This window comes from Blastococcus sp. SYSU DS0619 (genome assembly GCF_054051035.1).
Window position 1 is genome coordinate 170,594 of record NZ_JBJHAM010000005.1, and the last position, 106,983, is coordinate 277,576.

General features: G+C 74.9%; 108 protein-coding genes, 2 tRNA genes, 1 other RNA gene and 2 riboswitches (1 of these 113 running past the window's edge). Of the genes, 43 read left to right on the forward strand and 68 right to left on the reverse strand.

Annotated elements, in window-relative coordinates; genetic code table 11:
• The 3 genes in view from cydC to ACI79T_RS09340 are tightly spaced (at most 21 nt apart) and all read right to left on the reverse strand, a layout consistent with a single transcriptional unit that may run on beyond the window.
• A protein-coding gene (gene cydC / locus ACI79T_RS09330; protein WP_456609777.1) for a thiol reductant ABC exporter subunit CydC crosses the window boundary here: on the reverse strand, positions 1-181 show its 5' portion. 3,191 nt of this gene lie to the left of the window's left edge; 181 of the gene's 3,372 nt are visible here — the first part of the coding sequence; it begins with the start codon at positions 179-181; its stop codon lies off the left edge, out of view.
• 14 nt (positions 182-195) lie between these two features.
• On the reverse strand, positions 196-1,221 hold the full coding sequence (gene cydB, locus ACI79T_RS09335; RefSeq protein ID WP_456609778.1) for a cytochrome d ubiquinol oxidase subunit II: 1,026 nt from the start codon (positions 1,219-1,221) through the stop codon (positions 196-198).
• A gap of 21 nt (positions 1,222-1,242) precedes the next feature.
• A complete protein-coding gene (locus ACI79T_RS09340) occupies positions 1,243-2,808 on the reverse strand; it encodes a cytochrome ubiquinol oxidase subunit I (protein WP_456609779.1) in 1,566 nt (521 codons plus the stop codon).
• A 121-nt stretch (positions 2,809-2,929) separates the two neighbouring features.
• On the opposite strand from ACI79T_RS09340, the gene ACI79T_RS09345 reads away from it, so the two are divergent.
• Entirely contained in the window at positions 2,930-3,292 is a 363-nt protein-coding gene (locus ACI79T_RS09345) for a BlaI/MecI/CopY family transcriptional regulator (RefSeq protein ID WP_456609780.1), read from the forward strand.
• Positions 3,293-3,302: 10 nt separating this feature from the next.
• Positions 3,303-4,232: a M56 family metallopeptidase gene (locus tag ACI79T_RS09350; RefSeq protein WP_456609781.1), complete on the forward strand. Its 930-nt coding sequence runs from the start codon at positions 3,303-3,305 to the stop codon at positions 4,230-4,232.
• On the opposite strand, the gene ACI79T_RS09355 is transcribed toward ACI79T_RS09350, so the two are convergent.
• The 7 genes from ACI79T_RS09355 to ACI79T_RS09385 form a co-directional block, all read right to left on the reverse strand.
• Positions 4,218-4,436, reverse strand: a complete 219-nt coding sequence (locus ACI79T_RS09355; protein ID WP_456609782.1) for a hypothetical protein — start codon at positions 4,434-4,436, stop codon at positions 4,218-4,220. The genes ACI79T_RS09350 and ACI79T_RS09355 overlap by 15 nt on opposite strands.
• A gap of 287 nt (positions 4,437-4,723) precedes the next feature.
• On the reverse strand, positions 4,724-7,054 hold the full coding sequence (locus ACI79T_RS09360; protein ID WP_456609783.1) for a heavy metal translocating P-type ATPase: 2,331 nt from the start codon (positions 7,052-7,054) through the stop codon (positions 4,724-4,726).
• Positions 7,051-7,962, reverse strand: coding sequence for a hypothetical protein (locus tag ACI79T_RS09365; protein ID WP_456609784.1), 912 nt, complete (start codon positions 7,960-7,962; stop codon positions 7,051-7,053). Before ACI79T_RS09365 ends, ACI79T_RS09360 begins: the two co-directional genes overlap by 4 nt.
• A gap of 13 nt (positions 7,963-7,975) precedes the next feature.
• Positions 7,976-8,155 (reverse strand): heavy-metal-associated domain-containing protein, encoded by a 180-nt coding sequence (locus ACI79T_RS09370; protein WP_456609884.1) that lies wholly within the window; start codon positions 8,153-8,155, stop codon positions 7,976-7,978.
• A 65-nt stretch (positions 8,156-8,220) separates the two neighbouring features.
• Complete coding sequence (locus ACI79T_RS09375) at positions 8,221-8,541, reverse strand: metal-sensitive transcriptional regulator (protein WP_456591907.1); 321 nt, start codon at positions 8,539-8,541, stop codon at positions 8,221-8,223.
• 58 nt (positions 8,542-8,599) lie between these two features.
• On the reverse strand, positions 8,600-8,932 hold the full coding sequence (locus ACI79T_RS09380; RefSeq protein ID WP_456609785.1) for a MerR family transcriptional regulator: 333 nt from the start codon (positions 8,930-8,932) through the stop codon (positions 8,600-8,602).
• A gap of 100 nt (positions 8,933-9,032) precedes the next feature.
• Positions 9,033-9,518 carry an Hsp20/alpha crystallin family protein gene (locus ACI79T_RS09385; RefSeq protein WP_456609786.1) on the reverse strand — a complete coding sequence of 162 codons (486 nt, stop codon included), beginning with the start codon at positions 9,516-9,518 and terminating at the stop codon, positions 9,033-9,035.
• 199 nt (positions 9,519-9,717) lie between these two features.
• On the opposite strand from ACI79T_RS09385, the gene ACI79T_RS09390 reads away from it, so the two are divergent.
• Genes ACI79T_RS09390 through ACI79T_RS09405 form a run of 4 tightly spaced genes read left to right on the forward strand, consistent with a single transcriptional unit; the run spans position 9,718 to position 12,430 of the window.
• The gene (locus ACI79T_RS09390; protein ID WP_456609787.1) at positions 9,718-10,158 is read left to right on the forward strand and encodes an STAS domain-containing protein; all 441 of its coding nucleotides are present in this window, start codon (positions 9,718-9,720) and stop codon (positions 10,156-10,158) included.
• A gap of 49 nt (positions 10,159-10,207) precedes the next feature.
• Positions 10,208-11,479, forward strand: a complete 1,272-nt coding sequence (locus tag ACI79T_RS09395; protein WP_456609788.1) for a YibE/F family protein — start codon at positions 10,208-10,210, stop codon at positions 11,477-11,479.
• Positions 11,476-12,111, forward strand: a complete 636-nt coding sequence (locus ACI79T_RS09400; RefSeq protein ID WP_456609789.1) for a class I SAM-dependent methyltransferase — start codon at positions 11,476-11,478, stop codon at positions 12,109-12,111. The genes ACI79T_RS09395 and ACI79T_RS09400 overlap by 4 nt, the downstream gene beginning before the upstream one ends.
• Positions 12,101-12,430: a TraR/DksA family transcriptional regulator gene (locus ACI79T_RS09405; RefSeq protein ID WP_456609790.1), complete on the forward strand. Its 330-nt coding sequence runs from the start codon at positions 12,101-12,103 to the stop codon at positions 12,428-12,430. The genes ACI79T_RS09400 and ACI79T_RS09405 overlap by 11 nt, the downstream gene beginning before the upstream one ends.
• A 15-nt stretch (positions 12,431-12,445) precedes the next feature.
• Here the strand turns inward: ACI79T_RS09405 and ACI79T_RS09410 are convergent, their stop codons facing one another.
• The 6 genes from ACI79T_RS09410 to ACI79T_RS09435 are packed head-to-tail and all read right to left on the reverse strand — an operon-like array spanning position 12,446 to position 17,756.
• Positions 12,446-12,760 carry a hypothetical protein gene (locus ACI79T_RS09410; protein WP_456609791.1) on the reverse strand — a complete coding sequence of 105 codons (315 nt, stop codon included), beginning with the start codon at positions 12,758-12,760 and terminating at the stop codon, positions 12,446-12,448.
• A 27-nt stretch (positions 12,761-12,787) separates the two neighbouring features.
• On the reverse strand, positions 12,788-13,729 hold the full coding sequence (locus tag ACI79T_RS09415) for a glycosyltransferase family 2 protein (RefSeq protein ID WP_456609792.1): 942 nt from the start codon (positions 13,727-13,729) through the stop codon (positions 12,788-12,790).
• A complete protein-coding gene (locus ACI79T_RS09420; RefSeq protein ID WP_456609793.1) occupies positions 13,726-14,607 on the reverse strand; it encodes a glycosyltransferase family 2 protein in 882 nt (293 codons plus the stop codon). The genes ACI79T_RS09415 and ACI79T_RS09420 overlap by 4 nt, the downstream gene beginning before the upstream one ends.
• Positions 14,604-15,692, reverse strand: coding sequence for a prenyltransferase (locus ACI79T_RS09425; RefSeq protein ID WP_456609794.1), 1,089 nt, complete (start codon positions 15,690-15,692; stop codon positions 14,604-14,606). The genes ACI79T_RS09420 and ACI79T_RS09425 overlap by 4 nt, the downstream gene beginning before the upstream one ends.
• Positions 15,693-15,702: 10 nt before the next feature.
• The gene (locus ACI79T_RS09430; RefSeq protein WP_456609795.1) at positions 15,703-16,491 is read right to left on the reverse strand and encodes a class I SAM-dependent methyltransferase; all 789 of its coding nucleotides are present in this window, start codon (positions 16,489-16,491) and stop codon (positions 15,703-15,705) included.
• On the reverse strand, positions 16,491-17,756 hold the full coding sequence (locus ACI79T_RS09435; RefSeq protein ID WP_456609796.1) for a glycosyltransferase family 4 protein: 1,266 nt from the start codon (positions 17,754-17,756) through the stop codon (positions 16,491-16,493). The genes ACI79T_RS09430 and ACI79T_RS09435 overlap by 1 nt, the downstream gene beginning before the upstream one ends.
• Positions 17,757-17,856: 100 nt before the next feature.
• Here ACI79T_RS09435 and ACI79T_RS09440 point away from each other — a divergent pair, with 100 nt between their 5' ends.
• The 3 genes from ACI79T_RS09440 to ACI79T_RS09450 all read left to right on the forward strand — a co-directional run bounded on the left by ACI79T_RS09440 (position 17,857) and on the right by ACI79T_RS09450 (position 20,156).
• Complete coding sequence (locus tag ACI79T_RS09440; RefSeq protein ID WP_456609797.1) at positions 17,857-18,150, forward strand: Dabb family protein; 294 nt, start codon at positions 17,857-17,859, stop codon at positions 18,148-18,150.
• Between the two features lie 50 nt (positions 18,151-18,200).
• The gene (locus tag ACI79T_RS09445) at positions 18,201-18,995 is read left to right on the forward strand and encodes a hypothetical protein (protein ID WP_456609798.1); all 795 of its coding nucleotides are present in this window, start codon (positions 18,201-18,203) and stop codon (positions 18,993-18,995) included.
• Positions 18,996-19,088: 93 nt separating this feature from the next.
• Positions 19,089-20,156 (forward strand): DUF4192 domain-containing protein, encoded by a 1,068-nt coding sequence (locus ACI79T_RS09450; RefSeq protein WP_456609799.1) that lies wholly within the window; start codon positions 19,089-19,091, stop codon positions 20,154-20,156.
• Between the two features lie 17 nt (positions 20,157-20,173).
• Here the strand turns inward: ACI79T_RS09450 and ACI79T_RS09455 are convergent, their stop codons facing one another.
• From ACI79T_RS09455 to ACI79T_RS09465, 3 genes are all read right to left on the reverse strand, one after another.
• Positions 20,174-22,252, reverse strand: a complete 2,079-nt coding sequence (locus ACI79T_RS09455; RefSeq protein WP_456609800.1) for a prolyl oligopeptidase family serine peptidase — start codon at positions 22,250-22,252, stop codon at positions 20,174-20,176.
• Positions 22,253-22,348: 96 nt separating this feature from the next.
• On the reverse strand, positions 22,349-22,561 hold the full coding sequence (locus ACI79T_RS09460; RefSeq protein ID WP_456609801.1) for a hypothetical protein: 213 nt from the start codon (positions 22,559-22,561) through the stop codon (positions 22,349-22,351).
• A gap of 110 nt (positions 22,562-22,671) precedes the next feature.
• Positions 22,672-23,397, reverse strand: a complete 726-nt coding sequence (locus tag ACI79T_RS09465) for a metal-dependent transcriptional regulator (protein ID WP_456609802.1) — start codon at positions 23,395-23,397, stop codon at positions 22,672-22,674.
• 155 nt (positions 23,398-23,552) lie between these two features.
• On the opposite strand from ACI79T_RS09465, the gene ACI79T_RS09470 reads away from it, so the two are divergent.
• Together ACI79T_RS09470 and ACI79T_RS09475 are read left to right on the forward strand one after the other, a co-directional pair.
• On the forward strand, positions 23,553-24,734 hold the full coding sequence (locus ACI79T_RS09470) for an acetoin utilization protein AcuC (RefSeq protein ID WP_456609803.1): 1,182 nt from the start codon (positions 23,553-23,555) through the stop codon (positions 24,732-24,734).
• Positions 24,727-27,426, forward strand: a complete 2,700-nt coding sequence (locus ACI79T_RS09475) for a bifunctional acetate--CoA ligase family protein/GNAT family N-acetyltransferase (RefSeq protein ID WP_456609804.1) — start codon at positions 24,727-24,729, stop codon at positions 27,424-27,426. Before ACI79T_RS09470 ends, ACI79T_RS09475 begins: the two co-directional genes overlap by 8 nt.
• Positions 27,427-27,562: 136 nt before the next feature.
• Here the strand turns inward: ACI79T_RS09475 and sigB are convergent, their stop codons facing one another.
• From sigB to ACI79T_RS09495, 4 genes are all read right to left on the reverse strand, one after another.
• Positions 27,563-28,549, reverse strand: coding sequence for an RNA polymerase sigma factor SigB (gene sigB / locus ACI79T_RS09480; protein WP_456609805.1), 987 nt, complete (start codon positions 28,547-28,549; stop codon positions 27,563-27,565).
• A 280-nt stretch (positions 28,550-28,829) separates the two neighbouring features.
• A complete protein-coding gene (gene dtd / locus ACI79T_RS09485) occupies positions 28,830-29,261 on the reverse strand; it encodes a D-aminoacyl-tRNA deacylase (RefSeq protein WP_456609806.1) in 432 nt (143 codons plus the stop codon).
• 46 nt (positions 29,262-29,307) lie between these two features.
• On the reverse strand, positions 29,308-29,832 hold the full coding sequence (locus ACI79T_RS09490) for a DUF421 domain-containing protein (protein ID WP_456609807.1): 525 nt from the start codon (positions 29,830-29,832) through the stop codon (positions 29,308-29,310).
• Between the two features lie 158 nt (positions 29,833-29,990).
• Complete coding sequence (locus ACI79T_RS09495) at positions 29,991-32,534, reverse strand: HAD-IC family P-type ATPase (protein ID WP_456609808.1); 2,544 nt, start codon at positions 32,532-32,534, stop codon at positions 29,991-29,993.
• A gap of 213 nt (positions 32,535-32,747) precedes the next feature.
• Between ACI79T_RS09495 and ACI79T_RS09500 the strand changes: the two genes are divergently transcribed.
• Together ACI79T_RS09500 and ACI79T_RS09505 are read left to right on the forward strand one after the other, a co-directional pair.
• On the forward strand, positions 32,748-33,206 hold the full coding sequence (locus tag ACI79T_RS09500; RefSeq protein WP_456609809.1) for a hypothetical protein: 459 nt from the start codon (positions 32,748-32,750) through the stop codon (positions 33,204-33,206).
• A 78-nt stretch (positions 33,207-33,284) separates the two neighbouring features.
• Entirely contained in the window at positions 33,285-33,899 is a 615-nt protein-coding gene (locus tag ACI79T_RS09505) for a DUF305 domain-containing protein (protein WP_456609810.1), read from the forward strand.
• A gap of 210 nt (positions 33,900-34,109) precedes the next feature.
• Here the strand turns inward: ACI79T_RS09505 and ACI79T_RS09510 are convergent, their stop codons facing one another.
• Positions 34,110-34,538 carry a ChaB family protein gene (locus ACI79T_RS09510; RefSeq protein WP_456609811.1) on the reverse strand — a complete coding sequence of 143 codons (429 nt, stop codon included), beginning with the start codon at positions 34,536-34,538 and terminating at the stop codon, positions 34,110-34,112.
• Between the two features lie 201 nt (positions 34,539-34,739).
• Positions 34,740-35,900 carry an endo-1,4-beta-xylanase gene (locus tag ACI79T_RS09515; protein ID WP_456609812.1) on the reverse strand — a complete coding sequence of 387 codons (1,161 nt, stop codon included), beginning with the start codon at positions 35,898-35,900 and terminating at the stop codon, positions 34,740-34,742.
• Positions 35,901-36,183: 283 nt separating this feature from the next.
• Between ACI79T_RS09515 and ACI79T_RS09520 the strand changes: the two genes are divergently transcribed.
• Positions 36,184-37,227, forward strand: a complete 1,044-nt coding sequence (locus ACI79T_RS09520) for a LacI family DNA-binding transcriptional regulator (RefSeq protein WP_456609813.1) — start codon at positions 36,184-36,186, stop codon at positions 37,225-37,227.
• Here ACI79T_RS09520 and ACI79T_RS09525 read toward each other — a convergent pair.
• The 5 genes from ACI79T_RS09525 to ACI79T_RS09545 are packed head-to-tail and all read right to left on the reverse strand — an operon-like array spanning position 37,192 to position 40,147.
• The gene (locus ACI79T_RS09525; RefSeq protein ID WP_456609814.1) at positions 37,192-38,100 is read right to left on the reverse strand and encodes an alpha/beta fold hydrolase; all 909 of its coding nucleotides are present in this window, start codon (positions 38,098-38,100) and stop codon (positions 37,192-37,194) included. The two genes, ACI79T_RS09520 and ACI79T_RS09525, sit on opposite strands and share 36 nt — an antisense overlap.
• A 2-nt stretch (positions 38,101-38,102) precedes the next feature.
• Positions 38,103-38,486, reverse strand: a complete 384-nt coding sequence (locus ACI79T_RS09530) for an acyl-CoA thioesterase (protein ID WP_456609815.1) — start codon at positions 38,484-38,486, stop codon at positions 38,103-38,105.
• 1 nt (position 38,487) lies between these two features.
• Positions 38,488-38,718, reverse strand: a complete 231-nt coding sequence (locus ACI79T_RS09535) for a hypothetical protein (protein WP_456609816.1) — start codon at positions 38,716-38,718, stop codon at positions 38,488-38,490.
• Between the two features lies 1 nt (position 38,719).
• A complete protein-coding gene (locus ACI79T_RS09540; protein ID WP_456609817.1) occupies positions 38,720-38,977 on the reverse strand; it encodes a DUF2795 domain-containing protein in 258 nt (85 codons plus the stop codon).
• A 39-nt stretch (positions 38,978-39,016) separates the two neighbouring features.
• Positions 39,017-40,147 carry a baeRF2 domain-containing protein gene (locus tag ACI79T_RS09545; RefSeq protein WP_456609818.1) on the reverse strand — a complete coding sequence of 377 codons (1,131 nt, stop codon included), beginning with the start codon at positions 40,145-40,147 and terminating at the stop codon, positions 39,017-39,019.
• A gap of 178 nt (positions 40,148-40,325) precedes the next feature.
• On the opposite strand from ACI79T_RS09545, the gene ACI79T_RS09550 reads away from it, so the two are divergent.
• A complete protein-coding gene (locus ACI79T_RS09550) occupies positions 40,326-40,670 on the forward strand; it encodes a hypothetical protein (protein ID WP_456609819.1) in 345 nt (114 codons plus the stop codon).
• A gap of 184 nt (positions 40,671-40,854) precedes the next feature.
• Here the strand turns inward: ACI79T_RS09550 and ACI79T_RS09555 are convergent, their stop codons facing one another.
• The 9 genes from ACI79T_RS09555 to ACI79T_RS09595 form a co-directional block, all read right to left on the reverse strand.
• Entirely contained in the window at positions 40,855-41,754 is a 900-nt protein-coding gene (locus ACI79T_RS09555; RefSeq protein WP_456609820.1) for a type II secretion system F family protein, read from the reverse strand.
• On the reverse strand, positions 41,754-42,695 hold the full coding sequence (locus tag ACI79T_RS09560; protein WP_456609821.1) for a type II secretion system F family protein: 942 nt from the start codon (positions 42,693-42,695) through the stop codon (positions 41,754-41,756). The genes ACI79T_RS09555 and ACI79T_RS09560 overlap by 1 nt, the downstream gene beginning before the upstream one ends.
• Before the next feature lie 2 nt (positions 42,696-42,697).
• Positions 42,698-44,161 carry a CpaF family protein gene (locus ACI79T_RS09565; RefSeq protein ID WP_456609822.1) on the reverse strand — a complete coding sequence of 488 codons (1,464 nt, stop codon included), beginning with the start codon at positions 44,159-44,161 and terminating at the stop codon, positions 42,698-42,700.
• Positions 44,158-45,351 (reverse strand): AAA family ATPase, encoded by a 1,194-nt coding sequence (locus tag ACI79T_RS09570; protein ID WP_456609823.1) that lies wholly within the window; start codon positions 45,349-45,351, stop codon positions 44,158-44,160. The genes ACI79T_RS09565 and ACI79T_RS09570 overlap by 4 nt, the downstream gene beginning before the upstream one ends.
• The gene (cpaB, locus tag ACI79T_RS09575) at positions 45,348-46,094 is read right to left on the reverse strand and encodes a Flp pilus assembly protein CpaB (RefSeq protein WP_456609824.1); all 747 of its coding nucleotides are present in this window, start codon (positions 46,092-46,094) and stop codon (positions 45,348-45,350) included. Before cpaB ends, ACI79T_RS09570 begins: the two co-directional genes overlap by 4 nt.
• A gap of 12 nt (positions 46,095-46,106) precedes the next feature.
• On the reverse strand, positions 46,107-47,078 hold the full coding sequence (locus ACI79T_RS09580) for a pilus assembly protein TadG-related protein (protein WP_456609825.1): 972 nt from the start codon (positions 47,076-47,078) through the stop codon (positions 46,107-46,109).
• Positions 47,066-47,476: a TadE/TadG family type IV pilus assembly protein gene (locus ACI79T_RS09585; protein WP_456609826.1), complete on the reverse strand. Its 411-nt coding sequence runs from the start codon at positions 47,474-47,476 to the stop codon at positions 47,066-47,068. Before ACI79T_RS09585 ends, ACI79T_RS09580 begins: the two co-directional genes overlap by 13 nt.
• A gap of 95 nt (positions 47,477-47,571) precedes the next feature.
• Positions 47,572-47,790: a Flp family type IVb pilin gene (locus ACI79T_RS09590; protein ID WP_456609827.1), complete on the reverse strand. Its 219-nt coding sequence runs from the start codon at positions 47,788-47,790 to the stop codon at positions 47,572-47,574.
• A 188-nt stretch (positions 47,791-47,978) separates the two neighbouring features.
• The gene (locus ACI79T_RS09595; protein ID WP_456609828.1) at positions 47,979-48,629 is read right to left on the reverse strand and encodes a prepilin peptidase; all 651 of its coding nucleotides are present in this window, start codon (positions 48,627-48,629) and stop codon (positions 47,979-47,981) included.
• 171 nt (positions 48,630-48,800) lie between these two features.
• Here ACI79T_RS09595 and ACI79T_RS09600 point away from each other — a divergent pair, with 171 nt between their 5' ends.
• Both ACI79T_RS09600 and ACI79T_RS09605 read left to right on the forward strand, forming a co-directional pair.
• Positions 48,801-50,081, forward strand: coding sequence for an APC family permease (locus tag ACI79T_RS09600; RefSeq protein WP_456609829.1), 1,281 nt, complete (start codon positions 48,801-48,803; stop codon positions 50,079-50,081).
• Positions 50,082-50,109: 28 nt separating this feature from the next.
• On the forward strand, positions 50,110-50,817 hold the full coding sequence (locus tag ACI79T_RS09605; RefSeq protein WP_456609830.1) for a class I SAM-dependent methyltransferase: 708 nt from the start codon (positions 50,110-50,112) through the stop codon (positions 50,815-50,817).
• Positions 50,818-50,827: 10 nt separating this feature from the next.
• On the opposite strand, the gene ACI79T_RS09610 is transcribed toward ACI79T_RS09605, so the two are convergent.
• The 6 genes from ACI79T_RS09610 to rnpB all read right to left on the reverse strand — a co-directional run bounded on the left by ACI79T_RS09610 (position 50,828) and on the right by rnpB (position 57,624).
• Complete coding sequence (locus tag ACI79T_RS09610) at positions 50,828-51,517, reverse strand: class F sortase (protein ID WP_456609831.1); 690 nt, start codon at positions 51,515-51,517, stop codon at positions 50,828-50,830.
• 111 nt (positions 51,518-51,628) lie between these two features.
• Positions 51,629-52,399, reverse strand: coding sequence for a hypothetical protein (locus ACI79T_RS09615; protein WP_456609832.1), 771 nt, complete (start codon positions 52,397-52,399; stop codon positions 51,629-51,631).
• Between the two features lie 374 nt (positions 52,400-52,773).
• Complete coding sequence (locus ACI79T_RS09620; RefSeq protein ID WP_456609833.1) at positions 52,774-54,393, reverse strand: CYTH and CHAD domain-containing protein; 1,620 nt, start codon at positions 54,391-54,393, stop codon at positions 52,774-52,776.
• A gap of 99 nt (positions 54,394-54,492) precedes the next feature.
• Complete coding sequence (locus tag ACI79T_RS09625) at positions 54,493-55,776, reverse strand: hypothetical protein (protein WP_456609834.1); 1,284 nt, start codon at positions 55,774-55,776, stop codon at positions 54,493-54,495.
• Between the two features lie 197 nt (positions 55,777-55,973).
• A complete protein-coding gene (locus ACI79T_RS09630) occupies positions 55,974-56,855 on the reverse strand; it encodes a LysM peptidoglycan-binding domain-containing protein (protein ID WP_456609835.1) in 882 nt (293 codons plus the stop codon).
• Between the two features lie 24 nt (positions 56,856-56,879).
• Positions 56,880-56,976: riboswitch (cyclic di-AMP (ydaO/yuaA leader) on the reverse strand.
• 246 nt (positions 56,977-57,222) lie between these two features.
• Positions 57,223-57,624, reverse strand: an RNA gene (rnpB, locus tag ACI79T_RS09635) — RNase P RNA component class A.
• A gap of 117 nt (positions 57,625-57,741) precedes the next feature.
• Here rnpB and ACI79T_RS09640 point away from each other — a divergent pair.
• Positions 57,742-59,307 carry a DUF222 domain-containing protein gene (locus ACI79T_RS09640; RefSeq protein WP_456609836.1) on the forward strand — a complete coding sequence of 522 codons (1,566 nt, stop codon included), beginning with the start codon at positions 57,742-57,744 and terminating at the stop codon, positions 59,305-59,307.
• Between the two features lie 9 nt (positions 59,308-59,316).
• Here the strand turns inward: ACI79T_RS09640 and ACI79T_RS09645 are convergent, their stop codons facing one another.
• Positions 59,317-60,036, reverse strand: a complete 720-nt coding sequence (locus ACI79T_RS09645) for a PIG-L deacetylase family protein (RefSeq protein WP_456609837.1) — start codon at positions 60,034-60,036, stop codon at positions 59,317-59,319.
• Between the two features lie 93 nt (positions 60,037-60,129).
• A complete protein-coding gene (locus ACI79T_RS09650; protein WP_456609838.1) occupies positions 60,130-60,489 on the reverse strand; it encodes a DoxX family protein in 360 nt (119 codons plus the stop codon).
• 24 nt (positions 60,490-60,513) lie between these two features.
• Between ACI79T_RS09650 and ACI79T_RS09655 the strand changes: the two genes are divergently transcribed.
• Both ACI79T_RS09655 and ACI79T_RS09660 read left to right on the forward strand, forming a co-directional pair.
• On the forward strand, positions 60,514-61,269 hold the full coding sequence (locus ACI79T_RS09655) for a sulfite exporter TauE/SafE family protein (protein WP_456609839.1): 756 nt from the start codon (positions 60,514-60,516) through the stop codon (positions 61,267-61,269).
• Between the two features lie 72 nt (positions 61,270-61,341).
• The gene (locus ACI79T_RS09660; RefSeq protein ID WP_456609840.1) at positions 61,342-63,606 is read left to right on the forward strand and encodes a putative bifunctional diguanylate cyclase/phosphodiesterase; all 2,265 of its coding nucleotides are present in this window, start codon (positions 61,342-61,344) and stop codon (positions 63,604-63,606) included.
• Between the two features lie 15 nt (positions 63,607-63,621).
• Here ACI79T_RS09660 and ACI79T_RS09665 read toward each other — a convergent pair whose 3' ends face one another.
• Genes ACI79T_RS09665 through ACI79T_RS09680 form a run of 4 tightly spaced genes read right to left on the reverse strand, consistent with a single transcriptional unit; the run spans position 63,622 to position 67,707 of the window.
• Positions 63,622-64,728, reverse strand: a complete 1,107-nt coding sequence (locus tag ACI79T_RS09665; RefSeq protein WP_456609841.1) for a bifunctional RNase H/acid phosphatase — start codon at positions 64,726-64,728, stop codon at positions 63,622-63,624.
• On the reverse strand, positions 64,725-65,465 hold the full coding sequence (locus tag ACI79T_RS09670) for a zinc ribbon domain-containing protein (protein WP_456609842.1): 741 nt from the start codon (positions 65,463-65,465) through the stop codon (positions 64,725-64,727). Before ACI79T_RS09670 ends, ACI79T_RS09665 begins: the two co-directional genes overlap by 4 nt.
• Positions 65,466-65,470: 5 nt before the next feature.
• Positions 65,471-65,917, reverse strand: coding sequence for a hypothetical protein (locus tag ACI79T_RS09675; protein ID WP_456609843.1), 447 nt, complete (start codon positions 65,915-65,917; stop codon positions 65,471-65,473).
• On the reverse strand, positions 65,914-67,707 hold the full coding sequence (locus tag ACI79T_RS09680; protein WP_456609844.1) for a carbon starvation CstA family protein: 1,794 nt from the start codon (positions 67,705-67,707) through the stop codon (positions 65,914-65,916). The genes ACI79T_RS09675 and ACI79T_RS09680 overlap by 4 nt, the downstream gene beginning before the upstream one ends.
• 62 nt (positions 67,708-67,769) lie before the next feature.
• Here ACI79T_RS09680 and ACI79T_RS09685 point away from each other — a divergent pair, with 62 nt between their 5' ends.
• Positions 67,770-68,552 (forward strand): hypothetical protein, encoded by a 783-nt coding sequence (locus ACI79T_RS09685; RefSeq protein WP_456609845.1) that lies wholly within the window; start codon positions 67,770-67,772, stop codon positions 68,550-68,552.
• A 12-nt stretch (positions 68,553-68,564) separates the two neighbouring features.
• On the opposite strand, the gene ACI79T_RS09690 is transcribed toward ACI79T_RS09685, so the two are convergent.
• On the reverse strand, positions 68,565-69,398 hold the full coding sequence (locus ACI79T_RS09690; RefSeq protein ID WP_456609846.1) for a Nif3-like dinuclear metal center hexameric protein: 834 nt from the start codon (positions 69,396-69,398) through the stop codon (positions 68,565-68,567).
• Positions 69,399-69,459: 61 nt separating this feature from the next.
• Here ACI79T_RS09690 and ACI79T_RS09695 point away from each other — a divergent pair, with 61 nt between their 5' ends.
• The 4 genes from ACI79T_RS09695 (at position 69,460) to ACI79T_RS09710 (ending at position 75,086) form a co-directional block, all read left to right on the forward strand.
• Positions 69,460-71,418, forward strand: a complete 1,959-nt coding sequence (locus ACI79T_RS09695) for an FUSC family protein (RefSeq protein WP_456609847.1) — start codon at positions 69,460-69,462, stop codon at positions 71,416-71,418.
• A 120-nt stretch (positions 71,419-71,538) separates the two neighbouring features.
• Positions 71,539-72,453, forward strand: a complete 915-nt coding sequence (locus tag ACI79T_RS09700) for an alpha/beta fold hydrolase (RefSeq protein ID WP_456609848.1) — start codon at positions 71,539-71,541, stop codon at positions 72,451-72,453.
• A 156-nt stretch (positions 72,454-72,609) separates the two neighbouring features.
• Positions 72,610-74,049, forward strand: a complete 1,440-nt coding sequence (locus ACI79T_RS09705; protein ID WP_456609885.1) for a WS/DGAT/MGAT family O-acyltransferase — start codon at positions 72,610-72,612, stop codon at positions 74,047-74,049.
• Positions 74,046-75,086, forward strand: a complete 1,041-nt coding sequence (locus tag ACI79T_RS09710; protein WP_456609849.1) for an NAD-dependent epimerase/dehydratase family protein — start codon at positions 74,046-74,048, stop codon at positions 75,084-75,086. Before ACI79T_RS09705 ends, ACI79T_RS09710 begins: the two co-directional genes overlap by 4 nt.
• Positions 75,087-75,131: 45 nt before the next feature.
• Here ACI79T_RS09710 and ACI79T_RS09715 read toward each other — a convergent pair whose 3' ends face one another.
• The gene (locus ACI79T_RS09715; protein ID WP_456609850.1) at positions 75,132-76,043 is read right to left on the reverse strand and encodes an alpha/beta fold hydrolase; all 912 of its coding nucleotides are present in this window, start codon (positions 76,041-76,043) and stop codon (positions 75,132-75,134) included.
• A gap of 215 nt (positions 76,044-76,258) precedes the next feature.
• Between ACI79T_RS09715 and ACI79T_RS09720 the strand changes: the two genes are divergently transcribed.
• The gene (locus ACI79T_RS09720; protein ID WP_456609851.1) at positions 76,259-77,062 is read left to right on the forward strand and encodes an esterase/lipase family protein; all 804 of its coding nucleotides are present in this window, start codon (positions 76,259-76,261) and stop codon (positions 77,060-77,062) included.
• Between the two features lie 17 nt (positions 77,063-77,079).
• Here ACI79T_RS09720 and ACI79T_RS09725 read toward each other — a convergent pair whose 3' ends face one another.
• The 4 genes from ACI79T_RS09725 to ACI79T_RS09740 form a co-directional block, all read right to left on the reverse strand.
• Positions 77,080-77,919 (reverse strand): alpha/beta fold hydrolase, encoded by an 840-nt coding sequence (locus ACI79T_RS09725; protein WP_456609852.1) that lies wholly within the window; start codon positions 77,917-77,919, stop codon positions 77,080-77,082.
• 26 nt (positions 77,920-77,945) lie between these two features.
• Positions 77,946-78,017, reverse strand: a tRNA-Val gene (locus ACI79T_RS09730).
• 34 nt (positions 78,018-78,051) lie between these two features.
• Complete coding sequence (locus ACI79T_RS09735; RefSeq protein WP_456609853.1) at positions 78,052-78,513, reverse strand: peroxiredoxin; 462 nt, start codon at positions 78,511-78,513, stop codon at positions 78,052-78,054.
• A gap of 43 nt (positions 78,514-78,556) precedes the next feature.
• Positions 78,557-78,976 carry a DUF3052 domain-containing protein gene (locus ACI79T_RS09740; RefSeq protein WP_135145054.1) on the reverse strand — a complete coding sequence of 140 codons (420 nt, stop codon included), beginning with the start codon at positions 78,974-78,976 and terminating at the stop codon, positions 78,557-78,559.
• Positions 78,977-79,402: 426 nt separating this feature from the next.
• Between ACI79T_RS09740 and aceE the strand changes: the two genes are divergently transcribed.
• Positions 79,403-82,219 carry a pyruvate dehydrogenase (acetyl-transferring), homodimeric type gene (gene aceE, locus ACI79T_RS09745; protein ID WP_456609854.1) on the forward strand — a complete coding sequence of 939 codons (2,817 nt, stop codon included), beginning with the start codon at positions 79,403-79,405 and terminating at the stop codon, positions 82,217-82,219.
• A 64-nt stretch (positions 82,220-82,283) separates the two neighbouring features.
• Here the strand turns inward: aceE and ACI79T_RS09750 are convergent, their stop codons facing one another.
• Positions 82,284-83,687 carry a GH1 family beta-glucosidase gene (locus tag ACI79T_RS09750; RefSeq protein WP_456609855.1) on the reverse strand — a complete coding sequence of 468 codons (1,404 nt, stop codon included), beginning with the start codon at positions 83,685-83,687 and terminating at the stop codon, positions 82,284-82,286.
• Between the two features lie 272 nt (positions 83,688-83,959).
• Between ACI79T_RS09750 and ACI79T_RS09755 the strand changes: the two genes are divergently transcribed.
• Positions 83,960-84,988, forward strand: a complete 1,029-nt coding sequence (locus ACI79T_RS09755) for a LacI family DNA-binding transcriptional regulator (protein WP_456609856.1) — start codon at positions 83,960-83,962, stop codon at positions 84,986-84,988.
• A 31-nt stretch (positions 84,989-85,019) separates the two neighbouring features.
• Here ACI79T_RS09755 and ACI79T_RS09760 read toward each other — a convergent pair whose 3' ends face one another.
• Both ACI79T_RS09760 and ACI79T_RS09765 read right to left on the reverse strand, forming a co-directional pair.
• Complete coding sequence (locus ACI79T_RS09760; protein ID WP_456609857.1) at positions 85,020-86,225, reverse strand: M20 metallopeptidase family protein; 1,206 nt, start codon at positions 86,223-86,225, stop codon at positions 85,020-85,022.
• Between the two features lie 45 nt (positions 86,226-86,270).
• Positions 86,271-86,864 carry a pirin family protein gene (locus ACI79T_RS09765; RefSeq protein ID WP_456609858.1) on the reverse strand — a complete coding sequence of 198 codons (594 nt, stop codon included), beginning with the start codon at positions 86,862-86,864 and terminating at the stop codon, positions 86,271-86,273.
• A gap of 44 nt (positions 86,865-86,908) precedes the next feature.
• On the opposite strand from ACI79T_RS09765, the gene ACI79T_RS09770 reads away from it, so the two are divergent.
• The 6 genes from ACI79T_RS09770 to ACI79T_RS09795 all read left to right on the forward strand — a co-directional run bounded on the left by ACI79T_RS09770 (position 86,909) and on the right by ACI79T_RS09795 (position 93,649).
• Positions 86,909-88,087, forward strand: coding sequence for a PucR family transcriptional regulator (locus ACI79T_RS09770; RefSeq protein ID WP_456609859.1), 1,179 nt, complete (start codon positions 86,909-86,911; stop codon positions 88,085-88,087).
• Positions 88,088-88,246: 159 nt separating this feature from the next.
• Positions 88,247-89,449 carry an acyltransferase domain-containing protein gene (locus ACI79T_RS09775; protein WP_456609860.1) on the forward strand — a complete coding sequence of 401 codons (1,203 nt, stop codon included), beginning with the start codon at positions 88,247-88,249 and terminating at the stop codon, positions 89,447-89,449.
• Between the two features lie 100 nt (positions 89,450-89,549).
• Complete coding sequence (locus tag ACI79T_RS09780; RefSeq protein WP_456609861.1) at positions 89,550-90,518, forward strand: beta-ketoacyl-ACP synthase III; 969 nt, start codon at positions 89,550-89,552, stop codon at positions 90,516-90,518.
• A 115-nt stretch (positions 90,519-90,633) separates the two neighbouring features.
• The gene (locus ACI79T_RS09785) at positions 90,634-90,876 is read left to right on the forward strand and encodes an acyl carrier protein (protein WP_456609862.1); all 243 of its coding nucleotides are present in this window, start codon (positions 90,634-90,636) and stop codon (positions 90,874-90,876) included.
• An 86-nt stretch (positions 90,877-90,962) separates the two neighbouring features.
• Complete coding sequence (locus ACI79T_RS09790) at positions 90,963-92,204, forward strand: beta-ketoacyl-[acyl-carrier-protein] synthase family protein (RefSeq protein WP_456609863.1); 1,242 nt, start codon at positions 90,963-90,965, stop codon at positions 92,202-92,204.
• Between the two features lie 32 nt (positions 92,205-92,236).
• Positions 92,237-93,649, forward strand: coding sequence for an acyl-CoA carboxylase subunit beta (locus ACI79T_RS09795; RefSeq protein ID WP_456609864.1), 1,413 nt, complete (start codon positions 92,237-92,239; stop codon positions 93,647-93,649).
• Positions 93,650-93,859: 210 nt separating this feature from the next.
• Here ACI79T_RS09795 and ACI79T_RS09800 read toward each other — a convergent pair whose 3' ends face one another.
• A complete protein-coding gene (locus tag ACI79T_RS09800; protein ID WP_456609865.1) occupies positions 93,860-94,360 on the reverse strand; it encodes a DUF3145 domain-containing protein in 501 nt (166 codons plus the stop codon).
• Positions 94,361-94,854: 494 nt separating this feature from the next.
• On the opposite strand from ACI79T_RS09800, the gene ACI79T_RS09805 reads away from it, so the two are divergent.
• Complete coding sequence (locus ACI79T_RS09805) at positions 94,855-95,748, forward strand: maleylpyruvate isomerase N-terminal domain-containing protein (protein ID WP_456609866.1); 894 nt, start codon at positions 94,855-94,857, stop codon at positions 95,746-95,748.
• On the opposite strand, the gene ACI79T_RS09810 is transcribed toward ACI79T_RS09805, so the two are convergent.
• Positions 95,745-96,419 (reverse strand): TVP38/TMEM64 family protein, encoded by a 675-nt coding sequence (locus ACI79T_RS09810; RefSeq protein ID WP_456609867.1) that lies wholly within the window; start codon positions 96,417-96,419, stop codon positions 95,745-95,747. The genes ACI79T_RS09805 and ACI79T_RS09810 overlap by 4 nt on opposite strands.
• A gap of 46 nt (positions 96,420-96,465) precedes the next feature.
• Positions 96,466-97,698 carry a murein hydrolase activator EnvC family protein gene (locus ACI79T_RS09815; protein WP_456609868.1) on the reverse strand — a complete coding sequence of 411 codons (1,233 nt, stop codon included), beginning with the start codon at positions 97,696-97,698 and terminating at the stop codon, positions 96,466-96,468.
• A 24-nt stretch (positions 97,699-97,722) separates the two neighbouring features.
• Positions 97,723-97,854, reverse strand: a riboswitch (cyclic di-AMP (ydaO/yuaA leader).
• 160 nt (positions 97,855-98,014) lie between these two features.
• Here ACI79T_RS09815 and ACI79T_RS09820 point away from each other — a divergent pair.
• From ACI79T_RS09820 to ACI79T_RS09835, 4 genes are all read left to right on the forward strand, one after another.
• Positions 98,015-98,091 (forward strand) — tRNA-Ile (locus ACI79T_RS09820).
• 227 nt (positions 98,092-98,318) lie between these two features.
• On the forward strand, positions 98,319-98,453 hold the full coding sequence (locus tag ACI79T_RS09825; protein WP_456609869.1) for a hypothetical protein: 135 nt from the start codon (positions 98,319-98,321) through the stop codon (positions 98,451-98,453).
• Between the two features lie 27 nt (positions 98,454-98,480).
• On the forward strand, positions 98,481-98,978 hold the full coding sequence (locus ACI79T_RS09830) for a VanZ family protein (RefSeq protein ID WP_456609870.1): 498 nt from the start codon (positions 98,481-98,483) through the stop codon (positions 98,976-98,978).
• 47 nt (positions 98,979-99,025) lie between these two features.
• Positions 99,026-99,403: a hypothetical protein gene (locus tag ACI79T_RS09835; RefSeq protein ID WP_456609871.1), complete on the forward strand. Its 378-nt coding sequence runs from the start codon at positions 99,026-99,028 to the stop codon at positions 99,401-99,403.
• A 52-nt stretch (positions 99,404-99,455) separates the two neighbouring features.
• On the opposite strand, the gene ACI79T_RS09840 is transcribed toward ACI79T_RS09835, so the two are convergent.
• Positions 99,456-100,118, reverse strand: coding sequence for an SGNH/GDSL hydrolase family protein (locus ACI79T_RS09840; RefSeq protein WP_456609872.1), 663 nt, complete (start codon positions 100,116-100,118; stop codon positions 99,456-99,458).
• Positions 100,119-100,225: 107 nt separating this feature from the next.
• On the opposite strand from ACI79T_RS09840, the gene ACI79T_RS09845 reads away from it, so the two are divergent.
• Both ACI79T_RS09845 and ACI79T_RS09850 read left to right on the forward strand, forming a co-directional pair.
• Complete coding sequence (locus tag ACI79T_RS09845; RefSeq protein WP_456609873.1) at positions 100,226-100,687, forward strand: hypothetical protein; 462 nt, start codon at positions 100,226-100,228, stop codon at positions 100,685-100,687.
• Complete coding sequence (locus tag ACI79T_RS09850; protein ID WP_456609874.1) at positions 100,677-101,042, forward strand: transcriptional regulator; 366 nt, start codon at positions 100,677-100,679, stop codon at positions 101,040-101,042. Before ACI79T_RS09845 ends, ACI79T_RS09850 begins: the two co-directional genes overlap by 11 nt.
• A gap of 76 nt (positions 101,043-101,118) precedes the next feature.
• Here the strand turns inward: ACI79T_RS09850 and ACI79T_RS09855 are convergent, their stop codons facing one another.
• From ACI79T_RS09855 to ACI79T_RS09865, 3 genes are read right to left on the reverse strand one after another with little or no spacing between them, the layout of a single operon-like run.
• Positions 101,119-102,519 (reverse strand): PGAP1-like alpha/beta domain-containing protein, encoded by a 1,401-nt coding sequence (locus tag ACI79T_RS09855; protein WP_456609875.1) that lies wholly within the window; start codon positions 102,517-102,519, stop codon positions 101,119-101,121.
• The gene (locus ACI79T_RS09860) at positions 102,516-103,310 is read right to left on the reverse strand and encodes a hypothetical protein (protein ID WP_456609876.1); all 795 of its coding nucleotides are present in this window, start codon (positions 103,308-103,310) and stop codon (positions 102,516-102,518) included. The genes ACI79T_RS09855 and ACI79T_RS09860 overlap by 4 nt, the downstream gene beginning before the upstream one ends.
• Before the next feature lie 29 nt (positions 103,311-103,339).
• A complete protein-coding gene (locus ACI79T_RS09865; protein ID WP_456609877.1) occupies positions 103,340-103,756 on the reverse strand; it encodes a hypothetical protein in 417 nt (138 codons plus the stop codon).
• Positions 103,757-103,929: 173 nt separating this feature from the next.
• Between ACI79T_RS09865 and ACI79T_RS09870 the strand changes: the two genes are divergently transcribed.
• Positions 103,930-104,346 (forward strand): PaaI family thioesterase, encoded by a 417-nt coding sequence (locus ACI79T_RS09870; RefSeq protein WP_456609878.1) that lies wholly within the window; start codon positions 103,930-103,932, stop codon positions 104,344-104,346.
• 6 nt (positions 104,347-104,352) lie between these two features.
• Here the strand turns inward: ACI79T_RS09870 and ACI79T_RS09875 are convergent, their stop codons facing one another.
• Positions 104,353-105,642, reverse strand: coding sequence for a hydroxyacid-oxoacid transhydrogenase (locus ACI79T_RS09875; RefSeq protein ID WP_456609879.1), 1,290 nt, complete (start codon positions 105,640-105,642; stop codon positions 104,353-104,355).
• A gap of 154 nt (positions 105,643-105,796) precedes the next feature.
• Between ACI79T_RS09875 and ACI79T_RS09880 the strand changes: the two genes are divergently transcribed.
• On the forward strand, positions 105,797-106,765 hold the full coding sequence (locus ACI79T_RS09880) for a cyclase family protein (RefSeq protein WP_456609880.1): 969 nt from the start codon (positions 105,797-105,799) through the stop codon (positions 106,763-106,765).
• Positions 106,766-106,983 lie beyond the last annotated feature (218 nt).

The window sequence follows — 106,983 nt, forward strand, 5'->3', positions numbered from 1 at the left end:
GCGCGCCGTCGGCCAGCCCGCTCGCGCGGGCGACCGCGTGGGCGAGGCCGGCGGCCAGGAGCACCAGCCCGGCGGTCTGGCCCAGCGCGGCCAGGGCCGCGCGCACCAGCGCACCGGTCAGCCCCGGCACCCCGGCGAGCGCACCCAGCGGCCCCCGCCCCGCGTCCGCGGTCCTGCTCATCGCAGTTCCTCTTCTCAGACCGTGGCCGGAGCGCTGTCGCGGGGCTCCTCGTGCACCGGCTCGGCGGTCAGCCGCTTCCGGAACACCCAGTAGGTCCAGGCCTGGTAGCAGAGCACCACCGGCAGGCCGACCGCGGCGGCCCAGGTCATCACCGTGAGGGTGTAGTCGCTGACCGAGGCGTCGGCGATGGTCAGGTCGAAGGCACGGTCCACCGTCGAGGGGACGACGACCGGGTACGCGGCGCCGAAGAGGGTGGCGGCCGACGCGACGAGCATGGCGCCCCAGGCGGCGAAGGCCTGGCCCTCGCGCCCGAGCCGGATCCGTACCCAGGCGACCAGCACGGCGAGCGCCGCGACGACCCACAGCGCCCCGGTGAGCGTGGTGCCGTACCGCAGGTGCACCAGGCCGGCCCAGGCCAGCAGCGGCAGCGCGCCGACCGGCGCCCAGCGGACGGCGAAGGCCCGGGCCCGCTCCCGCACGTCGCCGTCGACCTTGAGGGACAGGAACAGCGCGCCGTGCACGACGGAGAACCCGAGCACCGCGACGGCGCCCAGCAGGGCCGGCCAGCCCACCCCGGAGAAGGCGCCGCCGACCCGGTTGCCGTCGCCGTCGATGGGCAGGCCGAGGGTGGTGGCACCCAGCGCGGCGCCGACGCCGAGCGCGGCGATCAGCGAGCCGACGGTGATCACGTGGGTCCAGGTGCTGTCCCACTGCGCGGTGTGGTGCGAGTGCCGCCACTCGAAGGCGACGGCCCGGATGATCAGGCCGAAGAGCACCAGCACGAACGGCAGGTACAGGGCGGGCAGCCAGGAGGCGTACCAGCCCGGGAAGGCGGCGAACACCGCGCCGGCGGCGGTGATCAGCCACACCTCGTTGCCGTCCCACAGCGGGCCGATGCTGCGCAGCATCAGGTGCCGGTCGGCGGTGCGGCGGCCGAGCACGGGCAGCAGGGCGGCGACGCCGAAGTCGAAGCCCTCGAGCAGGAGGAAACCGGTCCAGAGCACCGCGACCGCGGCGAACCAGAGCGTCTGCAGGTCCATGGCTGTGCTTCTTCCCGGGGCTCAGTAGGCGAAGGAGAGGACGTCGTCGCGGTCGCGGCGCGGGGGGCCGTCGGCGCCACCGGGGACGTCGTCGTCGGGACCGCCCTCGGGGGTGAGCCCCGGGACGGGAGCGCCGTCACCGGTGGTCACGCCGGCGCGGACGAAGCGGCCGATCAGCCACAGCTCCACCACGGCCAGCGCGCCGTAGACCAGCGTCAGCCCGATCAGCGACGTCCAGACCTCGGTGGCGGTGACCCCGGGGGAGACGGCCTGGGCGGTGAAGAAGTAGACCTGCTCGTCGACCGGGACGTCCGGGTTCGGGTAGACGACGAAGGGCTGGCGGCCCATCTCGGTGAAGATCCAGCCGGTCGAGTTGGCCACGAACGGGGCGGCGACGGCCAGCAGCGATCCGTACACGCCGATGCGGGAGACCGGCACCCGGCCGCGGCGGGTGGCCCACAGGGCGTAGGCGGCGACCCCCGCCGAGACCGCGCCCATGCCGATCATCAGCCGGAAGCTCCAGTAGGTGACCGAGAGGACCGGGGTGTAGTCGATCGGCTCGCCGGCCTTGTTCCCGAACGACGGGTCGTCGGGGTAGGTGGCGCCGTAGACCTCGGAGTAGGCCGCCTGCAGGTCGTTGACGCCGGGGACGGCGGTCGAGAAATCGCCGTGGGCCAGGTAGCTGAGGATGTAGGGGACCGTGATCGAGTGGACGTCGTCGCACTCGTTCGACCCCAGCTTGCCCCAGGCGAAGATCGAGAAGGACGCCGGCGCCTCGGTCTCGCACAGCGCCTCGGCGGAGCTCATCTTCAGCGGCTGCTGCTGGTACATCAGCTTGCCCTGCCAGTCACCGGTGAGGGCCACGAGCACGAACGCGGCGAGCGACACCCAGCCGCCCAGGCGCACCGACCGGCGCCACACGCCGTGGTCCGGGTCGGTCGTCGAGCGCTGCTCCAGCGTGCGCTTCCGCAGGTGCCAGAGGCCGATGCCGACGAGCAGGGCGCCGGCGACCATCAGCGCGGCCACGATCGCGTGGCTGAAGGCGGCGAGCGCGGTGTTGTTGGTCAGCACCGCGACGAAGTCGACCTGCAGCGGGCGGCCCGTGGCGTCGTCGGTCACGACGCCGACCGGGTGCTGCATCCACGAGTTCGCAGCGATGATGAAGTACGCGCTCACGATCGAGCCGATCACCGCGGCCCACAGCGCGGCCAGGTGCACCTTCTTGGGGATCCGGCCCCAGCCGAAGATCCACAGGCCCAGGAAGGTGGACTCGAGGAAGAACGCCAGCAGCGCCTCGAGGGCCAGCAGCGAGCCGAAGACGTCGCCGACGAAGCGGGAGTACTCGCTCCAGGCCAGGCCGAACTGGAACTCCTGAACGAGGCCGGTGGCCACGCCCAGGACGAAGTTGATCAGGTAGATGCGGCCCCAGAAGCGGGTCATCCGCAGCCACTCGGGCTTGTCCGTGCGCACCCACATCGTGTGCATGACGGCGACCAGCACACCCAGACCGATGGTCAGCGGGACCATCAGGAAGTGGTAGACGGTCGTGATCCCGAACTGCCAGCGCGCCACGTCCAGGACGTCCACGGCACCTGTCCCCTCGTCGTCGAGGTCGACGTACTATCGACACGTTCTTTCTACGCCTTGTAGAAGTCCTTTTCTACGACACGTAGAAGAGTGTGGTGTGATCTGCGGGACAGGAGGACCGATGGCGTCGCTGGGAGAGCTCGAGCGCGCGGTCATGGAGCGGCTCTGGGCCGCCGACGGGCCGGTGGCCGCGACGCGGCTCCGCGACGAGCTGGCCGGACGGGGGGTCGCGCTGACCACCGTGCACACGGTGCTGACCCGGCTCGAGCAGAAGGGCTTCGTCGTCCACGACGACGCCCGGCCCCGCCGGTTCTCCGCCCGCGCCAGCCGCGAGGACCACGCCGCAGAGCTCATGCACGAGGTGCTGGGGCAGGCCGCCGACCGGCAAGCGGTACTCGCCCGCTTCGTGGGCAGCGTCAACGACGAGGAGGCCCGCCTGCTGGGGGAGCTCCTGGCAGAGGCCCGCGCCCGCGACGGCGTCTGAGCGGGCGCTCGTGCTCCCCGCCACCGCCGGCGCCCTCGCCGTGCTGGCCGCGCTGCTGGCGTGGCCGGTCCCGGCGCTGCTCGCCCGCGCCCGCTGGCCCGGGCGGGACCCGCTGGTGGCGCTGCTGTGCTGGCAGGCCATCGGCCTGGCCGGCGGGCTGTCCATCATCGGCGCCCTGCTGGTGCACGGCCTGGCGCCGTGGGGTCACTCGCTGCCCGAGGCGGCGTGGTCGGTGCTCACCGGGCACTCGGCCACCGACCCGGTGCGCGGCGACCACTGGGTGACCCTCACCCTCGCCGGGGTGCTGGCCTCGGAGCTGGTCGGCGTCCTCGTGCTGTCCTGGGTCCGGATCACCCGGACCCGCCGCCGGCACCGCGAGCTGCTGGAGCTGGTGGTGCAGCCGGCGCCGCAGCCGGACACCCGGCTGCTCGAGCACCCGGCCCCGGTCGCCTTCTGCATCCCCGGCGCCCGGCCGCTGCTGGTGCTCTCGTCGGGGATGGTCGCCGAGCTGGACGAGGAGCAGCTCGCCGCCGTCGTCGCGCACGAGCGGGCGCACCTGGGGGAGCGGCACCACCTGCTGCTGCTGCCGTTCGTGGCCTGGAAGGCCGCGCTGCCGGTGCTGCCGGCGGCCGAGCGCGCCCACGGTGCGGTCCGCGAGCTGGTCGAGATGCGGGCCGACGACGTCGCGCTGACCTCGCTGCACGGCGCCGCCCCGCGGCGCACCCTCGCTGAGGCGATCGTCGCGGCCGCAGGCGGTGCGGGCAGCGGGGGAGTGCCCACCGGCGCGCTGGCGGTGTCCGGCGCCGGCGTCCGGGCGCGCGTGGTGCGGCTGCTGGAACCCGCCGACCCGCTGCCGGCCGCCGCCCGCTCGGCCGCGCTGGCCGCGGCCGTCCTGCTGCTGCTCCTGCCGACGGCGCTGCTCCTGCTACCGGCGCTGTGAGTCCGCCAGCAGCTGCGCGGCGAGCGCCGAGACCGCCGCGAACCCGCCGCTGACCAGCGCGGCCCGGCGGTAGCGGGGGAGCGCCAGCACCGGGAGCATGCTCGCCGCGTGCAGCCCGTCCGCCGCGGCGGACAGGCGCAACGCGGCGGGTCCCGGTGAGACGAGCACCGCGACGTGCTGGGCGACCAGCCGCGCGCCGAGCACCCGGGCCACCCACAGCCGGCGGCGCGGGTAGCGCGGCGCCAGCCGACCGGCGAGCGTGGCCGGGCGCGTGGCCAGGGTCAGCCCGGCGGCCAGGCCGACGCCGGACAGGACGCGGGCGGCCGATCGCCGGCCATGGTCGAGGGTGGTACTCAGCGGAACGCCTCCGAGGGGGAACAGGTATCCGGGCGCAGTCGGACCCTGCCCGTTCCAGCTGGGCGGAGTCCGACTGTGCGCAGGGGTACCCCGGCCGGTCCGGTGCACGCACCGAGGTCGGCCGCCACCGTCGGTCAGCTGCGGTCCGCCGGCTCGGCCGGAGCGGGCGCCGGGCGGCCGGAGGGGACCGGGAGGGTCGCGTCCCGGTTCTCCGGCAGCGGGGCGAACCCGCGCAGCCGCAGGCTGTTGGAGACGACGAAGACCGAGCTGAACGCCATGGCTGCGCCGGCGATCATCGGGTTGAGCAGCCCGGCGGCGGCCAGCGGGAGGGCGGCCACGTTGTAGGCGAACGCCCAGAACAGGTTGCCCTTGATGGTGGACAGCGTCCGGCGGGAGAGCCGGATCGCGTCCGCGGCGGCCCGCAGGTCACCGCGCACCAGGGTCAGGTCGCTGGCCTGGATCGCGACGTCTGTGCCGGTGCCCATGGCCAGCCCGAGGTCGGCCTGCGCCAGCGCCGGCGCGTCGTTGACGCCGTCGCCCACCATCGCCACCGTGCGGCCCTCCTCCTGCAGCCGGCGGACGACGTCCACCTTGTCCTGGGGCAGCACCTCGGCGATCACCTCGTCGATGCCCACCTGGGCGGCGACCGCCCGCGCGGCCGGCTCGTTGTCGCCGGTGAGCAGGATCGGGGTCAGCCCGAGTTCGCGCAGCTGGGCGACGGCCCGCGCGGAGGTGTCCTTGACCGCGTCGGCGACCACGAGCACGCCGCGGGCCGCGCCGTCCCAGCCGACCGCGATCGCGGTGCGGCCGGCGCTCTCGGCCCCGGTGACGACCCGGTCCAGCTCGGCGGGCAGCGGCATCGCCCAGTCGGCCAGCAGCCGTCGCCGGCCGACGACGACCGCGGCGCCCTCGACCACGCCCTGCACGCCGAGCCCCTCGACGTTGGCGAAGTCGGCCACCGCCGGGAGCGTGCCGGTGCGCTCGGTCGCGCCCCGGGCGACGGCCTGCGCGATCGGGTGCTCCGACGCCGACTCCAGCGCCCCGGCCAGCCGCAGCACGTGGTCGGCGTCCTCCCCGGCGGCGGGGACGACGTCCAGCAGGGTCATCCGGCCGGTCGTGACCGTGCCGGTCTTGTCCAGGACGACGGTGTCCACGCGGCGGGTGGACTCCAGGACCTCCGGGCCCTTGATCAGGATGCCGAGCTGGGCGCCGCGGCCGGTGCCGACCATCAGCGCGGTCGGCGTGGCCAGGCCCAGCGCACACGGGCAGGCGATGATCAGCACCGCGACCGCGGCGGTGAACGCGGCCGGCACCCCCGCGCCGGTCCCGATCCAGAAGCCGAGCGTGGCCACGGCGAGGGCGAGCACGACCGGCACGAAGACGCCGGAGATCCGGTCGGCGAGGCGCTGCACCTCGGCCTTGCCGTTCTGCGCGTCCTCGACCAGCCGCGCCATCTGGGCCAGCTGGGTGTCGCTGCCGACGCGGGTGGCGCGGACGACCAGCCGGCCACCGGCGTTGACGGTGCCACCGGTGACGGCGTCCCCGGGGCGGACCTCCACGGGCACCGACTCGCCGGTCAGCATCGACGCGTCGACGGCGGAGGAACCCTCGGTCACCTCGCCGTCGGCGGCGATCTTCTCGCCCGGGCGGACGACGAACAGGTCCCCGGCGCCCAGCTCGGCGACCGGGACGCGTCGCTCCGTGCCGCCGCGCAGCACCGCGACGTCCTTGGCGCCGAGCTCGAGCAGCGCGCGCAGCGCCGCCCCGGCGCGCCGCTTGGACCGGGCCTCGAACCAGCGGCCGGCGAGGATGAACGTCGTCACCCCGGCGGCGGCCTCGAGGTAGATGTTGGCGCTGCCGTCGGTGCGGGCGATGGTGAGCTCGAACGGGTGGGTCATGCCGGGGATGCCGGCGGTGCCCCAGAACAGCGCGTACAGCGACCAGCCGAAGGCGGCGAGCGTGCCCAGCGACACCAGCGTGTCCATGGTGGCCGCCCCGTGCCGCAGGTTGGTCCAGGCGGCCCGGTGGAAGGGCAGGCCGCCCCACACGACGACCGGCGCGGCGAGGGTCAGCGAGAGCCACTGCCAGTACTCGAACTGCAGCGCCGGGACCATGGCCAGCGCGATCACCGGCACGCTGAGCAGGGTGGAGACGACCAGCCGAGTGCGCAGCGCGCGCACCGGCGCGTCGGCCGGGTCCGCGTCCGCCTCCGCGGCGAGCTCCGGCCGCGGGGGCTCGGGCAGGCGGGCGCTGTAGCCGGTCTGCTCCACCGTGGCGATCAGGTCGTCGGTGCTGACGCCGTCGGCGTAGCTGACCTTCGCCTTCTCGGTGGCGTAGTTGACGGTGGCGGTGACGCCGTCGAGCTTGTTCAGCTTCTTCTCGACGCGGTTGGCGCACGACGCGCAGGTCATGCCGCCGATGAGCAGCTCGACGTCGCTCGTGGCGCTGCCGGGGGCGGTGGTCATGAGTGCTCCTGGGGGTCCTCGGCGGTCACCGTGAACGCGGCCGTGTGCACGGCGTCGCCGTGCCGGAAGTCGAGGAACAGCCGGTAGGTGCCCGTCGTGGGGGCGGTGGTGACGAACGGGACGTGCGGCCCCGGGGCGGCCGTGGTGCCCTCGTGCTCGGCCGGGTGCACGTGGAGGTAGGCGAGGTCGCCGTCGCGCAGCGCCACCAGGTGCCCGTAGGCGCCGAGGTAGGGCTGGAGGTCGGTGACCGGGACGCCGTCGCGGCTCACGCTCAGCGTCAGCTCCGACTCCTGGCCCGGCACCAGCTCGCCGGTCAGGACGACGGTGTAGCCGTCCACCTCCGCGACGGCCGACGGTGCCGGCAGGGGTTCGGGGGAGTAGCTGCCGGGGACGGCGAGGTCCGCACCGAGCACGCGGTCCGTGCCGTCGGCCGCGGCGGTGAAGTCGGCGAACAGCCGCCAGCTGCCCGGCTCGAGCGCCAGGGGAGCCCGCCAGACGCCGTCGTCCCCGAGCTCGGGGTGCACGTGCTGGTAGCCGCTGAGGTCGCGGCGGACGGCGACCAGGTGGAGGTCGACGCCGTGTTCGGTCTCGTACGCGGTCACCGGGGAGCCGTCGGGCCCCAGGACGGTGAACGCGACCGGGGTGGCCGAGCCTGCCGGGGCGGTGCCGTCGGCCAGGGCGAGGGTGTAGCCGTCCTCGGTCACCTGGAGCCCGCCCGGCGCGGGGGCGGCGGCGTCGGAGCCGCCGTCCCCGTGGCCGGTTCCGGTCGCGGCGTGGCCGGCATCGGCGGTCCCGGCGGTCTCCTCGGCCGGGCCGATCGGGCCGACCGCGGATCCCACGCCGACCGCGGCGCCGAAGACGGCGACCAGGCCGACGGCGAACGCGGCGATCTTCGTGGGGGTGTTCATGGCGCCGGCCGCGTCAGCGGCCGCTCACCTCGTATCCGGCTTCCTCGACGGCGGCGCGGACGGCGGACTCGTCGACCGGCTGCTCGCTGGTGACGGTCAGCCCGCCGGTGGCCAGGTCGACGTCGACCCCGGTCACGCCCGGCACCTGCGAGACCTCCTCGGTCACCGAGTTGACGCAGTGGCCGCAGGTCATGCCGGTCACGGTGTAGTTGGCGGTGGTGGTGCTCACGGGGGATTCCTCTCGGGACGTGCGGATGATCAGGAGCGGACGAGGCGGGCGATGGCCTCGGTGGCCTCGCGGACCTTCTCCTCGGCCTCGCGGCCGCCGGCCCGGGCGGCGTCGACGACGCAGTGGCTCAGGTGCTCCTCGAGCAGCCCCAGCGAGACCGCCTGCAGTGCCTTCGTCATTGCCGAGACCTGGGTGAGGATGTCGATGCAGTACTTCTCGTCCTCCACCATGCGCTGCAGGCCGCGGGCCTGCCCCTCGATCCGGCGCAGCCGCTTGAGGTAGTCGTCCTTGCGGTGGATGTAGCCGTGCGCGTGGTCGTGGGCGGCGCAACCGCCGTCGGTCGTCTCCACGTCGTCCTCCTGTCGGCACCGCGGGTGCGGCGTCGCCAAGAACCATACCCCCCTAGGGTTACTCGTCAAGGGGGCCGGCGCGGTCCCGCAGCCGGTCCAGGTCGGCCCGCACGGAGGCGAGCTCGTCCTGCAGTCCGACGATGACCTCGGCCGAGGCGACGGGGTGGCCGTCGTCGAGCAGTACCCGCATCCGCGCGGCCAGCACCAGCTGGCGGCGGGAGTAGCGGCGGTGCCCACCGGGGGAGCGGTGCGGCCGGAGGACCCCGGAGCTGTCCAGGCTGCGCAGGAAGGCGGCCTGCACGCCGAGCAGCTCCGCGGCCTGGCTCATGGTCATCGCCGGGTACTCGGGGTCGTCGAGCCGGCGCAGCGGGTCCGCGGGGTCGGGCGTCATCGCGCGCCTCCTGGGTCGGGGCGCCGTCGCGGGCGCCGGACGGCACAGGGGCCGGGCCCTGACGGGCCCGGCCCCTGTGGTGGTGCCGGTCGGGTGCCGATCAGCTCTCGACCGCCCGCTGCTCGCCCTCGATGGTGCGCGCCTCGACGGCCGCCGGTGCGTCGGCCCGGGTCACGGAGATCTTCCGCGCCTTCGCCTTCTCGGCGACGGGGATGCTGAGGGTGAGCACGCCGTCGTGGTAGCTGGCCTCGAGCCGGTCGGTGTCGAGGCTGCGACCGAGCACCAACTGCCGGGTGTAGCTGCCGAACGGGCGCTCGGCGATCGTCCACTCCGCGTTCTCCAGCTGGGGGACCGAGCGCTCGGCGGTGACGGTGAGGGTGTTGCCCTCGATCGACAGGTCGATCGAGCCCGGGTCCACCCCCGGCAGGTCGAAGTGGGCGACGAAGTTGTCACCGACCCGGTAGGCGTCCATCGGCATCCCCGACAGCGGGCGCGCGGTGGTGGCGCCCGGGCGGCCGGTGAGCTGGTCCAGCGCCCGGAAGGCGGCGGACGTGGCGGCGAACGGGTCGTAAGCGGTCAGCATCATGGCTGGAACCTCCTGGACGGTCGATCTGGTGTTCGCTGCCCGAGGTAGAACCTCTAGTGGCGACTAGAGATTACCTCGGTCATGCGTACCGGTAAACGTCTGCGCGGCTGAAATGTTCCCGGATGTCCGGGCGGGGGATCCCGGGCCCCGGTGCCCCTACGGGTGCGTGAACGGGTGCGTCCCGGGGCAGGACGGTCCCGTGGACGAGACGACCGGCACCACGCCCCAGGACCCGCACCGGGACGGACCGGCCGCCGAGCCGGCCGTCTCGCACACGGTGGAGGGGACGACCGCCCGGCTCACCGTCGGGGGCGAGCTGACCGAGACCGCCCGCCGCCCGCTCGTGCGGACCATGACCGATCTGCTGCTCACCGAGCACGCGCTGCGCCGGGTGGAGCTGGACCTCCGGGAGGTTCCCTTCATGAACTCCGCGGGGCTGGCCGTGCTGGTGCAACTGCAGAAGCTGTGCGTCCCGCGGGCCATCGACACCGCGCTGGTGGACCCGCCGCCCTCGGTGGCCCGCCCGCTGCAGCTCACCGGGCTGTGGCACCGGTTCACCGTCGTCGACGCCGGCGGTGCGGTCTCTGCCGAGGCGACGCCCGAGGGTGGGCCCGGCTCGCGGGGCACCGAGCACTCCTGATCCGGTGTCGGGCGCTGCCGGGGAAGGGGCGGGCTCCTAGCCTGACCGGGTGTCATCGCCCCATGCCCACAGCCACGCCCCTGATCCGGACGCGCCTCCGCCCACCGAGGAGGCGCTCGCCCGCCGGCGGCGCGCCGTGTGGCTCATGCTGCTGCTCCTGGTGCCCGTCGGCCTGGCCACGGTGATCGGCCTGGTCGCCCTCTGGCCCGGCGGCGAGCCGACCCGTGCGCAGGAGGTGGTGGCCAGCTACCTGCCGCCGGGCACCACCTACCCGGACGCGCGGGTGGTCTCGGTGGAGGAGTTCGAGTGCGGGGACGCCGCGGGGCAGCCGGTCACCTGCGCCAACGCCGTCGTGGAGGTCCTCGACGGGGACGGTGCCGGCGACTTCACGCAGATCGAGCTCTCGTCCGACGTCGTCGCCAACGGGATCGCGGAGGGCGACACGCTGGTGCTCACCCGGGACGCCGGCGCCGAGGACGGGCCGACCTACCAGTTCTGGGACTACGAACGCGACGTCCCGATCCTCACGCTGGCGATCCTGTTCGCCGTCGTCGTGGGGCTGGTGGCCCGCCTCCGCGGCCTGGCCTCGCTCGTCGGGCTCGCGTTCGCCTTCTTCGTGCTGATCCAGTTCGTGCTGCCCGGGTTGCTCTCCGAGAGGTCGCCGGTGCTGGTCAGCCTGGTCGGCTCCGCGGCGATCATGTTCGTCGTCCTCTACCTGGCGCACGGCTTCTCCGCCCGCACCACGACGGCGCTGGTCGGCACGCTCTTCGGGCTGTCCCTCGTCGCCGTCCTCGGGTCGCTCTCCGTGGCCGCCGCGCGCCTCACCGGACTCACCAGCGAGGAGACGACGACGCTCAACAACTTCGATCCGACGCTCGACTTCTCGGGCCTGGTGCTCGCCGGGATCGTGGTCGCCGGCCTGGGTGTGCTCAACGACGTCACCATCACCCAGGCGTCGGCGATCTGGCAGCTGCACGAGGTGGATGCGTCGATGACCTGGCGGGAGCTGTACACCCGGGGGATGTCGGTGGGGCGGGACCACATCGCGTCGACCGTCTACACGATCGTCTTCGCCTACGCCGGCGCCGCGCTCCCGCTGCTGCTGCTCTTCGAGCTCTACGACCAGCCCTGGCAGGTGATCGTGACCAGCTCGGCGCTGGCCGAGGAGGTCATCCGGACGATGGTCGGGGCCATCGCGCTGGTCCTCGCCGTGCCGGTGACCACGGCCGCCGGCGCCTTCTTCGCGAAGGCCGCCGACACGCAGGCCGGCACCGCCACCGAGCGCGGGATGACCGCGCTGCGCACCCGGCTCGCCCGATGAGCGAGGCTGGAGCCGTGACCGACCTGCTCGCCGCCGCCTCCGCCGCCCCGGGCTTCATGCCCGACGACGAGGGGCGCGCCCTGTACGAGGCCGCGCGCGCCGTCGCCGTCCCCGGGCCGCTGCTGGAGGTGGGCAGCTGGATGGGGCGGTCCGCGCTCTACCTGGCCGCGGCCGCGCGGGAGACCGGCCGGCAGGTGATGACCGTCGACCACCACCGTGGGTCGGAGGAGCACCAGCCGGGCTGGGAGTACCACGACCCGTCGCTGGTCGACCCCGCAGTCGGCCGGATCGACACACTGCCGCGGTTCCGCCGCACCATCGCCGAGGCCGGCGCCGAGGACGTCGTCATCGCCGTCGTCACCCGGTCGGAGACGCTCGCCCCGCTGTGGAGCACCCCGCTGGCGCTGCTGTTCCTCGACGGCAGCCACACCGAGGAGTCCGCGCGCCGCGACCAGGACGCGTGGGTGGCGAAGCTCGCCGTCGGCGGCACGCTGGCCATCCACGACGTCTTCCCCGACCCGGCCGACGGCGGGCAGGCCCCCTACGGCGTCTACACCCGGGTGCTGGCGTCCGGGGAGTTCACGGAGCTGCCCGGCACCGGCTCGCTGCGGCTGCTGCGCCGTGACCGCTGATCCGCTGGGCGCCGAGCGGGCGGCGGCGCTGGCCCAGATCGAGGCGCTGACCCGGGAGTTCGACGCCATCGTGGCGGCGTCGCAGGCCTCCAACGCCGACGACGAGCACGATCCCGAGGGCGCGACGATCGCGTTCGAGCGCCAGCAGGTCGCCGCGCTGCTGGAGTCCGCGCACCGCCGGCTGGCCGATGTCGACGCCGCCGTGGCCGCGGTCGAGGCCGGCACCTACGGCCGGTGCGAGAGCTGCGGGCAGCCCATCGCGGTGGAGCGGCTCGCCGCCCGGCCGACCGCCCGCACCTGCATCGACTGCGCCCGCTGAGACGGCGGCGGCGGGTCAGCCGGAGCCGGAGACCGCGGACTGCGTCCAGTCGTCGAGCTCGACCTCGTCGTCGGGCAGCTCGCGCCGCAGGTCGCGCAGCAGGCGCGGGGCCTCCGCGGCGAAACGGGCCCGGGCGTCCGGGTTCCGCCACCCGTCGTCCCAGGAGAAGTGCTCCTGGAACAACTCGTTCCAGTCGGCCAGCCGGGCCGCGAGCGCCTCGGAGAGCCCGAGCGAGGCGGGGGCGGTGAGGCGGCCGACGGTCCACAGCGGCCACCCGGCCATGTAGTCGGGCATCAGCTGGACGTGCCGCCGCCGCTCCCGGTCGCCCACGGACGCCGACGGTAGCCGCCCCGCCGCTCAGCTGACGTAGCGGCGGGCGGTGGACCTGCGCTGCGCCTCCTCGAGGGCGGCGAACCGGGCTTCCGCGTGCGGGGGCAGCACCCGGCGCTCGCGCAGCACCCAGGGCAGCCCGCGGACGGCCTGCGCGAGACCGCGCGCGGTGATCCGATCGCGGGGCACCGTGCGCAGCAGGTGCACGGTGCGCCGCAGAGCGGGCCGGAGCGGGCGGCGCAGCCAGGTGGTCCAGAGCGTGTTGCGGATGCCGTCGGCGCGGCGCTTGTGCGGGTCCCGGGCGGTGCTCGCCTGGTGGTGGAGGGTGAGCTGCTCCAGGTAGCACAGCTCCCAGCCGCGGGCGGCGAGGTCACCGGCCATCAGCTCCTCCTCGCCCCCGAGCCAGAGCCGGTCGTTGAACCCGCCGACCTCCTCGAACGCCTCCCGGCGCAGCACGGAGGCGCCGGCGAGGAACGACCCGAGGGCGGGGCCGGGCAGCCAGTCGGCGCCGCGCACGGGGGAGTCGCGCAGCTCGGCGACGATCGGGTCCTCGGTGGTCCCCGGCTCCACCAGGATCCGGGCGGTGACGACCGCCAGCCGGGGGTGCGCGTCGAGGGTGTCGGCGGCGGTGCGCAGGGAGCCCGGCTCCCACCAGGTGTCGTCGTCGCAGAACGCGACGTAGGGGGTGTCGAGCCGGGCGACGCCGAGGTTGCGGCCCACCGCGCCGAGGTTCTCGGGGCTGGCGATCAGCTCGACCTGGGGGAACCGCTCGCGCACGGCGTCGGCGGTCCCGTCGGTCGACCCGTTGTCGACGACGACGACGTGCGGCCGCTCCGGCAGGGCCAGCAGCCGCTCCAGGGCGAGCAGCAGCTCGTCCCGCCGCTGGTGGGTGATGACGACGACGGCGACGCGCGGATCGGGGCCCGGGGCGGGCCGTGCGGCGTCCGTCCCGGGAGCGGTGGTGGTCACGCGGCCTCACCCGCCAGCAGCCGCAGGTCGGCGCGCACCTGCTCCGGCACCGGCGCCCGGCGCCGGAGCGCGGCAGGGAGGTCGGGCAGTGCCCGGAGGAGCCCCTCGGCGCCGGGCCGGCCGGCCCGCAGGGCGTGCACCACGGTGCGGGCGACGTCACCGGCCGGCAGCCGCATGAGGGCGGTCAGCAGCCGGCTCCGCCAGATCCCGGCCTGGCGCCGGCCCGGGGCGTCGCGGCGCGAGGACGGGTGGTGGTGGATCGTCACCTCGTCGACGTAGGCGAGCCCCCAGCCGGCCGCGGCCAGGTCCAGCGCGAGCCGCTCCTCCTCCCCGGGGAAGCGCACCACCGGGTCGAAGCCGCCGACGGCCTCGAAGGCCTCGGTCCGCACCAGCGCGGCGCAGGCGACGAAGCCCAGCAGCGCGGGACCGGGAGAGCCCGCCGGGGTGCCCAGCGGGCTGTCGGCCATCTCGGCGCAGACGGGGTCCAGCCGCTCCTCGGGACCGACGAGGATCCGGGCGTTGAGCAGGGCGAGCCGCGGGTGGGCCCGCATGATCTCCACGGCGCGGGCCAGGTCGCCCGGTGCCCACCAGGAGTCGTCGTCGGCGAACGCCAGGAACGGGGTGCCGGCCTGCGCGGCACCCAGCGTGCGGCCGTGCGCCCCCTCGTTGGAGTCCAGCGGCAGCACGGTGACCTCGGGGTGGGCCTCCCGCACGGCCGCGACCGTGCCGTCGGTGGAGGCGTTGTCGACCAGCACCACCGGCGCCTCGTGGCGGGGCAGCGTGGCGAGCAGGTCGTCGCGGCGGTTGCGGCTGGCGACGACCACGGTGACGTCGGGACCGGGAGGGCGGGGCTGGTCGGTGCTGGGCAGAACGGTCACGGGGTCACCGTGCCCGCGCCTCCTGCCAGCCAATCCGTCGCGGGAGTGGAATCCGCCATGCCGGCGGGGGGCAGCGCCCCGGGATCGGCGAACAGCCCGCTCGCGGGCGAGGCGCCGGACAGCGCGTCGGCGGCCAGCAGCACCGCGGCCGCCGTCCAGGTGGTGCGCTCCACCGGCCACCGCGCGTCGTCGGGGTAGACGAACCCGGTCCAGTACGCGCCGTCGTCGTCCCGCAGGTGCTGCATCGCCGCCACCTGCTCCAGGGCGGCGTCGCGCTGCCCCGCGGCGACCAGCGCCAGCGCCAGCTCGCACGTCTCGGCGCCGGTGACCCACGGCCGGTCGGCCACGCAGCGGATGCCCAGCCCCGGCACCACGAAGCGGTCCCAGCCGTCGGCCAGCCGGTCCCGGGCCTCCGTGCCGGTGAGCGCGCCGCCGAGCACCGGGTAGTACCAGTCCATGGAGTAGCGCGACCGGTCGGCGAAGGCGTCCGGCCGCCGGCGGAGCACGGTGCCCAGGTCGGCGGCGGCCAGCTCCCAGTCCGGCTGGGCCTCGCCGACCAGGTCGGCCAGCGCCAGCCCGCAGCGCAGCGCCTGGAAGAGACTGGCGTTCCCGGTGAGCAGGGCCAGGTCGTCGGGCGTGCCGTCCGGGCGCAGCGCCCAGCTGATCGCGCCGCCGGGCAGCTGCATCCGGGTGACCAGGTCCAGCGCCGCCCGCACCACCGGCCACAGCTCGACGACGAGCGCCTCGTCACCCGTCACCAGCCAGGAGTGCCAGATCCCGACGGCGAGGTAGCCGGCGTGGTTGCTCTCCGCGCCCGGGGACGACTCCGCGCCGGCCCGGTACTCGGCGGCCCAGCTGCCGTCGGGCCGCTGCCGGGCGGCCAGCCACCGGTAGGCCGCGGCCGCCCGGGCGTGCTCCCCGCCGAGGTCGAGCGCCATCGCCGCCTCGACCGAGTCCCAGGGGTCGAGCTGGCCGGCGCGGAACCAGGGGAGCGCGCCGTCGGCGTCCTGCTCCCCGGCGATCCAGGCCACCGTCTGCCGCACCTGGTCGGCGCCGAGCACCCCGGGCAGCTCCGGCAGCAGCACGCCGCCCCGGTCAGCCGGCCGCAGCGGAACGCTCCCGGTCGGGCCGCCCGGTCGCCGTCGACCAGCTGCGCGGGGCCGGGGCGTCCGGTGCGGCGGGCTTGTCGGCGTAGACGACGACGCTCTTGCCGAGCAGCGGGTCGAGCACCCGCTCGGCCGCCCGGGTCACCCACGGGCGCGTGGTCAGGTCCCAGACCAGCAGCCGGTGGTAGGCGCGGACCAGCGCCGAGTCCTTCTCCACCCCGACGGCGCACTTGAGCCACCAGTACGGCGCGTGCAGGGCGTGGGCGTGGTGGCCGGCGCCGGGCACCAGCCCCGCGGCGGCCAGCCGGGCGCGCAGCTCGTCGCCGCGGTAGATCCGGATGTGGCCGCCCTCGTTGGCGTGGTACTCGTCCGACAGCGCCCAGCAGATCCGCTCCGGCCCGTAGCGCGGCACGGTCACCGCGACCCGGCCCCCCGGCTTGAGCACCCGGAAGATCTCGGCCATCGCCGTGGCGTCGTCGGGGATGTGCTCCAGCACCTCGGAGGCCATCACCCGGTCGACGCTGGCGTCGGGGAAGGGCAGGTGCAGCAGGTCGCCGCGCACCACCTCGTACGCCGCACCGGCCGGGGCCTCGCCGGCCTCGGCGATCGCGCCCAGCCAGCGCTTCGTCGTCGCCACCTCGGATGCGCCCCAGTCGACGGCGACCACCTTCGCGCCGCGGCGGTAGGCCTCGAAGGCGTGCCGGCCCTCGCCGCAGCCCAGGTCGAGGACGGTCATCCCCGGCCGCAGGTCGAGGCGGTCGTAGTCGACGGTGAGCACTACTCGTTCCCCTTGCGCTCGGCGGTCCGGCGGTCCAGCGTCTCGGCGTACCAGTCGGCGGTGCGCTCGGCGGTGGCCCGCCAGGTGTAGCTGTCCAGCACCCGCCGCCGCCCGGCGCGGCCCAGCTGCTCGGCCAGGGACGGCGAGTCGATGACCAGCTGCAGCGCCGCGGTCAGCTCGCCGACGTCCCCGGCCCGGACCCGCAGGCCCGCCTTGGTGCCGACCACCTCGGGCAGCGCGCCGGCGTCGGTCGTGACCAGCGGTGTCGCGCAGGCCATGGCCTCGACGGCGGGTAGCGAGAAGCCCTCGTAGAGGGAGGGGATCGCCACGACCGTCGCCGTCTGCAGGAGGCCGATCAGCTCTTCCTCGGGCACCGGGCCGGTGAACCGGACGGCGTCGTGCAGGGCGAGCCGGTCCAGCGCGGCCTCCGCGGGCCCGCCGGGCCGGGCGGTGCCGACGACGGTGAGCCGGACCGGCCGCTCGGTGCGCAGCTTGGCGACCGCCTCGAGCAGGTGCACCAGGCCCTTGAGCGGGACGTCGGCGCTGGTGATGGCCAGGATCGAGTCGGTCTCGCGGGGGCGGCCGGCCGGCGGCGGGGTGAAGTGCCCGGGGTCGATGCCGACCGGGATCACCGCCATGCGGTCGGGCGCCAGCCCCATGTGCGCGGCGATGTCCCGCCGGGAGTTCTCCGAGACGGTCGTGACGCCGTCCAGCTGCTGGACGACCCGGGCCTGCATGCCGGTGAAGGCGTACCAGCGGCGCAGCGTCAGTTTCCGGCGCAGCGTCGGGGCGGCGGCCAGCTCGAGATCGCGGTCGATGGCGATCGGGTGGTGGACCGTCGCGACGGTCGGCACGCCGGCGCGGACCAGCCGCAGCAGCCCGTAGCCCAGCGACTGGTTGTCGTGCACGACGTCGAACTCGTCGCGGCGGGGGAGCAGGTGGCGGGCGGCCCGCAGCGTGAAGGTGAGCGGCTCGGGGAAGCCGGCGGTGCACATGGTCGCCCACTCGGCGACGTCCACCCAGTCCCGGAACTCCGAGGGCCACGGGGTGCGGAACGGGTCGGGTTCCCGGTACAGGTCCAGGCTGGGCACGCGGGTGAGGGGCACGCCGTCGTCGAGCTCGGGGTAGGGCTGGCCGCTGAGCACCTCGACGCGGTGCCCGAGCTCCGCCAGCTCCCGCGAGAGCGCCCGGACGTAGATGCCCTGGCCGCCGCTGTGCGGCTTGCTGCGGTAGGACAGCAGTGCGATGCGCAACGACCGTCCCATGGGGCGGACTCTAAACGAGCCCCGTCCGGCGCCCGTGCGCCACGGCCGGTGGGTGCAGCCGGTGGGTGCGGTCGGCGCAACCCTGGCACAGTTGTCCGGCATGATCCGCCACGTCGTCGTGTTCACCTGGTCCCCGGATGCCGACGCCGCCCGGACGGCCACCACCATCGAGGCGCTGCGCGGCCTCCGGGAGACGGTCGGCGGGATGACGTCGCTGACCGTCGCCGACGACGCCGGCCTGGTCGAGGGGAACGCCTCCGCGGTGCTGATCGCGGACTTCCCCGACGTCGCGGCCTTCTCCCGCTACGCGCAGGACCCGGTGCACCTCGCGGTGATCGCCGAGCACGTGCGGCCCGTCCTGGCCTCGCGCAGCGCGGTGCAGTACCAGGTCTGAGGCGGTCGGCGCGGCCCTCCGCGCGGCGCCCGGCGACTAGGTTCCTCGGCATGCCCTCCGCGTACCGCCTCGCCGGCCGACGCCGTTCCCCCGGCGTGCTCCTGGCCGGGGCGGCCACCGTCCTGCTCGCCGGCTGCGGGGGCGACGACGCCTCGGACCGGACGGCCGCCGCCTCCTCGTCCGCGGCCTCCTCCTCGGCGGCGGCGTCGTCCTCGGCAGCGTCGTCCCCGTCGGCGGAGCCGGCGGCGCCCGACCTGGCCTCCGGGCTGCTCCCCGCCACCGCCTTCGGCCCCGACGCCACGGTCGTCGCGGTGTCCCCGGAGCAGCTGCGGCAGGGCGCGGGCATCGCCGCGGCGACCGACGACGTGCAGATCAGCCCGGAGAGCTGCCGGGCCACCATCGAGGGCACCCAGCCCGACATCGACGACTTCGATGACCTCGCCGCGCAGAGCGCCACCAGCGGCGCGTCGACGACGGTGGAGATGCTCGTCCGCGGGGGCCCGACCGGGGACTCCGTGGCCCAGCTGGCCGACGCCGCGGAGCGCTGCCCGGAGGCGCAGCTCACCTCGCCGGAGCTCGGGCAGGCCACGATCACCTTCGAGAACCTCCCGGTGGACGACCTGGGCGACCGGTCCGCGCTGCTGCGCTACACCACCACCCTCTCCGCGCCGGACGGCTCCCAGGTGTCGGTGCCGACGCTGATCGGCGCGGTGGAGGACGGCGACCGGCTGCTCCTGCTGCTCACCATCGATGCCGGCCAGAGCGGCGTGGGGGCCACCGACCCGGCCGCCTTCGCCGACCTGCTGGCGCAGGCCCACGAGACGCAGGCGGCCGCGCTCGACTGAGCGGCGCCCCACCGGCGTCCACAGGGCCGGCGAGCGTCCACAGGTCGCTCGAGGTGGTTCCCCGGGCGCCTGCGCGTGGCCAGGGTCGGGGGCATGGACGCCACCGCCGAGCAGGACCGCTCCGACGACCGCCCCGAGGTCCGCATCGCCGATCCGGGCGAGGTGGCCGCCGCGCTGCCGCACCTGCTGGGGTTCCACCCGCGCGAGTCGGTGGTGCTGATCGGGCTCGGCGGGCCGTCCGGCGGCCGGGTCGGGCTGACCGTCCGGGGTGACATCCCACCGGCCGGCGACGGCGCGGCGACGGCTCGGCTGCTGGCCCGCAGCCTGCGCACCGACGACCCCGTCGCCGCGCTGCTGGTCGTGGTCTCCGAGGCCGACGACGACCGCACCGGGCCCGACATGGGTCTGCCGGGGGCCGAGTTGCCGCACCGGCCGCTGGTGCACGACCTGGTCCTCGCACTGGCCGCCGTCGACGTCCCGGTGCGCGACGTGCTGCTCGTGCGCCGCGGGCGCTGGTGGTCCTACGACTGCCCCCACCCCTGCTGCGCGCCCGCGGTGGGCACGCCGCTACCCGCCGGGGTGAGCGCGCTGGCCGCGGCGTCGGTGACCACCGGGCAGGTGGTGGCCGCCGACCGGTCGGCCCTGGGCGCGCGTCTCGCCGCGCCGCCGGGGTCCCTCGCCGGCGTCCGGCGCGCCTGCGCCCGCCTCGGGAACGAGCGCGCGGCCCGCCTCCGGGAGGTGGGCGGGGCGGTGCCGGACGCGGTCGTGCGGGAGGCGGTGGCGCGGTCGCGTCCCGGGGCGCCGGTCGCCGGGGGCCCGCTGGACGACGACGAGCTGGCCCGGCTGCTGTGGGCCCTGCAGGACCTCGGCGTGCGCGACCGCGCCCTCCAGCTGGCGCTCGGGGACGACGCCGCCGCGGCGGAGCTGCTGTGGACCGAGTGCACGCGGCGGGCGCCGGCACCCCTCGACGCGGCGCCGGCCACCCTGCTGGCGGTGAGCGCGTGGCTGCGCGGCGACGGCGCGCTGGCCAACGTGGCCCTGGACCGCGCACTCGGCAGCGATCCCGGCTACGCCCTCGCCCGGCTGCTGAGCCAGGGGCTCGCCGCCTGCCTCCCGCCGGGGGAGCTGCGCGCGCTGATCGCCCGGGCCCGGCCGGTGTGACCGGCCGGGCACGGGAGTCAGAGCAGCTCGGGGCGCTGCCATCCCTGGTCCAGCACGTGCTCGGCCAGGAAGGCCAGCACGGTTCCGTACCAGATCTGGCTGTTCCCCGGGGTCAGCACCCAGTGGTTCTCGTCCGGGAAGTACAGGAACTTCGACGGGACGCCCCGCTTCTGCAGCCCGTACCAGAGCGCGAGAGCCTCGCCGATCGGCACCCGGTAGTCCTTGTCACCGTGGATGACCAGCATCGGGGTCCGGATGGCGTCCACGTACCGGTGCGGCGAGTTCTGCTCGTAGCGCCGCGGCTCGGTGAACGGGTCGCCCCACTCCTTCTCCCAGTAGTACGCCGCGTCGGTCGTACCGGTGAACGCCTCGAGGTTCCAGAGGCTGGCGTGGGTGACGATCGCCTTGAACCGGTCGGTCTGCGTGGCCACCCAGTTGGCCATGTAGCCCCCGAAGGAACCGCCCATCGCCGCGGTCCGGTTCGCGTCGATGTCCGGGCGCTGCTCGGCGGCGTCCACCGCGGCCATGAGGTCGGTGTAGGGCGCGTCGCCCCACTCGCCCCAGCCCCGGCGCACGAAGTCCAGCCCGAACCCCTGGGACAGCGCCGGGTTGGGCAGGAGCACCGCGTAGCCCTGCGCGGCCAGCACCCAGGGGCACCAGCGCCAGGACCACGAGTTCCAGCTCATCAGCGGGCCGCCGTGGATCCACAGCACCAGCGGCGCCGGGGAGTCCGCCGAGGCACCCTCGGGCAGGACCAGCCACGACTGCACGCGGGTGCCGTCGGCCGCGGTCGCCGCCACCTCCTGCAGCGTTCCGGGCAGCCGGTCGATCGCGGCCGGGCTGGGCAGCGGCTCCGGGTCCTGCATCGGGGCGGCCGGGTCGAGCCGGACCGGCACCGGCGGGGAGTCGTAGGCGGAGCGCAGCGCGTAGAGGGCGCTGCCGTCGCGGGCGATCCGCAGGTCGCTGTAGGCGCCGTCCCCGGTCAGCCGGACGGGGTCCCCGCCGTCCACCGGCACCCGGAACAGCGCGTGCCGGCCGTCGTCGTCGGCGAGGTAGTACACCGCCGTGCCGTCGGCGGAGAACTGCGGCGCGCTCGGCCAGCGGTCCACGTCCGGGGTCAGGTCGTGCGCAGTGCCGTCGGCGACCTCGACCAGCAGCAGCGTGTAGTCCGGCGGCTCGGCGTACGAGGACATCGCCTCCCGCACGCAGACCAGGCGGGCGCCGTCCGGGGAGAACGCCGCTCCGTACACGTCGGCCAGCGGGTCGTCGACGAGGACCCGCGTCTCACCGGAGCCGGTCTCGGTGAGGACCAGCCGGGTGCGCCGGCCGGCCGGGCCGTCGGGCACCTCCTCGGTCCGGGCGAGCAGCCGGCCGTCGGGGGAGAGGGCGAGGTCGTCGCCGGCACCGTTGGGCGGCAGGGCGTCGGGGGTGAGGTCGCGCAGCTCCACCGGCGCACCGCCGACGGGCTCCTCCTCCGTAGGCAGCCGGCCGGCCCAGAACACGTGCGGGGCGGCCGGTCCCAGGTCGTGGTCCCAGTACCGCACCGGATAGGCCTCGTGCAGGATCGCCGACACCCCCGCGTCGGCGCGCTTCTTCCGGAGCTCCTCGTCGTCCGCGGCGTCCGAGCCGCCCGGCATCGTGGCCGCGACGACCACCACGTCCCCGCTGTCGGCGGCCACGGCGAACGAGCTGATCCCGCCGGGGCGGCCGAGCACCGGCCGGGCCTCGCCCCCGTCCGCGGGCAGGCTCCACAGCGCCGGCTTCGGCTCCGCGTCGGGCGTCGCGCCGGGGTCCGGCCGGGCGGAGGTGAACAGCAGCGAGCCGTCGGGCGCCCAGGCGGGCGCCGACTCCCCGGGCGCGCTCCGGGTCAGCCGACGGGCGGGCCGCCGGCCCTGCGGGTCGAGCTCCCAGAGCGCCGACTGCCACTTCTTCCGCTCGGGGTCGAGCGTGTGCAGCGACACCGCCAGCCGCGACCCGTCCGGGGACAGCGCGAGGCCGCCGATCCGGGGCAGCGCCACGAAGTCCGCCAGGCGGTGGAACGGGGTCGGGGCGGGCCCGGCGGACGGGTCGGAGGGGGCAGGACCGGACGAGCTCACGGGGCCTTCTCTCGCGGGGGAGCGGGGACCGCCCCACCGTAGTGAGACCCGCCCCGCCGCCGCCGCCGTCCCGACCGGGCCGGGACGGCGCTGGGGTCAGCGCACGTCCCAGGCGGCGAGGAACTCCTCCGGGCCCAGCCTCTCCAGCTCGGCGCCGACCGACTGCAGCATGTCCCCGGCGACCATCGGGTCCCCGGCCGGCACCCGGAGCACCTCGCGGCCGTCGTCGAGGCGCGTCACCACCACGTCGTGGACCGACGGCCCCGGGACGATCCCCCACAGCAGCTCTGCGAGGAAAGCCCCCGTCACCCGGGCACGGTGCAGCAGCGCGCTGCCGGGTCGCGGCAGGAGCTGCGCGGCGAACACGTCGGCCGCGCGCGGCCCGTCCGAGGACACCTGGTGCCCGCGCCGGCGGCGGGCTAGAGCATCGGCGCGGCCTCGAGGGGCGTGAGCTCCTCGTCGACCGCGCTCACGAACATGTGGTGGGCCACGCCGACCGGGAGCACGTAGCCGTCGAGGCTCACCGAGCCGTCCGCCAGCTGCGCGGTCATGGTCACGCCCGGGCGGACCCCGTGCTCGGCCAGCGCGCGCAGCAGCTCGGCGTTCTCCTGCAGCTGCTCGCTGATCCGGCGGACGACGACCGGCCGGCCCTCGGCGGTCGCCGTCGACTCCAGCAGCGTGAGCGAGTCGAGCACCGCGGAGGTCTCGCCCCCGAGCGGCTCGTCGCCGCGCAGCGCCTCCAGACCCGGGATCGGGTTGCCGAAGGGGGAGACCGTCGGGTTGCCCAGCAGCGACACGAGGCGGCGCTCGACCGCCTCGCTCATCACGTGCTCCCAGCGGCAGGCCTCCTCGTGCACGTCGGCGTAGTCGAGGCCGATGACGTCGACGAGCAGGCACTCGGCCAGCCGGTGCTTGCGCATGACGGCGGTGGCCAGCTGGCGGCCCTCCTCGGAGAGCTGCAGGTGCCGGTCGCCCTCGACCGTGAGCAGGCCGTCGCGCTCCATGCGGGCGACCGTCTGGCTCACCGTCGGGCCGCTCTGGTGCAGGCGCTCGGCGATGCGGGCCCGGAGCGGGACGATGCCCTCTTCCTCCAGCTCGAAGATCGTCCGGAGGTACATCTCGGTGGTGTCGATGAGGTCGTTCACAGGTACTCCTCCGTGTCGGCGGCCAGTCTACGGGCCGGGACGCCCGGAACGGCCGAGCCGCGGTCGGTCTCGGCCCGGTACCACCCGGGACCGGACCCGGTAGCGTCCGGCAGAGGCAGCCGCGCCCGGCCGGGCGCGGCACAGGGGAGGGGTCCATGAGCGACTCGGTCGCCGTCGTCTGGGACGACGCGCTGCTCGGTTACACGATGGGCGGTGATCACCCGCTGCACCCGGTGCGCCTGGACCTGACGATGCGCCTGGCCGACGGCCTGGGCCTGCTGGGCACCGACCGGCTCCGGGTGCTGAAGCCCACGCCGGCCGACGAGGAGCTGCTGACCCTCGTCCACGACCCGCGGTACCTGGAGGCGGTGCGCCAGGCACCGGGCAACCCGGACGTCGGCCACGGCCTGGGCACCGCGGACAACCCGATCTTCCCCGGCATGTACGACGCCGCGGCCCTCATCACCGGCGGCAGCGTGCTCGCCGCCCAGCAGGTGCACAGCGGCGCCGCCCAGCACGCGGTCAACATCTCCGGCGGGCTGCACCACGCGATGCGCGGGAGCGCCTCGGGCTTCTGCGTCTTCAACGACGCCGCCGTGGCGATCGCCTGGCTGCTCCGGCAGGGGTACGAGCGGATCGCCTACGTCGACCTCGACGTCCACCACGGCGACGGCGTCCAGGCCGCCTTCTACGACGACCCCCGGGTGCTCACGGTCAGCATCCACCAGACGCCGCTGACCCTGTTCCCGGGCACCGGCTACCCGGAGGAGACCGGCGACGCCGACAAGGCCATGGGCAGCGCGGTCAACCTCGCCCTGCCCAACGGCACCGACGACTCCTCCTGGCTGCGTGCGTTCACCGCCGTCGTGCCCAGCGTCCTCCGGGCCTTCGCGCCGCAGATCATCGTGACCCAGTGCGGCTGCGACGCCCACCACGAGGACCCCCTCGCCGACCTCGCGCTCACCGTCGACGGGCAGCGCGCCAGCTACAAGGCGATGCACGAGCTGGCCCACGAGATCTGCGACGGCCGGTGGATCGCGCTGGGTGGCGGGGGCTACGGCCTGGTGCGCTGCGTGCCCCGCGCGTGGACCCACCTGATCGCCGAGGTCAGCGGCGCGAAGCTGGACCCGGCCACCGAGATCCCCGAGTCCTGGCGCGAGGACGTGGTCCGCCGGGGGCTGCGGGACCGCCCGCCCACGCACATGACCGAGGGCGGCTACACCGGCTTCTCCCGCTGGGACACCTTCACCGAGTCGCGGGTGGACCGGGCGATCATGCGCACCCGGCGGGCCAGCTTCCCCTACTTCGGCCTCGACCCGGACGACCCCCGTGACTGAGCCCGCCCGCACCGAGGAGCACGAGAACCCCACGCCGCCGCCGGGCTGGGAGGCCGACATCGTCGCCGCCGACGGCGGCACCGTGCACCTGCGGCCGATCTGCCCGGAGGACGCCGACGGGCTGACCGGCCTGATGGACCGCAGCAGCGACCAGACCCGCTACTACCGGTTCTTCGGGCCGATGAAACGGCTCTCGGACAAGGACCTGCACCGGTTCACCCACGTCGACCACGACCAGCGGGTCGCGTTCGTGATCCTGCTCGGCGACCAGATCATCGCGGTCGGCCGCTACGACCGGTACCCCGGCACCGACGACGCCGAGGTCGCCTTCCTGGTCGAGGACGCCCACCAGGGCCGCGGCCTGGGCTCGGTCCTGCTCGAGCACCTGGCCGCCGCCGCCCGCGAGCGGGGGATCACGCGCTTCGTCGCCGAGGTGCTGGCCCAGAACAGCAAGATGGTCCGGGTCTTCCGCGACGCCGGGTACAAGGCCGAGCGCTCCTACGAGGACGGCGTCGTCCACCTGACCTTCCCGATCGAGCAGACCGACGACGCCCTCGCCGTCGCCTACGAGCGGGAGCAGCGCAGCGAGTCCCGGTCGATCGCCCGGCTGCTGACGCCCTCGTCGGTGGCCGTGGTCGGTGCCAGCAACGACGCCGGCAAGATCGGCAACGCAGTGCTGCGGCACCTGCTGGACTACGGCTTCGCCGGCCCGGTGTACCCGGTGAACCCGGGCGCCCGGCACGTGCGAGGGGTCCCGGCGTACGCCGACATCGAGTCGATCCCCGACGACCTGGACCTCGCGATCCTCGCGGTGCCCGCCGACGAGGTGGCCGGTGTCGTGGAGGCCTGCCGCCGCAAGCGGGTGCGCGGGTTGGTCGTCATCTCCGGCGGGTTCGGCGAGGCCGGGCCGGAGGGGCGCGACGCCGAGCGCCGGCTGGTCGCCGCGGCCCGGGCCTCGGGCATGCGGGTGGTCGGGCCCAACTGCCTGGGCGTCGTCAACACCGATCCCGAGGTGCGGCTCAATGCGAGCCTGGCGCCGATGGTGCCCGGGCGCGGGCGGGTCGGCTTCTTCGCCCAGTCCGGCGCGCTCGGCGTCGCCCTGCTCGAACGGGCCTACAGCCGCGGCATCGGGCTGTCGACCTTCGTCTCGGCCGGCAACCGCGCCGACGTCAGCGGCAACGACCTGCTGCAGTACTGGGCCACCGATCCCGGCACCGAGGTGGTGCTGCTGCACCTGGAGAGCTTCGGCAACCCGCGCAAGTTCGCCCGGCTGGCGCGCACCGTCGGGCGCACGAAGCCGGTGGTCGCCGTCAAGAGCGGCCGGCACGTGGGCATGACGCCGGGGCTGGCCGGCACGTCCGTGGCCGTGCCCGAGCAGTCGGTGGCGGCGCTGTTCGCCTCGGCCGGCGTGATCCGGGTCGAGACCGTGGCCCAGCTGTTCGACGTGGGCATGCTGCTCGCCCACCAGCCGCTGCCCGCCGGCAACCGGGTGGCGATCGTGGGCAACTCCACCGCCATCGGGGTGCTCGTCGCCGACGCCGTCCTCGAGGAGGGGATGGAGCTGGCGCACGAGGCGCCGGTGGACATCGGCGTGGGGGGCACACCCGAGGAGTTCCGCGCCGCACTGCAGGCGGCGGTCGACGACGAGCGCGTGGACGCGGTGGTCGCGGTCTTCCTGCCTCCGCTGATGGCGGGCTCCCACGAGTACGGGCCGGCGCTGCGCGAGGTGTCGGTGGACTCGGACAAGCCGATCGTGGCCAGCTTCCTCTCCACGGAGGGCGTCCCGCCCGAGCTCGCCGTCTGCGACGAGGAGGGGATGCCGTTGCGCGGGTCGGTGCCCTCCTACAGCACGCCCGAGCGGGCGGTGATCGCCCTGGCGAAGGTGGACGAGTACGCGCGCTGGCGGCGCCGGCCGGTCGGCGAGCTGCCGGAGCTGCCCGACGTCGACGAGGCCGCCGCCGAGCGGATCGTGCACGGCGCGCTCGCCGAGTCACCCGCCGGACGCGAGCTCACCGACGACGAGCTGATCGGGTTGCTGGCCGCCTACGGCGTGCCGCTGCTCGGCACCCGCAGGGTCACCGACGCCGAGGCGGCCGTGGCCGCCGCGGAGGCCATCGGCTACCCGGTGGTGCTGAAGTCGACCGCGCCGTGGCTGCGGCACCGCTCCGACCTCGGCGGCGTGCGGTTGGACCTGGCCGACGCCGACGCGGTGCGCACCGCGTTCGGCGCGATCCCGTCCGGTGACCCGGTCATCGTGCAGGAGATGGCGGCGCCGGGCGTCGCCACCGTGGTGGAGATCGTCGACGACCCGTCGTTCGGTGCGCTGGTCAGCTTCGGGCTCGGCGGGGTGGCCACCGACCTGCTGGGGGACCGCGCCTACCGGACCCTCCCGCTCACCGACCTGGACGCCGCCGAGCTGGTGCGCTCGCCACGGGCCTTCCCCCTGCTGAACGGCTACCGCGGGTCCGAGCCGGTCGACCTGGCCGCGCTGGAGGACCTGGTGCTGCGCGTGGCCCGGCTGGCCGACGACCTGCCCGAGGTGCTCCGGCTGACGCTGGAGCCGGTGATCGTCGGCCCGGCCGAACCGTGGCACGGCGGCCGTTCGCTCGTCGTCGCCGGCGGCGGCGCAGTGGTCGGGCCGCCCACCGCCCGGGTCGACCCCGGCCCCCGGAGGATGCGCTCGCCGGTGTGATCTGTCGTCCTGGCTCACCATGACGGGTCCTGGCTCACCACCGGTGCTGAGCCAGGACCCGGAACGATCAGGAGACCTGATCGTCGACGCAGCGAGGGCCGGTCACCCGCAGGTGACCGGCCCTCGCTGTGCCGCCTTACGCCAGGTAGTCGCGCAGGGCGTCGGCGCGCTGCGGGTCGCGGAGCTTCGCCATCGTCTCGCGCTCGATCTGCCGGACCCGCTCGCGGGAGAGACCGAACTGCTTGCCGATCTGCTCCAGCGTCCGGGGCTGGCCGCCGTCGAGGCCGAACCGCAGCACGACCACGTCGCGCTCCCGGTCCTCCAGCGTGGAGAGGACGGTGCGGACGTCGCCCTTCATCATCTGGAAGGCGACGGCGTCCTCGGCGACCGCGGCGTCGGCGTCCTCGATGAAGTCGCCGAGCCGGGACTCCTCGTCGGTGCCCACTGTCTGGTCCAGGCTGACCAGGTCGCGGCTGTACTCGAGCAGCTCGGTGATCCGCTCCTCGGGCAGGTCGAGCTCGAGACCGAGCTCCTCGGCGGTGGGCTCCCGCTCGAGCTCCTGGTGCAGCCGCCGGCGCGTCCGGACCACCTTGTTGACCTGCTCGGCCAGGTGGACGGGCAGCCGGATGGTGCGACCGGAGTCGGCCATGGCCCGGGTGATCGCCTGGCGGATCCACCACGTGGCGTAGGTCGAGAACTTGAAGCCCTTGGTGTAGTCGAACTTCTCCACCGCGCGGATCAGGCCGACGTTGCCCTCCTGGATGAGGTCCAGGAACGTCATGCCGTGGCCGGTGTAGCGCTTGGCCACGGAGACCACCAGCCGGAGGTTGGCCTCCAGCAGGTGCGCCTTGGCGGCCTTGCCGTCGGTGGCGAGGATCTTGTAGTCGCGCTTGCGGGCCGGGGTCAGGCCCTCCTGCTCGGCGAGCAGTCGCTCGGCGTAGAGACCGGCCTCGATCCGCTTGGCCAGCTCCACCTCCTGCTCCGCGGTGAGCAGAGCGGTCTTGCCGATGGTGTTGAGGTAGACGCGCACCAGGTCGGTGGAGACCAGGCCGCTGGTGTCCGGCTCCCGTCGGGGGGCGCGCACGTCCAGGGTGTCGGTGGGGGAGGACTGCAGCAGCGTCACGATGGGTCTTCGTCCTTGCCTTCGATTCGGATGCGCTCGCCGGCGTCGTCGATCGGCGGGTCGTCATCCAGGCGTGGAGCGGGGGCCACGGCTACGGGGTCACCGGCCGGTCCCGCCCTTGTCTGTCCGGTGTGGTACGCCCTGCACAACGGCTGCCACGGGGTCCGGTGTTCCACAATTCGACCGTTCACAGCAAACCGACAGGGAGTGCTTTCGGTCACCCGGGGATACCCGGGTGACGAACTCCCAGACATGTCATTTCTGCGACAGGACCCGCCGGTCAGGTCTCGAGCAGCAGCGTCATCGGGCCCTCGTTGACCGACGAGACACGCATGCTCGCCCCGAACACCCCCGTGGCGACGGTGGCCCCGCGACGGCGGAGCTCCGCGACCACCTCGTCCACCAGCGGCTCCGCCGTGTCGCCGGGGGCGGCATCCTGCCACGACGGCCGGCGGCCCTTGCGGGTGTCGGCGTAGAGGGTGAACTGGCTGACCACCAGCACCGGCAGGCCGAGGTCCGCGGCGGAGACCATCCCCGTGTCACCGGGGAAGATGCGCAGCTCGTGGAGCTTGCGCGCCATGGCGCGGGCGCGGTCCGGGTCGTCGTCCCGCCCCACTCCGACCAGTGACAGCAGTCCGGGACCGATCTCGCCGACGACCACCCCGTCGACCGTTACAGCCGCTGTACCGACCCGACTCACCACCGCGCGCACCTGGGCATCCTCCCCGTTCCGTCGCGGAGGCGTCGGGCCGGCCGGGTCAGTGGCCCGCCGGGGCGGGCACCGTCGACCCGGTCCCGAACGCCTCCTTGCCGACGACCGCCCACCGCCCGTCGGCCTGCAGGACGATGGCTCCCACCGCGTCGAGCGAGCCGAACCCCTTCTCGCGCGCCGCGGAGTCGAGGTCGGACCCGGTGAGCCGGTGCCGCTTGAGCGCGCCGCGGACCGGGGCGCCGTCGTGCCACACGAGGGTGGGGCCGGGATCGACGGCGCCGGCGAACCACGACCAGCGGGCCCGCCCGTAGGCGAACACCCACTGCAGGACCACCAGGAGCGCGAAGGTGACCAGCGCCTCCACCAGGGACACCTCGCTGGCCGTCAGCACCCGGCCGAAGGCCGAGCCCAGGGTGACGGTGATGACGAAGTCGAACGGGGTCATCCGGGCCATCGTCCGCGCCCCCGAGACGCGCAGCAGCAGCGCGAGCCAGACGTAGCCGAGCGTGCCGATCAGCAGGATGCGCGCGACGGGCTCCCAGTCGTCCCAGAGGAACTGGACCTGGTTCACGGATCGACCTCCGGGGTGGTGTGCGGACTGCGGGCCCCGGCGCGGGTACCCGGCCACCCCGGAGCCACACGACCGGCGCGCCCCCGCTGCGCGGGCGCCGGCCGGGGACCATGGCCGGGGACCGCTTGGTCGACGCGGTCCCCGGGTCCCGGGCCACCTCACCGCGCGGGCGTGCCCTGCTCCGGGAGGTGGTCCAGGCCGAGGGCCCGGTCGAGCACCCGGTACCGGTAGCAGAGGCTCAGCAGGACGAACCACACGAGCAGCGCCGGCAGCACCGCGAAGACGACCGGCTCGACCGCCTCGGTGAGCCCGAAGTAGTCGGTGAAGGTGGGGACCAGCAGCCCGGCGGTGAACACGGCGACCAGGACGGCGACGAGCACCGCAGGGCGCCGGTCCCCGTCGGGCCGGGTCCACGAGGCGAACAACCGGGTCGGCGGCTTGAGGAAGAGGATCAGCAGGAAGGCCGCGTAGGAGACGAAGGTGGACAGCCCGGTCTGGGCGCCGATGGTGGCCGCCGCCTCGGTGAAGCCGACGTCGTCGGCCGACAGCCCGGTGTACGCCTCGAAGTCCGCCAGGATGAAGGGCGGCGTGTTGCCGCTGGTGAGGTTGGTGAAGACGTCGGTGTAGAGCCAGGCGTAGACGCCGACGCCGGCGGCCGCGGTCACCAGCGCGGCCGGGACGACGAACCGGCCGACGGTGGCCAGCAGGTGCGGGTCCGGTGGCAGGGGCTTGGCCCACGTGGTCAGGAACAGCGTCGGGACCCCGACGGTGAGCAGGGTCAGCCCGACCTGCGCCGGTGAGTAGGGGAAGCCCAGCCCGAGCATGGTCACCGCGAGGATCACCAGTCCCTGGGTGGCCACCCGGGCGAGGAACACCTGCATCGAGGTGGCCAGGCCGCTGATGATGCGGCGGCCCTCCTGCCGGGTGGGGACGAGCGCGGCCAGGGAGTCCTCGGTCAGCACGATGTCGGCGACGTCGCGGGTCACCGCGCTGCCGCTGCGCATGGCCACGCCGACCTGCGCCGCCTTCAGCGCCCGGGCGTCATTGACGCCGTCGCCGATCATGGCGACGTAGCGACCCTGGCGGCGCAGCGAGGCGACGAGGCGCTCCTTCTGCTCGGGGGCCACGCGGCCGAACACCGCGGTGCCGGCGACCAGCGCGTCGAGCTCCGGGTCGGGGAGAGCGGCGAGGTCGGCCCCGGCGGCGGGCTCCCCGCCGGCCAGGCCGGCCTGCCGGGCCAGCGCGGCCACGGTCCGCGGGTCGTCGCCGGAGATCACCTTCACCTCGACCCCGTCGGCGGCGAACCGGGCCAGTGTCTCCCGGACCTCCGGGCGCAGCTCGTCGGCCAGGGCGATCACGGCCAGCGGCTCCAGCGCGGGCAGCCCCGGGCGGCCGGCGTCGTCGCGCAGCGGCGCCCCGGGGTCGGCGGCGCGGGCGGCGACGAGGACGCGCAGCCCCTGGGCGGTCCGTTCCCGGACGGTGGCGGTGAGGGGCGCACCCGACAGGTGCGGGGCCAGGGCGTCGGGGGCGCCGAGGACGAGGACGCCGTCGTCGGTGCGCAGCGCGCTCCACCGCAGCGACGACGCGAACGGGATCTCCTCCCGCACCTCCCGGGTATCGCCGGGCAGGGCGGCGGCCAGGGCCGCCGAGGTCAGGTTGGCCGCGGTGGCGCTGCGGGCCATCGAACCGATCACCCGCTCGACGTCCGCCGATCCCAGCGGCCCGACCGGGACCACGTCGGCCAGGCTCAGTCGGCCGGTGGTCAGCGTGCCGGTCTTGTCCGTGCAGACCACGTCGACGTTGCTCATCGACTCCACCGCGTTGACCTGCTGGACCAGCGCGCCCCGGCCCGCGCTCTTCGCCGCGCCCACGGTGTAGGCGACGGCGACCAGGAAGAACAGCCCGTAGGGCACCAGCCCGGACAGCACGGCCGTCGTCTGCACCACCCGGACCAGGGAGAAGCCCTCCAGAGCGGCCTGCAGCAGGATCGCCCCGCTCATCAGCACGACCAGGCAGATGACCAGCCGGACCACGAAGTTGATGCGCCGCTGCAGGGGCGTGCTGTCGGTGGACACCTGGCGGGCGTCGGCGGTGAGCCGGCTGGCGTAGCTGGCGGCCCCGACGTCCCGGGCGAGCTGGTGCCCCTCGCCGCCGACGCAGAAGCTGCCCGACAGCAGGTCGTCGCCGGGCTCCTTGAGCTGCGCGTCGGACTCGCCGGTGAGCAGGGACTCGTCGGCCTCCACCCGGCCGCCGTCGAGCACCGGGCCGTCGACGACGACCTGGTCTCCGGGGCGCACGTGCAGGACGTCGCCGCGCACCACCTCCTCCGGCGCCACCTCGACGTCCCGGCCGTCGCGGACCACGGTCACCGCGCTGCGGCTGAGCAGCTGCAGCCGGTCGAGCTTGCGCTTCGCCCGGATCTCCTGGACGGCGCTGATCATGGCGTTCACCAGGCCGAGGCCGACGCTGACGAACGCGTCGTTGACCTGGCCGAGTGCCAGCAGCGCGACGCCGATGCTGAACAGGATGAGGTTGAAGAACGAGAAGACGTTGGTGCGCAGGATCTGCGCGTAGCTGCGCGCGGACCGGCTGACGGCGGCGTTGCCCTCGCCGCGCCGACGGCGCTCGTCGGCCTCGCGCTGGGACAGCCCCTCCGGCCGGACGGCGAGCATGCCGTCCGCCTCGGTCGCCCGCACATCCATGCCGCCCGCTCCCTGCCGTCGCTCCTGCGCCTGGACCGGCAGGTCGTGCCGGCGCAGGCGGCCCGGAGGCGCTCGCGGTGGCCCGGACCTGCCCGCCGTTGCCCGGAAGTCTCTCCCGTCGGGGCCGCGATCGCCGTGCACGGGGCTGCCCACCGCGTGCCCCGGTCCGACGGTGCTGCGCGCAGTAACCTCGATCCGGTGCGAGGGGGTGGCATGCCGGGTCGACGTCTGTGGGTCCTGCTCGTGCTGGCTGCCTTCTTCTCGGCGCACGGCCTCCAGTGCCTGGCGGACGACGGCGGGCTCGGCCACGGCGCCTCGCACGCGGCCGCGTCGTCATCGTCCGGGCACGCCCCCGCGGTGACCCACCCCGCTGCCGTGACGGCTGCCGCCACCCTCATCGCTCCCGGGCACACGAGGGCCGAGGTCACCGCCACGGCCGGCCCCGCGCACCTCCTCGAACTCCACCTCCCGGCGCACGGCGCTCAGGTGGCGGCCGTCTGCCTGGCCGTCCTCCTCGTGGGGGCGACGGTCGTCGGTGCGGTCGCCAGGCGCCGCTGGGCGACGACGGCCCGGTCCGTACGCGGATCGCCGCCCCCGCCCCGGTGGTCCACCGGGAGGACGCCGCCGCCGCGCCCTCCTGATCTCTCCGCGCTCTGCCTCCTGCGCATCTAGGCCGGACGCCGCGCCCGGGCAGCTCCGGCTGTCCCGGGTCCCGTCCGCATGCCTGCACCCGCATCCCAGGAGACCAGCGTGACCCGTACCAGCACCCGACTCGTCCGCTTCGCCGGTGGCCTCGCCGCCGCCGCCGTCGTCCTCACCGGCTGCTCGAACGCCGAGGAGAACCCAGCCGCCAGCAGCAGCACCACCGAGAACGCCGTTGAGCCGACGGCGGACTTCAACGACTCCGACGTGGCCTTCGCGCAGGGGATGATCCCGCACCACGAGGGGGCGCTGATGATGGCCGGCGTCGCCGTGGAGCGCGCCTCCGATCAGCGGGTCGTGCAGCTCGCCGAGCGCATCCAGGCCGGTCAGGAACCCGAGATCGACCTGATGACCGGCTGGCTCGACGAGTGGGGGCAGCCGATCGAGGAGGGGTCCGGCCACATGGGCGGCTCGGATCACGGCATGGGCGCCGACCACGGGATGGGCGGCATGGACACGGCAGACATGCCGGCCTCCGGTACGGCGTTCGACCGCATGTGGCTCGAGGCCATGATCGAGCACCACGAGGGAGCCGTCGAGATGGCCCGGACGGAGATCGACGCCGGTCGCGACGCCGAGGCGGTCGCCCTGGCCCGGGTGATCGGCGAGGCGCAGGCGGAGGAGATCGAGCAGATGCGGCAGCTGCTCACCGAGCTCGGCTGATCCCCGCTCCGGGGGGGGGGGGGGGGGGGGGGGGGGGGGGCGCCGCCCCCCCCCCCCGCCCCGCCCCCCCCCCCCCCCCCCCCCCCCGCCCCCCCCCCCCCCCCCCCCCCCCCCCCCCCCCCCCCCCCCCCCCCCCCCCCCCCCCCCCCCCCCCCCCCCCGCCGCGCCCCCCCCCCCCCCCCCCCCCCCCCCGGGACGCCGAGGCGCCGGCTACTTCTCGCGCGCGGCGGCGGTCTTCTTGTCGTTCGCCTTCTGGATGGCGTCGACGAGGTCCTTCTTGCCCATCTTCGACCGGCCGGAGATGTCGAGCTTCTTGGCCACGTCGTAGAGGTGGGACTTCGAGGCGTTGGCGTTGACGCCGCCCTTGGTCTCCTTGCCGGTGCCGCGGCCACCCGCGGCCTGGGCGTCGGAGGGTCCCTTCTTGCCACCGGGCTTCTTCTCCCAGTGGTCGCCGACCTTCTCGAAGCTGTGCTTCACCGCGGCCCACGCCGTCCGGTTGGCGCGCTCCTCGTCGTCGTACTCCTCCACCGCGGAGTCGTAGGCCTTGGTGAAGGTGCGCTGCGCCTTCTTGGCCGACCGCCGCAGCGTGCTGGGCAGCTCCGACTGCTTGGCCGAGCCGTTCTTCGCCGTCTTCGGCATGATCGCTCCTCTCGTCGACTCGAGCGGCCCTACCCGGATCGGCGAAGATGATCACATCGCGCGGAGGGAGCCACCGCGGCCACCACCCTCCACCAGGCAGTCCGGGCACGCGTCGAGACCGCCACCTGACCGCAAGGCGCGAGGCCCGCCCGGCCGCGGACGCCCCCCGCCCGGCCGGACGGCCGGGCGGGGAGCCGGGATTCAGTCCCGCGCCTCCAGCAGGGTGTCGTGGAGGGCCCAGTAGGCGGGCTTGCGCTCGTAGTCCTCGAACATCACCGTCGCCGCGCCCTGGCCGGGCGAGAAGCTCGGGACCCACGAGTACTTGTCGTTGAAGCCCCAGATCGTGAAGGAGTTGCAGTCGTCCACCGACAGGCAGGCCTCGAGGACCCCCTCGTAGGTTTCGGCCTGCTCGGCCAGCTGCTCCGCGGTGGGCGTCCCGCTCTCGGGCAGGGTGAACCGGACGTCCAGCTCGGTGACGGCGGTCTCCAGCCCCAGATCGTCGAAGCGCTGCATGTTCTCGTCGAGGGTCTCCGGGAAGGGGTACTGCAGGTCGAGGTGGGCCTGGAAGGCGAACCCGTGCAGCGGGACACCCTCGGCGAGCAGCTGCTTCGCCAGCTCGTAGTAGGCGTCGCTCTTCGGGCCCATGTCCTCGACGGCGTAGTCGTTGAGGAACAGCTTCGCCTCGGGATCGGCCTCGTGCGCCCAGCGGAAGGCGTCGGCGATGATCCCCGGGCCGAGCCGCTGGATGAAGATGTTGGCAGTCGCGAGGTCGGGATCGTCCCGCAGCCGCACGCCGCCCACGTCCCACGTGTCGGCGAAGATCTCGTTGGCGACGTCCCACTGGTCGATGCGGCCCTGGTAGCGGCCGACCACCGTCTGGATGTGGTCCTTGAGGATGGCCCGGAGCTCCTCGTCGGTGTAGTCGCCCTCGGTGACCCAGTCGGCCAGCTGGCTGTGCCAGAGCAGGGTGTGCCCGCGGACCTCCTGCCCGTGGCGCTCGGCGAAGGCGACGATCTGGTCCGCGGGCCCGAAGTTGTAGACGCCGGGCGCCGGGTGGATGAAGTCCCACTTCATCTGGTTCTCCGGCGACACCGAGCTGAACTCGGTGGCGAGGACCTTCCGGTACGTGGGGTCGCGGGTGAACGGGTCGGGGTAGCCGGCGGTCAGGTGATGCCCTCCGCCGGCGACCGCGGTCCCGATGACGAGGTCGTCGGGGGCGACGGTGCGCAGGCCGTTCCGGATGGCCGGGCCGCTCGCCCGGTCCTCCCGCACCTGGGCCGGCGCTGCCGCCGTCGTGTCGTTGCCCGCGTTCGCGGGGAGGACCGTGGCGGCCAGGACGACGGGCAGCACACCCAGCCCCACAGCGCAGCGCGTAGCCGCGCGTGAACCGAACCTCGATGAGCGCATTCTCGGACCTCTCGTCGGCGTCGTTGCCGTTTCCGGTAATTTCCGGAACAGGTGCCGGAACGTTACGAAGGTCACATCTCCGGCGTCAAGGGGAAGTGTCGGCGCCGCCGGTCGCATCGCGTGTCACGCCCGTGCCGGGCCTGGCGGCCGGCCGCCCCGGAGGGGTGGATGGCGGCCCGCGGCCGCCACTCCCGGCCGTAGGCTGACCGCCGAGGGAGAGCTGCGAACTGGAGGCCCGTTGAGCGACGACCGGTCACCCGCCGTCACGATCGCGTCGATCGCCGCGGCGGCCGGGGTCTCCGTCCCGACGGTGTCGCGCGTGCTCAACGGCCGTTCCGACGTGGCACCGCAGACGCGCCGGCGTGTCGAGCAACTGCTCCGCGACCACGGCTACCAGCGCCGGGGCGGGCGTCCGCAGGGGCGGGCCCGCCTGATCGACCTGGTGTTCAACGATCTCGACAGCCCCTGGGCGGTCGAGATCATCCGCGGTGTGGAGGACGCCGCGCACGCAGCGGGCGTCGGCACGGTGGTCACCGCGATCCACCGCCGCGCCAGCGCGGCGCGGGAGTGGCTGGACAACCTCGCCGCCCGGGCCAGCGACGGGGCCATCCTCGTGACCAGCGACCTCGATCCTGCCCTGCACTCGGAGCTGCGCAGCCTGCACGTCCCCGCGGTCGTCGTCGACCCGGCCGGCGTGCCCGCGCTGGACGTGCCCACCATCGGTGCCACCAACTGGGCCGGCGGCCTGAGCGCCACCGAGCACCTGACCGGCCTCGGGCACCGCCGCATCGGGTTCGTCGCCGGCGTCCCGACCCTCTGGTCCAGCCGGGCACGGCTGGACGGCTACCGCGCCGGGCTCGAGACCGCCGGCCTGCCGTTCGACCCGGAGCTGGTCGTGGAGGGCGACTTCGGCTACGAGTCCGGGGCACGGGCGGCGGACCGGCTGCTGAGCCTCGCCGAACCACCCACCGCCGTCTTCGCCGCCAACGACCAGATGGCTCTGGGGGTCTACGAGGGGGTGCGGCGCAGCGGCATGCGCGTGCCCGACGACGTCAGCGTCGTGGGGTTCGACGACCTGCCAGAAGGGCGCTGGTCCTCTCCCCCGCTCACGACGGTGAACCAGCCGCTCGCGGAGATGGGCGTGCTCGCCGCCCGGACCGTCCTGCGCATGGTGGACGGCGAGACGATCGAGAGCCCGCGGCTGGAGCTGGCCACCCGGCTGGTCGTGCGCGGCAGCACCACCCCGTCACGGCTGCGCCCGGCCGAGCCGGCCCCCTCCTAGGAAAGGCACCAGCGCCTCGACGAGCTCGTCCGGTGCCTCCTCGGCCATGTGGTGGCCGCTGTCGATGCGCCCGCCGCCGCGCAGGTCGGTGGCCCACCGGGCCCAGATCGCACGGGGATCGCCGTGCAGGTCCTCGAGGTCGTCCCGCCCCGACCACAGCACCAGCGTGGGGCAGGTGACCCGGCGGCCGGCGGCCCGGTCGGCCTCCTCGGCTTCCCGGTCGACCCCCAGGCCCGCCCGGTAGTCCTCCAGCATGGCGGAGACGGTGGCCGGGTCCCGGATCGCGGCGAGGTGGTCGGCGTGGTTCTCCTCCCCCATGGCCTCCGCCCGGCCCGGTGCCAGGGCGCCGTACCAGGCCTCGGGGTCAGCGAGGATGGCGCGCTCGGGCTTCTCCAGCTGGGCGAAGAAGAACCAGTGCCACCAGGCGGCGGCGAAGCGCGCGTCGGCGCGGTCGAGGTGCTCGACTATCGGGATGCAGTCGAGCACCGCCAGCCGGAGGACCGCGTCCGGATGGTCCAGCGCCGTCCGCAGGGCCACGTAGCTGCCGCGGTCGTGCCCCACGACGGCGAACCGGTCGTGCCCCAGCAGACGCATCAGCGCGACGACGTCACCGGCCATCGCCCGCTTGGAGTAGGGCGAGTGGTCCGGGGTGGTCGGGACCACCGTCGACCGCCCGTAACCGCGGAGGTCGGGGCAGACGACGGTGTGCCCGGCCCGCACGAGCAGCGGGGCCACCCGGTGCCAGGTGGTGTGCGTGCGGGGATGCCCGTGCAGCAGCACCACCGGCGGCCCCGAGCCCCCGGTGCGGACCCGGAGCTCGACACCGCCTCCGACGTGCACGCGCTGCTCGGCGAACCCGTCGAAGAACGGCACCGTCAGCTCTCCAGGAACCGGGCCCAGTGCGCGCGTTCGGAGTCGGTCATCGCCCGGCTGGCGTCGGCTGCGAAGTCGAACACCACCAGGACGACGTCGGCGCGGATGGCCACCTCGCCGTCCTGCGCCAGCTCCTGCCGCATCGTGAAGGACTTCGTGCCCAGCCGGGTGACCCAGCTCTGCACGCACAGCTCCTCGCCGACCCGGTAGTAGAGCTGGCGCAGGTAGTCGACCTCGAGACGGGCGAGGATCAGTCCTCCGCCGGCGTGGTCGTCACCCAGTGCCAGCCGGGCGTCCTCGAGGAGGCTCAGCGCCCGCGCGTGGTTGACGTGACCCAGCATGTCGGGGTCCGACCAGCGCAGCCGGACCGGGTGCTCGTGCCGCACGTCAGGGCTGGTCCGCGGTCTCGGCGGACTGCCGGTGGGCCCCCTGGGCGTCGTCGGGATCGGGGTGGACCGTCCGCTCCTCCGACTCGGCCAGGATCACCTCGGCGGCGACCTCCTCCATGCCGCTGCCCTGCAGCCCGGCCTCCTCGGGGAGCAGGTGGGACCGCGTCTCGACGTTGTGCTCGGTGACGTTGTCCAGCGCCTCGGCGCTGGGCTTCTTCTGCGTGGTCACCTCAGAACCGCTGCTGCTCGGTGCCCAGGCCGAGCGCCTCGGCGACCTCCTGGACGTTCCCGAACTGCTGGCCGGCCGGCAGCCGGCGCAGGTCCGAGAGCACCCGGTCGGGCGCGGTGCCCTCCTGCGCCTTGGCGATCAGCGCGTCGCGATCGGCCGGCCAGATCTCCTTGCCGAGGGACTCGGCGAGCGCAGCGCGGCGCTCGATGTCGCCCTGGTCGGTGCCGGGGCTGGTGGCGGGCTGGTGCGGGTCGCTCACGGGGATCGTTCTCCTTCGGGTCTTCGGTACGGGGGGGTATCAGGCCGACGGCGTGGAGTCGTCGGTGTAGCGGAGGATCGCGGCCACCGGCTCGTCACCCGGCAGCGCGGCGGCCGGGACGACGAGCACACCGGCTGCGCTGGCCACCGCGGCGGCCAGCAGCGCGGACCCGGCGGGACGGACCTCGCCGTGGATGCCGAGGGCATCCATGTCCTGCTGCTTGACCCCGAGCTCCAGCGGGCTGCCGCCCACCAGGAGCGTGGCGTCGTCGCCCAGGGCGTCGGTGACCAGGAGCGTCTCGACCTGTCCCTTGCGCAGGGCGTCGACCACCGCGGCGGTACCGGTGAGGGCGAGCCCGTGGGCAGCAGCGCCCTGGACCTTCTCGACGGCGTCGGCGATGTCCCGGGCCTCGTGCTCGGCGATCAGCTCGGCGGTGCGCCGCTCGACCGGCTCGCGGTCAGCGCCGGCGGCCCGGCCGCCCTCCTCCATGGAGACGACGAGGTCCGACCACGCTGCAGGCGCCTTGTCGCTGAAGATCTGCCGGGCCCGCACGTCACCGGCGACCAGGACGAACCGGATCGGCAGCCGGCGGGTCAGCGAGTCGACCTCGTCGGCGACCCGACCGAGGTTCTCCTCCCACTGGTTCTCCGCGGTGTGCATGTAGGTGTTGTGCGCCCAGCCGCCGACCTTGACCTTGCGCATGTGGAAGTCGTCGCCCTCCACCTGCTCCTCGCGGTCCGGCCGGCCCACCAGCCCGGCGGCGGTGATGTCCGCGCCGATCCGGTCGGCGACCACCACGACGTGCCCGACCCGGCCGGCCAGCTGCTGGAGCACCGGCGTGAGGTCCGGGTGCGGCGACCACTCGGCGGTCTCCCGGGCCGGGCTGTCGGCCAGCACCTCGTCCAGCACGACGGACCCGTCGGCGGCGACGACGAGCGCCCGGCCCTTCAGCGTGCCGGCCTCACCGCCCTCGTTGCCCTCCAGCAGCCGGGCCCGTACGGCCTCGGTCACCACCTCGGGGGCGCCCTGCTCGGCGAGCTGCTCGGTCAGCGCACGTACCCGCAGGCTCAGCTCCGTGTCGGCGTTCTCGGTGGTGTGGGTGACGTCGGCGCACACGGTGGCGTAGGGCCCTGCGGCGGCGAACACCGGCTCCAGGAAGGACACGTCCATGTCGGCGGGACAACTCCTCGGTCGATCGGGGAAATGGTGCTCTCGGTCACGGGGTCACAGACGCTCGCGAACCCGTCGTCGCCGCCTACCCATGGGCCGCCCCCTCACACGCGGTGTCGGATTCGAGGCGGCCGGGTAGGCGGCTCCCCGACCCGAGAACCTCTCGAGAGGATGAGCGATGACCGTGCGCGACGATCTCCCGTTGCCCGACTACGACCACCTGCCCGTGGGTTCGCTGACGTCCCGGATCCGCACGCTGGGTTCCGACGACCTCAAGACGCTGCTCGACTACGAGCGTTCCCACGCCAACCGCATGCAGGTGGTGTCCGCCATGGAGCACCGGCTGAACGGGCTCGCCGAGGGCGCCGAGCCCTCCGGTGGCGACCCGGCCGCACCGGCCCCCGAAGCGCCACCGGCGGCGTCGGGCGGCTCCAAGGTCTCCGAGGCCACCACCGGCCCGGCGATGAACCCGCCCTCGCAGGGCGACCCGACCAACCCCGCCCAGCCCCGCTCCACCGGCTGAGCACTTCGTCGTCCTCCGGACGACACCGCGGCCAATGGCCGTGCCCCGGCGACGTGGAGCCGTTTCGTCGTCCCTGCGCGGAGGCCTCCGGCGCCCACTCGGTACGACACCTCATGGTGTCGTACCGAGCGGGGCGACGGCCCTCCACCGAGAAGAGGGTGCGGCCCGGAGGGTCGCGATGTGCTCAGCCGCTGAAGGCCTCGGCGATGTCCATGACCGCGGGGCCGAGCAGCACGATGAACAGCGTCGGCAGGATGCAGAGGATCAGCGGGAAGATCACCTTGACCGGGATCTGCATCGCCTTCTCCTCCGCCCGCTGACGGCGCTTGAGCCGCATCTCCTGCGCCTGGGTGCGCAGCACGTCCGCGATCGAGACGCCGTACTGGTCCGCCTGCACGACGGCCCGGATGAACCGGCGCAGGTCGGCGACCCCGGTCCGGTCGGCGAGCGCGAGGTAGGCGTCCCGGCGCGGCTGGCCGACGGCGATGTCCTGCAGCGTGCGCACCAGCTCCTCCGCGAGCGCTCCCTTGCCGTTGCTCCCGGCCCGCGCCATGGCCGATTCGAAGCCGAGCCCCGCCTCGACCGCGATCGTCATCTGGTCCAGGGTGTCGGCGAGTTCGAGGGCGATCGCCTCCTGCCGCTCCTGCCCCCGGCTGTAGAGGAGCAGTTCCGGGAGGAAGTAGACGACGACGGTCGCCACCACCGCGACCAGGACGGTGAGCAGGCCCGGCCGCGAGGTGGCCACGAGCAGGCCGAGCGTCCCGGCGATCGCGGCCCCCACGAGCTTGGCCGCCACCAGCTTCGGGACGGGCCAGGCAGCCGGGCGGCCGGCCCGGCCGGCGAGCCGGTTGAGCCGGGCGACCGTGCCCCGGGGCGTCAGCCCCCGGGCGATGCGCGCCGGCAGCCCGGGACCGGTGCGCGCCGCCACCGCAGCGTCCTCGGTGGGCAGGAGGCCACGCACCAGGTTGCCGCGGGTCCGGACGGCCGCGGCGGGCGGCCGGGCGACCAGCGACCAGCCCAGCAGGGGGACGGCGACGCAGACCGCGACGGCGGCCAGCAGGACGGAGACGGGAAGGGTGCTCATCAGAACCTGATCGCCACGGTCTTCTTGAGCCACAGGCCTCCGGCCAGCAGCATGACGGCCGCCGCGCCGAGCATCGCGTAACCGGTCAGGCTCTCGGTGAACTTGGCGATGTACCCCGGGTTGGTCAGCGAGATGAACCCCGTCACGCCGAACGGCAGGGCCATCAGCACGACGGCCGAGAGCTTGCCCTCGGCCGACAACGCCTTGACCTGACGGCGGATGGCGTTGCGCTCGCGGATGGTGTTCCCGACGGCATCCAGGACCTCCGCGAGATTGCCGCCCACCTCGCGGTGGATGGCGATGGCCTGCGCGACCCAGGTGAAGTCGTCGCTGCCCATGCGGGCGGCGACCTCGTCGAGGGCGTCGCTGAGATCGCGGCCGACCCGCGTCTCGTTGATGATCCGGGCAAACTCCTCCGACGTCGGCGCCTCCGCCTCCTGCGAGACGGAGTCGACCGCCCGCAGCAGGCTGTGCCCGGCGCGGAGGCTGCTGGCCATCAGCTGCAGCGAGTCGTCCAACTGGTCGGCGAAGGCGGCCTGCCGCCGCCCGGCCCGGAAGCCGAGCACCAGCTTGGCGCCGAACGGGACCGCCACGAGCAGCAGCACGGCCAGCAGCGGACCACCGACCAGTGCGCCGACGAGCGCGGCGACCACCGTCGTCAGCCCGACGGCGAGGACGAAGTCCGGCAGCGTCGTGGCCATGCCGGCCCGTTCCAGCGCGGCCGCGCCGGCGGCCAGCCGGCCACGCTTGAGCAGCACCTTCTCGACCGCGGCCCCGGCGGCCGCACCGGCCCCGGCCAGCGCGGAGGCCGGGGGCGCCACGGAGGGGTCGAGCCGGGCCAGCGGCACCCGCGCGGGCCCGCCGGGGAGGACGACGACGGCGAGCAGCAGCAGGGCCGCGGAGATCGCGGCGACCCCGGTCACGAGGAGGATCCCGGGCACGGTCACCACCTCGCGGCGCCGGCCGGCTCGGCGGCGCCGAACACCCGCGGCGAGAGGGTGATGCCCAGCTCGTCGAACCGGTCGGTGAACCGCGGACGCACGCCGGTGGGGACCGGCCTGCCGAGGAATCGGCCGGAGGCGTCGACGCCGGCGGAGTAGTCGAAGAGGAACGCGTCCTGGAGGGTCACGGTCTCCCCCTCCATGCCCTGCACCTCGGTCACGTGCGTGACGCGGCGGGTGCCGTCGCGCAGCCGGGTGAGCTGCACGACGACGTCGACGGCGGAGGCGATCTGCTCGCGGATGGCGCGCAACGGCAGGTCCATGCCGGCCATGAGCACCAGGGTCTCCAGGCGTGCGATGGCGTCGCGCGGGGAGTTGGCGTGCACCGTGGACAGCGACCCGTCGTGGCCGGTGTTCATCGCCTGGAGCATGTCCAGGGACTCGCCTCCGCGGCACTCCCCCACGACGATGCGGTCCGGCCGCATGCGCAGCGAGTTCCGCACCAGGTCGCGGATGGTGATCGCGCCCTTGCCCTCGATGTTGGGGGGTCGGGACTCCAGCCGCACCACGTGCTCCTGCTGGAGCTGCAGCTCGACGGCGTCCTCGATGGTGACGATCCGCTCGCCGTCCGGGATGAAGGACGACAGCACGTTGAGCAGCGTCGTCTTACCGGTGCCGGTGCCGCCGGAGACGATGATGTTCAGCCGGGCGTCGACGCAGGCCTGCAGCAGCTCGGCCATCTCCGGCGAGAGCGTGCCGAACCCGATCAGGTCGTCGACCCGGAACGGGTCCTTGGCGAACTTGCGGATGGTCAGCGTGGAGCCGCTGAAGGCCAGCGGCGGGATGACGGCGTTGACGCGCGACCCGTCGGCCAGCCGGGCGTCCACCAGCGGCGAGGACTCGTCGATCCGGCGTCCCACGCGGGAGACGATCCGGTCGATCACCCGGCGCAGGTGCTCCTCGGAGGTGAACCGGGTCGCGGTGCGCTGGAGCTTGCCGCTGCGCTCGACGTAGATCGAGTCCGGCCCGTTCACCATGATCTCGCTGACCGCGTCGTCGTCGAGCAGCCGCTGCAGCGGGCCGTAGCCGAGCACGTCGTCGGCGAGCTCGGCGGTCAGCCGCTGCCGCTCCTCGGTGCTGAGCGGGACGTTCTCCTCCTCGACGACCTCGTCGAGCTCCTTGAGCACGACGGCGCGCAGCGCGTCCTCGGCCATGGAGGGGTCGTTCATCCGGCTGCCCATGCGCTCGAACAGCGCCTTGCCGACGCGGTCCTTGAGCCGCGCCAGCGCATCGGTCGGCGGCGCGGGGGCCGGTGCGACGACCGGGCGGGGAGCCGCGGCCGGTCGCACGACCGGGGCCGGCACCGCGGTGGCGGCCCGACCGACCGCGGGGGCGGCGGCGGAGGGGGCCGGGGCGGCCGCCGCGGGTCCGCCGCGGGCGGCCTCCAGCCGCTGGGCGAGGTTCACGCCTCCGCCCGGTGCTTGGCCCGGTAGCGGCTGGCCTTCATCAGCGGGGTGGCGGAGAAGCGGGACACCAGCCGGCGCAGCTCGCGCACCATCGGGTCGCGACGGCTCCCGCTCTCCAGGATGGGGACGCCCTGGTTGGTGGTGGCCGGCACGGCCTTGGAGCGCGGCAGGACGACGTCGACCCCGGTGCCGATGGCGGTCTCGACGTCGCGGACGGTCAGGCCGCCCTTCGGGTCGGCGAAGTTCATGACGACGTGCCGGCCGGCCGGGATCATGCACAGCTCGCGGAGCACGTCGAGCTCCTTGCGCAGCCCGCGCACCCCCGGCACGTCCATGCTGGTGAGCATCACGACGTCGCTGGCCCGGTCGAGCGCCGCCAGCGTCTGCTCCGACAGCCCCGGGGCGGTGTCGACGACGACGTAGCGGAACTCCCGGGCCAGGGAGGCCAGCAGCCGGCTGACGTCCTCACCGGTGATCGTGTCACCGGCGGCGGGCGACTCGGAGCCGCAGACGGCGTACAGCCCGCTGGGGTGCTGGGTCAGGAACGTCTTGAGGACCATCGTGTCCTCGCTCGCCGGGCCGTGGACGGCGTCGGGCAGCGTGTACTCCGGCGTCAGGCCCAGGGCCGATGCGACGTCGCCGAACTGCACGTCCAGGTCGACGAGCACCGTGGACTGCGGAGCCGCGGCGGTCAGCCCGATCGCCAGGTTCGTCGAGACGGTGGTCTTGCCGACCCCGCCCTTCGGTGAGGCGATGGTGATGACCCGGCCGGCGTAGCGGTCGGTCTCGCTGGCCGGCCGCAGCACCCGGCGCCGGCCCGCGGCCGCGTGCCCGGCGCGCTCGACCGCGGCGGCGATCTCCGCCACGTCGGCGTCGGGCGGCAGCAGGTCACGGATGCCCGCGCGCATCGCCGCGTGCAGCATCTCCGGCGACGGGTCGGCCATCAGCACGACGGTGATGCCCGGCGACTGCACGTCCAGCCGGCCGGCCAGGGTCAGCACCTCGGACGTCGGCGCGTACGGGCCCACGAGCAGCACGTCGGGCAGCTCGTCGTCGACCAGCTGCTCGAACAGGCGGGCCGGGTCGCTGGGCAGCCGGCCCGGCGGCAGCACGTGCACGTCGCCGTCGGTGGCCTGCTTGACCCGCAGGATCAGGTCTTCTCCCGCTCCGGCCAGGACGACGCGGCTCATGAGTAGGCCTTTCCGTAGATGTTCTCGGGCGTGAGCACCTGGGTGCGGGAGACGTCGGGGTCGGGGGGCTCCAGGGACAGCCAGATGCTGGCGTGCTCCGCCGCGAAGACCACGGCCTCGGCCTGTGCGGCCGTCACCCCGAACGTGACCATGAGGCTGCCCGAGGGGACGGGCGCGGAGGTCGCCGCCACCGTTCCGTCGGCGGGCGCCGCGGGCGGGGCGGGCGCCCCCTGGACCTGGGTGACCAGGACCTCGTGCAGGACGGCGTGGGTGGTCCCCCCGGCGTCGCCGGCCATGGAGAGGAAGATGCCGACCGTGTCACCGGCCGCCAGCCGGCCGCCCACGGCCCGCTGCGGCTCGAGGACGACGCTGACCTCCTGCATGCCGTCGGGCACCGGCACCGTGCCCGGCGCCTGCAGCTCGTCGGGACGCACGAACCGGCTGGCCAGCAGCTGCTCGCCGGGCTCCAGGTCGACGGTGGCGACGCGGTCCGCCAGGGCGGTCAGGTCGGTGACCCGGCCCGGCAGTGCCGCCTTGGCCGGGAGCACCTCGGTGCTCACCCGCTCGGCCAGGGCGCTGCCGGGGGTGCCGGCGGGGATGAGGGCATCGGCCACCAGCACCTCGATGGTCTGCACGCCCGCGAGGGCACGGTTCTCCGCGCCGCGCACGTAGCCCACCAGGACCACGGTGCCGCCGGCGATCAGCACGAGGGCCGCCGCAGCGGCCAGGAGTCGACGTCTCACGAGTGGGCGCCCCTATCGGATCAGTCGGAGGATCGAGGCCCCGAGCTGCGGGGCGTCGGGGCTGTAGTTCCAGTCGTCGGAGAGCTCGACGAAGCGGGTGTAGTAGCCGGTGACGCACCGGTCGCTGGAGTTGGTGCCCGGCCCGCAGACCTTGTGGCCGCTCTTGACGGAGCCGTTCACGGCGTAGCCGGTCAGCGTGAAGGCGGCGTAGCCGTAGACCCGGTACCAGCCGTGGCTGCCCCCGTCCCCGAACTCGTCGAAGAGCGGCAGCAGGACGGTGCGGCCGAGCCACCCGGCGAGGTCGGCCTCGGAGCAGCCCGCCGGCAGGGAGACGCCCGTGTCGGAGAAGAGCAGCTGACCGATCGCCGAGGTGGCGTGGCAGCGGCCCGCGTCGGGCACGACCCAGCCGAAGCCGCCGGGCACGAAGTTCCCGGAGGGGCCGGTGCAGCCGCCGACGTCGTCGGACTTGCTGAACATGATCGTCTGCAGCGTCTCGGTGGACGGCAGCCCGCCGCCGGTCTGCGCCGCGAACGAGCACCAGGAGAAGGTGAGCGGCAGGACGGCGGTGCCCTGGCTCGGGCCACCCCAGCCGACGGTGGCGGTCGCGGAGACCTGGGTGGAGTCGTGCCCGATGACCGGCGCGAACCAGTGCTCCTTGGCAACACCGCCGGTGACGGTGACGCTCAGCGGGTCGCTGCTGAGGACCGGCTGGCCGGCCGTGCCCTCGGGGTCGTTGGCCGTGATGAGCCCCTGGGCGGTCGCCAGCATGTCCCCGCAGTTGCCGCGGGAGCAGTCCTGGGCCACCGCGATGGCGGCGGCATCGGCAGCGACCTGCAGCCGGGCACGCTCGGCGTAGAGGGCGCCGATGTCGACGGCGATGGCCGTGAAGCCAAGCAGCGGGACCATCAGGAGGGACAGCACGACGGCGCTCGCGCCGTGCTCACCGGCCAGCCGGCGCCGGACGCAAGAGGTCAGCCGTTGCATCGCATGACCCCCGTTCCGGTGAGTTCGATCTCCGCGCCGAAGAAGTCGGTGAGGAAGGGCATCGGGTACGTGATGGTGAGGCGGACGGCGGTGTCGCCGGCGCCGGTGAGCGGGCAGGTCCCGGCCGTCCCGCCGACGATCGCGATGTGGATCTGGTCGTCGGTGATCGCCGGGTCCAGCGAGGCGGCGGCGGTCCGGACGACGTCCCGGGCCTCCGCCGGGTCGTTGCGCAGCGCCATCGCCCGCACGCCTTCGCGGGCGGCGGCCGACAGCGTGCCCTGCACCTGGAAGGCGTGGCCGAACTCGGCGATGCCGAGCACCAGCACGATCAGCAGCGGCACGATGAAGGCGAACTCCACCGCGCTGGCCCCGCGCTCGCCGCGCAGCCGTCCCCTCATCCGTGCTCACCGCCTCTCTCGTGCAGCGGCGCAGCGGCCCCCGGGACGAGGGCCGCTGCGCCGGAACCGCTACCTGGTCGCGCAGCAGCGAGTGGTCACGGAGCGGCGGGGGCGTCGGGGAGGCTGTCCGTGACGTCGGTGAACAGCCCCTCCAGCTCGGTGCCCAGCAGCGTGACGGCGGCGATGATGACGACGGCGATGAGGCCGACCATCAGGCCGTACTCGACGGCGGTCGCACCCTTCTCGTCCCGCTTCAGGCGGTCCTGGGTGACGGCGACGAGGCTGGCCAGGGTGGCGTAGGCGTTGATCAGCATGGAGCTCTCCCTCGGTTGCGTGCCGTCGGGTTCCGGATCGGGTCGATCCGGCCTCGCGGCGTTGGAGGGAGTTGTCGTGCAGGACACACCGGGCCTTGAGCGCCATCACCCCATCCAGGGACAGCGCTCCACCGGTCGGGGGACGGGATCGCGCCGGTGCTGACGCACCGTGACCGGCACTGCGGCCGTCAGCCGGGGAGCGTCCCGCTCCAGCCGACCGCGAGCGCCGCGCCGAGCAGCATGGCCGGCCCGAAGGGCAGCTCCGCCTTGCGGCCGACCCGTCGCGTGGCGAGCAGGAGGAGGGCCAGCGCGGCCTGCACCACGAAGCCGGCGGCCGCGCCGAGCAGCACCGCGTCCCAGCCGAGCCAGCCCAGGGGCAGGCCCAGCAGTCCGGCCAGCTTCACGTCGCCCATGCCCAGCCCGCTCGGCGAGATCAGCGCCAGGACCAGGTAGCCGACGAACAACGCGGCAGCACCCAGGGCCGCCCGGCCCAGGTGTCCCCACGAGCCGCCCAGCGCCGCGGCGCCGGTCAGCAGGACGGCGGTGGCCACGGCCGCCGGGCCGACCACCCGGTTCGGCAGCAGCCGGTGCCGGAGGTCGACGGCCGCGAGCAGCACGCCCGCGCCGGCGACGACCAGGAAGGCAGGCAGCTCCCAGACCGCACCCAGGCGCAGCGCCACGAGGGCGAACAGCGCCGCCGTCGCCAGCTCGAGCAGCGGTGGCCGGACCGCCGGGCCGGTACCGGTCCCGTCCCAGGGGAACCCACCGGCGGCCCGGTTGGCCGCGGCACCGCCGAGCAGACCCACGACCGCCGCGACGGCGACGACGAGCCCGGTCACCGGGCGGACGACCGGGGACGGGCGCTCACGGGGGCACCCTCGCACAACCACCGTGGCCGGCCGCGTGAACATCGGACCACCGGCGCGCCCGGGCACGGCGTACCCGAACCGGGTGTGGTTCGGTCCTCCTGACCACGCACGGGCGACCGGGCCCGGCCGAGGAGGACCGCGATGACCAGCGAGCCCGGGCTCGCCCGCCGGCTGGGCACCACCGACGCCGTCGTCATCGGGCTGGGGTCGATGATCGGTGCCGGGATCTTCGCCGCCGTCACCCCGGCGGCCCGCGCCGCCGGCACCGGCCTGCTGATCGGCCTGGCCCTGGCGGCCGCGGTGGCCTACTGCAATGCGACCTCCTCGGCACAGCTGGCCGCGCAGTACCCGGCGTCCGGCGGCAGCTACCTCTACGGACGGGAGCGCCTCGGCCCCTGGTGGGGCTTCCTGGCCGGCTGGGCGTTCGTCGTGGGCAAGACCGCCAGCTGCGCCGCCATGGCGCTGACGTTCGCCGCCTACGCCGTCCCGCAGCCCTGGGAGCGCCCCGTGGCGGTCGCCGCCGTCGTCGCGCTCGTGGCGGTGAACTACCGCGGCATCACCCGCACGGCCCACCTGACCCGCCTGCTCCTGGCCGTCGTCCTGGCGGCGCTGGCCGTGGCGGTGCTGGCGGCCTTCTCGGCGGGAACCGCGGACCCCGGCCGGCTGACCGGCTGGACCGACGGACCGCAGGGCTGGTACGGGGTCCTGCAGTCGGCCGGGCTGCTCTTCTTCGCGTTCGCCGGCTACGCCCGCATCGCCACGATGGGCGAGGAGGTCCGGGACCCGTCCCGCACCATCCCCCGCGCCATCCCGGTGGCGCTGGGCATCGCCGTCGCGCTGTACGCGGTCGTCGCCGTGGCCCTGCTGCTCGTCCTCGGCCCCGAGGGCGTCGCCGGCACGGCCACCCCGCTCGCCGACGCCGTCGCGGCCGGCACCTGGAGCTGGGCCTCGCCCGTCGTCCGGATCGGGGCCGCCACCGCGGCGCTCGGAGCCCTGCTGGGGCTGGTCGCCGGGGTGGGCCGGACGGTCCTGGCGATGGGCCGGACCGGCGATCTCCCGCGCGGGCTGGCCGCGGTGCACCCCCGGTACCGGGTGCCGCACCGCGCGGAGCTCGCGCTGGGGGCGGTGGTCTGCGCGCTCGTGCTGACCGTCGACCTGCGCGCGGTCATCGGGTTCTCGTCGTTCGGCGTGCTGCTCTACTACGTCGTCGCCAACCTCGCGGCCTTCACCCAGCCGGCCGGGCACCGGCGCTGGCCGCGGGCGCTCCAGGTGGCCGGTGTGGCCGGGTGCCTGGTGCTGGCGGCGACCCTGCCGTGGCCGTCGGTGGTGGCCGGCGTGGCGACCCTGGCCGTGGGCGTGGGGTTGCGCGCGCTCCGGCTCCGGCGGGCCGGGCGCGAGCGGCCGGCCGATCGCCGCGCGTAGCGACCGCCGGTGGCCCACACTGCCGAGGGTGACCGTCGACGAGCACCGCACCAGCACCCGGACCGCCGCCACGGGGTCCTACCAGGGGCACGGCGTGCACGCCGCTCCGGGAGTGCACGAGTACGCCGTCGAGCTGGCCCGGCAGGCGCTGCCCGAGGGCGGGCGGATCCTCGAGGTAGGCGCCGGGTGCGGCGCGCTGGCCTGTCGGCTGCGGGACGCCGGGTTCGACGTCGTGCCCACCGACCTGGATCCGCCGCACGACTGGATCCACCGCCTCGACCTCGACGACCCGGAGTGGACCGAGGAGACCCGCGGCCCCTTCGACCTGGTGATGTGCGTCGAGACGCTGGAGCACGTGGAGAACCCGCGGCAGGTGCTGCGGTCGATCCGCTCGCTGCTCCGGCCCGGTGACCGGCTCGTCGTCAGCACCCCGAACATCACCCATCCGCACTCGCGGCTGAAGATGTTCCTGCGGGGCGCTCCGTTCATCTTCGGGCCGGGGCACTACCACCAGCCCGGCCACATCTCGATCCTCCCCGACTGGATGCTCACCGAGCACGTCCGCCTGGCGGGGTTCACCGACGTCAGGGTGACGACCGGTGGCAGCACCTGGTTCACGGGGCCGCGCCGCCTCGTCCACCGGCTCGAGATGGCGCTGCTGCGGGTGATCGGGGTGCGTCTGAAGGCGGACTCGGGCGAGGGCATCTGCACGTTCGTCACCGCCGTCGCCGTCTGACCGGCGGGGGTCAGGCGGGGCGTGCCCCGACCAGCGTCGCGTAGGCGACGACGTTGTCCTCGTAGCTCCGGGCCACGGGATCGAAGGCACCGCCACAGGTGATCAGCCGCAGCTGCGGGTCGGCGGTGTTGCCGTAGACCTCGACAGTCGGGAACTCCGCCTTGGCGTAGCGCTCGACCCGGTCGACGGCGAAGACGGCCACCGTGCCGTTCCGCCGGGCCACCTCGACCTCGTCGCCCGGGGCCAGCGCGCCGAGCTCGAAGAAGACGCCGGGGCCGTACTCGGCGGAGTCCACGTGCCCGAGCAGGACCGCCGGGCCGATCTCGCCGGGAGCGGGCGACTCGCGGTACCAGCCGGCGGAGTCGACGGCCGACAGCGGCGGCACCTCGACGGTCCCGTCGTCCTGCAGGCCGAGGTCGAGCAGCTCGCTGCCGACGTCGATGGCGGGGATCCGGAGGGACACGGGATCGGCCACCTCGACCGCGGGCTGGGCCTCAGGTGCCGGTGCGGGTGCAGGCGCGGGAGCCGGTGCGGGCGGCGTCACCGGCATCTCGGCCGTCGCGGCGCGCTCCGGGGGCTGCGGGGCGCGCTGCTGCCCGGTGAGGGCGATCCCCACCGCGACCGCCGCCACGACAGCGAGTGCGACGGCGAGGGCGACCCAGACACGTGCGCCGGAACGGTGGTTCGACGGCTTGGTCACGGGTCTCCTCGCGGGTCGGGCGCGCGGCGGCCGGGGTCACGGGCCGCCCCGCGGGCGCCGGGACGCGCCGGGCAGGAGTTCCCTGCCCGGCGCGGCCGGCGACGGGGTCGATCAGGCCTGGTCGGCCTGGCGACGGCGGTAGGCGACGGCACCGGCAGCAGCCGCACCGACGGCGGCGAGAGCGCCGACACCGATGGCGGCCTGGTTCTCGATGCCGCTGGTCGCGCCGGCACCCGTGTCAGCGCCACCGGCGGGCATGGTGCCCATCTGCGACGCGGTCAGGGCGCCGCACGCCGCCGGGGCGGTGGCCTCCAGCGGCAGCGACGGGTCGAGCTCGCTGGCGCCGGCGTCGGTGTCGTAGGAACCGTTGCCGTTGACGTCGATGCCGTGCACGACCAGCACCGCGGTGCCGGCGGCGAAGGCCTCCTGCACGTCCTCGCTGACCGAGAATGTGCGCTCGTACGAGAGGGAGCCGCCCTCGGCGGTCGGGAACCGGTCGACGGCCAGGCCGCTGTCCGGGCCGGTGTCGCCGGTGGTGGTCAGCGACGCACCGATGGCGCCGTAGTACGAGGCGGCCTCGGGCGTGCTGACGATGCCGTCACCGTTCGCGTCGTCGTCCGCGGTCGGGCAGGTGCCCTGCGCGCCGATGTGGAAGTGCTGGGCGTGCGGGGAGCCGGCGAGCAGGTTGGACGCGTCGATCGTCACGGTGGCCTGGTCGCCCTCGAGCGTGACCATCCCGGTACCCGTGACGCCGGACTCGTTCAGCGCGCCGAGCGTCGCCTGGTAGCTGCCGTCGTGGTCGGCGAGCGCGGTACCCATGGTGAGCAGCGGGAACGCGGCGGCGGCGAGGGCGACGGAGGGAACTGCGAATGCCTTGCGCATGGAGACTCCTTTGTCTCAGGAGCACCTCCCGGAGCGGGAGGGCGTGGTCCGGGGCGCGGTCGGTTCCGGCTCCCGGTGGGGCGACGGCGCAGCGTTGCGCCGGTCGTGCGTCCGAGTCGGGGAGAACCCGGCGGAGCGGCGACACGACGTGCGAGCACGAGGCTCGTGGCACCGGGCCCTGCGTTCGGGCTTGATCAGGTCATGCCCTCGCGACCGGCAATTGGAACGCGTGCAACACGATCGGGTACATGACAGTTTCGTGACACGCCGCCCTGGCCTGCGACGATCTGCGCACGCGCAGCGACGACCGACCTCGGACGCCGACGTCGGCCCGGGTGGCAGCGACCCCGATCAGCGCGCGGCGGCGCCCCTCGTCAGCGCGTCCAGCGGTGCAGCGACTTGCGTCCTGCGGCCTTCCAGGCGTCGTCGAAGCGGTGCTGGGACCGTTCGGAACGGGCCTCCTCGAGCGCGTGCAGACGGCCGTAGAGGAACGCCGCCTCGATGGAGGTGGCGGCGAGCCCGCGCGTGCGCAGCCGCTCCCGGATCAGCACGGAGTCCTGGTGCTCCCCCAGCGCCTCCTGCACCGCCTCCATCGCCTCGGCGAACGCGATGGCGTCCGCGCCGAAGACCCGGGCCACCGACTCCCCGGCGTAGCGCGCCGCCTTGGCGCTCTTGCGCGCGTCGTGCAGCAGCTCCTCCCGCTCGGCTCCGGCCGGGAGGGCGTCCGCGTCCTCCACCAGCCGTCGGACGGCGGTGTAGCTCCGGCCCACCAGCCGCGGCAGCACCTTCCCCGCCCGCTCGGCGGCGCGCGGCGTGACGGGCGGCGTCGTCACCAGGGCCTCGAGGCTGTCCAGCAGCCGGTGGTACCGCTCGCCGTCGAGCTCGGCCAGCACCCGGTCGTGCGCCTCGCGGTAGGTCTGGTCGAGCTCCTCGACGACGGAGGCCGACGTCCCGGCGCCGGTCCCCTCGTCGCCGCCCACGGTGCCGGCCACGCGGTCCCGCATCACTTCCGCGTCGCGGGCCGCGCCGAGCTCCGCGGCCAGCCACTTCAGCTCGCCGCGCAGGGGACGGACGACGTCGGCGTCGAACAGCGGCTTGAACGTGGTGAGGGCGCTGCGCAGCCGGCGGGTCGCCACGCGCATCTTGTGGACGCTGTCGGCGGCGTCGAGCCGGACCGGCAGGTCCTGGCTGCGGACCTGCTCCACCTGCTCGCGGATGTGGGCGAGCACGACGTCGCCGGCGCCGGACTTGGCGGTCAGCTTGCCCTTGCCCTTGGACTTGCTCTTGCCCTTCCCCGACGTGCCCTTGCCCTTGCCTGACGTTCCGGGGGCTCCCCCTGCGCCCGCCAGCACGTGGGCGAGCTTGGAGGAGCTGCCGGCCGACGCGAGCCCCCGCTCCCGGAGGCGGGCATCGACGGCGTCCAGCAGCTCGGTGGCCCCGCCGGCGAGCTCGACCTCGATCTCCCGCCAGGACGTCGCCGCCCCGGCGCCCTTCCCCTCGTCCGCCGCGAGGATCCGGTGCGCCGTGACCCGGTCGTCGGCCACCTCCGCGAGCACCTGGCCCGTGGCGTCGACCAGCCGGCGCACGGTCCGGTCGGTGGAGATCTCCGCGACCGCCTGCAGCACCGCGCCCCGGGTGTGCGCACGGACCATGCGCCGCAGCGGCTGCGGAACGGTGCGCCAGGCACGGCCCAGGGGCAGCCGCACCTCGGAGCGGGCGCCGGCGCCGGCCGGGACCTTCAGGTGCCAGCCGGCGTCGTCCCCGCCCGTCCGCCGGCGCAGCGTCAGCCCGGCGGCCGCGAGCCGGAGGTCGGCGGTGTCGAAGTAGGTGGCGTCCAGCTGCTGCCGCACCGGGTCGCCCTCGACCACCGGGCCGCCACCGTCCATGGCCGCGTCCCCGTCCCCGTCGCGTGCGACGAGCTCGGTCAGCGACGGGAGCTGGAAGGCGTCATCCGCGGCGTACTTCTTCTCGACCTCGAGGTGAACAGCAGGCATACGGCAGGTGTACAGGACGAAGATGAACAGCCGCCTCCCGGCGGGTCCGGGCGGGCGGTGCCACGGCCAGGGGGCGCGGTACGCCCCCTGGCCGACCACTCACGGACGGGTCAGCTGGAACACCGAGATCGTGCCGTCGTCCTCGTTGCTGGTGAGGAACAGGTGCCCGCGCTTCACGGCGAGCAGCCCCTCGGGGGCCGCGCCGGTGGGCAGCACCTGCAGCAGTTCCGGGGAGGCCTCGTCGGCGAAGTCGTAGACGAGCACCGCGTCCCCTCGCTCGGAACCGATGAAGGCGTACGTGGTGCCGTACAGCGCGGCGACCTCCGCGCCCTCGAACTCCGCCCCCTTGTCGTCGCTGCGCCCGTCGGGGTACCGGCCGGCGGCGGCGAGCGCCTGCTCGGCGGCCGCACCGGAGGTGGAGACGACGTCGCCCTCCGGGGAGAAGACCGTCCAGCCACGGCCGCCGCTGGGCTCCTCGGCCAGGTCGCCCTCGTCCGCGGTGACGAGGTTGCCCTCCGGCGTCCACTGGACGGCATCGGGCTCGCGGGGCGCCTCGAACGGGTCCTCGAACGCGATCGCGTCGTCGTCGGAGACGTCCGCGTCGGGGCGCGTCACGGTGCCGGCCGAGAAGGAGCCGACGACGGTCCGGGTCCGGAGGTCGACGAGCGCGACGGCGTTGTTCTCCTGCAGCGTCACCGCCGCGATGCCCCTGCGGTCGATGTCGACGTACTCCGGCTCCGGGTCCTCCGGGTACAGCGCCCCGTCGAGCCCGGCCAGCTCGACCCGGTCGGCCGTCCACCGCTCCGGCGAGCCTTTGAGATCGACGACGGCCAGGAAGCCGGCGGGCGCCTGCGGCAGCCCGCCCTCGACGCCGCCGACCTCGACGTCCTCGTCGCGCTGGTTCTCGATCGCCACCGCCGCGAAGGCGCCGTTGGGGCTGAGGGCGATCGAGTCGGGCTGCCCGCCGAGGTCGATGGTCCGGACGATCGCCCGGGTGCGCAGGTCGATGACGGCCAACTCCCCCGACGGCGCGTCGAACGAGGTGCTGGTGTCCACCACGGCGAGGGCGTGGCGCCCGTCCCGGCTGACGCTCACCGACGTGGGCTCCCCGCCCACCGGCACGCTGCCGATCGCCCGGGGCTCCGCGGGCCTCGTCAGGTCGACCAGCCCGACCTCGCCGGTGGCCGAGTCGGTGTAGAGCAGCGTCCGGCCGTCGGGGGTCACCGCGAGGATCTCGGCGACCTCACCGCTCACCTCGAAGGTGGCGAGCTCGGCGAAGGCCGGCGCGGGCGCCGGCGCGGCCGCGGCCGGGGCGACGGTGGCGGCGAGAACCAGGGCAGCCGTGGGGAACGTGCAGGCGAGCAGCCGGGCGCGGGGTGACACAGGAGGGCTCCAGGGGTCTCAGGACGGGTGGTCCCGACCCTGGTGAGCGAAAGCGACGGCCCGGCGGCCGGTGGGCGAACCACGGGTGACCGACGTGCGACCAGCTGAGCAGCCGGTGCGGCGACGAGCGCCCCCTGCCCGGACCCGGGCAGGGGGCGCTCGTCCTCAGCGGTGGACCCAGCGGCCCCGCGAATCGGTCAGCCCGCGACGAAGGCCACGTGCGGGTGGTCCATGTGGTTGGCCGTGGGCGATCCGCGGTCCTCCATGGCCTGCCACGCCCACCCGGTCCACGACCCGGCGATCCGCTGCTCCCAGATCACGTAGTCCACGCCGAACCGACCCGCGTTGTCGATCGCGTACTGGGCGACGGCGTCGCCCGTGGCCGAGTCGTCGTAGACCATGAAGTCGGCCGCCCGGCCCTCCGTGGGGCTGTGGCCGGGGCGGGTGAGCACGGTGCCGATGCCGAACTGCTCGGCGATCTCCTGGACGGCGGGGCGGACGTGCGCGTCCCACCGGTCGTAGGCCCCCGACACCACGGCCGGCTCCGGGACGGGCCGCTCGTCCCGGCTGGCGCGCTCGGTCACCACTCCCCCGCCACTCAGGGCGAGGACCTGACCGACGCGCAGCACGTTGGCGTTCGGGCCGATGACGCCGAGGTTCAGGGCGTGCAGGTCCTGCCAGGTGGTGCCGTGGCGAGCCGCGATCCCGGCCAGCGTGTCCCCGGCGACCACGACGTACGAGCCCGCCGCGGCGGGCGCGGGGGTGGCAGCCGGCGCCGCAGCCGAGCCGCCGATGGTGAGCACCTGCCCGACGCGCAGCAGGTTCGGGTCGGAGCCGATCGTGGCGAGGTTCGCCTGGTAGATGTCGCGCCACGAGGTGCCGTGGGCGGCCGCGAGCTTGCCGAGGGTGTCGCCGGACTGGACCGTGTGCTCGCCCGGATGCGCGGCTGCGGTGCCGACGGTGCCCAGGGTGACGGCCGAGGCCGCCGCCAGGACCACAGCCGGGTAGGCCACGGCGGTCAGGACGCGGTTGCGGGTGGGGCGACGGTGTCGGCCCGCGGTGCGGTGGCTGATGCGCATGAAGGATTGAGCCTCTCGCCGCCTGCGGAGTTAGCTGTCGGGTTCGGGCGAGAGCTGCCCGGCCGCGTGCTGCGGCTTCACCCCGAGGTCCCGGAGGGCCACTGAACGGTGGGTCCCCCGCGCCTGCCCGTCGTGTCGACACCGGGTGGCCGTGGGCAGGTTCGGCGGGCGGCCATCCGGGCCCGCCGAGCGGCGGACGGAGGAACGGTATGCAGACCGAGCGGACCCGAGGAGATCGTTCCCGACCTTTTCGGGGACCCTCCGCGTAGCCGCACACGCCGTCACCAACCGTGCGCGCAGCGCCCGGATTCACCCGATCAGGTGACAGCGCAGGGCGCCGGTTCCGCCGCGCGGGCGGGCGGGGTGACGGACGAGTCGGCCTGTACGCCGGGTTCTGTCCACGGGCGCCTTGCGGCCTCCCGATGGGCGGTCATCCATCTAGGCCTGCCGTTGCCGACAGGCTCCAGCGGTCTACCCGCAGGCTCGGGCGGGCCGCCCTCGAACGCCTGCGCAGGACGGCAGAGAACCGCCGCCCCTTCTTGACCTAGCTCCGGGTGGGGTTTACCGAGCCACGCCGGTCACCCGGCGTGCTGGTGGTCTCTTACACCACCGTTTCACCCTTACCAGCGCACGCGCTGGCGGTCTGTTTTCTGTGGCACTGTCCCGCGGGTCACCCCGGGTCGCCGTTAACGACCACCCTGCCCTGTGGAGCCCGGACGTTCCTCGGCGACGGGGTCTCCCCCGCCGACGCGACCGCCCAGCCGACTCGTCCGTCGTGCCGAGCAGTCTAGGGGGTGCCCGCCACCCGCCGGTCGCCCGTGGGTGATCGCTGCTCGACCCCGGCCGTGCGGCCGAGAGTGTCGTACCCCGCGCCTAGCCTGCGGGTATGTCGTCGGGTGGCGGGTTCGCGGTCGGGGTGACCGTGGTGCCCGTGGACCAGGCGCCCGCGCCGTGGGAGCCGTCCGATCCGGAGCCCGCCCGGTGGGACGACCCGCTGGGTGAGCTGCTGCCGGCCCGGCGGAGCGCGGCGGAGGCGGCCGCGCTGTTGCAGCAGATCGTGGTGGCCGAGGCGAAGCTGGCGGCGCTGCGCGCGGAGCTGGTGATGGACCTGGCCGCGGCTCGCCCGGCGCCCGCCGATCCGCTGCGCGGTGGGGAGACCACCGGTGAGGTGGGGCCGGCCGGGGTGAGCGAGTTCCTGCCCGACGAGCTGGCCATGATCCACAACTGCAGCCGGGCGGCGGCGGTCACGCTGCTGGACCAGTCCGAGGTCCTGACCACGCTGCTGCCGGCCACCTACGGGCAGCTGCGGCAGGGGCGGCTGGACTGGCCCCGGGCCCGGGCGATGGCTGCCGAGGTGGCCGCGACCGGGCGCGAGACCGACCCGGTGGTGATCGCCGGGACGGAGGCGGCGGTGCTGCCGGGCTCTGCCGAGCTGTCGGTGCGCCGGCTGTGCGAGGCGGTCCGCGCCGAGCTGGTGGCCCGGGACGCGTCCGCGGCCGACCGGCGACGAGAGCAACGGCGGCGCGGGGCGGACGTGACGGTGCGGCCGGTCGGGGACGGGATGAGCGAGTTGCGTGCCCTGCTGCCGCACCCGGAGGCCCGGGCCTGCCGAGATGCAGCAGACCAGCACGCGCGGGCGGCGAAGGCGGCCGGGGACCCCCGGCCGGTCGGGATGCTGCGCTGCGGCGCACTCGCCGACCTGGTGCTGCGCCCCTGGGAGGACCGACCGGCGGTCACCGCGCACCTGACCGTGGTCGCCCCGCTGGGCGCGCTCACCCCCGCCGGGTTCCTCGCGTCCGGCGCCCCGCGACCGGCCGCGTTCGCCCGGCCCGGCACAGCGGCGCCCGTGGCCCAGGTGGACGGGGAACCCATCACCTCCGACCACCTGCGCGAGCTGCTCGCCCAGCTCGACGCGGTGTGCCCCGGCGGGCTGCGGGCACCGACCGGCGGCACCCTCGACATCGCGATCACCGGCGCCACCGGGAACCTGCTGGGCCTCATCGGCCGCACCGAGCTGGAACGGCTGGTCCGCCGCGGCTGCACCGACCACCCCGACGCCTCCTGCGCCTGCCCGCTGCTGGGCGCCCCTGGTCCGGTCGACCGCTACCGCCCGTCGGCCGCCCAGCAGCGGTTCCTGCGGGTGCGTGACCGCAGCTGCCGCCACCCCGGCTGCACCGTGCGTGCCGGCTGGGCCGACCTCGACCACGTCGTACCGCACGCCGACGGGGGCCGGACCAGCTGCGAGAACTTGTGCTGCCTGTGCCGGCGCCACCACCGGCTGAAGACCTTCGCCCCCGGCTGGACCCACACCATCGGCGACGACGGCGTGCTCACCGTCCGCACACCTACCGGTGTCACGCGGATGAGCCGACCACCCGGCTTCCGCGTGTTGAGCGAGTCACCCGGACCACCGTCACCGCGACCCGATCCGGACGACCCACCACCCTTCTGACCCGGCTTCTCACCCCCAGTAGAGCCGGAAGCCCACCCGACGGCGGCCGTCCTCGGTGAGGGTCGACATGTCCACCACCTGGCGTGCCTGCTCCTCGACCGGGTCGTCCGAGAGCAGCTCCAGGTACCGGCGGTGCTCCGACAGCGATGCGACGGCGAGCTCCACCGCGTCGCTGACGTCGACCTCGTGCGGCGGGTCCGTCATCTCGCCGACGGCGATGTACTGGACGCCGCTCCAGCGTTCTTCGGGCAGGTCCGGGAAGATCCACTCGTTGCCCGCATCGGCGACGGCGTCGAGCACGGACTGGCCGAGCGCCTGGTGATCGGCGGAGTTGAGGTACGCCGGTGACACACCGGGCGGGGTCCACGTCGGCCCGAAGTAGCCGGTGACGACGAGCTCCGGACGGTGCCGCCGGATCGCGGCGGCCAGGTCCCGCCGCAGCTCGGGCCCGGACACCAGGGTTCCGTCGCGGTGGTCGAGGAACTCCACCTCGCGCACGCCCACGACGGCGGCCGAGCGCCGTTCCTCCTCCTCGCGCACCGGCCCCGCCTCCGCCGGCGGAACCCCGGCCATCCCGGCCTCCCCCCGGGTGGCCAGCAGGTAGTGCACCTCCTTGCCCGCGGACGTCCACACGGCGACGGCGGCGGCGAGGCCGTACTCGATGTCGTCGGGGTGGGCGGCGACGACCAGGGCGCGCCGCCAGTCGTCGGGCATCGGAGCTGTCGGCATGGGCCGAGTCTGCCGTGCCCGCGGACCCCACGCTCCGGTCGCGGACCTCGCGCAGCAGCACGAGGGCGGCGACCCCGGGGCGAGGACGGTGGGTCAGCCGCCCCGGGCCACCCGGAGGGCCGCCCGCAGCATGGGCACCTGGAACGGGATGCGGGCCGCCGCCACGGCCAGCCCGACCGGCGATCGCCGGGTGGCCCGCAGCGTCTGCAGGTGCGCCGGCAGCACCCCGACCAGGAGCCCCACCGCCGCCCAGCCGCCGGCCCGCCGCGTCGCGGGCACCGCGAGCAGTGCGGCGGTGGCCAGCTCGACGACCCCGCTGCCGATCACCCACGGCCGGGCCGGGCCGAGCTCCGGCGGGATCATCCAGTCGTAGACCTGCGGCCGCACCAGGTGGAGCACCCCGGCACCGGTCATCCCGGCCGCCATTCCCAGCGCTCGTGTCTCTGCCCGCATGCGCCCACCGTAGGGTTCCCCGTCGTGTCCGCCGTCGACCTGCTCATCGCGGCCGCCGTCGCGTTCGTGGCCGGCGTCGTCAACTCCATCGCCGGCGGTGGCTCGCTGATCCTCTTCCCCACCCTGGTGGCGCTGGGCCTGGGCACGGTGGCGGCCAACGTCACCAACTCCCTGGCCCAGTGGCCCGGCTACCTCGGCGGCGTCGCCGGCTTCCGGCCCGAGTACGCCGGTCAACGCCGTCGGCTGGTCCGGTTCTCGGCCGTCGCGGTCGCCGGCGGGCTCGTGGGCAGCGTCCTGCTCCTGACCACCCCGTCGGAGGCCTTCGACGGCATCGTCCCGGTGCTCGTGCTCATGGCCAGCCTGCTGCTCGCCCTCCAGCCCCTGGTGACGCGGCGCCTGGCCGGCCAGGTCCCCGGCGGCCCCGAGCGCGACCCGGCATGGCTGTACGGAGCCCTGTTCCTCGCCACCGTCTACGGCGGCTACTTCGGCGGCGCGCTGGGAGTGATCCTCGTCGGCGTGCTCGGCATCGGGCTGCACCGGCTCAAACTGGCCAACGCCCTGAAATCCGCGCTGTCGGCGGTCACCGCCACGGTCACCCTGGTGGTGTTCGGGCTCTTCGGGCCGGTCGCCTGGGCCGTCGTCGCCGTCGCCGCACCGGCCAGCCTCCTCGGGGGCTTCCTCGGCGCCCGCATCGCCACGCGCATCCCGGCCGCTCCGCTGCGGGTGATCATCGTGGTCTTCGGCGTGGCCGTCTCGATCTACCTCTTCGCCCGCGCCTGACCCGCCACCCCGAGGGGGGAGACCGGCCGGCGCCGCCTTGATCGGCGGCCGGTGCGGTCCGATGCCCTCCCCATGCCCGCCCTGCTCCGCGCCCGGCTGCTGCCCGGTGCGCCGACCTGGGCGCTCGCCGTCGTGCTCGTGGCCGCGGTCGGCGGCCTGGTGACCGGGACCGGCCGGATGACGGCCACCACCGGCGACGTCGCCGGCACCGTGCTCGTGCCGGTGCTGCACCTCGGGCTGCTCGCCGTCCTGGTCTGGCGGGCCCGCTGCGTGCCGCACGAGCACAGCGTCTGGGCCCGGGTGGCGCTCGGGGGCGCGGTGCTCAGCGGCACGGTGCTCCTGGGCAGCGCTCTGGCGCTGGCGCCGGGGACCCGCGAGCTCGCCGGGACGGTGTCGGCCTGGGCGCCGGTGCTGGCGTTCCCCTTCCTCTACGGCGGGCTGGTGCGGTGGAACCGCTACAGCACCACCCTCGCTGATCCGCACGACGTGCTCAACGGCACCTCGGCCGTGCTGGCGGTCATGGCCGTCGGCAACGTCGTCCTCGGCCTCGCCGGCGGACCGCTGGCCGCGGCCCCCTGGTGGACCGCGCAGCCGCTCCTCGGCCAGTTCGCCACCGAGTTCGTACTGGTGGGCACGGTGGCCAGCCTGCCGTTCCTCGGCGCCCTCGGCCGGGACCCGCGCACCTGGCTGGTGGTGATCGCCTTCGGCTCCTCGCTGGCCGGCAGCACCGCCACCCTCCTCACCGGCGGGGAGCACGGCGCGTGGACGTGGGTCGCCGAGCCCGTCGCCGCCGTCTGCCTCGCTCTCGCCGCCGTCCTCCGGTCCGCCCGCGCCGAGGCCCAGCCGGCCGACCCGACGGCCTCCACCGTCGGCGCCTTCACCGTCATCGTGGCCTCGACCGGCGTGCTCGTCGCCTGCGCGACGCTCGGCATCACCGGCCAGGCCGCCTGGTGCGCCGGCCTCGCGGCGCTGGGGTCCAGCGTGCGGCTCCTGGTCAACGTCCGGGAACTCGCGCTGCTCGCCGTCACCCGGCGGGAGGCGCTCACCGACGAGCTCACCGGGCTGGCCAACCGCCGCGCCGTCCTCCGGCGGGTGGAGGAGCTGAGCGCCGACGGCACCCCGCTGGCACTGGCCCTGCTGGACCTCGACAAGTTCAAGGAGGTCAACGACGCGCTGGGGCACGCCGCCGGCGACGACCTCCTGACGATGGTCGCCGATCGGCTCGCCGCCGCGCTGCGCCCCGGCGACCTGCTGGGCCGGCTGGGCGGCGACGAGTTCGCGGTCCTCGCGCCCCTCGACGTCGACGCGCCGCGCGAGGAAGCGGCCCTGGGCCTGGGCAGGCGGCTGCACGATCGGCTCGCGGAGCCGTTCCCGATCCGCGGCATGGTGGTGCACTCCGCCGTCAGCATCGGCCTGACGACGTCGGCGGGCAGCACCGCCGAGCACACGCCCACAGAGCTGCTCCGCGAGGCCGACGTCGCCATGTACGACGCCAAGCGCTCCGGCACCGGTGTGGTGCTCTACGACGACGCCCGGCACGCCGACAGCAGCGGTCACCTCGCCCTCGTGGAGGAGCTGCGGACGGCGCTGTCGACCGGTCAGCTCGTGCTCCACCACCAGCCCCAGCTCGACATCCGCTCCGGCGCCACGATCGGGGTGGAGGCCCTCGTCCGGTGGCAGCACCCGACCCGCGGGCTGCTCGGGCCGGCGGACTTCCTGCCGCTGGCGGAGGTGCACGGGCTGATGGGGGCGGTGACCGAGGAGGTGCTCGGCCAGGCCGTCGCGCAGGCCGCCGCGTGGCGCAGCCGCGGGCTGGACCTGCGCATGTCGGTCAACCTCTCGGCCAGCAACCTGCTCGACGCCGCGCTGCCGCACCGCGTCGCAGCGCTCCTCGACGCGCACGGCCTGCCGCCGGCGGCGCTGGTCCTCGAGGTGACCGAGAGCGTGCTGCTCACCGATCCCGACCGCAGCCTCGCCGTCGTCGGCGCCCTGGCCGACCTCGGCACCCCGGTGAGCATCGACGACTTCGGCACCGGCTACTCGTCCCTGGCCTACCTGCGCGACCTGCCCGTAGCCGAACTCAAGCTCGACCGCTCCTTCACCGCCGACCTGCTGACCGACGCGCGCACCGAGGCCATCGTCGCGAGCACCATCGCCCTGGCCCACCGGCTGGGCCTGCACCTGGTCGCCGAGGGCGTCGAGGACGAGGCCACCCTGGCCCACCTCGAGCACCTGGGCTGCGACACCAGCCAGGGCTACCTGCACTCCCGGCCCGTGCCCGCCGCGGACCTGGAGGAGTGGGCCCGGCAGGTGCCCAGCCCGACGACCGCCCGCTGAGGACGGCCGGAGCGCTCAGCGCAGGTGGGCGGTGTCGTTCACCAGGCGGACCGAGCCCCGCCCCTCGGAGGTCCAGGCGACGGTGCACAGCGACGCCGCCTCGAGGAACACCCGGTGGACGACGTCGTCGCCGACCCCGAGCCCAGCGGCGAGGAGCAGCTTGATCGGCGTGACGTGGCTGACGACCAGGACGGTCCGCCCCGCGTGCCGGGTGAGGATGCGCCGCCGGGCCCCGGCCAGCCGGGTGCTCACGTCGGCGATCGACTCGCCACCGGGCGCGGCCACCGTCACGTCGGCCATGAAGCGGCGCACGGCCAGCGGGTGCCGGGCGCGCGCCTCGTCGAAGGTCAGCCCCTCCAGGTCACCGAAGTCCAGCTCCCGGAGGTCCTCGTCGAACTCCACCGGCAGGCCGAGCCGGGCGGCGACGATCTCCGCCGTCTCCCGCGTCCGGGCCAGCGGCGAGGCGACGACGACCTCGATGCCCAGCTGGGCGGCGCGCTCCGCGGCCGCCTCCGCCTCGGCCCGGCCGGTGCGCGACAGCGGCAGCTCGTTGCGCCCGCTGAAGCGGCGCTCGGGCGTGTGCTCGGTCTGCCCGTGGCGCAGCAGGTGCGTGAGGGTGGTGACCACCGGCGCCGGCTCGCGCACCGGCTGGACGTCGTCCTCGGCGACCGAGGGCTCGGCGGCGGCGTCGCGGTGCACCGGCCGGCCGTCCATCGCGCTGTTGGCCAGGGCGTCGGCGGCGCCGTTCTGCGCCCGCGGCACCCAGGTGTAGCGCACCCCGCCGAGCTTCCGGGCGATCTGCTGGGCCTGGAGCGCGAGCTGCTGCATGTCGGGGTGCTTGATCTTCCAGCGGCCCGACATCTGCTCGACGACGAGCTTGGAGTCCATCCGCACCTCGACCGAGGCGGAGGCGTCCAGGTCCAGCACCGCCTGCAGCCCGGCGACCAGCCCGCCGTACTCGGCGACGTTGTTGGTGGCCCGGCCGACCGAGGCGGCCCGCTCGGCCAGCACCCGCCCGGTCTCCGCGTCCCGCACCAGCGCGCCGTAGCCGGCCGGCCCGGGGTTGCCCCGCGACCCGCCGTCGGCCTCGACGATGAACCGCCGCTGCGTCTGCTCCGTCACAGTCCGGACTCGGCCGTGCGCACCAGGATCCGCCCGCAGTTCTCGCACCGGACGACCTCGTGCGGATCGGCGTTGCGGACCGCGGCCAGCTCCCGCCCGTTGAGCTCGATCCGGCAGCCCTGGCACTGGCGGGCACGGAGCATGGCCGCGCCGGTGGTGCCGGTCTGGGTGCGGATCCGGTCGTAGAGCGTCAGCAGCGGCGCCGAGATGCCCCCGGCGACGGCCGCCCGGGCCGCCTCGTGCCGCGTGGTGCCGTCGGCGATGTCGGCGAGCGCGTCCTCGCGCAGCTGCTCGGCCCGCTCGAGGGCGGCCCGCGCCTCGTCCCGGCCCGCCTGCGCCTCCCGGAGCGCGGCCTCGGCGGTCTCGAGCTGCTCCATGAGCTCGAGCTCCTGGTCCTCGAGGTCCGACTGCCGGCGCGTGAGCGACTGCAACTCGTGCTGCAGGTCGGTCATCTGCTTGGCCGAGACGCTGCCGGAGTCGAGCAGCTTCTGGTCCTTGGCCGCGCGGGACCGCACGGTCTCCACGTCGGTCTCCAGCCGCTTCACCTCGCGCTGGAGGTCGCGCGCCGCGGTCTCGGCGCGGACGACGTCGTCGGCCAGGGCCCGCTCCGCCTCGGCGGCGGTCTCGACGGCGACGGCCTCCGGCAGCGTCCGCTTGCGGTGCGCGAGCTGGGTGAGCGCGACGTCCTCCGCCGCGAGCTCCAGGAGCTTCTGCTGCTCGAAATGGTCGACCTTCACGCCGCTCAACCTACCTGCGGCTCCCCCGCCCGCCCCGGCGGTGAGCCGGCGCCTTCCTGCAGGAGCAGCTCCGCCTCCACCGCGGCCACCGCGGCGGCCGGGGCGGGCAGCCGGCCCGAGCCCAGCACCGCCCCGTCGACGATCAGGGACTCCACCGCCATCCCGCTCCGGACCGAGCGCCGCAGCGCCGCACCACGCAGCCCCCGCCGGCGGCCGCCCCGCACCAGCTCCGGCACCAGCCACAGCCAGTTCGACGGCGAGACCACCTCCACCGCCACCTCGGCCGGCAGGGCGGCGCGCAGCGCCCGGTACACCGCACCCACCGCGTCGTCGGGCGGGCCGTGCCGGTGCGAGCCGCCCTCGTCGAACGGCCGGACGTCCCCGCCGCAGCACCCCGCGGAAGCCCCGCCCGCGGTCCGCGTGCCCCGCACCAGCACGACCCTCGGGTTCACCGCCGGTCGTTCCCGGAAGGCCCGCCGAGCGGGCGGTCGGAGGTGCCGGTCTCCGGGTTGGCCAGGGCCACCGCGTCGGGCTCCCCGCCCTCGGTGGGCGCGACCGTGCCGCGGTCCCGGAACGCCGCGCGCAGCGCCAGTCCCGCCTCGACCATCAGCCAGAGCGCCAAGACGAAGATGATCGCGTCCAGCGGGGCCAGCACCCACTGCTCGTCCTCGACGAAGTTGCGCAGGTTGAGGATCAGCGCCCACGTCGTCATCACCAGCAGGAAGGCCAGCGGCACCAGGACGGCGACCGGGTTGCGGCCGCGTCGGGTCACCCACACCGCGATGACCGAGAGCGCGAGGCCTGCGGTCAGCTGGTTGGTCGTCCCGAACAGCTGCCAGAGGACGCCGAACGTGTAGCCGGCCTCCCCCTCACCGGGGATCAGCGCCATGGCGAGCGGGATGACCACGGCCAGCGTGGTGGCGACCGTCAGGTTGCGGGCCAGGGCGCGCACCTTGACCAGCTCGCCGATCTCCTGGATCACGTAACGCTGCAGCCGGACGCCGGTGTCCATCGTCGTCGCCGCGAAGCTGATGACGACGACGGCGGCGAAGACCCCGGCAAGCTCCAGGGGGATGCCGATGTTGTTGGCGAACTGGGCGGTGCCGGCGACGAAGTTGCCGACCGCTCCCCCGGACGCCGTGGCGAAGTCGGGGTAGAGCGCCTCCCACTCCGCCTGCGAGGCGGCGACGCCGGCGGTGGCGGCCAGCACCGCACCCGTGGCCAGCGACCCCTCGCCCACGGCCCCCATGTAGCCGACGTAGCGGGCGTCGGTCTCCTTGTCGAGCTGCTTGGACGTCGTCCCCGACGCCACCAGCGAGTGGAACCCGGAGATGGCGCCGCAGGCGATGGTGATGAACAGGAAGGGGAAGAAGCTCGGTGAGCCCTCCGGCACGTCGTTGACCACCGGTGCCTGGATCTGGTTCAGGCCGATGATCAGGCCCAGGCCGATGACACCGAGGGCGATGAACAGCTGGTGGCTGTTGATGTAGTCGCGCGGCTGGAGCAGCACCCACACCGGGATCCGCGAGGCGACCCACGTGTAGACGAACAGCAGCACCACCCAGACGTTGCGGGTCTGCTCGACGCCGAGCGCGTCGGCCAGCCCGTCCAGGGTGATCGGGTAGGCGTTGCCGACCAGGATCAGCGCGTACAGCACGATCACGCCGACGATCGACGGGATGAGCGCCGAGGAGCGGGTCCGGTAGATGTAGACGCCGATCGCGATGGCCAGCGGGATCTCGGCGACGATCGGGATCACCGCGCCCGGCTGGGCCACGAACAGGTTGCCGATGACCACGGCGAAGACCGCGTTCACCAGGGTCAGCAGGAAGAAGATGATCGCCAGGAACAGCATCCGCGCCCGGCCGTTGATGACGTCGCCGGCCAGGGTCCCGATGCTCTTCGCCTTGTGCCGCACGGAGACCGCGAGCGACCCGAAGTCGTGCACCCCGGCGGCGAAGATCGTGCCGAGGACGATCCAGGTCAGCGCCGGGCCCCAGCCCCAGAACACCGCGATGGCCGGGCCGACGATGGGCGCGGCCCCGGCCACCGACGTGAAGTGGTGGCCGAAGAGCACGTGCTTGTTGGTCGGCACGAAGTCGACGCCGTCGTTGAACTCGTGCGCCGGGGTGCGGTAGGCGCCGTCGAGGGCGTAGACCTTCGCCGCCAGGTACGTGGAGTAGTAGCGGTAACCGAGGAAGAACAGCGCTCCGACCACGGCGGCCACGACGAACGCGGGCACGGCGACTCCCAGGTCCTCGGGGCGGCATCGTCGCCGCCGTCCGCGAGGAGTAGACAGCGGAGGTGATCGATCCCACAAGTGCGCGCGCCGCGCTGCACGCGGCCGGGGTGGCCGAGCTGCTGTGGCGCAGCCCGGGCGGCCCGCCGGGCGCGGTCGGCGTCGTGCCGCTGGTGCTGGACGGCCGCCCGGCGGTCGCGCTGCCCTGGGCGCACGCCGCCACCGCCCGCGCCGCCGCGGCCGGCGACCGCGCGACGCTGGTCCTCTCCGATCCCCGGCTGACCGGTTCGCGCTGGGTCCCGCTGGTGGCCACCGGCCGGCCGGCCCTCGTCGAGGACGGGACCGGCGAGCTGTTCACCCGGGAGCTGCTCGACCAGGAGCTGCGCAAGCACCCGCCGGCGCGGGCCCTGGCCGACTCCCCGATGCTCCGCCGGGAGCACTGGTGGTACCTGCCCCGGCTGGTGCTCTCGCTGGAGGACGCCGAGGTCGTCGCCGGTGGGCGGCGGGACGGCCCGCTGGACGCCGTCCTCGGCGTCGACGACGGCGACCTGCACCTCGCCACCGTCCGGGTGACCGAGTGGTCCGCCGACCCGCTGGCGCTCCGGGGCGGTCCGGAGGGGGTCTCCGGGCCCGCGGTCCTGGTCGGCCAGGAGGTCTCGGTGCCCGACGTCGAGCGGTGGACGGTGCACACGACCTCCGGCCGGTACGCCGACGGCCGGGTGACCGGGGTCCGCCCGGCCGCCACCCGCGAGCTGGAGCCGGTGCCCGGGCTCCTGGCCCGGATCCGGCGGCAGCGCAGCCTCGAGCGCGCGTGCGTCCGGGAGCTGCGGGCCGCCGGGCACGGCTGAGCCCGGCGCAGCTCAGCCGGCGGCGTCCCGCGGGGCGTCGGCCCGGCAGCTCCACGGATCGGTCCGCACGGTCGAGACGGCGACCTCCACCCGGCCGCCCAGGTCGCGGCGCAGCACGTCGGCGGCCACCGGCAGCCAGGGCCACTCGGAGGCGTAGTGCGCGACGTCCACCAGCGCAGGGCCGGGCGCCTCCAGGGCGTCGGACACCGGGTGGTGCTTGAGGTCGCTGGTGAGCAGCACGTCCGCCCCGGCCGCGGTCGCCGCGCCGAGCAGCGAACCCCCGCTGCCGCCGCAGACCGCCACCCGGCGGACGAGCCGGTCGGGGTCGCCGGCCACCCGGGCGCCGCCGGCCGTGGCCGGCAGCACCGCCGCGGCGTGCCCGGCGAACTCCCGCAGGGTCATGGCCGCGGGCAGCGTGCCCACCCGGCCGAGACCCGCCCGCGGGTCGTCGCCGGCCGGCTCCAGCGGAACGGCGTCGGCAAGCCCGAGGACGGCGGCCAGCGCTGCATTCACCCCGGAGCCGGGCGCCCGGTCGGCGTTGGTGTGCGCGACGAACAGCCCGGCACCGGCCCGGATCAACCGGTGCACCAGCCGGCCCTTGACGTCGTCGGCCGGCACGCCGTGCACCGCGCTGAGGAACAGCGGGTGGTGGGTGACCAGCAGCTGGGCGCCGGTGGCGATCACCTCGTCGACCACGGCGGCGGTGGGGTCGACGGCGAAGAGCACCGACCGCACCTCCTCGGCGGGATCGCCGCAGACCAGGCCGACGGCGTCCCAGCTCTCGGCGAGCGCGGGGTCGTAGCGGGCTTCCAGGGCGGCGAGGACGTCGCCGAGCTGCACGGTCACGGCTCCGCAGCGTAGGCGGCGGGTCCGCGCGATCCCCAGGTCGGAATGACAAGCTCTCCCCGTGGCGGAGCGGCGTGAGCGGGCGCTGCGCGCACCGGCGTGGCTCGAGGAGCTGGTGCGCACCACGCCTCCCCCGGTGCCCTGGCGCGACGTCGCCCGGTTCGCCGTCGCGATCCCCGCTCCCCTGGCCCTCGCCGTCGCCGTGAGCGGTGGGCTGGACTCCGCTGCCGGCCTCGGCGCCGGCGTGTTCGGCACCATGGGCGCCCTCGCCGCGACCCTCGCGCCGCAACCGGGCCCGCTGCGGGACCGGCTCCGCCGGATCGGGGCGGCCACGTTCTTCGGCATGCTCGGGCTGCTCGCCGGCCAGTACGCGACCGGCGGCGGGTGGGAGCCGGTGCTGGTCATCGCCGTGCTGTCGGCGGTCGCCGCGCTGGTCAGCGCGGTCAACGCCGCGCTCTCGCTCGGTGCGCTGCAGCTGCTGATCTACACGGCGCTCGCCTCCGGGCTCGTCACCCCGCTGCCGCCCGCCGCCGAGGTCGGGTTCTTCCTCTGCGGCGCGGCGTGGGCCGCGCTGATCACCCTCGTCCAGGCCCGCACCGAGCAGCTGGACCCCGACCGGGCGGCCGTCGCCACGGTCTTCACCCGGATCGGCGAGCTGCTCGCGGCGATCGGCAGCGACCGGGCGCCCGACGCCCGACGGGCGCTCACCACCGCGCTCAACGGCGCCTACGACCGCGTCATCCGCAGCCGGAGCCGGTCGGCCGGCCGCACCCGCGAGCTGTCCGAGCTGGCCGGGGTCCTGAACGCCGCCGCGCCGCTTGTCGAGGGGGCGGTCGCCGCCGCCCGGGTCGGCGTCCCGGCCGATCCGCGCGACGTGACCGCGGCGCACGCACTCGCGGCGGCGGTCAGCGGCAGCGGCGAGCTGACCGACCAGCGGCCGGCCCCGCTCACCGAGGGCCACCCGGCGGTGCGGGCGGTGCGGCACGGCGTCCGGCTGGTGTGGAACGTCGTCGGCGACCCCGAGGAGCGGGCCAGTGCCGCGGCGGCCCGGCCGGTGACCGGCCTCCGGGCCCGGGCGCACGACCTGGCCGACCGGACCGTGGGCAGCGCCGACACCCGCGCCTTCGCCGTCCGCCTGTCGCTGTGCATGACCGTGGCCGAGATCGCCCGCCAGTACGTGCCGATCGAGCGCCCGTACTGGGTGCTGCTCACCGTCGCCATCGTGCTCAAGCCCGACTTCGGGTCGGTCTTCACCCGCGCCGTGCAGCGCGGCGCCGGCACGCTGCTGGGCGTCCTGCTCGGCTCGGCGCTGCTGGCCGCCCTGCCGCGCAACGGCTGGGTGCTCGTCGCGCTCGCCGCCTCAGCGGCCGTGCTGCCGTGGGCCCGCAACGCCAACTTCGGGCTGTTCTCCGTCTTCCAGACGCCGCTGATCATCCTGCTGCTCGACGTCGCCCTCCCCGGCGGCCCGGGGCTGGTGGGTGCCCGGCTGCTGGACACGCTGATCGGCTGCGCGATCGTGCTGGTCTTCGGGTACCTGCTCTGGCCGCAGACCTGGCGGGCTCCGCTGGACGAGGCCCTGCGGGACGCCGCGCTTGCGCTCGACGCCTTCGTCGACGCCGCCTTCACCGGCAGCGCGGCCGAGCGCCGCCGCGCCCGCCGGCGCAACTACCGGGCGCTCACCGAGCTGCAGACCCAGCTCCAGCGGCGGCTCGCCGAGCCGCCGCCGATCAGCACCCGGGCGGCGGCCTGGTGGCCGGTCATCGTGCAGCTGGAGCGCACCTCCGACGCCGTCACCGAGGCGGTCATCGCCACCCGCGGCGGCGAACCGGCCCCCGACCTCGCCCAGGTCGCGGTGCTGCGCCGGGCGATCCGCTCGCTGGAGGACGACGTCCGGGCGCCGCGCACCTCCGACGACGCCGAGCTGCACGCCGAGGGAGTGCTCGCCCCGGTGGCCCGCGAGGTCGACGCCGCGCGCCGGCTGGTCCGCGAGGCGGCGCCGGGCCGACGCACCGGGCACTGAGCACCGGGCTCTCCGGTTGCGCGACCGGCCCGCGCGGCCTGGGATGGCGCCGTGCCCAGCGACCCGCCGCTGTTGACCCTGCCCCCGCTCGACGGCCCCCCGCCGCCGGGATCCCGGACGGTGACCACCGACGACGGGGTCGACCTGCACGTGGAGGTGGACGGGCCGGCCGGGGCGGGTGGGGACACCGGCCCCCCGCTCACCGTCGTCCTCTCGCACGGGTTCACCGCCCGGCTGGCGGAGTGGCAGCTGCAGCGGGAAGCGCTGCGCGACCGGGTCCGCCTGGTCCTGTGGGACCAGCGCGGCCACGGCCGGTCCGGCTGGACGCCGCTGACGAAGGCCACCATCGACCGCACCGGCCGCGACCTCGGCCAGGTGCTCGACGCCGTCGCCCCGACCGGGCCGGTGGTGCTGGCCGGCCACTCCATGGGCGGGATGAGCATCCTCGCGCTGGCCCGGCAGCGGCCGGAGCTGTTCGGCAGCCGCGTCGTCGGCGTCTTCCTGCTCGCCACCTCCGCGGGTGGGCTGGTCGACACCGGCCCGCTCGCTTTCCTGATCAAGGTCGGCCGCCGGCTGGGGCTGCTGGCGCTGTACCTGTGGCTGCTCCAGCGGCTCGCCCCGCGGCTGGAGCGGCTGCCGTGGCGGGGACGGTTCGCCGGCCGGCGGGCGATCCGGCGGCTGCTGTTCGGGCGGGACGACGCCGACCGGCGCTCGGTGCGGACGGTCCAGGAGCTGCTCGAGGCGACACCGCTGCCGGTGACCATGGCGTTCTACGCGACCTTTCTCGACCACGACGAGACCGCCGCCCTGCCGGTGCTGCGCCGGATCCCGGTGACGGTGGTGGCCGCCACCCACGACCGGCTCACGCCTGCCGCGCACGGCCGGCGGATCGCCGAGACGATCGGGACCGGCTGCGAGCTGGTCGTCGTCCCGGGTGCCGGGCACAGCGTGAACCTCACCCGCCGCGCGGTGGTCGACCAGGCGTTCCACCACCTGCTCGACCGCGTGGAGGGCGACGTGCGCCAGGCCGGTTGACGGGCCGCATAGCGGGCACCCCAGAATGTGGTCGCCACCACAAGATCAGGTTGCGTCTACCGGGAGTCACACATAACTTCGGCGGCCATCCGGGACGTGCGACGGCCCAGGTCCTAGCAGTGGGACGGGGCGGCGAGGAGTGACGACGTGGACCGCATGAGCGCCCTCGACAGCGGGTTCTACTTCGCGGAGAGCGAGAACACCCCGATGCACGTGGGGTCGGTGGCCGTGTTCGACGGCCCGGCGCCCAGCTACGGCGACGTGGTTCGGCTCCTGCTGAGCAAGCTGCCGCGCGTGCCGCGCTACCGCCAGCGGGTCCGGGAGGTGCCGCTGCAGCTGGGCCGGCCGATGTGGATCGACGACCCGCACTTCCAGATCCTCTACCACGTGCGGCACACCGCGGTGCCGTCGCCGGGCGGCGACGAGCAGCTGCGCAACCTGGCCGGCCGGGTGCTGGGGCAGCGCCTCGACATGGCGAAGCCGCTGTGGGAGCTGTGGCTGGTCGAGGGCCTCGCCGACGATCGCTGGGCGCTGATCTCGAAGGTCCACCACTGCATGGTCGACGGCGTCGCCGGCACCGACCTCATGCAGCTGATGTTCGACCTCGATCCGGAGGCCACCCACGACGACCCCCGCGACTGGACGCCGCGCCGCGACCCCTCGTCGCTGGCGCTGGCGGCGGGCGCCGTCACCGAGGCCATGACCCAGCCGCTGCGCACCCTCACCAGCCTGCCGACCGTGGGCAGCGCCGTGCGGAGCGCACGCAGCCTCACCGAGGCCGGGCGGCTGTTCGCGCAGACGGTGCCGTCGCTGGCCAAGCAGGCGGTGACCCCGACGGCCCGCTCGCTCAACGGCCACATCGGCCCGCACCGCCGGTGGGCCTGGACCGCCGGGAAGCTCGACGAGTTCAAGGCCGCCCGGACGGCGCTCGGCGGAACGGTGAACGACGTCGTCCTGACGGCCATCACCAAGGGCTTCCGCGACCTGCTGGAAGGCCGCGGGGAGCTCTCCTCGGAGAACCTGGTGGTCCGGTCGATGGTCCCGGTGTCGGTGCGCTCGGCGAGCAAGCGCGGCGCGCTGGACAACCAGGTGTCGGCCGTCTTCGTCGACCTCCCCGTCGGCGACCCGGACCCGCTCTCCCGGCTGGCGAGCATCCGCGGGCAGATGGACGAGTACAAGCGGGCCATGCAGGCCCTCGACGTCCCGTCGATCATCGCGATGGGCGACTTCGTGGCCCCGGGCCTGCTCTCCATGGGCGTCCGGGCGGGCATGCAGGCCGGGCAGATGTGGTGCCAGGCGGTGACCACCAACGTCCCCGGGCCGCGCGTGCCGCTCTACGTGCTGGGCAAGCGGATGTGCTCGGCGCACGCCTACGTGCCGATCGCGGGAGGCACCCGCTGCTCCATCGGGATCTTCAGCTACCTCAGCACCATGACCTTCGGCATCAACGCCGACTTCGACGCCTTCCCCGACGTCGACGTCCTCTCGACCGGGATCCGGCGGGGCATCGAGGAGCTGCTCGAGCACGCCCGGGCCGCCGAGGCCACCCCCGACGTCCCGCAGCCCACGGCCCGCGCGAAGTCGGCCGCCCGGTGAGCCCGGGCCGGAAGCGCGCAACGGGCGGACGGACGAACGGGGAACGCGGCCTGACGGTCGCGGTCACCGGCCCCACCGGAACCTTCGGCGCCGGGCTGGTGCCCCTCCTCCAGGCCGACGAGCGCGTCGACCGCGTCATCGGCATCGCCCGCCGGCCGTTCGACCCGGCCGAGCGGGGCTGGACGAAGATGGAGTACCGGCAGGGGGACGTCCGCGATCCCGACGCGCTGCGCGAGGCGTTCGCCGGAGCCGACGTCGTCGTGCACCTCGCCTTCCTGATCACCGGGAACGCCTCCCGGGCGACGACCCGCGCGATCAACGTCGACGGCACGCTGAACGTCTTCCGCGCGGCCGCCGCCGTCGGTGCGCGCCGGTTCGTCTACTCCTCGTCGGTCGCCGCCTACGGCTTCCACCGCGACAACCCCGAGCGGATCTCCGAGGAGTGGCCGGTGCGCCCGGCGTCCCGGCTGTTCTACGCCCAGGAGAAGGCCGAGCTCGAGCACCTGCTCCAGGACGAGGCCTCAGCGACGCCCGACCTGGCGCTCTACCTGCTCCGCCCGCCGGTGGTGCTGGGCCCCCAGGCGATCGGTGGCAAGGACGTGCTGCCCGGCCCGCTCGCCCCGCTCGGCCGCCGGCTGTTCGACCGGCCGCGGCGGCTGCCGTTCCCGGTTCCGCTGCTGGTTCCCGAGCACCCGCTGCAGTTCATCCACCAGGACGACGTCGGCCAGGCGCTGCTGCTCTGCGTCGTGGGCGCGGGCCCGGCCGGCGCCTACAACATCGCCGGGGAGGGCGTGCTGACCGCGGCCGACGTGGCCCGCGAGTTCGGCGCGATCGCGATCCCGCTGCCCGCCGCCCCGGCGCAGGCGTTCGCGCGGGCGGTGTCCCGGCTGCCGTTCCTGCCGCCGGTGGCCGAGTGGATCGAGGCGGCCAGCCGGCCGGCGATCATGGACACCACCCGGGCCCGCGAGGAACTGGGCTGGCGACCGCACCGCACCGGCCTGGAAGCTCTGCGCGACACCCTCGGCACGAGCAGCTGACCGCTCCGGAGGCGCGGGGACGTCGGTCCCCGCGCCTCCGGTACGTCAGGCGGTCGCGCTGGTCAGCGCGGTCTCCTTCATCCAGTCGAGCATCTCGGCGACCGTCCGCTCCGGCTCCTGCAGCTGTGGCACGTGCCCGACGTCGGACCACTCCGCGTAGCGCCAGGCGGGGTGCTGCTGCGCGATGTCCCGGGCGGCCTGCACCGGCACGAGCCGGTCGCGGTCGCCGTGCACCAGGAGCACCGGGACGTCGATGGCGGCCATCGCGGCGCGGTACCGGCGCGGGTCGGCCAGCACCCGCAGCACCGAGCGGGCGGCGGCGAGGAACGCCCGGTCCATCCCCTGGACGTCCCGGCGCTCCTCGATCAGGGTGACCGACCGGTCGATGACCTCCCCGGGGACCCGCTCCGGGTCGACGCCCACCAGTTCGAGCATGTCGTGCACGCGGACCAGCGCCGACGTGCGCTGCCGCCGCCACCACAGGAAGCGCTCCCCGACGAAGGGGATCGCGTAGAGCGCGAAGGTGACCGCCACCAGGGGGTCCAGCGCGCGCCGCGGGCCGGGTACGGCGGGGTCGAGCAGCACCAGGCCGCGCACCGCCTCGGGGTGCTCCCCCGTCTCGAGGATCGAGATCATGCCGCCCATCGAGTTCCCGACCAGGACGGCCGGCTCGCCGACCACCTCGGTGAGGAAGCGGTGCAGCACGGCGACGTTGGCCGGGACGCTGGCCCTGCGGCCGCCGGGCTCGCTGCGCCCGAAGCCGGGCAGGTCGATGGCCATCACCCGCGCGTGCTCGCGCAGCGCCGGGGCCACCAGGTCCCAGTTCAGGTGCGACCCGCCCAGCCCGTGCACGAGCACCACCACCGGCCCGTCCTCCGGCCCGCCGAAGTCCAGGTAGTGCACCGGGCCGTCCAGGTCCACGGTGCGGCTGCGACCCGGCATGTCGTCCTCGCTCATGAGCCCCCACTCTCCCGTCCGGTCGTCCGTACCGTGGCACGTGCTGCCAGCGGGCGCAGCGCGGCCCCGACGTGCGGGTGCGCGGAACGGGAACGTGCGCTATGACCCAGGACACAGTTCGGCAACATCTGCCCGCGCGTTCGTCAGACCCAGGTGTGAGCCAGGCCGCATCTTGGTAGAGCCCATCCACGAACGGACGGCTCCAGGAGGACGACGTGGCACGACAGCAGGGTGATGGTCCGGCGCTCCCGCTCTACCTGAGCGAGCCCGGCCGGGCATTCGCCGACTACGGCCTCTACCTGGCCGCCCGTCCGCTCGCGCAGCGGCTGCCGAAGGGCGACGGGCACCCGGTGCTGGTCCTCCCCGGCCTGCTCGCCGACGACTCCTCCACGCGGGTGCTGCGCGCCACGCTCCGGCGGCTCGACTACCGGGTGCACGGCTGGGGGCTGGGGCGCAACATCGGCCCGACCGCCACCTGCGTGAACGGGCTGCGCGACAAGCTCGACTACCTGCACGGCCGCTACCAGCGCGAGGTGACGGTCATCGGGTGGAGCCTGGGCGGCATCTTCGCCCGCGACCTCGCCCGGCAGTGCCCCGACGCGGTGCGCCAGGTGATCACCCTCGGCAGCCCGTTCCGCATCGAGCGGCACACCCAGACCCGGGCCGGCAAGGCGTTCGACCGCTACGCGCACCTGCACGTCGAGCAGCGCCAGTTCCCGCTGGAGTCCGAGGGCTGCCCGCTGCCGGTGCCCGCGACGTCTATCTACTCGCACTACGACGGCATCGTGCACTGGCAGACCTGCCTCGACGTGCCCGGCGAGCGCTGCGAGAACATCGCCGTCACCGCCAGCCACCTGGGCATCGGCCACCACCCGGCCGCCCTCTGGGCGGTCGCCGACCGGCTGGCCCAGCCCGAGGGCGAGTGGGCGCCGTTCAAGGCACCGGCGTTCCTGCGCCCGGCCTTCCCGAAGCCGGCCGAGCCGCGCACGTCGAGCACCGAGGACGTCGCCGCCGCCTGACGCCACACCCGGCGGGGTCAGCCCGCCAGGAACGCGTCCACCGCGGCACGGAAGGCCGCCGGCTGCTCGACCCACGGGAAGTGCCTGCACCCGGCGAGCACCACCAGCTCCGCGCGCGGGAACAGGCCGGCCACCACCGCCGGTGGCGTCGGACCCACCGGGGCGTCCTCCGCGCCGGCGACGACGAGCACCGGCGCGGTCACCGACGCGCACCGCTGCGCCAGGTCCGCCGGTGGCTCGACGCTGAAGTACGCCAGCATCGCCGTCCTGTCGAAGCGCATGGCGGCTGCGTGCGCCTGCTCCCGGTCACCCCAGGTGGCGTAGCTCAGCGGCGCGACCGCGAGGAAGTAGGCGGTGAAGGTGTCGTCGCCGGTCAGATCCGGCCCCTGCTCCCGGGCGGCGAGCGCGGCCTCCTGCACGGCTTCGCCGCGTCGCGCGTCGAGCAGCGCCTGCCCGTCGGCCACGGCCTCCGGGACGACCTGCGGGGGCGGGGTGATCAGCAGCAGCCGCTCCACCCGGTCGGGGAACCGCGCAACCCACGCCAGCGCGAGCCGCGTGCCGGCCGAGTGCGCGGCCACGGCCAGCCGCGCCAGCCCGAGGTGCTCGCGCAGCGCCTCCAGGTCCTCGGCCTGCCGCCAGTACGAACCCGTCGCGGCGTCGGCCGGCCGGGGCGACTCCCCCACCCCGCGCAGGTGCGGCACGACCAGCGGCCGGACGGCGGGCAGCCCGGCGAGGTCACCGAGATAGGCCGGGTGCAGCGCCGCACCACCGGCGAGGACGACCAGCGGCACGCCGTCGCCGTCCCCGAGCCGGTCGTGGTGCAGCGTCGTCCCGTCCGCGGCGAGGTGGGTCGGCACGCGGGGACCGTACTGGCCGGGTGGGGTGGGCGCGACAGGATTCGAACCTGCGACCGCTCGCTTGTAAGGCGAGAGCTCTACCGCTGAGCTACGCGCCCCGCGCGCCCAGGGTAGGGCCCTGGACGCCCGGCTTCAGGAAGCCAGCTCCGCGACGGCGGCCTTCCAGCCGGACTGCTGGCGCGGGTCGCCGGGCGAGTTGACCTCGGTGAAGGCGACGGCGCCATCGGCGTCGACCAGAAACGTGCCGCGCACGGCCATGCCGGCCTTCTCGTTGAAGACGCCGTAGGCCTGGGCGGTGACCCCGTGCGGCCAGAAGTCCGAGAGCAGCGGGAAGTCGAGGTTCTCCTGCGACTTGAACGCCTTGAGGCTGAAGACCGGGTCGGTGCTGATGCCGAGCACCGTCACCCCGGCGCCGGTGTAGGTGCCCAGCTCGTCGCGCAGCTGGCAGAGCTCGCCGGTGCAGATGCCGGAGAACGCGAAGGGGTAGAAGACCACCAGCACGGGCGTGCCCCGCAGGTCCGCGAGCGAGACGACCTGCTTGTCCTGGTCGGGAAGGCTGAAATCGGGCGCGCGGTCACCGACGGAGAGGCTCATGCCCTGATCGTGCCGCACGCCCCGGGAGCCCGCTGCAGGGCCCTCAGCGGCGGCTGCGGGCGGCCTTCGGGGTGACCAGGCGGATGCCCGACCAGTCCTTGGCCGCGGAGATGCTGCTGGTCTGCGAGAGACCGGCCGTCGGCGCCACCTCGGTGACGTCACCCGGCTCGACGTGCCCGGGCCGGCCCGACTTCGGCACCAGCAGCCAGACGACGCCCTCGTCGGCCAGCGAGGTGAGCGCGTCGGTCAGGGCGTCGAACAGGTCGCCGTCGTCCTCCCGCCACCAGAGGACGACCACGTCGGCCACCTCGTCGGTGTCCTCGTCCACCATCTCGCTGCCCGAGGCCTCGATGATGGAGTCGCGCAGGTCCTCGTCGGCGTCCTCGCTCCAGCCGAGCTCCTGCACGACCATGCCCGGCTTGATGCCCAGCCGGGCCGCCATGCCGGCGCTGTCGACGCTCATCCCTGCTGCTCCTCCATGGGTTGGCCTTCTACTGACCTGGTGTGGGGTGGATGGTGCCCTGTCGGGCCGGGGACCGCGCGGGGAGACGTCACGGGAGGCTCGAGAGGGCAGCGGATGCCGGGCGTTCGCAGGACCGGCACGAGGCGGCGATCGACACGACCAGCGGGAGAACCACCCGCACCCTGGTCATGTCACCCCTCTCGCTGTCGCCGTCGCGCCCGTGGTCCGGCCGTCGGGGCCGGGCATCGGAGCGGCGCCGTCGATACGAGGCACCGCAGGCGGAAGCGTAGGGCATGACGGACACGACGCAAGCTCCCGTTCACCGGCGCGACGGCTGCGGTCCCCGCCACCCCGTTCCGACACGACTTCGCCGGTACATGGCCCCGGGACGTGACGGGGGCGACGTCGGCGGGAGACGATGGACCCATGAGCGCATCGCAGCAGCCGGACGGAGACCCCGCCCGGGCAGGACAGACCCGCGCGGTCATCACCGACGGGCTCCCCAGTCAGCTGGTCGACACCGACCCCGACGAGACCCAGGAGTGGCTGGAGTCCCTCGACGCCGTCGTCGACCACGCCGGCCGCGGCCGGGCCCGGTACCTCATGCTCCGCATGCTGCAGCGCAGCCGCGAGCAGCAGGTCGGGGTGCCGGCCCTGCGCAGCACCGACTACATCAACACGATCCCGCCCGAGCGCGAGCCCTGGTTCCCCGGCGACGAGGACGCCGAGCGGCGGATCCGCGCCTACATCCGCTGGAACGCCGCGATCATGGTGCACCGCGCCCAGCGGCCCGGGATCGGCGTCGGGGGGCACATCTCCTCCTACGCCTCGTCCGCCTCGCTCTACGAGGTCGGCTTCAACCACTTCTTCCGCGGCAAGGACCACCCCGGCGGCGGCGACCAGATCTGGTTCCAGGGCCACGCCTCCCCCGGCATCTACGCCCGCGCCTTCCTCGAGGGCCGGCTCACCGAGGACCAGCTCGACGGCTTCCGCCAGGAGGTCAGCCACCCCGGCGGCGGGCTGTCGTCCTACCCGCACCCCCGGCTGATGCCGGACTTCTGGGAGTTCCCCAGCGTCTCCATGGGCCTGGGCCCGATGAACGCGATCTACCAGGCCCGGTTCAACCGCTACCTGCACGCCCGCGGCATCAAGGACACCTCCGACCAGCACGTGTGGGCGTTCCTCGGCGACGGCGAGATGGACGAGCCCGAGTCGCTCGGCGTCATCGGCCTGGCCGCGCGCGAGGAGCTGGACAACCTCACCTTCGTCATCAACTGCAACCTGCAGCGGCTGGACGGCCCGGTCCGCGGCAACGGCAAGGTGATCCAGGAGCTGGAGTCGTTCTTCCGCGGCGCCGGCTGGAACGTCATCAAGGTGATCTGGGGCCGCGGCTGGGACAAGCTGCTGGCCGCCGACCGCGACGGCGCGCTGGTCAACCTGATGAACGAGACGCCCGACGGCGACTACCAGACCTACAAGGCCGAGGACGGCGCCTTCGTCCGCGAGCACTTCTTCGGGCGCGACCCGCGCACCCGCAAGCTGGTCGAGGGGATGAGCGACAAGGAGGTCTGGGACCTCGCCCGCGGTGGCCACGACTACCGCAAGGTCTACGCCGCCTACAAGGCCGCGATGGAGCACAAGGGCCAGCCGACGGTCATCCTCGCCAAGACCATCAAGGGCTGGACGTTGGGCAGCCACTTCGAGGGCCGCAACTCCACGCACCAGATGAAGAAGCTGACCGCCGAGGACCTCGCCGCCTTCCGCGACCGGCTGTACCTGCCGATCCCGGACGAGGCGCTGGACAAGACCCTGCCGCCCTACTACAAGCCCGACCCGGACTCCGACGAGATGCAGTACATGCACGAGCGGCGGCGGGCCCTCGGCGGCGCGGTGCCGCGCCGCCGGTCGGAGTTCAAGATCCTCAAGGCGCCCGACGACAAGGCGCTCGACGTCCTGCGCCGCGGCTCGGGCAAGCAGGAGGTGGCGACGACGATGGCGTTCGTCCGCCTGCTCAAGGAGCTGTTCAAGGACCCCGAGCTCGGCCCCCGCTTCGTCCCGATCATCCCGGACGAGGCCCGCACGTTCGGGATGGACAGCCTCTTCCCGACGCAGAAGATCTACAACCCGGCGGGGCAGCGCTACACCTCGGTCGACCGCGAGCTGATGCTCACCTACAAGGAGTCCGAGCAGGGCGTGATCCTGCACGAGGGCATCAACGAGGCCGGCTCCGCGGCGTCGTTCACCGCCGTCGGCACGTCCTACAGCACGCACGGCGAGCCGATGATCCCGATCTACATCTTCTACTCGATGTTCGGGTTCCAGCGGACCGGCGACTCCCTCTGGGCCGCCGCCGACCAGATGACCCGGGGCTTCCTGCTCGGCGCCACCGCCGGGCGGACCACGCTCAACGGTGAGGGCCTGCAGCACGAGGACGGGCATTCCCTGCTGCTGGCGCACACCAACCCGGCGGTGGTGTCCTACGACCCCGCGTTCTCCTACGAGGTCGCCCACATCACCCGCGACGCCCTGGTGCGCATGTACGGCGAGGACCCGGGCGCCCCGCTGGGTGGCGCCCGCTCCCCCGACGTCATGTACTACCTGACGGTCTACAACGAGCCGTTCAGCCAGCCGGCCGAGCCGGAGGACCTGGACCGGCAGGGCGTGCTGGCGGGCATGTACCGCTACGCGGAGGGCCCGCGGGCCGACGACGGCGCGGCCGGTGAGGTCAAGGCGCAGGTGCTCGCCTCCGGCGTCGCCGTGCCGTGGGCACTGCGGGCGCAGGAGCTGCTGGCCGAGGACTGGGGTGTCTCGGCCGACGTCTGGTCGGTGACGTCGTGGACCGAGCTGCGCCGCCAGGCCGACGAGTGCGCCGAGTGGAACCTCCTGCACCCGGAGGAGGAGCCGCGGACCCCCTACGTCACCCAGCGGCTGCAGGAGACGACCGGCCCGGTCGTGGCGGTGTCGGACTGGATGCGCGCCGTCCCCGACCTGATCGCGCCGTACGTGCCCGGTGGCATGTCGACGCTGGGCACCGACGGGTTCGGCCTCTCCGACACCCGGCCGGCGCTGCGCCGGCACTTCCACGTGGACGCCGAGTCGATCGTCGTCCGCACGTTGGCGTCGCTGGCCGACGAGGGCCACGTGGACCGCGCCACGGTCCGCGAGGCCGTGGAGAAGTACCAGGTGCGCGACGTGCAGGCCGCGCCCGCCGAGGAGCGGTCGGACCCGAGCCCGGCGACCTGAGGCACGGCAACTGAGACACGGAGGCCGGCGGCGCAGACCCCCCCCTGCGCCGCCGGCCGCCGCCTCAGCCCTCCGGAGCCTGCCGGTGGCGCCGGAGGAGTTCGGCGTAGGCGCGCCCGCTGTCCTTCACGGTGCGCCGCTGCGTCGCGTAGTCCACGTGCACGATCCCGAAGCGCTGGGCGTAGCCGCGGGCCCACTCGTAGTTGTCCAGCAGCGACCAGGCGAAGTAGCCGCGGACGTCGGCCCCGTCGTCCATGGCCGCCCGCACCGCGGCCAGGTGGCGGAACAGGTAGTCAGTGCGCTCGGGGTCGTGCACGCCCCCGTCCGCGGCCACCTCGTCGGGCCAGGCCGACCCGTTCTCGGTGATCACCAGGGGCAGCGCCGGTGCCTGGTCCCGCAGCCACCGCAGCAGCCGGGTGAAGGCCTCCGGGCTCACCCCCCAGCCCATGGTCGTGGTCGGCCCCTCGGGGTCGAGCTCGACGACGTCCTCCCCGCCGATGAAGGACGTCGGCTTCTCCGGCGACCGGACGCCGACCTGCACGGTCGACTCGAAGTAGTAGTTCACGCCCAGCCAGTCCAGCGGCGCGGCGATGGTCGCCAGGTCGCCGTCCTGCACCGGCAGGGGCGCCCCGGCCGCGGCGAGGTCGGCGACGACGTCCTCGGGATAGGCCCCGGTCACCACCGGCACCAGGAACATCCGGTTCTGCTGCCCGTCCAGCCGGCGGGCGGCGTCGACGTCGGCGGGCCGGTCGGTCGCCGGCGTCATGGGCGTGAAGTTGAGCGTGATCCCCAGGCTGTCGGCACCCTTCTCCCGCAGCACCCGGGTCGCCAGCCCGTGCCCCAGCAGCAGGTGGTGCGTCGCCCGGGACGCCGCGACGGCGTCGCGCTGCCCGGGGGCGTGCTGGCCGGACATGTGCCCGAGCAGCGCGCTGCACATCGGCTCGTTGAGCGTGGACCAGTGCCGCACCCGGTCCCCCAGCGCGTCGTGCACGATGCCGGCGTAGTCGGCGAAGCGGGCGGCGGTGTCGCGGGCCGCCCAGCCGCCCCGGTCCTGCAGCGCCTGCGGCAGGTCCCAGTGGTAGAGCGTCAGCCAGGGGTCGACGCCCGCCGACAGCAGCTCGTCGACCAGCCGGCGGTAGAAGTCCAGTCCCCGCTGCTCCACCCGCCCGGCGCCCTCGGGCAGCACCCGGGACCAGGCGACGGAGAACCGGTAGGCCGACAGGCCCAGCTCGGCCATCAGCGCGACGTCGTCCCGGTAGCGGGTGTAGTGCTCGGCGGCGACGTCGCCGGTGTGGCCCTGGAACGTGCGTCCCGGGGTGTGGCTGAAGGTGTCCCAGATCGACGGCCCGCGGCCGTCGGCGTCGACCGCGCCCTCGATCTGGTACGCGGCGGTGGCCGCACCGAAGGTGAAGCCGGGTGGGAAGTCGAGGCCGGCCGCGAGCTCCGGTCGGACGTCGGTCCAGGTCATGGGCGCGTGGCTCCTCGGCGAGACGCGGACGGGACCGCCGACGGGTGCCGGCAGGGGGACGGCGGGACCCTCCCGGCTCATCGGCCGACCCTCCCGGGTTGGCGGCCGGCGATCCGCGTGAGAGCGCTTCCACCATCCGTGGCAGTCACAGTGGCGGGGCGGCACGGAGCCTGTCAAGAGGCTCGTGGAAACGCTTCCACGACTTACGGTGGGCATTCGGCGGACGCGCGCGAGGCGCTCGACCGCGCCGACCAAGTCCTGGAGGGATGCCCGTGACCGCCACCGGTGCGCGGCCCACGACGCCCACGCTCGACGAGGTGGCCGTGCTGGCCGGGGTCTCCCGGGCCACCGTCTCGCGGGTCGTCAACGGCTCCCCCCGGGTCAGCCCCGAGGCCCGCCGGGCCGTGGAGGCCGCCGTCGAGACGCTGCGCTACGTCCCGAACCGGGCGGCCCGCAGCCTGGTCACCCGGCGGACCGACACGATCGCCCTGGTGCTGTCGGAGGCCGACACGCAGGTGTTCTCCGACCCGTTCTTCGCCAGCATCGTGCAGGGGCTGTCCGCACGGCTGGCCGACACCGACCTCAACCTGGTGCTCTTGGCCGCCCGCGGGGAGCGGGAGCAGGAGAAGATCGGCCGCTACGTGCGGCAGGGCCACGTCGACGGCGTGATCCTCATGTCGCTGCACAGCGACGACCTGCTCCCCGACATCCTCGCCGGGGCGCACGTGCCGGTGGTCCTCTCCGGGCGCCCGCTCGACGGCCGGCCCGTCGCCTACGTGGACGCCGACAACGCGGGCGGGGCGGCCGCGGCCACCCGGCACCTGCTGTCCCTGGGCCGGAGCCGCATCGCCACGATCACCGGGGCGCTGGACATGGTGGCCGGCCTGGACCGCCTCGCCGGGTACCGGGCCGCGCTCGCCGACGCGGGGCGGGCCGAGGCTCCCGAGCTCGTCGCCGCGGGCGACTTCACCGAGGCGGGCGGGCTGCACGCGATGACCCGGCTGCTGGCCGCGGCGCCCGACCTGGACGCCGTCTTCGTCGCCTCCGACCCGATGGCAGTCGGTGCGTTGCAGGCGCTGCGGGCGGCCGGCCGGCGGGTGCCCGAGGACGTCGCCGTCGTCGGGTTCGACGACGCGGCCGTGGCCGCCGCGTGCGATCCGCCGCTCACCACCGTCGCCCAGCCCCTCGGCGAGATGACGGCACTGATGCTGGAGCTGCTGCTCGACCAGATCGAGGCCGGCGAGCGCGCGGTCGAGTCCCGCGTCTGCGCCACCAGCCTGGTCCGGCGCGCCTCGGCCTGAGGGCCGCCGGCGCGCCGCCGCAGGGGGCCGCTCAGCCGGAGAGCGACTGGAGGGCCATCTGCGCGTACAGCGCCACGCCGGCCGGCAGGGGCTCCTCGTCGAAGACCACGAGGTTGGAGTGGTTGGCCGGGGCGGTGGCGGGGTCCACACCCGGCGGGCGGGCGCCGAGCCAGGCCATGACGCCGGGCACCCGCTGGAGCACGTAGGAGAAGTCCTCGGCGCCCATGAGCGGGGCGGGCATCAGCACGCTGGCCTGCCGGCCGAGCAGCTCCGCGGCGGTCTCCAGCACCTGGGCGGCCATGCCCGGGTCGTTCCTCGTGACCGGGTAGCCCTCGCTGTGCTCCCAGTGCAGCTCCAGCTCGTGCGCGGCGGCCACGTGGGTGGCCACCCGCCGCACCGAGGCGACGACGTCGGCCCGGCGCTCGGCCGACAGCGTCCGGATCGTCCCCTCCAGGTACGCCGTGTCGGGGATGACGTTGTTGGTGGACCCCGCCTCGATGTGCGCCACCGTCACCACCGCGGGGTCGAAGACGTCGACCCGCCGGGTCACCATCGCCTGCAGCGCCAGCACGATCTCGGCCGCCACCGGGATCGGGTCGGCGGCCGCGTGCGGCTCCGAGGCGTGCCCGCCGCGGCCGCGCAGCGTCATCCGCCACTGGTCGGCGGCGGCCATCATCGGCCCGGGCCGGACGTTGACGCTGCCGCTGGTCAGCGTCGAGGAGATGTGCAGGGCGAAGGCCCCGCTCACGGGCGCCTCCGGGACGATGTCGAGCAGCCCCTCGTCGAGCATGTACCGGGCACCGTGGAAGCCCTCCTCGCCGGGCTGCACCATGAAGACGACCTGGCCGGCCAGCTCGTCCCGGCGGGCCGCCAGCAGCCGCGCGGCGCCGACCAGCATCGCCACGTGGGTGTCGTGCCCGCAGGCGTGCATCGCACCGGGCACCTGCGAGGCGAAGGGCAGGCCGCTGTCCTCGTGCACGGGCAGGGCGTCCATGTCGCCGCGCAGCAGGTACGTCGGCCCCGGGCGGGCACCGCGCAGCACCCCGACGACGGAGCTGGTCGTCGTCCCCGTGGTGACCTCCAGCGGCAGCTCGGCGAACGCCTCCAGCACCGCGGCCTGCGTGCGCGGCAGGTGCAGCCCGATCTCCGGGTGGCGGTGCAGCTGGCGGCGCAGCTCGATGGTGCGGTCGGCGTCGGAGTACGCGGCGGCGAGCAGGTCGGAGGGGCGGGTCGGCATGCCTCCACTCTCACCCACCCGACGGGCATCGCGCCCGTCGCGGGGTCAATCCGCCCAGCTGGGCCGGCCGGCGTCCACCTGCCACACCACGACGGCGGCCTCCTCCTCGGTGCGCACCGGGCCGGCCTCGTGCCGGCGCACACCCGCGGCGCCGGCGACCAGGACCACGCCCGCCGGCGGGGTCAGCTCCTCCCCCGGCGCCGCGCGCCCCAGCCACAGCCGGGCGTCGGGGCGGCCCAGGTCGAGCCAGCCGCCGGCCGCCCGGCGCACCTCGTGCGCCGCGGGCGCGCCCGGCGTGGCGCTGCGCAGGTAGCACTGCAGCACCCGGGCACCGTCGGCACCGGCCACCTCGTCGTGCGCCAGGCCGGTGCCGGCGCGCAGCACCGCGACGTCGCCGGCGGCCAGGGCGGCGCCGTCCCCCCACCGGTGGGTCAGCGACCCGGTCAGGACGACGGCGACGACGTCGACCGCCCGGTGCTCGTGCCGGCCGTAGCCCGCGCCGGGCGCCAGCCGGTCGTCGGCGACCCGCAGCAGCGGGCCCAGGGAACCGTCGTCGGGGGCGAGCACCACCCGGGAGTCCAGCCCGGTCGTCACCGGCGGCGGGGCTGCCGGCGGGGCGCCGACCGGGGGAACGTCCACGGCTCCACTCTCCCCGACCGCGGCCGACGTGACACGCTGACCCGGTGAGCCGGGTGACCCACCGCCCGCCGAGCGACGCGACGCTCCGGCGGCTGGAGCGAGCATCCGGGTCGTTGGCCACCCAGGCCGTCGCCCGGATGGACGACGACCTGTCCTGGTTCCGGGCGATGCCGGCCGACCAGCGCTCGTGGGTCACCCTGGTCGCCCAGGCCGGCATCGCCTCCCTGGTCGAGTGGTGCCGCAACCCGGGCCGCCCCCCGCGGCTCACCGGCGAGGTGTTCGGGGCCGCCCCGCGGGAGCTGGTCCGGGCCGTGGCGCTGAAGCAGACCGTCGACCTGATCAAGGTGACCGTCGAGGTGGTGGAGGAGCGCGTCACCTCGGTGGCTGCGCCGGGCGACGAGGACACCCTGCGCCTGGCCGTGCTGCAGTACAGCCGGGAGGTCGCCTTCGCCACCGCGCACATCTACGCCAGCTTCGCGGAGAGCCGCGGCGCCTGGGACGCGCGCCTGGAGGCGCTCGTCGTCGACGCGCTGGTGCGCGGGGAGCGGTCCGAGGAGCTGTCCGGCCGCGCCGCCGCGCTCGGCTGGGCCGCCGGCACGCCGGCGCTGGTGGTGGTCGGCGCCGCCCCCACGGACGTGGCCGACCCGCACGGCGCCGTCCGGCGGACCGCCCGCAGCCTGCGCTGCGACGTGCTGGTGGGCGTGCACGCCGACCAGCTGGTGGTCGTGCTCGGCAGCGCGGAGGGCCTCGAGGCCGCCGCGGAGCGACTCAGCGACGACTTCGGCGACGGGCCGGTGGTGACCGGCCCGGTGGTCGACGGGCTCGGGCGCGCGGCCGTCTCCGCCGCGGCGGCGCTCGCCGGGCTGCACGCGGCGCGCGCCTGGCCGGAGGCGCCCCGCCCGGTGCCGTCCGACGCGCTGCTGGCCGAGCGGGCGCTCGACGGCGACCCGCTGGCCCGGGCCGCCCTGCAGGAGCAGGTGGCCGCCCCGCTGCGCTCGGCTGGCGGCGGCGTGCTCGAGACGGTCCGCGCGGTGCTCAGCAGCGGGGGCAACCTGGAGGCCAGCGCCCGGGCGATCTTCGTGCACCCCAACACCGTCCGGTACCGCCTCAAGCGGGCCGCGGAGCTGACCGGCCTGTCCGCCACCGACCCCCGCGGCAGCTGGACCCTGCAGGTGGCCCTCGCCCTCGCCGCCCTGGACCGCGACCGCTCGCTCTGGCACTGAACCCGTCCCCGCGCTCACCAGGCGTGCGGTTTCCACCACGATCGAGCCCCGGAACGCCTGTCGATCATGCATGTGTTGGAGGAATCCTCCAAAGATCACCACGGTGCTTTCGTTCCCCCACACCGCGCGCGGACCGATGATCACTGGCACGGTGAGGGGGTGCTCGCCGTCCTCGCCCCGGGTCAGGGTGCGCAGAAGCCCGGGATGCTGACCGACTGGCTCGACCTGCCCGGCGCGGAGCCGTTCTTCCGCTGGGCCGGCGCGATCGCCGGTGCCGACCTGCTCGCGCTCGGCACGACCGGTGACGCGGAGGCCATCAAGGACACCGCGGTCACCCAGCCGCTCGTGGTCGCGATGAGCCTCTTCGTCGCCCGCGAGCTCGGTGGGCTGCCGGGCCCGGTGGCCCACACGCCGCAGACCGGCCGGGACGTCGTCATCGCCGGGCACAGCGTCGGCGAGCTGACCGCCGCGGCGCTCGCCGGCGTGCTGTCGGTCGAGGCGGCGATCGCGCTGACCGCCGTCCGCGGCCGGGCCATGGCCGCCGCCTGTGCCCGGACGCCCACCGGGATGTCCGCCGTCCTCGGCGGCGAGCCCGACGAGGTGCTCGCCGCCCTCGAGGGGCACGGGCTCACCCCCGCCAACATGAACGGTGCCGGCCAGATCGTGGCCGCCGGCCCGCTCGACGGGCTGGCCGCGCTCAAGGCGGAGCCCCCGGCGAAGGCCCGGGTGATGCCGCTGCCGGTCGCCGGCGCGTTCCACACCGCGTACATGGCGCCGGCGCGCGATGAGCTCGAGGGCCTGGTCGGCGGGCTGCGGCCGGCCGACCCGAGCCGGTTGCTGCTGTCCAACGCCGACGGCGCCGCCGTCGACTCCGGCGCCGAGGCGCTGTCCCGGCTGGTCAGCCAGGTGACCAACCCGGTGCGCTTCGACTCCTGCCTCGCGACCATGCGCCAGCTCGGCGTCACCGCCGTCATCGAGCTGCCGCCCGCCGGCGCACTGGCCGGGCTGGCCAAGCGCGAGTGGAAGGGCGCGGGCATCGAGGTGCTGGCCGTCAGCGGCCCCGCCGACCTCGACCGCGCCCGGGAGCTCATCGCCGCCGAGCGCGGCCGCGCGGAGGCCGAGCACCTGCCCGACTGGCGCATGGTCGTGGCCCCCGCCCGCGGCACGGTCAGCCCCGCGCAGGTCGCCGAGGGCAGCCACCTGCCGGCGGGGACCCCGCTGGGCTGCATCCGCGGCCGGCGCGAGGAGGTCAACGTGTCCGCCGCCTACGACGGCGTGCTGGCCGAGTGGCTCGTGCACGAGGGGGACCTCGTCGACGCCGGCGACCCGATCGCCCGGCTCTACCCGGAGGTGACCGCGTGACCCCGAAGACGACGTCCGAGCGAGCAGCGCCCCTGGCTGGGGGCACCTACCGCTTGCGGGGGACGGCGACCGAGGAGCGGAACGCGGACGGAGTCGAGGCATGACACGGCTCCAGCTACCGCCCGGCGCCCCGGGGGCCCGCATCATCGGGCTCGGGAGCTACCGCCCCCGCCGGCGGGTGACCAACGACGACCTCGCCCAGCGGATGGACACCAACGACGAGTGGGTCCAGAGCCGGGTCGGCATCGCCGAGCGCCGCTGGGCCGAGCCCGACGAGACCCTCGTGGAGATGTCGGTCGCGGCCGGCGGGAAGGCGCTGGCGGCCAGCGGCCTCGACGCCGGGGACATCGACCTCGTGCTCCTCGCGACCACCAGCCCGCCGAAGGCGATCCCGGGGCTCGCGCCGCGGATCGCCCACCAGCTCGGGGTGCCCCGCCCCGGCGCGTTCGACGTCAACGCCGGCTGCGCCGGCTGGTGCTACGCGCTCAGCGCCGCGGCCGACGCGATCCGCAGCGGGACGGCGCGCAACGCGCTCGTCATCGGCGGGGAGCGGCTCACCGACTACACGAACCTCGAGGACCGGGCGACGGCGGTCATCTTCGCCGACGGCGCCGGCGCCGCGGTCGTCACCGCCTCCGACGAGCCGGCCATCGGCCCCGCGGTCTGGGGCAGCGACGGCGACCTGCACGAGGCCATCGCCATCCCCCCGGGCGAGCAGGGCATGAGCATGGCGGGGCAGGCCGTGTACCGCTGGGCCACCACCAAGCTGACCGACATCCTGGTCGAGGCCATGCGCCGCGCCGGCGTCGGGCCCGACGACATCGACGTCTTCGCGCCGCACCAGGCGAACCTGCGGATCATCGAGCTGATGGCCAAGCGGCTGAAGCTGCCGGAGCGCACGGTCATCGCCCGCGACATCGTCCGCTCGGGCAACACGTCGTCGGCGTCGGTGCCCCTGGCCCTGGCGGCGCTGCAGGAGAGCGGCGAGGCCAAGAGCGGCGACGTCGCCCTGCTGCTCGGGTACGGCGCGGGCCTGACCTTCGCCGGCCAGGTCGTCGTCCTGCCGTGACCGTTCCCACCCCCGTGGGCGACCTGCCCATGGACAGCTCCACCCCAGTCGTCCGGGACACCGTGTCCCGGACGTCGGCGGGCACCGCCCGCCTGATCCGAGAGAGAGGACCCGCGTGAGCACCCAGGAGATCCAGTCCGGTCTGGCCGAGATCCTGGAGGAGGTCGCCGGGGTGTCGCCCGCCGACGCCACCCCGGAGAAGTCCTTCACGGAGGACCTCGACGTCGACTCGCTGTCGATGGTCGAGATCGCCACCGCCGTCGAGGACAAGTTCGGCGTCGCCATCCCCGACGACCAGCTCGCCAACATCAAGACCGTGGGCGACGCGATCACCTTCATCGAGAAGAACCAGGGCTGAGCCCCGCGGGTCCCGCCGGCCGACCGCCGGCGGGACCCGGTCCCCCGATCCGGCCTCCCCGGCCGTCGTCCGCACGAGGAGATCCCATGAGCCCGTCCACCACCGACGTCGTCGTCACCGGCCTGGGGGCCACCACGCCGCTCGGCGGCGACGTGGCCAGCACCTGGGACGCCCTGCTCGCCGGGCGCTCGGGCGTCAGCCGGATCACCGACGAGTGGGTCCAGGAGTTCCCGGCCCAGCTCGTCGCCCGCCTGGCCACCGACCCCGCCGACCACATCGACCGGGTCCGCGCCCGCCGGCTCGACCGCAGCCAGCAGGTGGCGGTCATCGCCGCCGAGCAGGCCTGGGCCGAGTCGGGAGCCGCCGACTCCGGCGTCGCCCCCGAGCGGATCGCGGTGGTGTTCGGCACCGGCATCGGTGGCGCCCTCACCCTGCTCGGTCAGGACGACGTCCTGGAGGCGAAGGGCCCCAAGCGGGTCTCGCCGTTCACCATCCCGATGCTCATGCCCAACGGCCCCGCCGCCGCCGTCGGGCTGGCCGTCGGCGCCAAGGGCGGCGTCCACGCGCCGGTCAGCGCCTGCGCGTCCGGCGCCGAGGCCATCCGCTGGGGCCTGGACCTGCTGCGCTTCGACCGGGCCGACATCGTCCTGGTCGGTGGCACCGAGGCCTGCGTGCACCCGCTGCCCATGGCCGGGTTCGCCGCCATGCGCGCCATGTCCACCCGCAACGACGAGCCCGAGCGCGCGTCCCGCCCGTTCGACAAGGCCCGTGACGGCTTCGTCCTCGGCGAGGGCGCGGCCGCGCTGGTGCTCGAGCGCGCCGACTCCGCCGCCGCCCGCGGGGCCCGCGTGCACGCGAAGGTGGCCGGGGCCGGCGCGACCGCCGACGGCTACGACCTCGTCGCCCCCCACCCGGAGGGCGAGGGCGCCGGCCGGGCGATCGCCGCGGCCCTGCGCGACGCCGGCCTCTCCCCCAGCGACGTCGGGCACGTCAACGCGCACGCGACGTCGACCCCCGTCGGCGACACCGCGGAGGCCGCCGCCATCCGCTCGTCGCTGGGCGACCACGTCCTCGTCAGCGCCACCAAGAGCCAGACCGGGCACCTGCTCGGCGCCGCCGGAGCGCTGGAGTCGGTGTTCACCATCCTCGCGCTGCGCGAGCAGATCGTCCCCGCGACGGCGAACCTCGACGACCCCGACGACGACGCCGCCGTCCAGGCCCTCGACATCGTCCGGCACGAGCCGCGCCGGGCCACGCTCACCGCAGCGGTCAACGACTCCTTCGGCTTCGGCGGGCACAACATCGCGCTGGTCTTCACCACCGCCTGAGCGCCCGCCCCGCACCCCTTCTTGGAGACGCCGTGACCACCGCCCAGGCCAGCCCGACGCTGCCCGCCCCCGATCCGCGTGACCCGGAGGACCGGCTGCGCCGGTTCTTCGACGACGGGTCGATGCAGCCGCTCGGCGCCCGGGACACCTCCGGGGTGATGGCCGCCCGCGGCCGGGTGTCGGGGAGCCCGGCCATCGCCTTCTGCACCGACGCCACGGTGATGGGCGGCGCCATGGGGGTCGACGGCTGCCGGCACATCGTCGACGCGATCGACGCGGCACTGCGCGAGCGGGTGCCGGTCGTCGGCATCTGGCACTCCGGTGGCGCCCGGCTGGCCGAGGGCGTGACCGCGCTGCACGCCGTCGGCGAGGTGTTCGCCGCCATGGTGCGGGCGTCGGGTCGCATCCCGCAGATCTCCGTGGTGCTCGGCCCGGCCGCCGGCGGAGCGGCCTACGGCCCGGCCCTCACCGACCTGGTCATCATGGGACCGGCCGGCCGGGTGTTCGTCACCGGACCCGAGGTGGTGCGCTCGGTCACCGGCGAGAACGTCGACATGGAGAGCCTCGGCGGCCCGGACACCCACGGCCGGCGCAGCGGCGTCGTGCACGTCGTCACCGACTCCGAGCCGGCTGCGCTGGAGACCGCCCGGCTCGCCGTCGACCTGCTCGCCGCCCAGGGCAGCTTCGCCTCCGCCTCCGGGGAGGTCGCCTCCGACCTCGGCGCGCTGCTGCCCGAGCAGACCAACCGGGCCTACGACGTGAAGCCGCTGGTCTCCTCGGTGCTCGACGAGCCCGGCCTGGAGCTGCACCCGCGGTTCGCACCCAACGTGGTCACCACCCTCGGCCGGCTGGCCGGGCGGACGGTGGGCGTGATCGCCAACAACCCGCTGCGGCTCGGTGGCTGCCTGGACTCGGCGTCCGCCGAGAAGGCGGCCCGGTTCGTCCGGATGTGCGATGCGTTCGGCGTCCCGCTGGTGGTGCTGGTCGACGTCCCCGGCTACCTGCCCGGTGTCGGCCAGGAGTGGGACGGCGTCGTGCGCCGGGGGGCCAAGCTGCTGCACGCGTTCGCCGAGGCGGTCGTGCCGCGGGTGACCCTGGTGACCCGCAAGTCCTACGGCGGGGCCTACATCGCGATGAACTCCCGGTCGCTGGGCGCCACCGCCGTCTTCGCCTGGCCGGGCGCCGAGGTCGCCGTGATGGGCGCGAAGGCGGCCGTCGGCATCCTGCACCGCAAGAAGCTGGCCGCCGCCCCTCCCGGTGAGCGGGAGGCGCTGCACGCCCAGCTGGCCGAGGAGCACGAGCGGATCGCCGGCGGGGTCAACCGTGCGCTGCAGATCGGCGTCGTCGACGAGGTCGTGGAGCCGGCGCAGACGCGCAAGCGGCTGATCGAGGCGCTCGCCGGCGCACCGCTCGGTCGCGGGGCGCACGGCAACATCCCGCTCTGAGGGCGTCGGCGCGGCTCTCCGGCCTCCGTGGAGCCCGCCGCAGCCGGGTCGCGCCCCGGGAAGTGGTAGGTCGTCCGGGCGCCGCTTCCCCGACGGCGCCCGGACGACCGGTTCCAGGCTACGACGCCTCCCAGCCCCGGCCGGGAGTGTCGTGCTCGGATCGTGACCTCCCTCTCGGGGACGCCGATCCGACGAACGGTGGAACTCCGGCTACACGACCTGGTGGAGCCAGGTCACCGGGCTGCCGTCGCCGGCGTGGCGGTAGACCTCGAGGTCGGCGTCCCACGCGGCACCCAGCAGCTGGTCGACCCCGTGCCGGAAGGCCTCGATCGACGTCGTGGTCGCGGCCAGGTGGCGCAGCTGCTGCTCGGTGACGATGAGGTCGCCGTTGGCGCTCGTCGGCGCCCGGAAGACCCCGTGCCCGGGCACGTAGGACATCCGCTCGCCGTCGTTGCCGTGGCTCGCCTCCTCGGTGACCTCGAAGCGCAGCATCGGCCAGGCGCGCAGGGCAGCGACCAGCTTGGCGCCGGTACCGGGCGAACCCGTCCACGCCACTTCAGCACGGTAGGAACCGTGCGCTGCGGGCTGCTCAGCCCACGACAGGGAGACCGGCCCGCCGACGACGCGCTCAAGCGCCCACTCGACGTGCTGGCAGAGCGCCTTCGGGCACGCGTGCACGAAGACGACACCCTGGGTTGACCGTCGCTGCACGGGGCACCTCCATCGACTCGATCGGTCTCGTCTTCCCCTACGGACCCATCGATTCGGTGACGCGCCGTTATCGGCAGTGGCGGAGCCAGGCTCCGCGACAAGTTTGCACGATGGTGACCCGATTGCGCCAGCCCGGGTGCGACTGATGAGACGAAAGTGATCGGTGATCCGCGATCCGGCGTCTTGTCGCTGGTCAGCCAGCTATTACCACGCCTACAGGGTTGCGTCCAGCGGCTCCAGGCTATTCACAGGCTCCACGGCCGGGTGGACGGCGCGCCGCGCGGGGCGGACGGCGGCCTGAGCGTGGGCATCGGGGCATTGGTCACGCAGAGTGACTCGCGACGAGAGCCGTGAGCGCGACGTTCTCTCCACGACGTCACTCAGCGTACTGGATGGACCACGAGGTGTGCGGCGGCCTCGGGCTCGGGCTCCGGACCGCCCGCCGTCCCGCGGGCTGCATGCCTGCCCGGCCGGCGGCCGGGTACGGGCGGGACATGGGTGGACACCAGGGCATGGCCGAGGCGGGACGGAACGAGGTCGCCGGGCTGGTGCTCGGCGCGTGGGACGCGTTCCTGGCGCAGGCCGAGACGGTCGACCTGGACCGGTCCTCACGGCTGCCCGGGTGGCGGGCGCACGAGATCTGCGTGCACCTGGGCTGCTGGGACGACCACGCCGCGCTGGACGACCTCATCGCCTCGGCGCGGACGGGCGGGCACGGGACGCCACCGGACCCCGATGCGGTGAACGCCCGGGTCACGGCCGCCCATCGCGGCGCCTCCCGCGCGGAGGTGCTGGACGCTCTGCGCCGCAACCGTGCGGCGACCGCGCGCTACCTGGCCGACGAGCCGGAGGAGCTGGACACCGCACCGGCGGTCTCCGTCGTGGGGCGGGTGCCGCTGCTGAGCGTCGTGCTCGGGCAGGCCTACGAGCTCGCCGTCCACGGGTTGGACCTCGTCTCCTGCGGCGCCGAGCCGCCGTCGGCGGCCGTGCTGCAGTCCGGCCTGGCCGCCCTCACCGACGTGACCGGAGCGCTGGCCGCCTCGACCGGGATCTCCGGGCGCGTCGCCCTCGTCACCCCGGACGGCGGGTGGGGTTTCACCGCTGACGGGGACGGCTGGCAGGTGCACCGGGTGCCGGCGGGGGTCGTCGACGGGCCGGCCGTCGAGGCCGCGGCCGACCTCCTGCTCGACGCCGCCTCCGGCCGGGTCAACCCGGCGCCCGCCGTGGCCCGGCGCCAGCTGAAGGTGCACGACGTCGGCGGGCTGCTCCGGCTGGCGCCGATCGTGCAGCAGGTCCCGGGGATCCCCGGCGGGCCGATCCTGCAGCTGGCCGCGCGCACCGTGGGCGGCGCCGGCGGCATGCTGGGCCGGCTCTTCGGCCGCGGCTAGATCGCCTGCCCGGCGCGGGTCCGCCGCCGGTACCACCATGCGGTCCCGGCGACCAGCAGCACCAGCCCGAGGACGACGAGCGGAACGGCGGCCAGGGCGCCGAACCGGGCGACGGCGACGCCGGTGGACGCGCCGATGCCCACCTGCACGACCGTGCTCGGGACGATGCCGACGGCGGTGGCCGCGAGGAAGGACCCGAACCGGACGCCGCTCAGGCCGGCGCCGTAGCTGGTGACCACGAACGGCATGACGGGGATCAGCCGGCCCACCAGCACGGAGACGAAGCCGCGCTCGGTCACCAGCCGGTCGGCGCGCCGGAGCCGGGGCCCGGCGAGCCGCTCCGCGGCCGGACGCCCCAGCGCCCGGCTGAGCCCGAACGCCGCCATGGCGGAGAGGAGCCCGCCGACGAGCGCGACGGCCAGACCGGGGCCGAACCCCAGGACGACGCCGGCGATGACCGACAGGACCGATCGTGGGACCGGCGCCAGCAGCACCACGACGAGACCCGCGACCAGGAGCCCCCAGGTCGCCGGACCGCCTCCGTCGACCCACTCGCGCACCTGCGCCACCGACGGCAGGTCGACGGCGAGGGCGCCGAACACCCCGGCGAGCAGCAGCGCGACGAGGAGCCCGGCGCGCAGCCAGGTGCCCTCCCCCGCCGCCGGTCGCACGCCGCCATCCTGGACGACGGCGCGCGACCTATGCGGCGGCGCCGGATCAGCCGCAGCTGCCGCCGAGGGAGATCCCGCGCTGGGCGAGCCACGGCACCGGGTTGGTGCGGTCGGCGTACAGGCCGCCCTTGTGCACCTCGAAGTGCAGGTGCGGCCCGGTGGACTGGCCGCGGTTGCCGACCTCGGCGATCTGCTGACCGCCTTCGACGACCTGGCCCGGCGACACGAAGAACTGGTTGACGTGCCCGTAGACGGTGATCGCGCCGTCGTGGTGCTGGATGGCGACCGCGAGCCCGAACCCGCTGGCCGGCCCCGCCTGCAGCACGACGCCGGGCTCCGGCGTGAAGATCGGGGTGCCGATCGGCGCCGCGATGTCCACACCGAGGTGCATGGTCCCCCAGCGGGCGCCGTAGCAGGAGGTGACCCGGCCCTGGGTCAGCGCAGTGGCGCCGCCCGTCGCGGCGACCGCCCCGACGGCCTGCTCGGCGGCCTGCTCGGCGGCCTGCAGCTGGTTCCAGGTGTTCGCCGGCTCGGGGGTGCCCTGCATGCTCAGCATGCGGATCTCCGCCTCGCGCAACTGCTCGTCGAGGGCTGCCTTCTCCGCGCTGAGCGCGTCGAACTCCGCCTGCGCCTCGGCGAGGAGCGCGTCGGTGGCCACCTGGGCCTCCTGGGCGGTGCGGGCGGCTGCGTCGCGCTCGGCGACGGCGGTCTTCGCCTCCTGGTCCAGCCGCGCCTCGCGCGCCTCGACGACCCGCAGCTCCTCGAGCACCTCGGCCCGGTCCTTGCCGAGGATCTCGAGGGTGGCGGCCTGCTGCAGCAGCTCCCCCGGGCCCTCGGCGTGCAGCACCATCTCCACCTCGCTGAACGTCTCGTCGCCACCACCCATGTAGGCCTCCCGGCCGAGGGTCGCGACGTCGTCCTGGGTGCGCCCGAGGGCTTCGCGGACGGCGGCCAGCTCGACGGCGATGGCGTCGGCGTGCTGCTGGGCGGTCGCCAGCTCCGCCTCGGCCTGGAGCACGGCGCCGCTGGCCTCCTCGGCGCGGAGCGTCATCTGCTCCAGCCGGTCCTCGGCGTCGGTGATCCGCTGCTCGAGGGAGGCGACCTCCTGGGCCACGCGGTCGTGTTCGCTCTTCGCGTCGCCGGGTGCGGCCGTCGCGGCCGTCGTCCCCAGCAGGGACAGGGCCAGCAGAGCGGTCAGGGCGGTGGCCGCCCGCCCGATCCGGCGAAGGCCCCCGCGGGTGGGCACGGTGGGGTGGTGCTGGTGGTGCGAGGTCGCCAAGGCGACTGTCTCCGTTCCTCGGTCCGCCTACCAGGTCAGCTGACGGGTTCGGGCCGGAACTTGCCCTACCCCCCTGCCCGTGGAGGCGCAGGCGGGATTCACCCCAGAGAACATGGGTCCCCGGTCCATCCGGCCAGCTGGCCGCACGGTTCGGCGGGGCCCGCCCGAGCTCCCGGGTTCGGGAGCGGCATCGGGTGGGCCGCGGGAGACGGTACAAGCGAATCGGCCAGATGTCACAGGGCGGTAACGAGACGCCCCTCCAGACACGGGCGCGTCCGCGCGGCGTGTCGCCGTCATCTGGCAGGCTGTCAGCACCGGGGCGGTAGCTCAGCCGGTCAGAGCATGGGACTCATAATCCCTGGGTCGTGGGTTCGAGCCCCACCCGCCCCACCACGGTGACCAGCGGGTTCAGCTCCACGGCCGGGTTCTCCCGGACCGCCGGCACTCCCACTGCACGTCCCGCGGTTGCCGACGCCCTCCGTCTCGAGGGGCTCGTGTGGTCGGTTCAACAGTGCTTACCGCTCCAGGCGCGATCCACACCCGGCGCATCGACATCACCCGCGATTACAGAGTGTGGCGAGTCGCTTGCGCTACGGCGTCAGACGGGGCAGCCTGACGACATGGCCGAACGGTTCTTCCGCTGGTGGCGGATGCGCTGCGCCCGCCGATGGGCCGCCCAGCACCAGTTCTCCGCGCGCCCTGCGGACGTCGCCCGACCCGTGGAGGACGGGAGCCGGCCGAGCGTCGCGGCCTGAACCGCCGGCGCCCTACGGTGGGCCCCGATGATCACCGACGTCCTGCTGGAGCACTCGGCGCTCGTGCCGGTGACGCTGGCCACCATCGCTCTGGGCTGCGTCGTCGTCGGCTACGCGGCGGTGCGCAGCCGGCGGTCCGGACGCCGGATCCTGTGGACGCTGACGGCCCTCTCCGCGCTCCCGGTCCTCGCACTGACCTTGACCCCGTCCGCGAAGGGGCAGCTCGACCAGGTGGTCTGCACGGTGCAGTTCGCCCTGCCCTCGCTGACCCGCGTCGAGCTCCTGGCCAACGTGGCGCTGTCCCTCCCCGTGGTGTTCTTCGCCGCACTGGCCTCGCGGCGTCCGCTGCCGGTGCTGGCGGTGGGCTCGGTCACGTCGGCCGGCATCGAGGCCCTCCAGGCACTGGCGCCGGCCATCGGGCGCGCCTGTGACACGAACGACTGGGCGATGAACACCCTCGGCATGACCATCGGCGTCGCGCTGGCGGTCGGCACGACGCGGCTCGCCGCTGCCCGGGCGCGATAGCCCCCGGGCGATCCGTGCATCGCCCCGGACCGGGGTAGCCGGGAGCCATGACACCCGACGAGCTCGGCCCCGCCACTCCCCCGCCCCCGCCCCGGTTCGGACCGCTGCCCGCGCTCGTCGCGCTGGTGCGACTGCCCTGCGACCTCGTGGTCCTGCTGGACTACGCCGTCCGCCAGCTCCCCCCGCTCCTGCAGGACGTGCGCAGCACCGTGAACGGGGTCGCCCGGCTGGTGCGGCACGGCGAGGACGAGGGCGCCCTGCGCGAACTACTCGACGAGCTGGCCCGCGCGGCCCGGGCGGACAACGCCGGCGCGCTCGCGCACCTGCTGCGCTCGTCGGGCGACCTGTCGGCCGTGCGGGCCGAGCTCGAGCTGCTCCGCCTCCGGGCGGCCCGGGCCGGTAACACCGACGTGCTCGAGGAGTGACGCCGACGGTGCCGGGATGACCACCCGGCGCCGCGCGGCCCTCCGGGGTGCGTCAGTCCGCCGCGGCCGCTACCCGCCGGGCCAGTTCGCGGGCGCCCGCGGGCGACGGGTGGACCCCGTCCCGGGTCAGCGCGCGGTCGCCCAGCACAGCGGCGAAGTCCACCAGCTCGGCGCCCGCCTCGGCGGCCAGCCGGCGCACCGCGTCGTTGAGGTCCGTGGCGTCCGTGTCGTGCCAGGGCTGCACCGTCGCGAGCACCACGGTGCCCGCGGCGTCCCCGGCGAGCCGGACCGCCTCGCGCAGGTTCGCCACCGTCTCCTCCGTCGGCACCCCGAGGCGCAGGTCGTTGGTGCCGGCCTGGACGACCAGGACGTCGGCCTCCGGCGCGTCCGCCGCGAGGCGGTCGAGGATCTCCGCCGACGTCTCCCCCGGGACGGCCGCGTTCCCGGCGTCGGTGAACCGGTCGGAGCAGACGAGGTGGGAGTACCAGGAGCGACGGCCGTGGAAGCCGAACCGGGGCTCGCTGTCCCCGTGACTGATCGAGTCCCCGTAGACCGCCAGGGAGCGGTCCCCGTCGTCGCCCGCCCACGTGACGCACTCCGCGTGGACCGCACCCCGGACGAAGGCCCTCGTCGGGCTGCCCGGGACCAGGACCGACAGGGCGGCGACGAGCACGACGACTCCCGCGGCGACCACGACCGTCCGCCTCCGCGCCATGGCGCCCGACGCTACTGGCCCGCGCCGCGCCGCCGACTCCGGCCGCCGGAACTTGACATGCCGATGCGGCAAGTCTTTTACTTGCCTCCATGGAAAGCGATTCGCCCGTGACCCCGCGTCCCGGCCGTCCCTCCACCGCCGACGCGCGCGCAGCGCTGCAGACGCTCGAGGACGATCGGGCGGTCCTCGCCGACCGGCTCGCCGCCCCGCGCTGGCTGCACCCGGTCTTCGCGCTGCTCGCGGCCGGCTACGTGGCCACGCCCGCCGTCCCGTCGGACGGCGCCCGCGCGAACGCGACCGGCGTGCTCATCGCCGCCGGCGTCCTCCTCGTCCTGGCCTACCGGCGCCTCTGCGGCGTCCGCGTCTCCCGCATCGGCGCCCCCGGCGCCGCCGTCCTCGGCGGAGCGCTCGTCGGGGTCCTCCTGCTGCTCAGCGTCTCCTACGCCCTGGTGTCGTCGGTGAGCGCCTGGTTGGTCCTCGCCCCGGCAGCCGCGGGCTTCGCCCTGGTGCTGGCGCTGGGCAGGCTCTTCGACCGCCTCTTCCGGGAGAACCTGCGCCGTGGCCGTTGAACCGGCTTTCGACGAGACCATCCACGCCCCGGTCCGCCTGCGCGTCTGCGGCCTCCTCCGCCACGTCGACCGGATCGACTTCGCGGTGCTCCGCGACAGCCTGGGCATCAGCGACACGGCCCTCTCCAAGCACCTCAAGGTGCTCGCGGACGCCGGATACGTGGCGGTGACGAAGAGCGCCTCCCCCACCCGGACTGACGCGCGTCGACTCACCCTGGTCGAGCAGACGACGGCGGGCCGGCGGGCGTTCGACGCGCACATGGCGGAGCTCCGGCGCATTGCGGTCGGGCCGGTTCCCGAGCCGGCTGGCCCGGAGAGCCCGGCAGCCCCGGACCCGACCGCCGTCCCGGGATGAGCACGACCGCGGGCGGGCCCCCACCCCGCCCCGGCCACAGCGGCGGCCGCTCGGTCACGGGAGCAGCCGCACCGGGTCACCTGCGGCCGAGTTCGTAGACGTGCGCGACCACCGTCGCCTGCTCACCCGGCCGGACGAGGAACGGTGCGGCGGCGGCCCGGAAGGCGGCCAGCGACGGCTCGTCGGCGGCGTCGACGGCGCGGGCGGCGGGCCGGTACGCCGACCCGATGCCGTGGTTGTCCCCGATGCTGCCGTGCTGGCCCGCGAAGGTGACCGTGGTGACGTTCGGGCTGTCGTCGTTGGCCCGGCTGTCGAGCTGCGGGACGACGTCGTGCACGTTCTCGAGCGCCAGCACCTGCACCGACGGCGGCACCTCGGCGCGCGCGATCGGTGAGCCGGCGGTGACCACGCTGCGCACGTCGAAGTCGAAGTCCGCGGTGCCGGCGTCGGCGGCCGCCTGTGCGGCGACCATGCCGCCCTGGCTGTGGCCCACGAGCATCACCGGGTCCGCGGGCCCGGCCCCCGCCCGCCGGAGCGCCTCCGCGATCGCCCGCTGGCGGGTGGTGGCCTCACCGCCCAGCACCCGGACGTTGGTGCCCAGGTCGTGGGTCTCCGGGTTGACCGGCCCGAAGGGGGCGTTCCAGTCGGCGGTGCCCGGGATGTCCACGACGTAGGCGGTGCTGCCGTCCGCGTGGGTGACCACCCGGACGGCGATCGTGTCCCGTCCCGCGCCGGAGCGCAGCGCACGGGCCTCCAGGGACGCCAGCAGGTCGTCGATCCCCCGCGGCGGCACGACCCCGGGACCGAAGGCCTCGTCGGGCAGCGGCGTGACCACCGGGCTGCCGTCGGGCCACAGCCGGCCGAGTCGGCGGGCCGCGGCCCCGACGTCGCCCCCGCCGAGCCACCCCGCGGTCAGCCCGGCGGTGAGCACGCCGAGGTGGCTGCCGACCCCGGGCAGGGCGCCCATCACGTCGTCGACCAGCCCGGGGTGCTCGGTCAGCCAGCGCTCGGGGTCGGCGCGCAGGACGGCGACGTCGACGGCGGCACCCGCCGGATCGGTCACCACCCGGGCGACTCCCCCGACGACGAGCACCGCGACCGTGGCCGGCCAGAGGAAGCCGGTGGCCCACTCCAGGTCGTCGGCCAGCTCGGCCAGTGCGCGGTCGGCCGCCTCGTAGGCGCCGGCCGCCGCCTGCAGACCCACGGCCCGGGCGGCGAACCTGGCGGCGAGCACGGTCAGCCCGCGCGGCCCGTCCAGCGCCTCGAGGAGGGCGGCCTCGAACCGGGCCACCCCGGCCGGGTCGAGCAGCGCGGAGGCGAGCAGGTCCGGGTCGACCAGGACGGGGTGGCAGCGGGCGCTGGTGAGGGCGAGTTCCTCGGCCAGGCCGGTGCTGCCGCGGGCGAGGGTGGCCAGATCGGCCAGGTCGGCCTCGATGCCGCCGGCGCCCCCGCTGACCGAGATCCCCGGTGCGGTCACGAGCCGGCCCCCAGGAGGGCAGCCACCGTCGGGGCGATCTCCACCCCGAGGTCGGCCGGCCGGACCGGCGCCACCGCCACCATCTGCGGCGCGCCGCCGGGACGGGGACGCAGCGCCACCCAGCCCCCGTCCGTGGCCAGCCACGACACCTGCCCGGCCCCGAGCGCTCCACCGGCCCGCCCCAGCACCAGGCAGCGCAGCGACCCGGAGGTGCGCCGCAGGAGCTCGTCGGCGAGCGCCGCCTCCGCCGCGGTCGGTGACCGCGCCGGCTCCGCCGGGGGCACCGCGTCCAGCAGGTCCAGCGGCAGCACCCCGGCCGGCGGGGCGGCACCGCCGGCTGCCGACCCGGTGACGACGGCCGCCTCCGGCGCCGCCCGGGAGAGCTCCGCCCCGAGACCCGCCGCGGGCGCCAGCGAGAGCTCGACGCCGCCGCCGGGCAGGGTCAGCACGACCACCACTCCCCCGGCTCCGAGGGCGAACCAGCCGCGCCGCGCACCACCCCGGCCGTCGACCTCGAGCCGCACCGTCAGCAGCGGGTGGCGCAGCACGGCCAGGTCGGCCGCGACGGCGGGAACCGGCTCGGCCGCCCCACCGGCCGGGGAACGCAGCACTCCGCGGTCGGTCAGCGCGGCGGCGGCGCGGTCCCGCTCCGCGGGCCCGGCCGGGCGGGGCCGGAACGCCGGCGGCAGCGCATCCAGCCGGCCGTCCACGAGCACGGCCCACTCCGCGGCGGCCAGGGCCAGGCGCCGGGCCGGCGCGGACGGCGCGGGCTGCGCCGGCCCGGTGCGCACGGTGATGCGCTCCTCCCGGCCGTGCCCGGTCACCACAGGCCCAGCCGGCTCAGCCGCGACGACGCCTGCCGCCACGCGTCGGCACCGGCTTCCGGTAGCTCGCCCAGCACGTCGCCCACGTCCTGGAGCAGGTCACCGCCGCGGGCGGCCTGCTCCGCGAGCCAGGCGCGGACCTCGCGCTCGGCGCGGGCGATGGCCGCGAGCCGCTCGCGGACCTCGTCGGCGTGCCGGCGGAGCAACTCCGCGGCGGCGTCCAGCTCCCCGGCCACGGCGTCGACCGCGGCGCAGTCGGCCGCCAGCTGCCGGCGGTAGGCCGAGGCCGCCTCCGACACCCAGCGGGCCCGCGCCCCCTCACGCCGGTGCTCGTCGGCCGCGGCGCGGACCTGCCGGGCCCGCCCGCACAGCTCGTCGGCCAGCGCGTCAAGGGCAGCAGGGTCTCCGTACACGACCCACCACCGCCCTTCCGCTCACCCCGACCGGCGGCGAGCGTAGGGCGGCGCGGGCACCCGCCGGGAGCCGCGCGGAGGGTCCTGTGGACGATCAGACGTCTCCACAGCCTCACCGGCGTCGCCCGGCGCCGGCGGCTAGCCTGCCCCCCCCCACCCGAGGAGTTCCGTCCGTGCCCTCCGACAGCGCTCGCGACCCCCGCATCCAGGCGGTGCTCGACATCCCCCTGCACCGGTTCCTCGAGGTGCAGCTGCGCGACGAGGCCGATCCCTCGGCCGGGATCCGGTTCCCCGTCGGCCCGGCCGCGCAGAACCCGGCCGGGATGCTGCACGGCGGCATCGTCTACGCGCTGCTCGACGTCGCCTCGTTCGTCGCCCTGCTGCCCAGCCTCGGTGAGGGCGAGCACGCGGTGACCCACGACGTCGCCGCGTCGCTGCTGCGCCCGGTGGGCGCCGGAGCCACCGTCGAGGTCGTCGGCACCGTGCTGCGCCGCGGCCGCGCCGTGGCCTTCATGCGGGCGGAAGCCACGGTCGACGGCCAGCTGGTCGCCACCGGTCAGGTCACGAAGACGGTCATCGCCCCGCGCTGAGGCCGCTCACCACAGGGCCATCGACCGCCGGAAGATGCCGGCGAGGTCGTCCTCGGTGACGGCGCGCGGGCAGGTGGCCAGCAGCCGCTGCTGCTTCATCGCGCCGTCGACGAGGTCGGGGATGTCCGACTCGCCGAAGCCGACGGCACCCACCCCGTTGGGGATGTCGATGTCGCGCATCAGGTCGGCGAGCACGGTGGGCAGGAACTCGGCCAGGTCCGAGGGGCGGTCGGCGCCCGGCGCCAGCAGCTCGGCCGCCCGGAGGTGCCGCTCCGGGGAGGCCTCGAAGGTGAACCGGAAGGCCTCCGGCGCGGTGAGGGCCACCGACATCCCGTGCGGGACCATCGCCTCGTCGCCCGGGTAGTCCTTGGGGTGGAAGTCCTTCACCTGCCCGGCGATGGGATAGGCGTTGGCGTGCGGGATGTGCACGCCGGCGTTGCCGAATCCCATGCCGGCGAAGGTGGCCGCGATCGCCATGTCCGAGCGCGCCTGGACGTCGTCCCCGTTGCGGACGGCGGTGCGGAAGGATCCGGCGAGCAGGGTGAGCGCCTTCTCCGACCACATGTCCGAGATCGGGTTGGAACCGCAGTAGGGCACCCGCTCCTCGGGGGACTTGTGCTCGTAGGTGGTGTACCAGCGGGCGGTGTAGCTCTCCAGCGCGTGGCAGAGGATGTCCATGCCCGACGCCGCGGTGACGCCGGAGGGCTGGCTGCGGGTGAGGTCGGGGTCGATGACGGCCAGGGTGGGGCGCAGCCGGGCGTGGCTGATGCCGGTCTTCACCCGGGCCGAGATCACGTCCATCACGCAGATCGTCGTGCTCTCCGACCCGGTGCCCGTCGTCGTCGGGACGGCGACCAGCGGCTTGAGCGGCTCCGACGGGGCCTGCCCCTTGCCGACCGGGACGTTGACGTAGTCCATCAGCTCACCGGGGTTGGTGGTGAGCAGGTTGATCGCCTTGGCGGTGTCGATGCTCGACCCGCCACCGACGGCGACGAACGCGTCCCACGGGCCGGAGGCGCGGGCCTCGTCGATCGCCGCGATCAGGCTGAGGTCGGTCGGTTCGACGTGGACGCCGTCGTAGACGCGTGCCTCGATGCCGAACTTGTCCATCTGCTCGGCGACCCGCTGGGGGTGGCCGGTGGCCGCGACGCCGGGGTCGGTGACGACCAGCACCCGGCGCACGCCGTAGCGGCTGAGGTCGTAGCCGATCTCGTCGGAGGCGCCGCTGCCGAACTTCAGCTGCGGCGCGCCGTAGGTGAACACCGACTCCGGGTTGCCGGGCACGGTGCTGGTCATGGGGTCTCCCTGGACTGTTCGGGGGCGGTCGGGATCGGTGATCGGTTGCAGCGAATGTTGCACGGTGGTTGTGGTCGGCACCACACCGGCGAATAGTCCAGGACATCGCCCCGCCCGTCGACGGACGGGCCCCTCGACCAGCCCGGAGGCCTCTGTGACCGACACCCCCGCGACCGCGCCCTACCTCGGTGAGCTCCTCAAGGACGCGCCCACCAACTGGGGCAAGTGGGGGCCCGACGACGAGGTCGGCGCGCTGAACTACCTCGGCCCGGAGCAGGTGCTCGCCGCGGTCAAGCTGGTCCGCTCGGGCAAGGTCTTCACGCTGCAGCGCCTCATCGGCGACCCGAAGGGCGACCCGGTGTGGCCCGGCCGCACTCCGGCCGTCCGCACCCAGGTGCTCGACGAGAGCGACTGGGACGAGGGCGGCAAGGGAGCCGAGTACCCCGGCGGCCTGCACTACGCCGACGACAAGATCGACGCCTACCTGCAGGGCTCGACGCAGTACGACGCCCTCGGCCACCTCTGGTACGACGGCAAGATCTGGAACGGCTACGACGCCCGCACCACCGTCGGCGGCCTGGAGAAGGCCAGCGTGGAGCCGATCGCCCAGCGCGGCGTCGTGGGCCGGGCGGTCCTGCTCGACATGGCCCGGTTCCGCGGCAAGGCCACCCTCGACAAGGGCGAGACCTTCACCCACGAGGACCTCGTCGCCTGCGCGGAGGCCCAGGGCACCCCGATCCAGAAGCGGGACATCCTGGTCGTCCGCACCAACTTCCTCCAGCTGTTCCACGAGCAGGGCGAAGCGTTCTACGAGGGCTTCAACGAGCCGGGGCTGGTCTACTCCGCCGAGCTCGTGCAGTGGTTCCAGGACATGGAGATCCCCAACCTGGTCACCGACACGATCGCCAACGAGGTCACCTTCGACCCGAACAACGGCGTCGCCCTGGTGCTGCACAACGCCCTGATGCGCAACCTCGGCGTCACCCTGACCGAGATCGCCGACCTCGAGCAGCTGGCGGCCGACTGCGCGGAGGACGGGCAGTACGCCTTCCTCTACGTCGCCGCTCCGCTCAAGGTGGCGAAGGCGGCGGGCACGCCGGTCAACCCCGTCGTCATCAAGTAGCGGGCCGGCATGAGCGCCTACGACGAGCGGCCGTGGCTGGAGCTCTACGGCGACCAGCCGGCCGACTACACGATCGAGTTCGAGACCGCCCTGGACATGTTCCGGGCCGGGGGGGGGGGGGGGGGGGGGGGGGGGGGGGGGGGGGGGGGGGGGGGGGGGGGGGGGGGGGGGGGGGGGGGGGGGGGGCGGGTCGGGCGTGGCGCGGGGCGCGGGCGGGC

What these genes read in the sequence shown, in the direction of transcription:
- ACI79T_RS09570 (WP_456609823.1), bottom strand. Translation starts at nt 45,351, where the DNA reads ATGAGCCGCGTCGTCCTGGCCGGAGCGGGAGAAGACCTGATCCTGCGG.
- ACI79T_RS09470 (WP_456609803.1), top strand. Translation starts at nt 23,553, where the DNA reads ATGAGCGACTCGGTCGCCGTCGTCTGGGACGACGCGCTGCTCGGTTAC.
- ACI79T_RS09790 (WP_456609863.1), top strand. Translation starts at nt 90,963, where the DNA reads ATGAGCCCGTCCACCACCGACGTCGTCGTCACCGGCCTGGGGGCCACC.
- aceE (WP_456609854.1), top strand. Translation starts at nt 79,403, where the DNA reads ATGAGCGCATCGCAGCAGCCGGACGGAGACCCCGCCCGGGCAGGACAG.
- ACI79T_RS09385 (WP_456609786.1), bottom strand. Translation starts at nt 9,518, where the DNA reads ATGATGCTGACCGCTTACGACCCGTTCGCCGCCACGTCCGCCGCCTTC.
- ACI79T_RS09550 (WP_456609819.1), top strand. Translation starts at nt 40,326, where the DNA reads ATGACCGTGCGCGACGATCTCCCGTTGCCCGACTACGACCACCTGCCC.
- ACI79T_RS09580 (WP_456609825.1), bottom strand. Translation starts at nt 47,078, where the DNA reads ATGCAACGGCTGACCTCTTGCGTCCGGCGCCGGCTGGCCGGTGAGCAC.
- cydB (WP_456609778.1), bottom strand. Translation starts at nt 1,221, where the DNA reads ATGGACCTGCAGACGCTCTGGTTCGCCGCGGTCGCGGTGCTCTGGACC.
- ACI79T_RS09875 (WP_456609879.1), bottom strand. Translation starts at nt 105,642, where the DNA reads ATGACCAGCACCGTGCCCGGCAACCCGGAGTCGGTGTTCACCTACGGC.
- ACI79T_RS09750 (WP_456609855.1), bottom strand. Translation starts at nt 83,687, where the DNA reads ATGACCTGGACCGACGTCCGACCGGAGCTCGCGGCCGGCCTCGACTTC.
- ACI79T_RS09360 (WP_456609783.1), bottom strand. Translation starts at nt 7,054, where the DNA reads ATGACCACCGCCCCCGGCAGCGCCACGAGCGACGTCGAGCTGCTCATC.
- ACI79T_RS09645 (WP_456609837.1), bottom strand. Translation starts at nt 60,036, where the DNA reads ATGCCGACAGCTCCGATGCCCGACGACTGGCGGCGCGCCCTGGTCGTC.
- ACI79T_RS09370 (WP_456609884.1), bottom strand. Translation starts at nt 8,155, where the DNA reads ATGACCTGCGGCCACTGCGTCAACTCGGTGACCGAGGAGGTCTCGCAG.
- ACI79T_RS09705 (WP_456609885.1), top strand. Translation starts at nt 72,610, where the DNA reads ATGAGCGCCCTCGACAGCGGGTTCTACTTCGCGGAGAGCGAGAACACC.
- ACI79T_RS09495 (WP_456609808.1), bottom strand. Translation starts at nt 32,534, where the DNA reads ATGGATGTGCGGGCGACCGAGGCGGACGGCATGCTCGCCGTCCGGCCG.
- ACI79T_RS09615 (WP_456609832.1), bottom strand. Translation starts at nt 52,399, where the DNA reads ATGCGCAAGGCATTCGCAGTTCCCTCCGTCGCCCTCGCCGCCGCCGCG.
- ACI79T_RS09380 (WP_456609785.1), bottom strand. Translation starts at nt 8,932, where the DNA reads ATGACGCCCGACCCCGCGGACCCGCTGCGCCGGCTCGACGACCCCGAG.
- ACI79T_RS09440 (WP_456609797.1), top strand. Translation starts at nt 17,857, where the DNA reads ATGATCCGCCACGTCGTCGTGTTCACCTGGTCCCCGGATGCCGACGCC.
- ACI79T_RS09500 (WP_456609809.1), top strand. Translation starts at nt 32,748, where the DNA reads ATGCCGGGTCGACGTCTGTGGGTCCTGCTCGTGCTGGCTGCCTTCTTC.
- ACI79T_RS09585 (WP_456609826.1), bottom strand. Translation starts at nt 47,476, where the DNA reads ATGAGGGGACGGCTGCGCGGCGAGCGCGGGGCCAGCGCGGTGGAGTTC.
- ACI79T_RS09445 (WP_456609798.1), top strand. Translation starts at nt 18,201, where the DNA reads ATGCCCTCCGCGTACCGCCTCGCCGGCCGACGCCGTTCCCCCGGCGTG.
- ACI79T_RS09630 (WP_456609835.1), bottom strand. Translation starts at nt 56,855, where the DNA reads ATGCGCATCAGCCACCGCACCGCGGGCCGACACCGTCGCCCCACCCGC.
- ACI79T_RS09825 (WP_456609869.1), top strand. Translation starts at nt 98,319, where the DNA reads ATGGCCGAACGGTTCTTCCGCTGGTGGCGGATGCGCTGCGCCCGCCGA.
- ACI79T_RS09780 (WP_456609861.1), top strand. Translation starts at nt 89,550, where the DNA reads ATGACACGGCTCCAGCTACCGCCCGGCGCCCCGGGGGCCCGCATCATC.
- ACI79T_RS09830 (WP_456609870.1), top strand. Translation starts at nt 98,481, where the DNA reads ATGATCACCGACGTCCTGCTGGAGCACTCGGCGCTCGTGCCGGTGACG.
- ACI79T_RS09545 (WP_456609818.1), bottom strand. Translation starts at nt 40,147, where the DNA reads ATGGACGTGTCCTTCCTGGAGCCGGTGTTCGCCGCCGCAGGGCCCTAC.
- ACI79T_RS09650 (WP_456609838.1), bottom strand. Translation starts at nt 60,489, where the DNA reads ATGCGGGCAGAGACACGAGCGCTGGGAATGGCGGCCGGGATGACCGGT.
- ACI79T_RS09510 (WP_456609811.1), bottom strand. Translation starts at nt 34,538, where the DNA reads ATGCCGAAGACGGCGAAGAACGGCTCGGCCAAGCAGTCGGAGCTGCCC.
- ACI79T_RS09450 (WP_456609799.1), top strand. Translation starts at nt 19,089, where the DNA reads ATGGACGCCACCGCCGAGCAGGACCGCTCCGACGACCGCCCCGAGGTC.
- ACI79T_RS09345 (WP_456609780.1), top strand. Translation starts at nt 2,930, where the DNA reads ATGGCGTCGCTGGGAGAGCTCGAGCGCGCGGTCATGGAGCGGCTCTGG.
- ACI79T_RS09660 (WP_456609840.1), top strand. Translation starts at nt 61,342, where the DNA reads ATGCCCGCCCTGCTCCGCGCCCGGCTGCTGCCCGGTGCGCCGACCTGG.
- ACI79T_RS09620 (WP_456609833.1), bottom strand. Translation starts at nt 54,393, where the DNA reads ATGCCTGCTGTTCACCTCGAGGTCGAGAAGAAGTACGCCGCGGATGAC.
- ACI79T_RS09835 (WP_456609871.1), top strand. Translation starts at nt 99,026, where the DNA reads ATGACACCCGACGAGCTCGGCCCCGCCACTCCCCCGCCCCCGCCCCGG.
- ACI79T_RS09590 (WP_456609827.1), bottom strand. Translation starts at nt 47,790, where the DNA reads ATGCTGATCAACGCCTACGCCACCCTGGCCAGCCTCGTCGCCGTCACC.
- ACI79T_RS09435 (WP_456609796.1), bottom strand. Translation starts at nt 17,756, where the DNA reads ATGGGACGGTCGTTGCGCATCGCACTGCTGTCCTACCGCAGCAAGCCG.
- ACI79T_RS09400 (WP_456609789.1), top strand. Translation starts at nt 11,476, where the DNA reads ATGAGCGAGGCTGGAGCCGTGACCGACCTGCTCGCCGCCGCCTCCGCC.
- ACI79T_RS09365 (WP_456609784.1), bottom strand. Translation starts at nt 7,962, where the DNA reads ATGAACACCCCCACGAAGATCGCCGCGTTCGCCGTCGGCCTGGTCGCC.
- ACI79T_RS09555 (WP_456609820.1), bottom strand. Translation starts at nt 41,754, where the DNA reads ATGAGCACCCTTCCCGTCTCCGTCCTGCTGGCCGCCGTCGCGGTCTGC.
- ACI79T_RS09640 (WP_456609836.1), top strand. Translation starts at nt 57,742, where the DNA reads ATGTCGTCGGGTGGCGGGTTCGCGGTCGGGGTGACCGTGGTGCCCGTG.
- ACI79T_RS09740 (WP_135145054.1), bottom strand. Translation starts at nt 78,976, where the DNA reads ATGAGCGTCGACAGCGCCGGCATGGCGGCCCGGCTGGGCATCAAGCCG.
- ACI79T_RS09735 (WP_456609853.1), bottom strand. Translation starts at nt 78,513, where the DNA reads ATGAGCCTCTCCGTCGGTGACCGCGCGCCCGATTTCAGCCTTCCCGAC.
- ACI79T_RS09840 (WP_456609872.1), bottom strand. Translation starts at nt 100,118, where the DNA reads ATGGCGCGGAGGCGGACGGTCGTGGTCGCCGCGGGAGTCGTCGTGCTC.
- ACI79T_RS09760 (WP_456609857.1), bottom strand. Translation starts at nt 86,225, where the DNA reads ATGCCGACCCGCCCCTCCGACCTGCTCGCCGCCGCGTACTCCGACGCC.
- ACI79T_RS09600 (WP_456609829.1), top strand. Translation starts at nt 48,801, where the DNA reads ATGACCAGCGAGCCCGGGCTCGCCCGCCGGCTGGGCACCACCGACGCC.
- ACI79T_RS09805 (WP_456609866.1), top strand. Translation starts at nt 94,855, where the DNA reads ATGGGTGGACACCAGGGCATGGCCGAGGCGGGACGGAACGAGGTCGCC.
- ACI79T_RS09715 (WP_456609850.1), bottom strand. Translation starts at nt 76,043, where the DNA reads ATGAGCGAGGACGACATGCCGGGTCGCAGCCGCACCGTGGACCTGGAC.